The following is a 115343-nucleotide window of genomic DNA, read 5'->3' on the forward strand; positions in this document are numbered from 1 at the left end:
CTTGTTTTCATCATATATGTCCCAAAGTTCTTTTTCTGCACTCATTCTTACTACCGTTGCTGCAAATTGTCAGCTCTTTCAAGGTCTATGCAACATCTCCCATTTCACTTAAGATTTTATTCAGCATGGTACGAAGCTGTGCCATCTCTTCATCACTCATATTCAAACAGCCTCTCATACCTACCGGTATGTCAAGTGCACTTTCTCTAAGCTCTTCTCCGCTTTTTGTCAATGTTACTATAAGTGTTCTCTCATCTATCTTTGAACGCTCTCTTGTAACATAGCCCTTTGATTCAAGCTTCTTCAGTACAGGTGTAAGTGTGCCGGAGTCAAGGAAGAGCTTATCCCCCAACTCTTTTACATTCAATTCCTTATCTTCCCACATTACCATCATTACAATATACTGTGTATATGTCAAATCCAGCTTATCAAGATATACCTTATATCTTCTTACTATTTCCTTTGAGCAAGCATATAGTGGAAAGCAAAGTTGATTTTCCAGTTTAAGTGAGTCGTACTTATCCGCCATTTTAATATTCCCTCTTTCTTTTAAAAGACTTCAAGGAGCCTTTATTTTCATAAACGCTCCTTGGCTTTTCTATATTAGATTAATTTTTTTACAGCCTCTTCTACTACTTCAACACCTTCTGTAGGCTCAAATCTTCTTACAACATTTCCGTTCTTATCAATAAGGAATTTTGTAAAGTTCCACTTTATATCAGGCTTGCTTGCATAGTCCGGATCGGCCTCACTAAGCATCTTTGTAAGAAGCTTTGACATATCATTGTCTGCGCCCCAGCCTGCAAAACCTTTCTCGCTCTTAAGATACTTAAATAACTCACAAGCTCCGTCACCGTTTACTTCTATTTTTGAGAACAATGGGAAAGTTACACCGAATCTTGAACTGCAGAACTTAGCAATCTCCTCATCACTTCCCGGTGCCTGATGTCCAAACTGATTACATGGGAAATCAAGTATCACAAAGTCCTTATCCTGATAGTCTGCATAGAGCTTTTGTAACTGCTCATACTGTGGTGTAAATCCACACTCTGTTGCAGAGTTTATTATAAGTACTACCTTATTCTTATAGTCGCTAAGGCTTACTTCCTCGCCCTTGTTGTTCTTTACTTTAAAATCATATATATTCATATCTTTTCTCCTAACTATATATTAAGTGTTTCCACATATTTTGCAGCTGCAATTCCTGATACCGCACCGTCTCCTGCCGCAGTTACAAGCTGGCGCACTTCCTTGGTTCTTCCGTCTCCTGCCGCAAATACGCCTTCTGTCTTTGTCTTACAGTCTTCACCTGATACAATATAGCCTGCCTTATCAAGCTCAACCACATCTGCAAAAACCGCATTATCCGGCACCTGACCTATTGCTACAAAGAGTCCGTCCACTGCAATCTCTCTTTTTTCACCGGTATTTTTATCTTCTACAACTACACCTGTAACCGCAAAAGATTCTTCCTTTATCTCTACAATATTTGAGTTTAAAACAAACTCCACATTGTCCTTCTTCTTTAAGGCCGCCACTACAGCTTCTTCAGCTCTGAACTCGTCTCTACGATGTATCACATATACTTTCTTTGCAACATTGGCTAAAAAGGTTGCATCCTCTATGGCTGTATTACCGCCACCGTTTACAGCAACAACTCTGTCTCTGTAAAACATTCCGTCACAGGTTGCACAGTATGATATGCCTGAACCGACCAGTTTTTTCTCATTAGGAAGTCCAAGAGGTCTGTTCTTTGCACCTGTAGCAAGTATTACAGACTTTGCATCATAGGTTTCTTTTTCAGTCTTTACCTTCTTTATATTTCCTTCAAGGCTGATGCCGACTACTTTTTCATACTTTACCTCGGCACCCAAATCTTTTGCCTGATTGAATAAATCTGTGGCAAATTCAAAACCTGAAGTTTTTTTGATAGCAGGATAATTTTCTATCTCGGGAGTATTTATTATCTGTCCTCCATAAGATGCACCCTCAAGTACAAGTACTGATTTACCTGCTCTCACTCCGTATATTGCAGCTGACAATCCGGCTGTTCCGGCGCCCACTACCACTATATCGTACATATAATCACTTCTTTCTCTAATGTAAATTTATCCGAATACGAGATACTGCTCTTAATCAGCTACAATTATGCCAACAAAGCCTTTACTTCATCCTTTGTTATAAGACCTACAGACTTGTTCACAACTTCACCGTTTTTGAATACCAAGAGTGTAGGTATTGACATAACATGGAATTTATTTACCAAATCAGGATTCTCATCCGCATTGATCTTAGCTACCGAGAAACCTTGTGCCTCCTCAGCCACTTCATCAACTATAGGTGAAAGCATCTTACATGGACCGCACCATGGTGCCCAGATATCTACTAATACCGGCTCTTTTGCGTTTAAAACTTCTGCTTCAAAATTTTCACTTGTAATTATCTTTACTGCCATAACTTTTTCTCCTCCAAATCTTAAATAGCTTATGATTATATTTTACACAATTTTATTTTATTGTCAAGCGTTTTTTATTTTTCTTTTCCTTCTGTCTCAAAATATTCCTTTGTCAGCTTAACAACCACATTTGAAAGCAGGAATAGTGCTATAAGATTAGGTATTGCCATAAGTCCGTTAAAAGTCTCCGATATATCCCATAAAAGCCCAAGATCCATTGTTGCGCCTACTATCGCCGTCAAAGAATACACCACCATAAAAGGCTTTATAACCTTTTCACTGAGTAAGAACTCTATGCATCTCGCACCGTAAAGTCCCCATCCTATAATTGTTGAGAAAGCAAATGAGCACATAGCTATTGCTGTAAATATTGATACTCCGTTTCCATAGGTCTTTATAAATCCGCCTATAGTAAGTTCAGCACCTGCCGGTGAACCGAAAGGAATGCTGACTCCCGAGCAAAGTATTACCAAAGCTGTAAGTGTACATATAACTATGGTATCGGCAAACACTTCAAATATTCCGAAAAATCCCTGTTTTACCGGCTTGCCTGTATCTGCCGATGCATGTGCAATAGGGCCTGTTCCAAGTCCCGCCTCATTTGAAAATATACCTCTGGACACTCCCTTTTTCATACTTATAAAGAAGCTTCCTATAATACCTCCGGTTACCGCTCTTGGATTGAATGCTCCATATATAATACTTCCAAAGACCTCAGGTACTCTGTTTATATTTAAAATAACAACTCCAAGTGCCAATATTACATATATAAGCGCCATGAAAGGTACAAGCTTTTCAGTCACCGATCCAATTCTTTTTATACCTCCAAGTAAAACCATTCCTACAAGTATCGTTACAATAATTCCTATGACCAAGTTTATCATCTCATGTCCACCCGGTTTTACTATTCCATATCCCTCGAGTGCTACATTTATAGCTGCCGTAATAGTATTTACTTGAGTGGCATTTCCTGTTCCGAATACCGTAAGTGTACCGAATGTCGCAAAAAGGTACGCCAAAAACAGCCATCTTTTTGAAAGACCGTTTTGAATATAATACATAGGTCCTCCTACAAGATCTCCATGCTTATTTGTTTTTCTGAAATATACGGCAAGAGTAACCTCTGCAAATTTGGTACACATTCCAAGTATTGCCGATATCCACATCCAGAATACACTTCCCGGACCACCTATTGATATGGCACCTGCAACACCTGCAATATTTCCTGTTCCCACTGTGGCCGCAAGTGCCGTAGTAGCGGCTTGGAAAGGTGAAAGTGCACCGTCTGCTATATCTCTTTTCCTGAAGATTCTGCCTACAGTGGTCTTCATTATATATCCGAATTTTCTTATCTGTAAAAATCCTGTTCTGATACTCAGATATATACCTACGCCCATAAGCGCTATCATTGCCGGCACACCCCATATGAACCCGCTTAAAGCCGCGTTCAACTTCGTAATAGTTTCAATCATATTTCCCTCTCAATATATTATTTAATTTATAATATTTATTCTGTAACATCCTTTATCAAATCCTTAATTACTTCTCCGGCTATTATCAGTCCTACCACAGAAGGGACAAAAGCAACGGAACCCGGAATCGATCTTCTGTCCGTACATTTTCTCTCAGTTCCCGGAGGACATACACAATGAGAACTGCAGCTTATACTTTCATCTTCAAAAGGTACTATCGCCTCTTCTTTTGAATACACCACCTTAAGCTTCTTTATATTTCTTTTCTTAAGCTCACGCCTCATAACCTTTGCAAGCGGGCACACACTTGTCTTATATATATCGCTCACAATAAAGCCTGTAGGGTCGAGCTTATTTCCGGCACCCATACTGCTTATTATCTTTACATTACTTTCATTTGCCTGCATTACAAGATTTATTTTTGCAGTCACTGTATCCACGGCGTCTATTACATAGTCATACTGTGAAAAGTCAAAGTCTTCGGCATTTTCAGGCAGGTAAAAGCACTGATGTGTAGTTACTTTGCATTTAGGGTTTATACTTAGTATCCTCTCTTTTGCAACATCAACTTTGTATTTTCCTATACTTTTTACATCCGCAATTATCTGCCTGTTTATATTTGTAAGACACACCTTGTCGTCATCTATCAAATCGATAGCTCCTACGCCCGATCTGGCAAGTGCCTCGACACTGTAGCCTCCTACACCGCCTACTCCAAATATCGCCACTCTTGAATTTTTTAATTTTTCCATAGCTTTTTTACCAAGTAAAAGCTGAGTTCTTGCAAACTGATCCATATATTATTAGATAAATCTATCCTCTCGTTATTTTTTACTATCAAGCAAGTTTATATTTTAAAGCGGTAAATGTCAATAAATAATGAATATAAAAAAGCCGACATCTCTGTCGGCTTGTATTTTTTGGGAGGAGAGCCGAATGTATCGGCTCGAGTATTATGAAAAAAATCTTTTATTTTTATAGACTCGCTATCTCTCGTCTATGTTTTGTATTATAGAAAACAAAAGTGGCTAAAGTTTGTTTTTTATGTAAAAGGTTTTTGAATTAGATATGAACAATATATGAACTCTTCCCACAAGCCTGTACTCTTATAAAAAAAGCCGCCGTATATTCCGACTTTTGAAATATACGACAGCTCTTATTTATTTCTTAGAGAAAATTATTTCCATACAGGTAAATAAGCACCCTTATATACATCTTCAATAACTTTCTTCACATCATCACTTTGGTATGCCTTTACAATCTTTTTGTAATTCTCATTGTCCTTGTCTTCACTTCTTGCAACAATAACATTTACATACGGATTGTCTGTTCCTTCCTGTACCTTCTCAAGGAAGATAGAATCGTTCTCAGGATTTAAACCGTTGTCTACAGCATGTCCGCCGTTGATTACTGCGGCAGCTACATCAGGTAAAAGGCTTGGTGTATTTGCAGCCTCTACTTCTGTGAACTTGATATTCTTAGGATTCTCAGTAATATCGCTAAGTGTAGGTGTATATCCCGCATCAGGATTTACTTTGATAACTCCTGCGCTCTCAAGTACCTTTAAAGCTCTACCTCCGTTTGTAGCATCACTTGGGATTGCAATTGTATCGCCGTCCTTTAACTCTGAAAGATCTGCAATCTTCTTTGAATATACTCCAAGAGGTGCAACGATTGTATCACCGATAGCCTCAATCTTATATCCGTTATCCTTTATATCATTTGCAAGATATGCCTTGTGCTGGAAAGCGTTTAAATCAATCTCTCCGTCATTTAAAGCTCTGTTCGGCAATGAATAGTCTGCAAACTTTACAAGCTCTACAGTGATACCTTCTTTTGCCATAGCATCTATTACCGGAGTCCACTGCTCATTGTTCTCACCTACAACACCGATTTTGATTGTTGTATCGCCCTCAGCCTTTTTGCTCTCTCCTGCTTTAGTGCTTTCTTTTGCCGCACTGCTTGCATCCGCTTTTGTGCTCTCCGCACTTGTATCCGCCTTCTGACTTGAACCACATGCAGTAAGTCCCAAAGTTAAAATAGCGCCTACTGCCAATAATTTACTTAATTTTCTCATAATAATAAACCTCCTTATGATTATATATATTTTATCAGTGATCCGAATATAATCAAACCACTGTATAAAATCCTGTTAATGTGTGTTTTTCTTTATTGCTCTGTTTCCAACGCCCTGTATCAAGCTTACCATTACAAGTATAATGATTACCGTTACATATGTTACATCAGTCTGATTTCTTTGATGTCCGTATCTTATGGCAAAATCTCCCAGACCGCCACCGCCTATAGCTCCGGCCATCGCTGTAAGCCCCAAAAGTGATATAAATGTAATCTGTACACCTCTGATAATACCGGTCATACTTTCTCTTAAATACACTCTGAAAATAATCTCTATAGGTGATGAACCCATGCTCTGTGCAGCCTCTATAAGACCGTTGTCCACTTCATGCAATGCACTTTCAATCTGTCTTGTAAAGAAAGGTACCGTACCGAATACCAGCGGAAGTATAGCTCCCTTTGTTCCTATTGCAGTTCCTACCACCATTCTTGTAAAAGGTATAAGAGCCGCAAGAAGTATTACAAAAGGTATGGATCTGAATACATTGATAAGCTTATCTAAAATGTTATAGATAAACGTATTCTTAAGTATCCCCTTCGGCGCAGTCACAACTATCATAACTCCGAATATAAGACCGAATAAAAGTGAAATTGCACCTGATAATACCATCATATTCAAAGTTTGTAAAGTAGCTTCGATAAGTTCATTCGGTTTAGCCGATATGTTTGGTAAGAGAATGTGTAAAAATTCTTTCATCCTTTATCACCTCCACTCCTACTTCCTTATCATGCAAATGCTTAATAGCCGCATCTATATCGGACTTTTCTCCACTGACTATCGCCACGGTTCCGCCTATAGGTGCTCCTTTTACTATTTCCACATCCGCATATATTATATTAAGATTTATATTAAACTTTCTGGAAACTTCTGAAATCAGAGCCTCCGAAGTATTGGCTTTCTTATAACTGAGTCTAAGTATAACTTCTCCCGGACTTAACTTAACCACATCCGAACCTGATGCTATAAGCCCCTCTATCTTTTGAAGATTTGAAGTAGTCTTTATAAAGTCCTTTGTAATCTGATGTTTAGGGTTTGCAAATATTGAGAATACATCTCCTTCTTCCACCACATTACCGTTTTCCATTACCGCCACTCTGTCACAGATCTGCTTTACAACAGCCATCTCATGTGTAATGACCACTATAGTGATTCCAAGCTTTTTATTAAGACTTTGCAAAAGTTCCAAAATGGAAGCCGTGGTCTGAGGGTCCAGTGCCGAAGTGGCCTCATCACATAAAAGCACCTTCGGATCGTTTGCAAGAGCCCTGGCTATCGCCACTCTTTGCTTTTGACCTCCTGAGAGCTGGCTCGGATATGAATTTTCTTTATCCGTTATATCTACAAGTGCCAAGAGTTCTCTGACCTTAGCCTTTTTTTGAGCTTTTGTAAGTCCGCTTCCAAAAAGTGAATATTCTACATTATCAGCCACCGTCCTTGAAGGCATCAAATTAAAGTGCTGGAAAATCATTCCGATTTTTTTTCTTGCTTTTCTTAAATCTCTAGCTGAAAGGGCTGTAAGATCCTTGTCATCTACAAATACTTTACCCGAGTTCGGTCTTTCCAAAAGATTTATACATCTTACAAGTGTGGATTTTCCTGCACCGGAAAATCCTATGATTCCGAATATCTCTCCCTTTTCTATAACTAAAGATACATCTTTTACCGCATGAACAGTATCGCTTCCTGCACTGAAAGTCTTTGTAACATTTTTCAGTTCAATCATCGTATCTTTATTTCCTCTTTCCTATCATATTAGTAGGAATTATAAAGCACCTGCAAAGATTTTGCAAGTGCTTTATAAATAAATTTATTTATCTTTTCCTATTCTCCATACTCCGGGGCTGAATAAAAGAAGCATCGGATATAACTCAAGCCTTCCCGCCAACATATCAAATGTAAGCACCAGCTTTGAAAAATATGAATACAAATTGAAGTTTGCCACAGGTCCCACCTTTGCAAGTCCCGGACCTATATTATTGAATGTAGCCGCTATGGCTGTAAAATTGGTTTCAAAGTCAAAATTATTGAGTGAGAGTAAAAACATTGATATTACATATATCATAATATATGTCAGCATAAATACTCTTATATTATTCAGTACCGGCTTTTCCAGCACCTTACCGTCCATCTTTATAGTTTTTACACCTCTTGGATGAATATAGTAACCTATCTCCTGAAATACCGATTTTAACATAACTATAATTCTTGAAACCTTAATTCCACCACCCGTACTTCCTGCACAGGCACCGCACATCATAAGGAAAATTATTACATTTCTTGAAAGCTGCGGCCACGAATCAAAATCTGTAGTTGAATATCCGGTAGTGGTAATAATCGATCCAACCTGGAATGCCGCATGGTTTAGTGCTATCAAAATATTTTCAAAATATCCTCTGATATTTATTGTGATTATAATGATTGCTACTAAGATTATTCCGAAATACCATCTGACTTCTTCTATCTTAAAGGCATCTTTTTTATGTTTTCCAAGCAGTAAGAAGTAGGCATTAAAGTTAACACCGAAAAGTATCATAAAGACGGTTACCACAACCTGTATCGCATAGGAATAACTTCCAAGGCTGTCCGCCTTTATACCGAAGCCGCCTGTACCTGCCGTACCGAAAGTAATACAGAGGGCATCAAATATAGGCATCTTTACAACCAGTAAAATAACAAACTCTATAACCGTCATTACCAGATATATAAGATAAAGAATCTTTGCGGTATCTCTAAGTCTAGGAACAAGTTTTCCGACTACAGGTCCCGGGCTTTCCGCCTTCATAAGATGCATATTGTAGCCGCCTGCCATAGGAAGTATGGCAAGAAGAAGTACAATAACACCCATACCGCCTACCCAGTGTGTAAAGCTTCTCCAGATAAGTGATGTATGGCTTAAGCTCTCCACATCTTCAAGTATACTTGCTCCCGTAGTGGTAAATCCTGATACCGTTTCAAATAAAGCATCTACCATATTAGGAATCTCACCGGTAAGTACAAAGGGAATTGCTCCCACCACACTGAGTACTATCCATGAGAGTGCAACCATTACAAAACCTTCTCTTGCAAAGAAAACATTTTCAAATTTTTTCTTACTTGAAATAAGGTATCCTATAATTGCAGACACCGCACCCACAACCAAGTACGCCATGCCCTCGTGCTCACCATATATAAGTGATGTTACCGCCGGTATCAAAAAACATGCCGATTCCAGCATCATCACCTTTCCCACTATATATAATATAATTGAATAGTTCATTACTTTAATATATCCTCTAAATTTTGCATACCTGTAATTCTTGTTATTATAATAACGGAATCATTTCTTTGTAATGTTGACTTACCGTTAGGTATCATCACTTTTCCGTCTCTGATAATACCGGCAACAAGTACACCGTCCTTTATAGGCAATGCCTCCAAGGTGGCACCTGTCATTCCTGAATCTTCTCTTATATAGAACTCCAGAGCTTCTACCTTGCCATGTATGATCTTATAAAGTGCCTCCACATTATTGCTTCCTACACTGTTTTGCAATCCTCTTACATATCTTACAATATATTCCGCCGTGATATGCTTAGGATAGATCATACTTCCAAGATCGAACTTCTCTATAATATCATCAAATGCAATACGATTTATCTTTGTAACTATTTTGGCATTTGAAACACTCTTTGCATAAAGTGAAAGGAATGCATTCTCCTCATCAATTCCGGTAAGCGAAACAAAGGATGAACATTTCTCTATTCCCTCTTCCAAGAGCACATCCTTATCCGCAGCATCACCGTGGATAATGACCGCATTTGGCAGCATTGCGGAAAGTTCCTCACATCTTTCATAGGATTTTTCTATTATCTTTACTTTTATTCCAAGAGGTAAGAGCTGCTTTGCCAGGTAGTAGGCGATTGTTCCTCCACCGACTATCATTGTATCTCTTACACCGCTACTGCTGCATCCGACTTTCTTAAAGAAGTCCTTTGCATTTTCTGTAGAAGCTACTATGCTTACAATATCTCCGCTTTGTAACACAAAGCTACCGTTTGGTATAATGACCTCTTCGCCTCTTTCCACTGCGCATATAAGCACATCCGACTTTATATTTCTTCCGACATCTATAAGGCTCTTTCCGACAAGTATATTGCCCTCGGAAATCTTATATTCCAAAAGCTCCACTCTTCCTCTTCCGAAAGTATCTATTTCTATAGCTGAAGGGAATCTTAAAAGTCTTGCCATTTCTGTAGAAGCCGCATACTCCGGATTGATGGTCATAGCAAGTCCAAGTTCTTTTTTCATAAATCCTATGTCCTGACTGTACTCCGGATTTCTTACTCTGGCTATGGTATGCTCCGCTCCGGCCTTTTTTCCTACCATGCAGCATAGAAGGTTTAACTCATCCGATTCGGTAACTGCAATCAAAAGATCGGAATCTTCTATTCCGGCTTCCTCCAGTACACTATGTGTTGCTCCGTTTCCTGTAACACCCATTATATCCAGTCTGGCCGCCAAAGCCTTTACAACCGCTTCATCTGTATCAACTATTGTTATATCATGTCCTTCCGCACTAAGTTGCTCTGCAATAGTCGAACCGACCTTGCCGCAGCCTACGATTATTATCTGCATTTCCTTCTCCATTATTGAAATACTTATATTATGTCACTCTGTGACATCTGCCTATTGTAGCACAATAAACTTATATTTGCCATATCCAAGAAATTCACTTCTTTACTCTGCATATCTATTTTGCTATACTGTAAAAAAATAGATTTGTATGGAGGTTTATGTGAAAGTACAAAATATCAAAGATGTTGATGCTTTTTTCAAAGTAATCGATGAATGCAAAGGAACAGTTGAGCTTGTTTCCCCTGAAGGTGACAGAATCAACCTTAAGAGTAAGCTTACACAGTATCTTTCAATGGCAAACATCTTTTCAAACGGCTATATCAAGGAACTTGATCTTGTAGCACATGATAAAGAAGACGTTGAAAGAATAATAAAGTTCATGTATCAGGGTGAATAAAATATATTTACCTAAATTGGGGCGTGTAAAAAATGAATCAACATTTTTTACACGCCCCCGTTTTACATCATGTAACAGCAACCCATACTTATACTATCTACAAATTCCATCTTCATCTACATAGTATCCATCCGGTGTAACAGTATCAAATAATACTCCATAAACAGTATCTAAATAATACCAGTTGCCGTCTGAATTTACCCATCCTGTTATCATACTGCACCCTGAGTCAAAATAATACCAATTACCACCTATCTCTTCCCATCCACTTGATGCATATCCCAAGTTATTAAAATGATACCAATCTCCACCTATATTCATCTATGTATTATATGTATAATTCCCATTTGTATTTCCTGTGTTTTTTGAGATTGTTGTTCTGTATCCCAAGACGCCTTTGATTTTATTCTCCACTTTTGATCTTTACCTGAATCATAATTTCTTTGTACAACATTCTCGTCAGATGTCACTGACAATGCTTTTCCCGAGTATTTACAAATCAGCCTATACCATCCGTCTCCATCACTAATAATATACCAATTAGCTGTACCATCATTTACATACTCCCACGCCCATACATTCCTATTATTCTCTCTTGCTACCGCTCCATCACCACTGACATTTACGCCTTTACCTGTATGCATTGAGGTGAGTTTAAAAGAATTATCAGAAAGTTTCTCTATTCTCCACATTTGACGATATAATCCTGAAATATCGGTGATATTCACATTAGCTCCATTTCCTGTATAATCATCTATCGTCAATACTCCTCCTGCAGCATTTTCAAAGAAATATTCTCCGTTTGAAATCTCAGATGCACTGCTTAAGGAAACTCCTATTGATGAAAAACTTGGTTTTATCAAAGCAGTATATCTTCACAATGCTGCACTTCTCTTTTCACCGGGTGAACCACTGTAAGCACCACTATAATCTATATAATACTTATCTGAATCGACAGCATATACAATACCTATATGACCATAGGAACTGACTCCGAACTGTCCACCTCCAAATACCACAATGTCTCACGGCTCCGGTGTAGCCTGTCCCGGTGAATATCTAGCCCAATCATCCGGTAATTGATTTGAAACATAGTCTCTTGCATTCCCCCTTAGACTATAATAATTCCAAAGTTCATTGCTGTAACCTTTAATCAAATCAACACATTGCGCACCATATGCTCCATCATAATCAATAGCAGTGCCTACTTTAGACTTTACCCATTCAACAGCCGCCTCTCTTGTAGGCTGTACAGTAGTAGTTGCTGCAAACGACGGTATACTTATAAATGCCGAAACTGACAATCCAAGCAAAACAGATGTTGAGAATTTCATTAAAATCTCCTTGAGTATTTAATAATTTATATAATATCCAGATATATTATTATACTTTTTTTCTGATTAATGTACCCACACAAAAGTGTTGTTTTATTAACTTAAATAAAAGGAACCGGTAAAATTACTTACCGGCATAAAGTGCTCTAACTCTAGATTCTCTGTATTCAGTCTTTTTCTCCTCTGCTATCTGCTTTTCAACTTTATTTTTTACAATAACTATACCCATAAACAAGACAAAGCTACACATGAGTATTGTTATTGTCTTTCCCGCTCCTACTTTATTTTTTATCAATATGAGTTTCAGGCTCTTCTATCGAAAGTTCCTGCAGGTGATGTATTATCCCTTACATAAGAATAGCTTAATGGTGGAGCAACATTTTTTATCTCCTTACTTCCATTACCTAATACCTCAGAATTTACCGCATGTTCAAAACACTTCATATATTTCCTCATTTTATCTTGCTCTTCTCGCTGCAATCCGTGCAGCTTCCATTTCCCTTTGCATAGTTTGTCTGGCGATTCGTCTAATAGTAGCTGCACAATTTCTAATCTGCTTTACAGTTTTTAGTACCTCTGCTTCGATTATGGCATTTTTTTTAGAAAATACATTTGCCTCATCACCTCTCCACTGCGTTCTGACATCCGTTGATAAATTTTTTATTTCTCCGGCTCCCCTTCTTGACAACTTATTTGCCAATTCATCCAAGCGATTAGCCTTTCTCATTGCCTCTCTGTATTGAAAATTAATTTGTTGCATACGATATGAGTCTGAACTATAAGCCATACAATCTCCTTTCTTTTCACAAATCACATACTTATTACTCTAATAATGAACTTGGCAGATCTGAAGCAATTTCTTGATTTACTCTTTCCATTTCCTCATATACTTCAGCAATATCAAATAGCCTTGTTGGAATATCCTCGAGCCGATTCAACACCTCAGATGATTTATTTGAAAGAGTCATATAGGTTTTGATAGCAGTATCATATCCCTCACCTTGCCAATATCCGCCCATTCTTCTTATAATGGCTCTTTGTTTATCCAGAACTTGCTTCATTTTTCTAATATCGGTGACCGTCTTTTCTGCCTCCTGTCGCAGTACTTCCGTACTTACCTGTAACTCACTCATTTTTTGCCTCCTTTATACACGAAAGTCATCTACTAACCGGCGCAATTCATTCTTAGCAGTTGCATAGTCCTTTTGGGATTGTGCAAACTTTTCTTGAAGTAGCTCCAACTCTACTATCATTTGTTCATACATCTGCGTTTCCTGAGCAAAGTAATTCATAAACTGAATTGCAGCCTCTCCTTTCCACTTGCTCTTCAAGCTTTCCACGCTTGAGCTTGTTTGTCCAAAAGTCTTTTTCAAAGCAGCAATTGATTCCTTTAACTCATCCAAATCATTCTTTAACACCTGTACATCAACACCTACATACTGACCCATAATACCTCCTTATCTTTATACCAGACTTAGATTCCATCCAGAGTCAATTCCCTGCTGAGCCAAAGTATAATCCGGATTCAAAATATCTTTTCTAAAATTGTCTACCAGTATCATATCTTTTATATCTCCTGTAAAGGCGGTTTTTTCTTTTTGTTCCACCATATGTACAATCTCCTCAATAACTTCTTTTACCTTTGCATCTTCATTCAACTCAAAATCATAGAATTTATCCAATATAAAAACATTCACATCCACTATAATCATTGTTTTTCCCCTCCTTTTTTCCTGGTTCTTGCCATAGGCACATATACTTCCTGAGCACTATCTTCCTCATAAGTACTCACATATGCATAACCCGGTTTTAGGGCTTGATTCTGTTGCTGATAACTTAGCTTATCAAAATTCAGAATTCTTTGAGAGATACAATTTCCTCCTAAATGTATTCCATCAATCTTCTTGGTAATAAACTCCATAAATTTATATCCCAAAACTTGAGAAGTTTGATCACTATTTAATGTCATAATGAAGTAGATTTTGTGTAGTCTACCCTTATCTGCGAAATTTTCAAATAAAGAACGAATATTAGTATATTGTCCTGTCGCAGATTGAAGCTTCTCCAAAAGTTCCTGTATTCCATCAATAAGAATAAATATTGGAGTTTCATCTTGCATATGTGCAAAAATTTCTTCGGGTGTATAATCTTCACTTTCAAGAGCTTTCTTTTGCTTATTTCTCTCTCTCAATACCGGAATAAGTTCTTCACACATCTTATACATTCCGTCTAAGTCGTCAATTATTCGTGTATTTTCATACTCAGGCAAATGTAGCGCATTTCCTGTAATATCAATATAATAAACATTTCCCTTTTTTTCTGCCGCTATTCGATAAATCATTTGTAATGCATTGGTTTTACCTGTCATAGACTTACCTGAGATAAGATATCCAAGACTTCTAATCAATGAAATATTATATGGCATAGCATCCCTTAGATTATAAGCAAACGGAAGTACAGTCGGATCTTCAATAGCCTTTCGTACCTGAGTATCCTCTACAAAAATGTCAAATGTAGCATTTTCCGGAATAGTAGGAATTGGGGCCGGACGAATTCCATTCCATGTTTCATCTTTTTCTCTTCCCTCCGCAATAATTTTTTGAGCTCTGTCATAATCTGAAAGTGCTTCATCTACCAGTGCAACTTGGAACTCCAAAGCAAAATCATCCATTCGCATCAGTCCACGTCCCTTTACTCCTTGTTCAGGCAATGTCTCAATACGCATAAGACTCAATGCCTCTGTATAATCGAATTTATCCTTCTGTTCCAATGGATAGGCCTGTGTAAAGTTTTTTGCCAGCTTAGACGCAATATCCGCAGAATACAAAGAGGTAGTTGATAAAATCATATATATTCCATATGCCACCCCTTCTCTGCTCAACTTTACCAAAAACTCCTCAGTATCATCGCTCACCTGGTTTCTAAAATTACTGTATTGATCAATGTAAAATAATATAACCGGCAACTTATTGTTAACCATTTTATTATAGTCAAAGAAACTCTGTCCTCTAATTAATTTTTTTCTATCTTCCAGAATTCTTTCTAAAAGATGCAACAGCCTTTCCAATTTCTCATCTTCATTCTCAAATACAATTCCGCCACAGTGAGGAAATCTTTCAAAACATGCAGTTATCTGGCTGCTGAAGTCTACTCCATATACTTGAAGCTGTGATGGACTGTGTTTTGTTAACAATCCATATAATAAAGTCTGTAAAAAGGTACTCTTACCACTACCCGGAATACCCAAAACTAAAGTATTTCCCATAGACTCTAAATCATACTCCAACACAAACTGCTCTTGGTTGCTTGGATGGTCCACTAAACCTAATGCTACCGGTACAACTCTGTGTTCCGTCACACCTTCTTCCTGATTCTGCTTTAGTCCTCTCCACTCAATTCTTTCTTTTAACGGATCCATCCACAAAGGCTTCGGCAATCTGTATCTATTTTCCACAAAGACATCATGAAGGTGCGAGATGACGGCATCCAACTGTGAGTTTTGTTTCTGTGCCGGAAGCTCTTCTCCGGTTTTCTCCAATTTTTCCATATATTTGCAAAGAACTTCCTCTTTAGATTCTTGTGAATGTTCTGCTAAAAAATTGAAAAGAGCATATAATTTATTTTCATTCCTCTCATTTTTTTCAAAAGGCATTCCTTCTTTTTGTAAAATCTCCTGCAAATCCTCCACAATTTCTTTTTGTGAATGAAGAGAATAGTCCTCACGCTCTCTCCGGTATGCAAACATCAAATCAATAATTTTCAACGCCCATACACGCTTCTTTTCCTGCGCCATTCTTCTTTGATTCGCATTACCTACCAAAGAAACTCTACCATTCAAATTTAGCATACTTGCAATTTGTTTACTTTGTTCCTCTTCATGATAAACAGCACCACTATATCCTGATTGAAACAGCTCATAAACCTCGTCCTGTCCTACCTGCAAATAGCATCTACCCGGATGTATTAGATATGCTGCATCCGGCTTCTTCAACATATCTTTAGAGTCCTGTACATCTTGCACTCGCAAACACAGCCTGAATTTGGAGTTACTCCAAATATTCTCATCTACTGTACCGGCCGGCTTTTGAGTAGACAAGATAAGATGTACGCCCAATGAACGTCCTACTTGGGCAACACTTATAAGTTGCTTCATAAAATCAGGTTCTTCTCGCTTTAGTTCAGCAAACTCGTCCACTATTATCAATAGATGAGGCATGGGTTCTGATATGCCGCCTTCTTTATACAATCTTGTATAACTGTTTATATTATTAACTCCGGCCTCATTTAACATTCTTTGACGTCTTCTGTTTTCACTTTTTATTGATACCAAGGCACGTTGTACCTGACTTCCTGATAAGTTGGAAATCGCTCCAACCATATGTGGCAGACCATCAAACAAATTTGCCATACCACCACCTTTGTAGTCAATAATAAAATAAGCAACATCATCAGGACTGAAGTTAATAGCCAATGACAGCAAATATGTTTGAAGTGTTTCACTTTTTCCTGATCCTGTAGTACCTGCTACAAGTCCATGTGGTCCATGATACTTTTCATGAATATCCAAAAAGCAAGGCTTTCCTCCATCCTTTACTCCCACTAATGCTCCCATTGATTCATATGGTCGATTTTTAATCCATCGATTTTTTACGCCCAATTCTTTCAAAGAATGTACGCCATACATTTCCACAAACTCAATTCCTGAAGGTAATCCTGAACTGACACTGTTTTCTTTTACACGATAATGAGCAATTCTTCTTGTGATTCTTTCCAAATGTCTGGCTGCAATGTAGTCCGGCAATAACTTGATTCTATCCTCAAAATCAGCTAAAAGTGAATAAAATCCACAAAACTCCTCATCATTTTGAATCACAAAGTCTACAGTATTAGGCAAGTCTGTCACAGTTTCTGCTACAATAACTGTATGTAAACCAACATTCTTCTCATTTTCAATAAAGCCTTTTATTATTTCTCCTTCGAGATACTCTTGCTCTGTTATGAATAAAACATAATGTGGCAAGAACTTTTGTACCTTATCATTATCATCAGTATTAAAACGATCTCTTAGTACCTGAGCCAGTTCAAAGAATACCTCTCTTGCCTCTTCTCTGTCACCCGCAATATATCTCGTACGTTTATCCGGTGACCAGCAGTGTGGTAGCCATTTCAAAACCTCTAAAGATGTTGCTTCCTCTTCATTACATCCATTAAAAACAGCTGCAATTCTCATATCAGTATAGCAGTTATTATAAGCAATTTGAGCTGCTAAAAGCCTTAGAATATCCATAGCCGCAGATTTCTTTTCACTGACTACACCAATAATACTGTAATCCATCAAATTAACCCCTATCGGAACCTCTTTCAGTTCTTCAAAGGATTTTTTTATTGCTTCACCTCTACCTTGCCAAGGATCCTTTTCCACTCTAAACCCCTGCTTGGTTACATTAATCTCTGCCAAAGAAGGCATTGAACCGATCCCTAATCTATAATACATAAAATCTTCGTGGGCAGGATTTCTGGTCCAAAGTGTATCCTCAGTGAAATTTTCCAAATAGAAATGGGCAGGATTATAAATTCTTTCCAATGCCACTCTACGCTGTTTATAATCCTCCTCAATCTCAAGCCCCTTTTCCTGTAAGTACTCTGTGTACGATGTAATTCTTCGTTTTTCTTTGCATATACGATCATGTTTAGCCTTATTATAATTCGCAACTCCCCAAAATACTCCAATTCCGGCAGACGCTACAGCCATTATCATACCACTGGCCCCCATACCTGCATTAGGGCTGTTAGCCATCATAGTTCCAAACATCATAGGTATAACCATAGTCATAGATGGTCCTATTTGCCACAAAACGGAAGCAGTATCTTCCGGCTCTTTTTCAGGAGGATTATCAATATCGAATATCTTTTTCTTCATAGGAAAAAGTCGCCTTGGAGAACGATGGAAAAGCTTTTCATCCTTTGTATATAGCTTTCTCGCCTTTGCTTGGAAATTTTTTTCATTAAGTATTTTCATACCGTTAAGTCTCACTGTATAGGTCTTACTTCTTATATCAACAGCAAGGTAATTTCCAAGAAACATCATGCGAATTCCTATAATTACAATAATATCTCCACGATGAAGTTTCTTTTCATCTGTAAGTTTCTTATCATTTACAAAAGTACCGTTTGTGCTTGCATCTTTGATGTACCAACTACCATCTTGAAATCGTAAAAGGGCATGATGAGATGACACCATATTTTTATAATCAAGAACAATATCACAGCCTCTGTCTCTTCCTATACTGACCATTCTTCGATCTGAAAGCACCACCTTTGCCAAATCTCTAAAAGCCTCTGTAGACTCTTGGAACATAACAGCGATTTCTGCTCCGCCTTTTACAATATTAATAACATCTCCTGAAAATAGGGATTTATCACCTCTCTCTCCACTAATAATATATCCACCTGATACTTCTAATAAATACCATATATCATGAACAACTTCAAAACGCAAATTCAAACCTTTAAGTTCGGGATGCTTTACATTTTCCATTGACAGAAGGTAATCCTCATTATTGATAGCAGGAAGTGTTACTTCGTAAAATCCGCTATTAGCAAAAAAAGTTAATGATTTAATCATAAACTACCCCCTTGCCCAAGCTTGTACCGGGTTACGAGCACATGCTCCAATTCCCTCTCCCTGTGCTCTGGCACCTTCACAGAAATTAGCACCTTCTGCTCTTGGTTTCTTAAATTCACCAACTATTGCATCAGAAGCTCTCTTGTATGCCCTCTCTGCCAATTCATAGAATTTCTCTTTACTAACATTTTGATTCAAGAACTCTCTGGCTCTTCTCATATTACCTTTTCCTACAACTTCTCCCAAAATCTTTCCTGCAGGACTATTAAAAGCGCTTTTTATTCTTGACCTTGCACCATTTACCAGCTTATTTCCCACAGCATCATAAAGTCCACCAACAATCCTTTTTCCGGCCTTACCTAATGCATCTCCAACCATATCTCCGGTCAATCGCATTGCATTTTCAGCTGAGAAGAATGGGCGTCCCTCTCTTGCACAATCAAGTGCGTTGCCTCCTATTTTAGTGGCAAATTTAATACCATTTTTCAAAGCACTCGCCATGCCACCGCATATTGGGTCCAAACATCCTGTAGCAAATTCTCCTGCTGTATTCCAAAGCATCTTGTCCCAGCGATAATTTTTAGCATAATTTCCCATTTCTCCCAAAATATTTAACGGCTTACCTTGAATTGCATTCATTGCAACATTTGAAACAATTGATTTTCCTGCTACTATTGCTTCCTTTGCCAAATATGCTCCTGCCTTCGCTACACCACTAAGCAGACAAGTGAGGAAAGCACAAAATCCGTCCGGATCCTGTTTATTTTGTGGGTCATTTTGGCTATAAATATACCTGTTAAAACTTCTCGGATTTCTAGGATCCCCTATAATAGCATCTCTGGATTGAAATCTGCCATTTTGTGGATCATAAACTCTTGTATAACTTATCTGTCTTTTCAGAAAATCATCCTGTAACAGCGCCCCAAATCCATATACTGTAGAGAAAATTGCAAACTCTCCACCTGTACTATGCTTCTCACACACACCAAATGGTGAATAATCTAACATCTCATAACTATTTTCTCTCTCAAGACGAAGTACAAGGCTTTGATTGGCATCAAAAACATCCCAAATCAATCTACCTTCCATATCCTCTGCCAAAGGGCTTCCATCAAAGTACTGATTATGAGTTATGTTTTCACTATTTTTTCTTTTACAAAGAACCTGTCCATTGTCTACTAAATAATTCGGGTAATAGATTTCCTTTTCCTTTTTTAAATCTTTATATGCAAAATCAGCCTCTAAACGATTTCCCATGGCATCATATCTATAGTTTACTGTTCCACTCTCATTAGACACCTGTAAAAGTTGTCCTAATCCATTATATTGATACTGTGCCAAAACCTTACCATCAAGATATTCATATATCATATCTCCTCTGGTATTGTATTCATAAGTATATATATGTTCTGAAATCTTTTTTTCAAGCAATTGATTCTCTACATTATAAGAATAGCTTGCCTCTTCTCCTTGCTCTTTAGAGTATATTCGGTTGCCTGCAGCATCATAAATATATTCCCCCCAAGTCTCTCCATCTTTTAATGTCTTAACCAAAAATCCTCTTTTATCATATTCATAACCATAAGATATAGGATTTATGCCTCTTTTTAAGATTTTTTTCTCTGTAATAAGATTATAATACTCATCATAAGCATATCTAATTTCCAGTACAGTTCCTTCTTCATCCTGTACTTTTAATGTTTCCAATTTCCCATTTTCATGATATGTAAAACTATGACTTAATCTTTCTGATTGTTTTTTTACTAATCTATGTCTTTCATCATAGCGATAATGTACAGTATCTCCGGGAAGATGTGTTTGAATCAGGTTTCCAAAGCTATCATAACTGTATTCTACTCTACTACCGTCAGGATACAACATTGCAGTACAAAGATTAGCTTGATTCCACTCATAACCGGCAATACTTCCATCCGGATAGTGTACTCCTACTACTCTACCGGCTAAATCATAGTCAAAGCTAACTTGTCCATTGGAGTTGGTTGCTTCAGTGATTCTGTCCTGTTCATATCTAAAAGTACTTTCTTCATTATGGCTACCCTTTTCAAAAATTCCCGTAACTCTTAAAAGTGCATCATATGTAATTTCTTTACTATCACCAATAGCATCATAGCTTTTCTTTAGAATACCTCCGGAAGTCATTTCCTGAGTACTTATATTTCCCAAGCTGTCTTTTAGAGAAACTGTTCTTTTTTTATAATCAATATTTGCGATATAACAAGCAGAGCTCTCGTCCTGAGCCCACTCTGCATCACCTCGATTCAATTCTTCTACGCTATATTCTCTTGATAACAAATGGTATACTCCAAGCATTATTCCCATTCCATTATATGAAAAGAATATTGCTTTTCCATGCTCATCTTTAACCCATTTTATTCTTCGTGCCTCATCATATCCATAGCTTATGCTATCCTGTAACTCACCGGAACCTATAGAAACCAAACCGTCATACTGATCAAATTTCTTTTCTACCTCTTTTCCAAGATAATTTGTAAGAGTCACTACCCTTCCTCCACTATCATGTGCAAGACCTATCGTTTCTCCAACTATTTCAATCTTGTTCATCTCTCCTGTACCATACCAGATACGGTAAAATGCTTCTCCGAGAGTTTTACCTCCGGTATGTCTATTATATGCATCATAACCATTTTGCAAAAGATATCCAAAATCAGCCATAGAAATCAGAGTAATATTTGAAAAATTATCATATGACAATTCTATCTGTGCCTGGAATGTATTTACCTGAATCAATCTATCTGCTGAATCATATTCATAAATACCATATCTTCCTGCATCATCTGAAATGGAAGAAAGTCTGCCATCCTCGTCATATTGGTAAGTAACATGAAAATCATCTACTGACATCTCCTCTAAAAAATGATTTTCATTATATCCTATATCTACAACCAAACCATTGCTATTTATTATCTTCGTAGGCTGATTCCAAATATTCCATGTATAAGACTCTTCGTAACCAAATCCGTCTTCTACCTTTATTACCCTATTGTTTTCATCATAGGTACAACCTTCCAACAAAAATTCTCCTTGATAGTGTTTTAGCAAATTGCCTTGAATATCGTATTCCATATGGTGTACGTCTTCACCCGGTAAATCGAGCTCTGTAAGATTTCCGTATTCATCATATGTACAAGTTATTTTTTGCTCTCCCTCTTCATATGAAAGCATGAAACCTGTAAGAGAATATTTACATGCTACACTTCTTTCAAGGTCATCACAAATATAGCCAATCAAATCATCAAAAGCATAATGTATTATAACTTCTCTTCCATTTCCTATTTTTACATTTGTAATTCTTCCGATTCCATCATAGCTGTATTCCTCTGAAAACTCTTCAGGTGCATCTACATTTACAATAAATCCTCTTTCATCATATAATAATCTGCAGCTTTCTCCCTGTGCCTCATATCCTATCAGCCTGTTTTCCTCATCGTAGAAAAACTTATGTACTTCTTCACCCGGGTAATCCATCGCAATCACATTATCTAAAAGGTCATAATGAATTTTTAAATAACTTCTACCATTAAAAGTATACTCATCCAGTTTGTGATTATCATTATAAAAAAACTCATGTGAAAATCCTGACTTAACAACAGAAATCAATTGCCCAAATGCATTATAATCATATATCACAACATCCGTTTCATTTGTAACCTTCTTTATTATACGATCATGAGCATCATATTCTGCTTCATATTTCGTAATAGGATTTTCCATATGAAGAAGATTTCCTCTTTCATCATGAATATATTCGGTAGTAAATCCTGTTTCGTCAATATTTGTTGTTTTATTTCCTTCATATTTAAATGAGAAAAAGCGTCCTTCTCCCATGGACTGATGTATGACTCTACCCATCTCGTCATATGTATTATCAAATAATGGTTTATCATCAGGTCCTGTGATTTTTGTCAGATATCCCCTGTCATTGTAAAACAGACAAAATCTTCTGCAATTATATTGATCAATAAATGGAGCGTCCTTCTCAAGATGAATAGTCATACCTGACAGCAGATCATTATAATACTCCAGTTTTATGTATCGACCTATATTATCAGTAATTTGAACAATATGGTCTTCTTCATAAGTAAACTCGTATGAATAGCCATGTTGTGCATTAACTTTTATTAAATAATCTCCATCATAAATCAATCGCTTTACTTCTTTACCCTGAATATACTCAGCTACAAGGCGACCCTTTTTATCATATTCCTTCGCCTGTAAAAGCTCCTGATCATAATACCAAAATCCTTCTCCCTTTCTCACCAGCTTTTTTACTGAAGGATGTTGCGGATAAAATACTTGATCTTCTCCCTCTCCGAAAAAAGTGCTGCTTCCATCACCTTCAAATATTCCCCAGATTCCATTATCCGCAGGATGAATTCTACTCATGAAATTATGTCTAAACCCTTTACCCATCCCCTCATCTCTTGTATATACAGTGTCATAATACATTGTAAACGCAAGAATTTCTCCTGTATAAGTCTGCAAAGGTGTTATTTGCCACAGAAAGCTTCCGGAAAACATACTTACCGGATCACCTCCATATCCACCGCCGGCACGCATACCCCCACCTGCAAGTCCTGCCGCTGCAGCTGCCTTAAGGCCTCTTTCATACTTACCTTGAAGAGCCTTTTGAAAGCTTGTCATAGAATTGTTTTGTATTACACGACTCTCTGCACTACGCATAATCTGAGCTGCCTGTTGTAATGTACTTCCCATCATTGCAACTTTTTGTGACTGCACACTACACTGGTTTGATAAATTACTCAAGGCCGCTCTTATACTATCTCCACTGCGGCCAAGCTCCAATCCGTAAGCAATACTTCTTAGTTCCTGACTACATCCCGCAATACTGCTTCTAATCCCTCCTGTTCTACCGGAAAGACTTTGTATGGATGCAAAATTCATAAAAATATCGTTCATTAACTTCCCTCATTTTCTTAAAGATAAGTTTTATCTCTTTTCCCATTTACCACTCGTTACATAGTACCCAACACTTCCATCAGAATTGTAAACTATTCCATTATATAGATCACCACTTTGGAATTCTCCATCATATATAGTGCCATCTCTTAAATGTTTTTTCCCTTTAACTAATCTCAACCCTTCAAATTCTCCTTCTTCATAGCTGTCCTCTGAGTATTTTCTTATCCCGCTTATACAGCCTATACCATTAACTTCTACTTTTCCTGTAAATGTCCAATCACTCCACAATTCTCCCTTTGGTCTGGCAATATCCTGATAAGAATAAGTTCCATCCGCCTCATCATGTATAAACCATCCATTTTCCCAAGTATCATTAAAGGTATATTTTATATCAGTAATATCATCTTCTGCATTTTCTATATGTGCTAGAAGCCTACGCTCCACAGTTGACTCTTTTTTTAAGTTCCCGTTTTCCCATTCTCCAATTAGCATATGGCTTCCATGCGCTTTGCTTCCGCCTTCATTATTCTCATTTTCATAGTAAAAAACACCATATCCATCAGGTATTCCTCTTTTCAGTTCTCCTATATAAAATCCATCTCTATCTTTTATCATATTGCTTTTATAAGACCATATACCAAGTGTATAATCAATGTAAACCGAGGAATCTAAACTATCTTTATCAATTTCAAATAAATCCGATGTTGCCGCAATTTCTTTTGCCTTTGCAACTCTTACAGTATTTTCCTTTAATTCCTCTTGTGATTTTAAGAAATTTGAAAAAAATATTCCACCAACTACAAGAATTAAACAGAAAATGATTGATACAAATATCAATGGTAATCTGCTTTTCTTTTTTGACGGTAACTGATTTGCTTCTTCTAATATTTGCTGTAAATCCGGCTGTTTGTTATCTACTTCCTCTGCTTGACTTACATACTTTTCTTTACCTCGTGCCTGGCTCTCACCTCCATAATAATTTAAGCTTCGAGTATAATCTTCAGAACTATTTACTTCATCATAATGATTACTTTCTGTAAATACTTCCTCTCTGCTCCCCGTAAAAGATGATTGTCTTTCAAGCTTATTACCGGTTTTAGGAGTATTTCTCACATATCCTTCTTTTGGATTTTTATCCATATATTCTGCACTCTGCACATCGCATACATCTGAACTCTTTTTTTGTCCAAGTTCAAGCACAACATCAAGTTTATCTTTATGTTTTTCCCTATAAGCTTGCAATTCACTTTTTGCCTCTCCGGCACTTTGAAAACGTTCTTTGGGATCAAAAGCACACATTTTTTTTGATTATGGCAAATAACTCTTCATCTCCAAAGGGAGGCGTTGGAAAATCTTCTCCAGTAATTCTCTTTCTATAGGCCTCCTCTGATAATGTAGCGGTTACTTTTCCTTCGCCAAAAAAAGGTCTCTTATTCTTATTTATTAATTGATATAAAACAAGTCCTAAAGCATAAATATCAACATTATAAGAATAATCTTTTCCTTGGCATACCTCAGGTGCAGCATAATTATCCGTTCCTCTATGTGAAAGATTTCTGCTCTCTAAAGTCAAATCTTTTGCTATTCCAAAATCACCAAGCTTATACACACCCTTGGAATTAACAAAAATATTCGCAGGCTTTATATCCCTATGAATAATTCTATGAGATTCACAAGTCTCCAATGCTGATAAAATATCTTCACCCAGAGAGACAACCTCGCCTAGTTTAATACCACCTCTTGATATTCTGGATTCCAAACTCTCCAAAAGCTCCATGCGGATCAAAATATTCCAACCTATACTTCCCTCCGGCTTCTCCAAAATATCAAAGTCCTGAATATGAAGACAGTGTTCATTTTCTCCCAGCTTTTCCATAAGTGCTACTTCTTCTTTTAGCTTTTCCACTTCGGGATAAAAGTATTCTTTTAATTCCTTATCAGAGAGATGAAAACTATGCCTAACCTGTTCTATTTGATTGTCATCTGTGGGAATATGTACAACCTTGATAGCCGACTCTTTCCCCACTCCGAACTTTTCCTTTACTGCTCTAAATACAGTACCATATGAGCCTTTGCCCAATATCTCCTTCGCCTGCCAGTCCGGCCAGACACTTTGTATAATATCCCTATATTCCATGTTTCACCTGTATTTATCATATACTCTTTAAGTCATAAATACCCTATTTAATAAGGCCTCTTAACTTACTATTTATACATATTTATTATCTTTAATCTTTTTATTTGTTTTAGAAGGTGATAGCAATAAAACAAATAAAACAACTTTACCAATCAATCCAATAATAATACTGCCAGCGAATACATCCTCCAGCAAATCGGAGTATGACCTGCCGTCATTAACTATTACTATCCACAAATATAACATGAAGGAAATTAATGTTGGTATATGCCAAAATATATGATATATACTTCTCCCTCCGTCCCTTAACCTTCTAACTTGAATAGCTGTATCCGGAATAGCATTAACTCCCGCCCAAATGGTGAAAAACCAATTACCCAGTTCTTGTCTGGTAAACGCAAGTAACATTGTTCCAGCAAACCAAATCACCATATTTATTACTGTAGTAATCCAATATCCTGCTCTTGTCGTTTTACCTTCAAAATTAAAGTAATTACTCCAATAAGCTCCATAGGAATTCATTTTTTTTAGCTCACTATCTTCCGCAAATCTTCCAGCCTCCACCAACACCTGTTGTATATTAGGCTGTGCAGTTCCTTCATTTTGAACAGTGGTTGTTTTTTCTCTTTTCTGATACATTTGTCTGGTATAGTCACCATAGCTGCTATCTCTTGAACGGATTTCCTCATATATACTATTAGAATCCTCTTTTCCTTCTAAATCTCTCCCTCTACTTTCATATATTGAATGAGTCTGTGATGTCGTTCTTTCTTGGTATTCAGACTGTTTACCTATTAATAATTCTCTATTTAGTGATACTTCCCTTACTGTAGAATTATCTATTATATTGATATTTTCTTGAATTTCCATATCAAAAATATTTCTGCAATTAGGGTTTCTTGGTAAGGTTAATGCTCTATTAATCTCATCGTCATTTGCTATTTTATATTCGTTCAAGTCATTTAATACTTCTTTTGCGTTTTGATATCTGTCTTCAGGATTATAGGCACACATCTTCTTTATTATCTTATGTAGTTCTTCACTGCATTCCAAGGCTCTTGGAATCTCTTCTCCCTGCTGGCGTAGCTGAAAGGCTCTCTCAATACTTCTTGAAGTAAGCCTTTCCTCTCCTAAAAATGGTAAACGATTCTTATTTAACAGCTTATATATCACTATACCGAGTGCATATAAGTCTACATTGTGAGAGTATCTTTTTCCCTGATAAACTTCAGGAGCCATATAGTTGTCTGTACCTTTATGAGAAAGACTTCTACTGCTTGCTGAAGTATCTCTTGCTATTCCAAAATCACCCAGCTTATAAATACCTTTTTTGCTGCGGAAAAGATTAGCTGTTTTGATATCTCTGTGAATTATATTGTGATTCTCACATTCTTGGAGCCCTTCCAGAATATCCATCGCCATGTTCATTACATCACCCACAGATAGCTCTTCTCTTTTAATAAATGAATCTAAGCTTTCCAAAAGTTCCATTCTAATTAGAATATACCATCCAAGTCTTCCACTTGGATCCTCCATAATTTCAAAATCCTGTACTTGTACAATATTTGCATTCTCTCCCAAAGTCTGCATCAGTTGTATTTCTTCTTTGTACCTTATAACCTCCGGATAGAAAAAATCCTTCAGTTGATCTTCTGTAAGACCATAAGCAGCTTTTATTTCTCCTACTTCATCATCGCTCTTTGGTATCCTCACTACCTTTACCGCTGCTTTTTGTACAACTCCCATACGCTCTTTTTGAACAAAATATACTTGCCCAAATGAGCCCTCTCCCAGTTTTTCGCCGATGCTCCAGTCGCTCCAAACTCTTTGTATAATATCTCTATATTCCATTTCACGCTCTCTTCTCTTTTTATTTTTGTACTTCTACTCAGATACCTATTACTTCTTTTTGGATGGACTGGCTAATAAAATCAGCATTATTATGAAAATAATAAATCCCAATAGACTCCATGACGGGTTATCTCTTACTAAAAGTGTAATAATAAGAGAAACTATATTATACCAAATAAGATTATAGGGACTAAATCCGGCATCCCTTAAACGTCTTGCCATCATAGCAGTCGATGGAATAAAAGTAATAATACACCACACCAAAAGTAAGATCCTAACAAAAATAAGTGGTATAGTAATAATTACATTAATTAATACAACTATCCAATAATCACCTCTTGATGTTCTTCCTTTGAAATTAAAAGCATTTTCCCAGTATGAAAGATACGGATTACCTGTAGTAAGCTCTTCGACAAAATCTACATTAGGACTTTGTCCCTCTACAGTAGTTTCTTGAATATTTGGTTGTGCATTTTCAACAACTTGATTTGACGGAGCTTCTTCCCTTTTTTTATACATTTTTACAGTATAATCACCCTTGCCTATTTTTTTTGTACCATCTTCTTCATGTATATTACCCATGTTTTACTCCTTAACCTGTCTCTACGCTCCATATGCTTAACACAATATCTCATTATTCCATAACGGCTCTTTTCTATTTTTAGATACTTGCATTACTCAGAAACTGTCGACTCTGTTCCTTTTGCTTTTACATCCAACCTTATAATAGTAGTATTATCCTTTCCACCTCTTTCCATTGCCAAACCTAGAAGGTAATCTACAGAGCTTACACCGGATTTATTGCTTATTGCCTCTCCTATTTCTTCCGGAGTGACATAATCTGTCAATCCGTCACTACATAGTAAAAATGTATCATCTTCTTTTAATTTCAAGTCTACTATATGTGGTACCAGTTCATATTCTGATGCATCCATACCCAAAAACTGACTAAGCCCTCCTCTGATCTGTTTTTCCACCCCATTCTCTGTAATTGTAATATTCATAGTGTCCAATTTATTTTGTTGTGTAACTTCACCATTACGAATCAAAAAAATCCTACTATCCCCAACACTAACTATATATGCCCTATTCTCTACAAAAAATATAGCTATAATTGTGGTTCCCGATTGCTTTACATTATTTTCCAATGCCATTTGGCACACTTTTTCATTTAGACTATATATCAAGCTTGTAAATACCTTTTCTCTTCCTTTAGTATCAAGCTTAGGCAATATTTCCAAAATATCCCTTTTTATATCAGAAAAAAAGCCGGCAGCCTCAAGTGATGCCTGTGCTCCCAGCTTTTCGCCCCCCATCCCGTCCATAATACCGTAGGCTTGAGGTAAAGTAACCTTTTGTATTTCTAATCGAATGGAATTTGACTTATTCCCATTAACAAATTCTCCAAAAGAAAAATTATCCTGATTTTCTGTCCTCTTCCTTCCAACATCACTGACTAAGATACCACTTAAAGTGTACTCTAATGGTTCGAATAATTTATTCCAAAACATTTCTAAAATCACTGGCAGCTTCAACATTTTGCTGCTCAGCTTGCTGATACAAATTCGCCAACTCTGTAAGGGCTTCAGAGTGCTTATCAATTATTCTCTTAAGTTTATCAAAGCTTCCTTGGAACCTCTTAAAATTATTCATATATGTATTTGCAGCTTCACCCGACCAAATTCCACTCAAGCTCTGTGCTGTTTGAAGCATGTTATTAGCTATTTGATACATATTATTTCCTGCTGATGTAAACTCTGCCGCATTCTTTGTCAACTCACCCGGAGTTACTAAAATATTACCATCCATTTTATATCACTTGCTCCTTTACATTCTTTTCTGTGCAGCTTCTGCCGCTCTAGCCTCTGCCATCTCATATTGCTTTGCTGTTTCATCCAGCTTTACAATAAATCTTTGCAACTCCTGAAAAAATGGCTGGCATTCATTGTAACTGGTCATAAATGCATTATGAAAGCTATCCTTAGCTGCACCCTGCCACATACCTGACAAACTGTTTTCCCTTTCCTGAAGCTCATTCATTTTCTGTGCTAAGTTTTTTACACCTGTTTGCAGTTCCTCTGACTTTTGTCTAAGAACCGCAGGTGTTACTTTAATTTCTGCCATATTTAACTCCTATTCTGATTACTCGCCAATTGGCTAATGTTTTTTGTTGACTTAAGTATATCAAAAAAACTTTTCTAAGCACCCACACAAACATGTGGTTTTCCCATATTTTCATAGCCATTTAATCATTTCCTAAAACCTTGGCAAAATAACCCTTTTATCAACTGCTTCCAACGCAATCTTTGCCATATTGTGCATACCCGTTTTGCTTGTTAAATTTTTTACATGATAACGTACTGTATTTTGTGATATATGGCAGTCCTCTGCCACCTCCGCATATGTACATCCTTTTGCAAAGCTTCTTAAAACTGCCAACTCCGCTTCTGTAAGTTCCTCAATCTTGGCATTTCCAAGGGTAACTGCCGGAAAATCATCTACAAATTTTTTTTCTCCAACAGACACATCATCTAATACATTTAAAATCCCATGCTGCATACTTTCTTTAAACCAAAATCCGTCACATCCGAAATTTTTAGCCTGTTTAATAAAACTTTGATCAAGCATTGATGTCATAATAATCACTTTAATACCAAGAAATCGCTCCTTTATCTTCCTTGCCAAATCAAGCCCTGAACTGTCGCCCAAGCATACATCCATCAATACAATATTTATTCGTCCGGATTCACAAGCCGGCTCTACATTTTCAACTCCTCGAAATTTGCACATGATTTTATACTTATGCTTCGCTTTCTCAAGTTCCAACTCTAAATATTCCATTGTAACCGGTGAATCCTCCACAATCATAATGCCAATCACTTAATCACCTCCTTAATAAAAATGATATCTCTAGCCTTCCTTCTTCTGCTTTTAGATACATGGGAATATCTTTTTGTTTTAAATATTCTCTAATTCCTGAAATTCCTCCGCCTTCACTAAATCCTTCCTTTAACCCTGTACCATTATCTCTAATATAAACTCGTACTTTATCTTCTTCTATATCTTGTGTGACAAACACTTTTGTAGCTGAACCATGACGAATAGCATTCATCATAGATTCTCTTACACAAAAATAAAAAATAGGTTCATAAATTTCTCTAAACCAATTTTGCTTTGGAAGGTATAATTTACAATTAAACAGAGATGCCAACTCCATCAGTTCTCTTTTTTCATCTATCTTCTCGGGCAAGGAAATACTACCTGACAGATTATCTAACAGTCTCTTCCATATTTGTAATACCTTTTCTTTGTCCATTCCCTCTCCTTTATTCATATACCTGTAGCCCGACTGTAAACAGTCTCCAAATTCTCGGTGCAGGTTCATCTTTAAAGTGAGATATTTCTGTTCAGAATTTATATTTATTACACTTTGTATCATATGAGCATATTTCTTATTTTCCTCAGCCAAAGTCTTTAATGTTTTTCTTATTTCATTTTGCAGGTTATAAAGATTGGTGATTTCCTCAGCCCTTATCTGCCAAAATCCAATATCTAAAAACTCTCTTCTTATTCTCCATACTTCTTCCCCTATACTAAAGAAAAGTTCAGATTCCCCACATTTATATTCTGCAACAGGATATTTTTGTAATCCTTCTTTCTTCCAACACTCCCATGTCATTTCAAAGTTTGGAATATATCTTCCCAAAAGAATCTGATTGAGCTCATACATCTTATTATTAATTAACACTGGAACCCCCTTAATATTTACAAAGGCTATTCCCACAGGTACACTATTTAACGCCTGTACTACACAATCCATCTCCAACATAGGATCATTACGAATTTTACTATCTATATACAAAGGTAAGCCAATCAAAAGCGGTATAAAGACTTGTATCTTGCGAATCAAATCAATCTCCTCACCATATATATAGTGAAGGCGGATATATCCTCCATACCAGATCAAATCTGCTGTTAAAATACAACTTATAACCAAAAAAACAAGTTCTTTTTTTATTCCTTTTCTTTTTGAAAATATTGAAGTGTCTTTTTTATATACAGCTAATCGTCGCATACAACATCCTGATAAAGAGCATATACTCCATCCGGCTCCGGCAGCAAGTAATGTCACCAAAAGAACATCAATTATGTACATACATATTCTGCCCTCCCTTTATCCTTATAGACTACACTGATTTCCTGTCTTTTACCCTCTCTTATTTCAAAGATATCGATATTATTCAAATTAGGGCTTTCTATACTAAAAAACCATTCCAAGAAATCATCTTTATTTAAAATAGTAGAACTCTCGATAATTATCTTGGCTTTTCTTCCATCTTTCATATGTAATTCCATACACTCCGGTGCATATTCTCCCCATTCAATTAATAAAATCCACAATTTGCAAATTAGCAATGCTATGTCCTGTGAAACATTCCCTTTTCCTTCACATACTTCTACAGTTCTAATGCCCGGAAACCATCTCAACTTCTCTCCAAATTCTACAAAGCAAAGTCGCATTTCATCCTGTGTAATAGTTTTTCCACCCTGACATAGCAAAAAAATATTTACATAGCGTTTTAAAAATACCGATATCCAGAGCATTTTTCTAAAACAAGAGTCCATATTCATTCCTTCTCTTTTAAAGTCCGTGTAAGCTCTCTTCAACGCTATAATTTGGTCTTTTACAACTATACTAAGTTTTTCAAATACTTCTTTTTGATTTCTAACACTTCTTTCTCTCTGTTCCCACTGAAATCGCTCCTGCACCAAATCCAATTTCAGCTCCAGTTCTTCCTGATTTTGCTTTAACACATCAATAGCTTGATACATTTTTCTATTATCAATTCTCCAGACTAAATATCCTCCGGGGAATTGGCTTTCATAGTATGTATACCCGGTTCCATTTTCCAATTTCCCAAGCTTTATAAGCTGCTCCTTTTCATCAAATGACAAATCTTTCATATCTGTAGATTGTAAATGAACATCTCCGTCAATATTTAAAATTTCCATCCCTATATGTGAATTATGAAAAACATACCCATGATACCTATTCCCCTGAACATATCCTAAATATATACAAAACTCCCAAAATAAAGCTTCTACTAAAAATACAAAATATGCCAATTCAAACGGTTCATTATTCCAAATCATCGCTCCTGAAACATATGGAATTAAATATATAAAAATACAAAAAAGTGTCAAAAATGGAAGTGCTTTTTGTAATTTAGTAGTCTTAATCTCCTTACTTACTCTATATACCAAATATATTTTTAAACTATGAAAGACAAATCCCCATAACAGCATAATATAAAACAAAATTCCCGGGACAAATTGCAAATTAACACCTTCATTAGGTGATTTTACAAAAAACAACATATGAAACTCATTAGTCATCATAAGAATCAATAAAATAGCTGCCGGCAATAACACCCACAAAAAACGCCTTTTAGGAAAAAAGCTCTGTGGTTTCCCCAAACAAAGAGCTGCAAAAAATCCCGGTAGTGGCAGTACAACTCCCAATACACCATAAAAATACCCGCTAATTCTAAACCACAACGGATCTATATTAAAAATAAGTAATTGCAAGCATCCATACAGTGCAAAAATAAACATAAATCCATATGCACAGAGTAAAAAAAATCGAACTCCTTTTTGAATAATTCGTATTCTTATAGCATTCCACCAAACACATAGTGCTATTTGATGCATAAGATACAATAAAACAGATAGAAAAATATCCCAAAAAGTATTTTCCTTTCCTTGTCCAAAAATAGGATTTTCTCTAAAACATGTTGTATTGCTTTCAATTTTCCAAGCCAGCCTTGCAGACAACACTAATAACAATATTGTTCCCAATATCCACAGATATGATCTATCTTTTAAAACATTAGGCTTTTTTACTTTGAATATATCCATCAATTATTACGTCCTTTGTTTTTATGTCATATTCCATTTATAGCCAAATCTTTATCCATATACCATAAGTATAAAGATTCTTAAGAATATTTTATCATATCATTAAGATTATTCAACACATATCTAGTTATAATCTAATTAATTGTCGCTCCATAACATTATACTCTAGTGTATTTTGTATACTGAATATTTTGTTCTAAAAACATACTATAACGGTAATATTAAGAATTGCTAATAAAAAAGCAATCACACATATACTGTGTGACTGCTCTGTTTCTACCTCGCATTCTCCGTCTTATAATTTTCCACAATCCTGTATTTTCTGCTTGGACTTGTGGTGTCATACTGCTTTTGGTATGCTCCGCTATCATCCACCCAGTAATAGGTAGAGTTTACGGCTGATTTTATATAACAGCTTACAAAAAGATATGAGTCCTTGCCAAAGCAATAGTCCTTGCTGCCTATATTCTTCCATTCCGCCTTGGCATATCTATAATCCTTATCTACATACCACCATCTTCTGTTGTCATTATAATCCTTTATCCAGCCTCTTACATAGTTTCCGCTTATAAAACCCTCAGATATATGAAACCATGGATTGTATCTGCTGGCTATTCTACCGCTTGCTTTTACCACTTCTCCTGCACTTAAGTTTTTTACAACTCCTGCACTTGTATTTGGCGCGGTTCTTATCCTTACTCCACTGCCTACAATAGTTAAGTTTGCAGTAATGGGTATCTCATTTGCAGCCGGTTTATATGACTGATTAGGTCTACTGCCTGGGCCAGGCTTATTTCCCTGATTCTGATTGTTACCTGGGCCTGGCTTAGGACCTTTACTATCATAATCAGGTCTTGCAAATCCTACTATTGTATAGCCTCTGCCGTCAAAGTTTCTGGTCATTTTCATTACCATACCACCATTTGCAATATCGGTACTTCCAGTATTTCCCTCTATGGTTTCATAGCTGCCGTCTTTATTTACCGCCACCACGAGACCTGCATGATTTACTCTTCTGCTCTGTCCTGCTCCATTACTCAAAATAAGTATAATATCGCCCTTTTTTCCACTGTCAAAGAGCATATTTTTATTCTTATAATGAGAATATACGGTTTCTGTGGATGCGGTCTTCATTCCGTCACAAAAGACATGGCTTGCCCCGCTCATTCTGAAGATATCCCAAAGAAAGGTCACACACCATGGATAAGAACTGGCACTGTTATCATATACCTCCTGCCCGTAGTAATTTGTGTTAAACAATACATTATTGCTCTCGGGAGGATCTTCGCTCACTCCGATATACTCCCCCGCCTTTCTTATAACATTATCCCTCAAAGACATATCCGACTCCTTTCTAAAAAAGACCACAGAAACTCTGTAGTCTTTTATATTACTGTTTTATCCTGATATCGCCATCTGTTATTTCTATCCTGCCTTCTTTCAAAAGATGTCCTACAGCTCTTTTAAAAGCATTCTTGCTAAGCTTAAGCTCCGCCTTTATTCTATCCGGAGAAACACTCTCATCAAAGCCTAAACTGCCGCCTCTGTTCTCAATTATATTGTAAAGAACATCCGCATCGGTAAGCAACTGTCTGTAAGCCTTCTTTCTCGGGCTCAAATCAAGCTTTCCGTCTTCTCTTACTCTTATAACTCTCATATCAAGTCTGTCACCAATCTTGATATCCTCAAAGCTCTCATTCGGCGGGATCATACCGTTGTATTTGTCATCAACAGCTACAAATATACCCATCTTTTTAATTTCAAATACCGTTCCTACGACCTCGTCATCCTTTTTGTATGGGCTGTTTGGTGAAAGATGTGAATAAACCTTTGCACTGGCTGCAAGTCTGTTACTCTTATCCACATAAAGATATACAAGTATCTCATCTCCCTCTTTTACCTTATTTACAGTCTCCTTAAAAGGTAAAAGCACATCTCTTTCAAGTCCTATATCAAGAAATGCCCCTATTCCTGTAGTAGATTTTACCTGTAGTCTTCCGACTTCTCCAACTAAAATTTTTGGTCTTCTGGTAGTAGCAATAAGTCTGTCTTTACTGTCACGATATACAAATACTTCTATCTCACTTCCTACTTCACAGCCTTCCGGCACTTCCTTCATAGGCAGAAGTACATCTTCACCGTTTCCGTCTGTAAGATATACACCGAAATCTTTTTTTCTGTCAACTTTCAGGCTCTGTATTTTTCCTAATTCCATAAGTCCCCCTTAATATTCAAATCTGACGATAGCATATGTATCTCCCTTTAGATCTGCCAGATTTACAATATATGAATTTTCATTCTTTGTAACTCTAGGTAAAATCACATCATTCAATACGGCCGCCTTCTTGTATTGTACACTTATTTTTTTTACTTTGAAATCTTCTTCAATAATATTTTTTGCTTTACTTACATATACTGCATTATTCATATGATGATTTGTATCCAAATCATTTTTACTTACCACTATTTCATTGCCAAGCTCATACTCTGTCGGTATATCAAACTTTCTGACAATCTCCGTCATATCGAGGCGTTTTTCATTTCCTGCCAAATACTTTTTTAAAGCTTCATCTGTAGGTTTGGTAGGTCTTTTATTGTCCAAGTCATAATGAAACCATATGGAATCGGCTTTTACCAAGAACTCACCGTTTTCATCTTTTAAAAAGAAATTCCTATAGCCGTAAAAGCTTTTAAAGTTGTACGCAAATGTACCTACTTCCACTTTTTGCGCAAGTCCCGGCAATCTGCTTATATCTATCTGCCAGGAATTAACCCACCAGGCTTCCTTTTTTCCTTGTAAATATTTTATTCCAAGTCCCAGATCCTCGGATTGAAATGTTGAACAGTCCTGAAATAAATTCAAAAGTCCTACCAAAGACAGCTCTCCATTCTCCCCCAACTCACTGTATCTGATTCTTTCATTAAATGAATACATTTGACTACCTTACCTCACTGTCTCTTATTTTAAAAGAGATTTGAAATACTTGAAAATTTCCTCACCTACTACCGCATCATCTCTTCTTTGTTTATAAGACATTCTCTCAGGATGAAACTGTGTAGCGATAATCGGTAATTCTTCATGTATAACAGCTTCACATACTCCGTCATCGGAGCGCAAAACCTCCTTCAGTCCTTTTCCGAGTTTTTTTGTTCCTTGATGATGTGCGGAGTTTATATTGAAAATTTTACCATAAAATTTTTCAAACAAATTTCCTTCTTCTACACTTTTTACACTGTGTATGCTGTCATTACCATTTTTTCTTGTATGAATATCTCTTGTTACAAGATCCTGATGTAAACTTCCTCCAAAATAGATATTTATAAGCTGCATACCTCTGCAAATTCCTAAGATAGGCTTTTTTGCCTTGACAAATGCATCCAAAATATCTCTTTGTGCTTTATCAAGCTCTCTGTCAGGCTCATCAGAGCCGTTCATTTCTTCGCCATAGTAAACAGGATCTATATCTCCACCACCCGGAAGAAGCAAACCGTCACATTTTATGGCTTCATCCACATCAAGAGTTGCAATAACTTCTATGTCATTTTCTTTGAGCGCATCGATATAATTTGTCAAGCTTTCAGTCCCTGCAAGTGCTACCTTCTTCATAAAAAATCCTCATCTGTATATACTAAAAAACTCCCACAAACATCTTCGTTTGAATGGGAGTTGTAAAAGCTGGGCTACTAGGATTCGAACCTAGAAATGCTGGAGTCAGAGTCCAGTGCCTTACCATTTGGCGATAACCCAAAACTGACTTTAATAGGATAATCTATTGAGTCAGTTTTGTCAATAGTAATTTAAAAAACTTACTAAAAAAATTATATTCCTAGGGTGAAAAGTTTATTTCCACAACCCCTATGCTAAAGTTGCGTTTAGTCTTACACATATTTCAACTTTTACAATAGTTGCGTTTAGTAGTACAATTCAGATAAGACAGCTACCGGAAAGGTAGGTAACACTATTACATCTTTAAACTCATTTTCACATTTAACCCTTGAAGATAGACGAATTATTCTAACGGGTATTACTAACGGCTCCACTAAGACTGCTATTGCTGAAACTATTGGTAAAGATAAATCAACTGTTTGTAAAGAAATCAAGTCACATCGTAAGCTGACATACAGGTGCAGCATGCCGCTTGAATTTAGTAACTACAAGAAGTGCCCTTTTGGACGTGAATGCAAAACTGATTGTATACTTTACTCTCCATTCCACTGCAAAAGACGTGACCGCTCTCCCGGTGCCTGTAACGGCTGCACAAACTGGCGTCATTGTCGTTTTAACAAATATAAATATTCTCCGGAAGATGCATGGAATGATTATCATTATACACTGGTAGACTCCAGACAAGGAGTAAATCTTACAGTTAAACAAGCTAAGGACATTGCTGATGTGATAGCACCACTCCTTAAACAAGGTTTATCTCCATATCAAATACTTGCTTCTCACCCTGAACTTGGTATTTCTGAAAAGACTTTATACAACTACATAGAAGGCGATATATTTCATGAAATAGCCGGTATAAGCGTTCTTGACCTTAGAAGGCAAGTCTCTCGTAAAATTCCAAGAAAGAAGTCTAATGGTTTTAAGAAAAGGGCTGACAACAAACATCTGATTGGACGTAACTACAATGACTATAAGCAATATATTGACGAAAATCCTAATGCTCTTATAACGCAGATGGATACAGTCTATAACAACGAAACCACAGGTCCATTTATCCAAACTTTTAAGTTTATTCCATCAGGCATCCTATTTGCAATCTACCAAACTGAAAAGACTTCCACTGCTATGAAGAATGGAGTCGATACTTTAGAAGACATTCTCGGCAATGATGTATTTAGAAAATATGTAAATGTCTTGCTAACTGATAGAGGTTCTGAATTTTATGCGGCAAAGGATATGGAAACAGATATAGATGGCTCCACACGCACCAGGGTATTCTACTGTGACCCGATGCAATCAGGTCAGAAAGGTTCTCTTGAAAACAATCACATACAACTACGTTACATACTTCCAAAACAAACAGACTTGACGTCTATTGGCTTAATCAATCAAAACTCCCTTAACCTTGTTATAAGTCATATAAATTCTGCACCTGTTGAAAAATTTGGTGGCAAGAGTCCTTTAGAGGTTGCTTCCTTTATGTATCATGACCTCTATGAAAAACTTATAGCATATGGTATCAAGGAAATAGAAAAAGATAGGATTGTTTTAAAACCCTATCTTCTAAAAAATAGATAACTCTTATTATAGGTAGCTGTCAAGAGCGTCTCAAACAGGTATTTTACAAGTGGAAGTTAGTCCTACACTCAAAAAAATTCGATTAAAATCCACTTATTTGTGATGCAAAAAATTACACCTATACGCCCAAATAGCTCCCTATAATATTTATATTGTAACAGTTATTGCACCTTTTTAGTAGTATAAATGTTATATTTCTTTGATTCTGTAACACTAAATGCAACTTACATAATTTTACTTTTTAAGTTGAACTAACATTTACACTTCAGCAAAAAATTATATTTTTTTGTTAAAGCCTAGTTTAAGCTCTATCCTGCAGTTATCATGTTCACTTTCACAGTTAAACTGTATTTGCCACACCCTCTCTTCAACACCTTTATGATTGCTGAAATAAACTTCATTTATATTTATATTTCCACCATTTTCCACATCTATGCAAAGTGTTGCTTTTTTCCCTGTTATTAAAATTCTTTTATTTTCTATTTTAGGCTTTATGGATGTTATCAGGTTTTCAGTCAAAGTATATTTATCAGATGACAATACATCCTCTATAGTAATAATGTTCTCATTACTGTAAAGTTCTACATTTCTGTCAAGTTCGATATTCTTTAAGCCATAGGCGGATGCATAAGACATTCTTATCTGCCCTGTTTTTGGTGATTCAAAACTTAAACATTTATACTCTTCACCCGCTTTTTGTTCCTCGCCGTTTATTAGCGGTACATTATGTGAAAGACTTCTGTTATTAAATATTTTATATCTTGTATCATCTTTAAAATAATCCTTTGTATACTCACCACATCCAAGATCTTTAAGGAATATTTCTCCGGCATAGCTTAGTATGAAACTACCTATATCATTATGGTTGTGAGGTTCATTATTATTACCTCCTTTGATTGCAAGTCCTGTATCACCACTGTTCCATATAGCCCACTGTGCTTCTTTATAAAAGATAAATTTGTACTCATCTTTTTGGGCTTGATATTCACTTTTTTTATCCTCTAAAAATTCACTTACCCATAAATCATCCTGTAGATTTGCCATAAATCTATAGCAACCGTCAGAGTCAAATTTCATAGCAAGGTCTATAGGCGGGATTTCAAAGCCCTTAAATTTACTCTTTAAAAAGCAAGCGAGTCCAAGTCTGAATCTGTCATTGGTTGAACCGTCAGAAAAACTTATGGTATTGCCACCCGGTAAAAAGCAGTTCTGTTGAAACAATACAATATTTTCAAGTCTCTTATCGGCATACAAATTTTTTTCTGCATCAGTATATTCATACAGCTGCCTTGCAAAACCGAAAAAATATTCCATACCATATGTAAAATAACTCATTCCCTCAAGACATACACCGTCTTTGCTGAAACCTCCTATATATTTGTCCAGACACAGTTTGACTCTATCAAGTATTTTGTCTCTTACACCTTTATCATCCGGCAGATACAATACGGCGCTACCTATACTTGATGCACATACCGATATCCAGTTGTTGTCCCAGTTTTCCCATATGTGATATCCGTATTCGCTTTCCACATAAGGTTTTATTATCCTCTTCCACACATTTTCTTTTATAATGTCTGTACATTCCTCAGATAATATCTTACCCAAATAATGGCATATACATGATAGGGCCTGTGCAGTTTCAGCCGCAAATAAATCTATGGTATACTTCCAATCGTATTTACTCATATCAACATGTGCAGGCAAAGCCCATGTATCTTCTTTACATATTGCATATATTATCTCTTCAAGCTTTTTTATATATATTTTTTCCTTATGCCATAATGTAACAAAGAAGAATACATTCAAAAATTTTCTTCTCTCAAAATATAGCTTTTCATACATAAGTCTGTTTCCGGTCTGTTCATACAGCAAAAACTTCTCTTCACTAAGTACAGGTAACTCTTTATACAGTAATTCCCTACTATAGTTTTCTATATCTCTCTTAAATTCTTCGAGATGTATTCTTATTGCTTCAAAATATTTCATAATTTATTCTTTCACTGCACCTATCATAATACCCTTGGTAAAATACTTTTGTAAGAAAGGATAAGCACATAGTATCGGTAAGGTTGCAACTATAACAGTCGCATATCTTATCGTTGCTCCCACGGCTTCCAAATCCCCTGAAGATACTCCCTGTGTCATAACTGAAGTGTCATTTGAAAGCAAAATTTCTCTAAGTATAACCTGAAGCGGGTACATAGTTCTGTCTGTGAGTATAGTGGAGGCCCAAAACCATCCGTTCCATACACCCACGCCATAGTATAAAAGCATAACTGCAAGTACAGGTTTTGAAAGCGGCAATACTATTGAAAACAGAATTCTTATATGTCCTGCCCCGTCTATTCTTGCGGCCTCACTGAGTGACTTCGGTATACTTTCAAATGATGTCTTTAAAATAATCATATTGTAGGTACTTATCATAAAAGGAAGAATAAGCCCCCAATGACTGTTCATCAAATGCAAGGATCTCAGATTCTGATAAAATGGTATCATACCTCCGCTTATAAACATAGTCAGAGTGATAATAAACATCAAAGGCTTCTTAAATAACACCCTATCTCTTGAAAAGAAATATGCTCCTATTGATGTCATAGTTATTTGCAATATCAAACTTATAACCAGAATTTTGATAGTATTCAAATAGCCTGATAAAATCATTTTATTTTTAAATACAGCAATATATGCCGCTATATTCGGCTTTATCGGAAACAGCAATACACCGCTGTGTTGCATAATCAGATTTCCGTTTGATAATGAAGCCATCAACACATACCATATAGGATATATACATAACAGGGCAAGTATGGATAAAATACATATATTAAACAAATTGAATATGCTTACTGCACTTGAATTCTTCTTTTTCATTATCCCTCCTTACCACAGACTTGTTTCACTGACTTTTTTGCTCAACTTATTTGCAACTATAAGGAAAATAAAGTTGATAAATGAATTGAACAGGCCTATTGCTGTTGAATAACTCCAGTTTCTCTCAAGGATTCCTACTCTATAAATATAGGAAGCTATAACATCTGCTGTTTCATAAGTTGCCTCATTATACAGCAATATGGTTTTCTCATAACTTGATCCCAGTATCTGCCCAAGCCTTAATATAAGCATAATAATTATCGTAGTGCTTATTCCCGGCAATGTTACATGTAAGAGTTTGTCCCATCTGTTTGCACCGTCTATAGATGCCGCCTCATAAAGTTGCTCATCTATACCTGACAATGCCGCCAGATATATTATTGAACCCCATCCTATTTCCTGCCATATATCTGAAGTTATATATATTGTCCTGTAAAGTCCGGGATTTTGTATAAGAGATGTTCGTGTACCACCGAAAAATTCGATTATATCATTTATGAGTCCGGTACTTTGTGTAAACTCTTTTATAATACCTGTTACCACTACCAATGAAATAAAATGTGTCAGATATGTTGCTGTCTGAACAGTCTTCTTAAACTTCTTTTGTTTCAGTTCGTTTAAAAGCAGTGCGAGTATTATAGGTGCGGGAAATCCGAAGATAATCCCATATACACTCAACAGAACCGTGTTTCTCAGTATTCTAACAAAATATGGGCTATTAAAAAACCTTATGAACTGCGCAAAACCAACCCATTCACTTCCCTTAATACCAAGTCTCGGATTGTAATCCATAAAGGCTATAATAGCACCATACATTGGTTTATAGTGAAATATAATATAAAATATTAAAACCGGTAGAACTAAAATATACAAACTCTTATTTAGCTTTAAATCTCTTTTTATTTTAGAAAATATCGTGTTTTTCATATTATCACCTTTACAAACCGATGCCAAAGGCACCGGTTTGCCAAATATCATATCTTACTATCTTGCATTGTATCTTTCCAATGCCGCATTCTCCATTTCCAATACCTTGTCAATTCCCATTGACTTGATTGTACTTACATAATTGTCCCACTCAGACATATCCATAGTTCCAAGGATAAACTTTAATGTACATTCATCTCTGTATGTATTTACCTCAGTCATTACTTTCGCTATTTCCTTACTTTCTTCCGCATTAGGTGTTATAGGCGGAATGGTATACTTCTTCATATTTGTATCTGACCAAAGCTTTAACGCCTCTTTTTGCTCATCAAGTGAGAAATACTGTAATATGTACTCTTCATCTTGAACGAAAGGTCCATTGTAGTTTGCTCTTACATGTCCTGCCATAGAATGAGTTATTGACATATCGGGGTTATTGAGTAAAAGATCTGTATATACATATTTGCCGTCTTTCATCTCATAACTTACACCCTCTTTACCGAAATTAAAAAGTACATGTCCGGCTTCACTGTATCCATAATCTAAGAGTCTGGCTGCCACTTCCACATCCTTACAACTTGTTGTGATTGCCGCACATCCAAGTCCTCCCGGATAGAAATTATCTCTCTGTCCCATTTCAGGTTTCTGTCCTGCTTCCAGTGTAGGATATGGTGCTCCTACAAGTCTGAAATCAGGATTTGTCTCTTTTCCGGCCTTAGTCCAGTTTCCCATACCGCTGCCGCCCCAGGCAAATGACGCACCTGCCGCTCCGCTTGTTATCTTTGCCGCTACCTGATCGTTTGTAAGTGTTGCAAGATCCGGATCTAAAAGTCCGGCCTTCATCCACTCACTCATCTTTTGAAGATAATTTTTGTATGAATCTTCTATAGCACCATATGCAATCTTACCATCCTTTAAATAGAATGTTCTTCTTGCACCATATGCACAGGCAAAAGGATTGTTGTTTGTAAGATCCGGTACTGAATACCAGTAGGCGAATGCTCCTGTAGCTCCCTTTTTCTCTTTGAAAGCTGTAAGCACTGTTTCCCATTCATCCACTGTCTTAGGTACTTCAAGTCCAAGTTCATCAAGCCAGTCACCTCTAAGCATCGGTCCCATACTTGTAAGCAAAAGGTCTCCACCTCTTATAAACGGAAAGCAGTAATAATCACCACTGTCTGTTTTTATCATTTTATCCACATCCGGATGATCCTTCAAATATGCCTTTATATTCGGACAATACTTATCAAATACATCATTCAAAGGAATTATTACGCCGTCATCAATAGCCTTTTGCGGTCCGCCTTCATATCCGAACCACTCCCATTCTACGATATCAGGTAATTCCTCATCCAATAGCATAAGATTGAACTGCTCTTTTTCCTGACCAAGTGCAGGGTGCTTATACTCTACAGCAATTCCTGATTGTTCGTGCAGATTTTTATAAAAGTCGGTCTCTCCAAGATTTCCATAATTAGCTGAAACATTTACATTCAGTGGGATCCAATAAGTCAATGTCTTATCTGTTTCCATAGGATAAGAGAACTCTTTGTTCTCTGCTACCGCCTCACTCGCAGTATCACTTGCTGTCTTTTCTCCCTCTTTCTGTGAACAACCTGCCAAACTCATGCCCACCATACTACATACCAATAACAAACCGCCTAATTTTTTTAAGCTCTTTCTCATACTTCCTCCTTAAATTTTGTTACGATATTTAATTAGTTATCTTCATTTTATACAAAAATATTGTGCTTGTCAATTAATTTTTTAGAGAGTTTATGTTAGCCTCTACTATATATTGTATAATTTTTGTCAACTTTCCTTTATTCATATGTATTTCAAAGGTTTTTTATTAGTATTGCATATATTTAATACATATTTTTTAATAATAATTACAGTCTCTCATCTTTCTTAGCCTTGCAATATATACTTGTCTCGAAATACATTTCGAAATATTCAAATAAAAAGTCACAAAAGTTTCAACTTTTGTGACCTAGCTTTATTCCCATCTTTCAAATAAATCTTCAAACTTAAGGGTATCATCTTTTTTAATAACTTTGCTTCTGCCGTCCCCATAATCATAGCTGAAAGTTGTCCACAAGTTTCTCTTTCCGAATCCTATTTTTACAAGTTTATCCAGCACGATACCGCCCTGTGGAAGCTCTTTTTTTAAAAAATCGCACAGCTCATCAAGAGTTTTTATATCGACAAAATCATTTATACCCTGTTTAAATGTTATAGACTTATAATCATTGTCATCTTTATCATAGATCCTTATATGCTTCATATTTTGATTGAAGTTATTTATTCTCTCGGCAGTTTCATTGCCCTCTATAAGAGAGAAACCTCCCTGCATATAAGCCTTTTCTATCTTATAATCCTTTAATGTATCATCTTTTTCGGTTTCTCTTTCGATGTTCACATTTTTACCGTCATACTTCACATCATAAACATCGCCTTTAAAATCCATATATTTCAAGCGTGAACATGTGGCATTTGCAACCATGCATTTTACACTTGCCTCTTCCTGAAATCCCTTTTTTAGACTTGGCTTTGACAGTTCATTTTTATTCTCTTTAGACTTTGAATATGCAATCATATCATCATCTGAACTCTTAGGCCTTGATATATTTATCATTAGAAAAACCGCAACTATCACTACCGCAACTGCCGCTATAATAATTACATTCATATCTTCTTCTTTCTGACATCCGCCTTCTTATCTTCCCCGGCAACAAGTACCATGCAGCTTCTGCCTTCGACTGAAATCTTTCTTTGGTCTTCTGTCTTAACAGCTTCTTTCTTGAAAGGCACATTTATATCATCCGTATTTACCAATACCTTCCATGAGCTTCCCCTCTTTATGGTAGGAAGTGAAAACTCATGTCTGTCCCAATGCATATTTAAGATAATATATATATCCTGTTTTCCTTCTATAAATATTCCCATCTGCCTGTTATAGTATTCAAAATCCGGCTTCCACACCTGCATACCGTGGACAGAGGTCTTAGACTTTTCTCCACCTAAAATATACTCTCTTCTGAATCCAAGCATAGCCCTTACAAAGTCAAGAAAATCCTTATTCTTGTTTACAAGCTTCCAATTAAAATAGCTTATATCATTATCCTGACCATATGTATTATTATTTCCGTTCTTTGACTGTAGTACCTCATCGCCGCTGCATATACATGTAGTACCTTTTGATATCATCAAAAGTAAAACCGCATTCAAATACATCCTTTTTCTTAGGTTAAGCACCTGCATCTTTTTGGTATCACCCTCAAATCCGCAGTTCCAGGAGAAGTTCATATTTGATCCGTCCGCATTGTCCTCTCCATTGTCTTCATTATGCTTATAATCATATCTGTATATATCGGCAAGTGAAAATCCGTTGATATCTGCAATGAAATTCATATAATTACTCTTATCTGCAATCACATTTGCAACGAAAGGAACCATTCCCTCATCACCCTTTAGATATTTTCTCATATTGTTCATATAATCATAATCCATAGAGATGATGTTTTTGCCCTTGCTTTCATATATCTTGTTTGTAAATATAAATTTGCACTCAAGAAGATAAGGATCTTTTACAATATCCTCACAGCAGTCAACTCCTGTGAGATGAAATCCGTCTATATGGTATTCAATTTTCCAGTATCTTAATACATCAATTATATAGCTGATATTCTTCCCCGCAAAGAAAAATTCCTGTATAACTCCGATACCTGCTTCATGTAGGGCTTTCACCATACTCTTATATTCATCTACAGGATTTCTGTTTTTTCTTGTAGAATAACTTGCCTTAGGTGCAAAGTTTAAACTGTCTGCATATCCCCAATAGTTTAGTCTGATTTTTTCCTGCTTTTCTTTCTTCTCCTTATCAAAAAGGGAAATCCAACTTCCTCCGACTCTTATAAATTCATCAAATTCCGTAGCAGGCATTATGTCCACAAAATCCACGCCAAGGTCTTTTAAATAATCCACCTTACTTATAAGTCCTTTAAACGTACCCTTATCCACAACCTTTGAGCTGTTTGATTTTGTAAAACCTCTTATATGAAGTCTGTAAATAAATGCTTCATCCAAACTTTTCTTGTCTAAGTTGTTTTCAAAATCATTATCCGGGTCAAATTCACTTATAAATACCGGACATCTTCTTGGATTATCTATAAGACTCGTTTTACCGAAACTATCTCTTCCTGAAAAGCATTTACCGTATTCATCCGGAAACAGTCCTTTTTCATCTTCAAGTGCATACTCAAAAGTTTTCTTAAGGCGTGTATTTACCTGTAAAAACCACACATCTCCTATTCTTGATTCTTTAGGAAACTCTATTCTTTCTACAAACGCCTCTTCATTTCTTTCATAAAGGTTTAAATAGAGTCGTTCACATTTTCTTATAACCTTTATACAAAAATAAGAGGGCGTCACAGTCATACCAAGCGGATAAGAATAACTTCTACCTCTCTCCTTCTGAACTAACATAACGCACCTCCTTTAAATTATATATTTATATTTCGATATCCAGTTCTACCGGACAATGATCTGAACCTAAGATATCACTATGTATCTTAGCTTCCTTTATTCTATCTTTTAATTTATCAGAAACTATAAAATAGTCAATACGCCAACCGACATTCTTTGCTCTGGCACCGCCCATATAGGACCACCATGAGTAAGCATCCGTTTTATCCGGATACATTACTCTGAAGCTGTCGCAAAAGCCTGAGGATAAAATAACATCCATCTTGCCTCTTTCCTCATCTGTAAAACCGGCATTTTTTCTATTGGTCTTAGGATTTTTCAAATCTATCTCTTTATGAGCAACATTCAAATCACCACAGAATATTACAGGCTTTTTCTCTTCAAGCTTTAAGATATAAGCAAGGAAAGCATCCTCCCAAGTCATTCTGTAGTCAAGTCTTGTAAGACCTCTTTGAGAGTTTGGAGTATAGCAGGTTATCAGATAAAAGTCTTCATACTCTGCCGTGATAACTCTTCCCTCATTATCATGTTCCTCTATACCTATGCCGTAAGTTACATTAAGCGGCTTATCTTTTGTAAAAACAGCTACACCGGAGTAACCTTTTTTTTGCGCATAATTCCAATAGTCATAATATCCCGGAAGGTCAAGCTCTATTTGACCTTCTGAGAGCTTTGACTCCTGTATGCAGAAAATATCTGCATCAATATCTCTAAAGAAGTCTAAAAATCCCTTGGTAACGGCGGCTCTAAGTCCGTTGACATTCCATGAAATCATTTTCTTTGTACTTGCCATATCAATCATCACTCTCTTCATCTGCTGAAACAGTATATGTAAATCTCTTTCTTGCCATCTCATCAGACTCAAGGTACTCATCATAGGTTGTAATCTTATCTATAAGACTTCCGTTAATAATCTCCATGATTCTGTTTGCTGTAGTCTGTACTACCTGATGATCTCTTGATGAGAATATAAGCACACCCTTGAACTTTTCAAGTCCTGTATTGAGTGCTGTAATAGACTCCATATCAAGGTGGTCTGTAGGCTCGTCAAGTATAAGTACATTTGCTCCGCTTATCATAAGCTTTGAGAGCATACAACGAACTTTCTCTCCTCCTGAGAGCACATTTACTTTCTTTACACCGTCTTCACCGGCAAAAAGCATTCTTCCAAGGAAGCCTCTTACATATGTAGCATCCTTGATTTCAGAATATCCTGTAAGCCAGTCAACTATTGTCTCATCACCTGAGAAATCCTTGGTATTGTCCTTAGGGAAATAGCTCTGTGTAGTGGTAAGACCCCATTTATAGCTTCCGCTGTCAGGCTCCATCTCTCCTGCAAGGATTTTAAAAAGTACTGTCTTTGCCTTCTCATTAGGTCCTACAAGTGCTACCTTATCTTCTCTGTTCAGCACAAAACTGATATTATCAAGTATCTTCTCTCCGTCGATAGTCTTTGAAAGATTCTCAACTGTAAGAACTTCATTACCTATCTCTCTTGCAGGTCTGAAGTCGATATATGGATATTTTCTTGAAGAAGGCTTAATATCATCAAGCTCGATTTTTTCCAAAGCTCTCTTTCTTGATGTAGCCTGCTTTGATTTTGAAGCATTTGCAGAGAATCTTTGGATAAACTCCTGCAACTCCTTGATCTTTTCTTCTTTCTTTCTGTTGGCTTCCTTCATCTGGCGAACCATAAGCTGACTTGACTCATACCAGAAATCATAGTTTCCTGCATAGAGCTGTATCTTGCCATAGTCGATATCTGCAATCATTGTACAGACTTTATTAAGGAAATATCTGTCATGAGATACAACTATAATTGTGTTTTCAAAGTTTATAAGGAACTCTTCAAGCCAGGCAATAGCATCCAAATCAAGGTGGTTTGTAGGCTCGTCAAGTAAAAGTATATCCGGATTACCGAAGAGTGCCTTTGCAAGAAGCACCTTTACCTTAAGGTTTGACGGCATATCACTCATCAATGTATAGTGATGTTCAGTATCGACTCCAAGTCCGTTTAAAAGTGCCGCCGCATCGGATTCGGCCTCCCAACCGTTCATATTTGCAAACTCACCTTCAAGGTCAGCCGCCTTTATACCGTCTTCTTCGGTAAAGTCAGGCTTTGCATATATTGCATCCTTTTCCTTCATTATCTCATACAGTCTTGCATTTCCCATTATTACCGTATCCAAAACAGTATATGTATCATATTTGAAATGGTCCTGCTCCAAGAATGAAAGTCTCTCTCCCGGTGTTATTACTATATCACCGTTTGTAGGTTCTATCTGCCCTGAGAGTATCTTAAGGAATGTTGACTTTCCCGCACCGTTTGCACCTATAAGTCCATAACAGTTGCCCGGTGTAAATTTTATATTAACATCTTCAAAAAGGGCTTTCTTCCCTAATCTGAGGGTTATTCCGTTTGCACTAATCATTATAATTCTCCTAAGAGTTTATCAACTGCCGCCATCTTTGTACATAGACACAGAAGGTTTGCTGCTATCTCCAAATCCGCTACAGGCGGGAATGAAGGAGCGATACGGATATTCTTATCATGCGGATCTTTTCCTCCCGGGAATGTAGCTCCTGCACCTGTCAATACAACACCGGCTTTTTTACATTTTGATACAACTTCCTTTGCACATCCCTCCATGGTGTCAAAAGAGATAAAGTATCCGCCCTTCGGCTTTGTCCAGCTTGCTATACCAAGGCCTCCAAGCTCTTTTTCAAGTGTATCTATTACCATCTCAAACTTAGGTCTGAGTGAGTCGGCATGCTTTCTCATATGCTCTACCATACCGTGGATATCCTTGAAATATCTTACATGTCTGAGCTGATTTACTTTATCATGACCTATTGTCTGATTCTTTAACTGATTTTTAATATCCTCAAGGTTGTTATGTGATGTTGCAAGTGCCGCAATACCTGAACCCGGGAATGTAACCTTTGATGTTGAAGCAAACTTATACACAAGGTCCGGATTACCCGCTCTCTTACACTCAGCCAAAATCTCTATAAGATGATCCTGATCAAGATCATAGAGATGATGAATTGTATATGCATTATCCCAGTAAATTCTGAAATCCTTAGCTGCAGGCTTTAATCTTGCAAATCTTCTTACAACTTCGTCAGAGTATGAGTTTCCTGTAGGGTTTGAATACTTCGGTACACACCAGATTCCCTTTATTGAATCGTCATTTTGTACAAGCTCCTCTATCATATCCATATCAGGACCGCTCTCAAGCATCGGTACACATACATTCTCAAATCCGAAATACTCTGTTATTGCAAAATGTCTGTCATAACCCGGTACAATACAAAGGAATTTTATCTTGTCAAGCTTACACCAAGGTGTAGAGCCCATTACTCCATGAGTATATGATCTTGAAATGCAATCATACATTACATTAAGACTTGAGTTTCCGTAGATTATAAGGTTATCTGCAGGAACCTCCATCATATCACCCATAAGTCCCTTTGCCTCAGGTATACCGTCAAGTACACCGTAGTTTCTGCAATCTGAACCGTTCTCGCTCATAAGGTCTTTATCTGATGTAAGTACATCCATAAGTCCCATAGAGATATCCAGCTGCTCCTGTGAAGGCTTTCCTCTACTCATATCAAGCCTTAAGTCTCTGTTTTGCATTGCCTTATATTCAGCCTTCAAGCTTTTCTTAAGCTCCAAAAGTTCCTCTTTTGTCAATTCTGCGTATGGTTTCATCATATTCTCCTTATACCTATTTATTGTTTTTGCTCATTTCTTCAAGCTTTGCATTCAACTCATCTAATTTCTTTTGGCATTCAAGTATCTTTGATCTCTGATCAAATACAAGCTCATCATCTTTTAAAAGATCGTTAGCCGCTACATACTCTCCGATAACCATTTTGTAGGATTTTATAATATCCTCTTCTATTTTTATATCTCTTTTGAGCTTTGTAATATCGGCAATTTCTCTGCCCTTATTTAAAGCATTCTGTGCTATTTTCTGTCCTTCTTCTTTAGCAATACTTCCATATATGCTTAACTTCTTGAAAAAATCTTCCATATAGCCTCCTTTATTCAAATATTAACAGTATAATTACTTTATCAACTTTTAGCAAGTCTAAGGTTACACTTAGACAATAAATTATTTTAATTATTTTAACGCCAAAAATGCGGCCATATTTCCTCTTACATCTCCCATTATTCTATGTGAATAAAGCAAATCCGGATTGCAGGCGGTACAAATATTTGATGTAAATATATTATCAGGCAAAACTCCGGCCTCTTTTAAGACTGTTTCATTGGCTTTCCAAAGTGAAAGTCTGAAATGATCTTTTCCGTCTTCTCTGAAAATACTATCTATATCTTCCCTCTTAAAGTTTTTTGAAAACTCTTCATATACATCTTCACTTACCTGATAGCAGTCTTGACAAATCCCCGGACCTATACAGGCAATTACATCCTTTGCATCAGTCCCGAAGTTTTTTGTCATCTCATCTATCATTACCGCACCCATTTTCTTACATGTACCTCTCCACCCCGAATGCGCAAGTCCTATTACCTGTTTTTTTCTGTCATAAAAATAAAGCGGAATACAGTCTGCAAAAAAAGCTCCCAAGGTAATGCCCCTCTCATTGGTTATCAGTCCGTCAATATTTCTGTAATCTCTTTCAACCGATACTCCCTTACCCATATCACTTTTACCCACTACCCTTACATTGGTGGAATGCTCCTGATATGAGAGCACAAAACTGTCTTCCTTTACACCAAGGGCTTCTGCCATTCTTTTATAATTTTCAAGCACACCCTCTTTATTATCAGGCTCTCTGCTGAAGCTTAAATTCATGGAGGCATAAGGCCCTTCACTTACTCCTCCTATCCTTGTGGAAAACCCGTTAATAAGCCCCTCATATTTTTCCAATGCTTCAAATGAAAAATATTCCACTCCGTTTCTTGCCTTTTTCAGCTTCAAAATATTTTTATCATTCTTTTTTAATATCTTTATACTCAATAAAATGCTCCTTTTATCCAGTCTATCTTTTCACCCATTATTCCTATACAGTCAAATCTTATACTATGTGTGAAATAATGCTTTTCATTAAGATAGTATCTTGCCAGTTTTCTTATTTTTTGTTGCTTAAAATATCCTACAGACTCAAGCGGATATCCGAATCTGTCATCTTTCCTGTATTTTACTTCTATAAATAATAATGTATTACCTTCTCTCGCAATAATATCTATCTCACCGAATCTGTTTTGGTAGTTTCTTTCAAGTATTACAATTCCTTTATTTTCAAGAAAAGAGGCAGCCATTGCCTCCCCCTTGTTTCCTATTTCTCTTTTATTCACTTACAAAGTTTCCTATAAATGATTTTCTATGTATGTCACATGGTCCTATTTTCTTTAAAGCCGCTATATGTGTTGCCGTACCATAGCCCTTATTTGACGCAAAGCCGTACTCCGGATAAATTTTATCATACTCTGCCATAAGCCTGTCTCTGGTGACCTTTGCAAGTATACTCGCTGCGGCTATATTTACACTTTTTGTATCTCCTTTTACTATACCCACCTGCTTTATATTTATATCAGGTATATGTACGGCATCCACCAGTAAAACATCCGGTGTTTTTTCAAGTGCATGTATGGCCTCTCTCATTGCCTCATAAGTAGCCTGCAATATATTTATCTCATCTATCAAAGTATTTGAAGCAATACCTATACCGTACGCTATGGCGTTTTGCTTTATTTCATCAAATAAAACATCTCTTCTTTTTTCTGTCACCTTTTTGGAGTCATTTAAAAAAGGAAGGAAGATGTCCTTCGGCAAAATTACCGCCGCCGCCACCACGGGACCTGCAAGCGGCCCTCTGCCTGCCTCATCTATACCGGCAATATATGCTAAATCACTGTATTTATTTTCAAATTCTCTCATGCCCTCAAGTCTTACTCTCTCAAGGGCCAGTTTTTCTTCACTTATTTTCCTCATCCTGTTTTCCTATGGCATTTGTAATGTGATTCTTCCAAGCTTTCCGGATCTGAACTCATTTACAAAGATACCCGCCGCCTTATCATAGTCAAGTTCATTGCCTTTTTTGGTACAGCCTCTTAAGTTTGCTATCTTTATTAAAACGGCATTTTCATCATCACCGTCTTGCATCTCAAATCTTTCTGTAAGTATCTCAGGCCTATTTTTAATAAACCATTTTATAAGTTCAAGTCCCAGCTCTCTTATATCTATGATCATATCGTTTATAGAACCGATAAATGCTATCATCTCTCCCACAGTTTCATCTTCAAACTTTGGCCAAAGTATTCCGGGAGTATCTAAAAGCTCTACCTGACCTTTAAGTTTTATCCACTGATTTCCCTTTGTAACTCCGGGCTTATTTCCGGTCTTTGCCATGGCTCTACCTGAAACCGAGTTTATAAGTGTGGACTTGCCGACATTCGGAATACCTGCCACCATTGCTCTTACAGGTCTGTTTTTAATTCCTCTTTTGGCATCTCTTTCTCTCTTTTCCTTTGAAACATTCTCTATAGCCTTTATCAGTGCGTTCACTCCGTTTTTCTTTCTGGAGTCCATAAACATGCACTCATAGCCCTGCTCCTTATAATGGCTTGCCCATCTGTTGTTCGCACTCTCATCTGAGAGATCGGCTTTATTTAATATAATAATTCTGGACTTATTGGATCCCAGTTCCATAATTTCCGGATTTCTTGTAGCCTCAGGTGCTCTGGCATCCGTCATCTCTATAATAATATCCACAAGCTTTATGGCATCTGACATGGCTCTTTTTGCCTTAGTCATATGACCCGGGTACCATTGTATCTTCATAAACTATCCTTTCATCAGGCCTTATTTTATAAAGCCTATCCTTTTTACAGGCAATACTCTGATCCATACATTACCTATGATCATATCTTCCGTTACATTTCCTATTGTAGAGATCCTTGAGTCCTCACTTCCCACTCGGTTATCCCCCAATACAAAATATTCATTGCTTGCCAGCTTAATTTCATCTGCCGCCAAACCGCCCGATGAAGCCTCAAAAAATTTATCCGGTACTTCACCGTCTATATAAACCGAACCTTCTCTTATATTAACACTTTCACCGGGAAGTCCTATTACTCTTCTGATACATACCCTTCCGTCTGTATTTTGAAATGCTATCAAATCATATCTTTTAGGTTTCAAAAAAGTATATGCGGCTTTATTTATAAGTACAGCCTCTCCCTGCTCTATCTGCGGTGACATGGACTGACCGACCATGAAGGTTTTTGCTCCGAATATATACACCACAAACCAGGCAAGCGAAAGTATCACTGCCAATTGCATCAATATGTCCAGTATTATTAAAAATCTTGACTCTTGTTTTTTTATTTTCATTTATTGACCTGTTTTTTTATTTTGTTTTTTGTTAAACTGATTATAGCATAAATGATGTTAGGAGAAAACTATGGAATATCGTATAGAGCATGACTCTATGGGCAGTATTGAAGTACCTGTGGACAAATATTACGGAGCTCAAACAGCAAGAAGTCTTTCAAACTTTAAAATCGGTACAGAGAAAATTCCGGCGGAGGTGATAAGAGCATTTGCATATCTGAAGTCAGCCTGTGCCGCTACAAATCTTGAGCTTGGAAAACTGACAGAGGAAAAGTCGAATATTATAAGTACAGTTTGCAATGAAATACTTGAAGGTAAACTTGACGAGCACTTCCCGCTCTCAGTATGGCAGACCGGCAGCGGTACTCAGAGCAATATGAACGTAAATGAGGTGATCACCAATAGAGGCAATGAGATTTTGGGTAAAAAGCTTTTGCATCCGAATGATGATGTAAATATGTCACAAAGCTCAAACGACACCTTCCCCGCCGCAATGCATATAGCAGCAGTCTTGGAAGTAGAGGATAAACTTCTCCCTTCTTTAGAAAAGCTTATCCTTGCATTTAAAAAGCTTGAAGAGGAAAATAAAGGAATTGTAAAATCCGGCAGAACACATTTGCAGGATGCCACTCCTATTGCCTTTTCACAGGAAATAAGCGGATGGAGAGCTTCCCTTGAAAATGATTATAAGCAAACAGAAAGTGCGCTTCCCTTTATAAAAAAGCTTGCACTCGGTGCCACTGCCGTAGGTACGGGACTGAACGCTCCAAAAGGCTTTGATACTCTGGTTGCAAAGAATATCTCAAAACTTACCGGTACAGACTTTATCACCGACAGCAATAAATTCCATGCTTTAACTTCAAAGTCCGAACTTGCCTTTGTACATGGAGCACTTTCATCTCTTTCAGGCGACTTGTTGAAAATAGCAAATGATATCAGATGGCTTTCAAGCGGCCCAAGATGCGGCCTGGGTGAAATATTTATCCCTGAAAACGAACCCGGAAGCTCAATAATGCCGGGAAAAGTAAATCCTACACAGTGTGAGTCAATGACCATGGTATGTGTGCAGGTAATGTCAAATAATACGGCTGTAAATATGGCTTCAAGCCAGGGTAATTTTGAGCTGAATGTATTTATGCCTGTGCTTATTCATAACTTCCTTCAGTCTGTCAGAATTTTATCTGAAGGAATGGACTCATTCAGAACTCACTGTGTATGCGGTATCAAGGCAAATAAACAAAAAATGAATGAAAATCTGCATAATTCACTGATGCTTGTTACCGCCATCAGTCCATATATCGGATATGAGAATGCTGCAAAAGTTGCCAAACTTGCTCATGAGAAAAATATTTCTTTAAAAGAGGCAACTCTTGGTATGAATCTGATGACAGAGGAAAAATTTGATGAGGTATTTAAACCTGAAGAAATGATATAGAGGAAAGGATATTTATGGAACAAACTAAGAAGCAGGATATGACGAAGGGGAATATTACTCTCCAGCTTTTACTATTCTTCTTCCCCATACTCCTTGGAACATTCTTCCAACAGCTTTACAACACTGCCGATGCGGTTATCGTGGGTCAAAATGTAGGCAAGCTCGGACTGGCCGCCGTGGGTGGAACCACAAGTACAATAATAAATCTTTTTATAGGCGTTTTTGTAGGATTATCCTCCGGCTTCAGTGTAATCGTCTCACAGCACTATGGCGCAAAAAACAATAAACTTGTAAGTATATGCGTTCATACTTCAATTGCGTTTTCACTTATAGTAGGATTTATGGTCAGTATATTAGGTATAATATTTTCAAAGACAATGCTCGCAAATATGAATATTCCGGATGATATGATGTCTATGGCATTGCCCTATTTACAAATATACTTTCTTGGACTTGCGCCTAATCTTATCTACAATATGGGAGCCGGTCTCCTTCGTGCTGTAGGTGATTCCAAAACTCCGCTTATATTCCTTGTTATAAGCTGTTTTGTGAATATAGTTTTAGATATTATATTGATACACTATATGAATATGGGAGTAACAGGTGCAGCCGTTGCAACCGTTACATCGCAAATAATCAGTGCCTTATTGGTTATTATAGTTCTGTATCGGAGAAATGATGCATTAAAATTAAGATTAAAGAGTTTACAAATTAATTTCTCGGAGCTAAAGAAGATGATAAGTATAGGTACTGCCGCAGGAATGCAGTCAGCCATGTACACCATTGCGAATATACTTATTCAGGCCTCTATAAACAGTCTCGGTACCGATACAATTGCCGCCTTTACCGCCTATGGTAAAATAGACACCCTCTTTTGGATGACTATACAGTCTCTCGGAATCTCTGTTACCACCTTCACCGGACAAAATTTCGGCTACGGTAATAAAGAAAGAGTAAAAAAAGGAATAATTTACGGAATGATTTTGTCGGTCGTAATTACCGGAATAGTAATGGTGCTGTTAAAGCTTTTCGGAAGAAGTATCTATACCTTATTTACTCAAGATGAAAATGTATTAAAGATAGGTTCGCAGATGCTTGACTTTATGGTTATTGCCTTCCCCGCATATATTATTATTGAGATATTCTCAGGGTCTCTTCGAGGAATCGGAGACAGCTGGATACCTATGATAATGACCGCCGGAGGTGTATGCGTACTTCGAATAGTCTGGATAATTGTAATGGTACCAAAATTCCCGAATTTCTATACAATACTCTGGGCTTATCCGATTTCATGGATCATCACCAGCACACTGTTTTTGATATACATGTTCGGTTTCAGTAAAATGAAGCTTTGGTTAAAATCAAATATATATGTTATTGATTAAATAAATAGCTGCCGCTCTAAAAACATACACAATATACTGCAGTCTTACTGCTGTACTTTAAATTATATGCTTTAAGCGGCAGCTTTATTTTATCTCGGTTTTCTTACTTCTATACCTCTTGACTCTATACTTTGTCTTATATTAAGCATTTGTTGGTCCGTATTTGCTATTACATCTGCACATTCCTTAAGCTGTCTTTCAACATCATCGGAATCAATAAAATCTTTTTTGTATTTCAGCTGATGATCAAGGCTCGCCCAAAAATCCATGGCAATAGTCCTTATCTGTACCTCAACCCTCATAGGCTGTTTTTTCTCCGAGAAAAATACCGGTATCTCGATAATAAGGTGGTAAGAGCGATATCCGTTTTCCTTAGGCTTTTTTATATAATCCTTTACGGCAATCAGTTTCACATCGTCCTGTCTTGTAAGCATATCGGCCACTTCATAAATATCATCAAGAAATGAACAGATAACTCTTATACCTGCCACATCATCCAGATTATTGACTATTGAATCAAGTGTAAGCGGAAGTCCGCGCCTTTTTAGTTTTTCCACAATACTTTTAGGTTTCTTTACTCTTGATTTAATCACCTCTATAGGGTTCCTTCTGTTTTTAACCGAAAGTTCATCGTTTAAAACTTCCAACTTTGTCTTTACTTCCCTGATTGCGCAGGTATACATCATCATGGCCTCTTGAAATTTCTGTGCCATTTCGTGTATTTCTTCAGGTATCTGTACCAAATCGGGAACTTGTACAATGGACTGCTCCAATTCGTTATTCGGGTTATTTGATATATACATAAGCTCTCCACTTCTTTTGCATACTCTTACCGGTATATTCCGGTCAAAATAATTATTTTAAAATATAATCTGCCGCTTCATCAAACCACGGTGCCTCAACATATTCCACAAGACCTGCATCCACCTGTCTTGCCACTTCCGGGTCTATAGGAAGCTTTGCAAGTACCTTCAGTCCTTCTTTTTTTGCAATCTCATCAATATGACTCTTTCCGAATATCTCATGCTTACTTCCACAGTCAGGACATTCAAAATAGCTCATATTCTCAACCAGACCGAGTATCGGAACATTCATCTTCTTAGCCATGTTTACAGCCTTTGCAACTATCATCGAAACAAGCTCCTGAGGACTTGTAACTATTATAATTCCGTCAACAGGTATTGACTGGAAAACTGTAAGAGGAACATCACCTGTACCCGGAGGCATATCCACAAACATATAGTCGATATTATTCCATACTGTATCCTTCCAAAACTGCTTTACAACGCCCGCTATTACAGGTCCTCTCCATATAACCGGATCTGTCTCATTCTCTAAGATAAGATTTGTACTTACCACATTGATTCCGGTGGTTGTAACAGCCGGAATCATAAGCTGATCATATGTAACTCCAAGCTTTCCGCTAAGTCCGAATGCCTTAGGTATTGAAGGTCCTGTGATATCGGCATCTATAATACCTACTCTAAAACCTTTTGACATTGCCTTTACCGCCATCAATGATGTCACAAGGCTCTTACCTACTCCACCTTTTCCCGAAACAATACCTATTACTTTGTTTACACTGCTTTGAGGGTCAAGCTCTTCCCTAAATTCATTATTTGCCATATTAAAACCACATAGACTTTTGTCTATGATTTCCTTTCTTACTTATTTATAATACTCTATTGAGTACAAAGTAATTATACTAAAATAATCAATATTTTTCTATGCGTTTTGTTACATATCTGACTTTTATATATTAAATCTTCTCCACTACCTTTACATTGTCGCTGCCAAGTCTTTTACCAAGTATAATTGCGGCATCGTCTGACGGCACTCCCCACTCACTGCCAAGGTCTTTTTTTGCTCTTTCTTTTTTCAGATATATAATTACACTGTCATTTCCGCTCATCATACCTATATCTGTAAGTAGATTTCCAAGGTCCTCTTCATAGCTTTCCTTATCGGCATACTGTATCCAAAGTTCTTTTTTCACTCTTCCGAACTCTCTTACCGTATCTACTATAAGTTTTCCTTCCTCTTCTCCCGAAGTGTCAACTCTACCTTTAACAAATACTTTTCCACCCTCTACAAGCTCATTGCCGTAGTTTTCAAACGCCTTCGGAAATACTACAAGCTCTATTCTTCCATACAGATCTTCAAGAGTGCATATTGCCATCATATCTCCTTTTTTGGTAAATCTTTTATTTACCTCCACAAGCAATCCGCCAATAGTGAGCTTTCTTCCCGACTCCAAAGGAATCTCACCGTTTTCATCAGGATAAAAGTCAATACTTCTTGCATCGGAGTGCTTTTCCAAAAGTAAAGTATACTCTTCCAGCGGATGCCCGCTGACATACATTCCCATAACTTCCATCTCATATTTTAGAAGTTCTTCTTTCGGATACTCCTCTATATGAATAAGTTCAGACACAAAGCTCTCCTTATCGTCTTCACTTACCACATCAAAAAACGACATCTGACCCGGTATTACCGCCTTGCTCTCCTTGGACTTCTTATCTATGAAAAGTTCCGCATTCAAGATCTTTTCATGTCTGTTTCCCTCCATACCGTCAAGCGCTCCCGACTTTATAAAGCCTTCAATACTTCTTTTATTCAAATCCTTTTGCGGAAGCCTGTTTATAAAGTTTTCAAGAGAAAGAAATTTTCCGTTTAAAGTCCTTTCTCTTACAATCGCATCAGATACCGCTTTTCCGACACCTTTTATGGTGGAAAGTCCGAATCTTATACCGTCCTCATCTACACTGAATGATCCCTCACCAAGATTTACATCCGGAGGTAATATCTTTATACCCATGTCGGCAAGACCGCCCATATATTCAATAAGCTTGGTCGGGTTATCGCTTACTGAAGTAAGTGAAGCCGCCATAAACTCTTTCGGATAATAATATTTCAGATATGCAGTCTGATATGAAACCACAGCATAACATGCCGCATGTGATTTGTTGAAGGCATAGCTTGCAAAATCAATCATTTCATCAAAGATCTTGTTTGCCACATCTTCCCCTATACCGTTATTTATACAACCCTTGATACCCTTTTCTTCATTTCCGTATACGAAGTTCTTTCGCTCCATCTCCATAATATGTGCCTTTTTCTTGCTCATGGCACGACGAACCTCATCACTTCCGCCCATGGTATATCCTGCCAGGTCGCGCACTATCTGCATTACCTGCTCCTGATAAACTATACATCCATAAGTAGGCTCAAGTATGGAAATAAGTTGTGGTGTATCATAACTTACCTTATCTTTATTGTTCTTACCCGCAATATATTTTGGAATAAAGTCCATAGGACCCGGACGATAAAGTGAAATACCGGCAATTATATCCTCCAGATTTTCAGGTTTCAATCGCTTCATAAAGCTTTGCATTCCGGCACTCTCCAGCTGAAATACCGCATCTGTCTTTCCTGTGGATATAAACTCATATACCTTATTATCGTCATAATCTATCTTTTTTAAATCGATATCTACATCATAATTTTTCTTTATCATTGCCAAAGCATTTTGAAGTACTGTAAGCGTACGCAGTCCCAAAAAGTCCATCTTTAAAAGACCGAGCTCTTCCAAAGTCGTCATGGTAAACTGCGTTGTAACCGCATTATCCACTCCAAGTGCAAGCGGTACATACTCTTCAACCGCTTTTTTGGATATTACAACACCTGCAGCATGAATACTTGCATGTCTTGGCAGTCCCTCAAGTTTCAAGCTGTAATTTATAAGTTCATAAACCACTTCATCACTGTCATACAGTTCTTTGAGTTCCTTATTTCTTTCAAGTGCAAGCCCCAATGTGATATCCTTATCCATAGGTATCATCTTAGCAATGCTGTCACATCTTGCATATGGAATCTCCATAGCCCTTCCTACATCTCTGATAACGCCTCTTGCCTGCAGAGTACCGAAAGTGATTATCTGGCATACTCTCTCACTGCCGTATTTGTTTACCACATATTCAATAACTTCACCACGTCTTTCATCCGCAAAGTCCACGTCTATATCGGGCATGGAAACTCTCTCCGGATTTAAGAATCTCTCGAAAATAAGATTATATTTTATCGGATCGATATCGGTGATTCCGAGGCAGTATGATACTACGCTTCCTGCTGCAGAACCTCTTCCCGGTCCTACTGATATACCCTTGCTTCTTGCATAATTTATATAGTCCCAAACTATCAAAAAATAGTCTATATAGCCCATTTTTTCTATTACGCCAAGCTCATAGTACATCCTGCTCTTTATTTCTTCTCTGTTTGGATAATCATTTGGGTAATTTCTTTCAAAACCGCTTTGACACAGACTTTCCAAATATTCCTTTGCCGACATTTGATTTGGCACAGGATACTCCGGCAATTTGGTATCACCGAATTTTATTTCCACATCACACATATCCGCTATCTTACCGGTATTTTCAACAGCGTCCTGAGCATATGGAAAGAGTGCCTTCATCTCGTCTTCGGACTTTAAGAAAAATTGACCGCCCTCATATCTCATCCTGTCCGGATCAGATACTGTCTTACTTGTCTGTATACAAAGCAATATATCATGTGCTTTTGCATCTTCAGCATTTATATAGTGTATATCATTGGTTGCCACAAGCGGAATATCCAGTTCTTTTCCAATCTTTACCAAGACCTGATTTACATACTTTTGCTCCGGAATTCCATGGTTTTGAAGCTCCAAATAAAAAGAATCCTCGCCAAACAACTCCTTATATTTTTGTGCGGCCTTTCTTGCATCATCCTCTCTTCCTCTTGATATAAGCTTTGGAATTTCACCTGCAAGACAGGCTGAAAGTGCAATTATACCCTCGTGATATTCCTGTAAAAGTTCAAAGTCTATTCTCGGTTTATAATAAAAACCTTCGGTAAAACCTTTTGAAACTATCTTTGTCAGATTCTCATAACCCTTATTATTTTTGGCCAATAAAATAAGGTGATAGTATCTGTCTCCCTGCTTTGCCTGCTTTTCAAATCTTGATGAAGGGCTCACATACACTTCACAACCAAGTATCGGCTTAATCCCTTGTGCCTTTGCCTCTTTATAAAAATCTATGACTCCATACATCACTCCATGATCGGTAATGGCAAGTGATGTCATATTTAGTTCCTTTGCTCGACTTATTATCTCTTTTATCTTACAGGAACCGTCCAATAATGAATATCCTGTATGTACATGTAGATGTGTAAAAGACATATTTCTCCTCTATTTTCATTCAATACTTATTATATTATATCATATTTTGGGAAAATGGAGAGTATCTGTGAAAATCAATATTGATTATATTATATAAATATAATTTATATCATTTTTCTTGTATTTTTCTTTACAAATGCTATAATAAATTCAACAATATAAGAAAGGAGAAGTTTTATGGCACAGACAGTTAATGTAAACTTTCGTCTCGATGAGACGGATAAAAAGAGAATGGAAAATGTTTGTAATGAGCTTGGACTTTCTATGAGTGCAGCCTTTACTATATTTGCCAAGAAGGTTGGCAGAGAGCACCGTATACCTTTTGAAATTTCTGTAGACCCTTTTTATTCGGAGAATAATGTAGCTCATTTACGCCGAGGGATAGCAGCCCTTAATGCCGGGCTTGGTGTAGAACATGATATTATAGAGGAGTAAAACTCATGCATAAAATATGGTTTGATGAAGCATGGGAAGACTATCTTTATTGGCAAAGCCAGGACAGAAAAACTATAAAACGTATTAATGGGCTTATCAAGGATATCGAATTTCCAATGGAGTTTTGGAAATTTTATCCTGCCGTGGACATTATAATTAATACAAAGGGAGATATCACAAAGACTAAGAAAATTTTGTGATATCTCCCTTTTAAACAATTGTCCGCTTATACATAATCTATTTACAGTAATCATGCTTTCTGTTAAGATTCCTGTACGCATATAAAAGTACATCATTGTCCACGCTGTTAAATTCTATAAAGTATATATCTTCTACATTAATTTTTATTCTATCATAAACTTTTGCATTTGATATATCTACACATTCCATAACTACAGATACGGCATCTGATTCTGAAACAAAGCCTGTATACATATCATCATACGAATTTATCATAATAGTTGCTATGTTCTTACTTGAAATTATATATTCGAGGATATTTCTGATAGATATTTCACCGTCAAAGTCATTCATTGATAGCGTTTTTATCTCTTTATCCTTCCAGTAATCTATATATAATTTCATTTTAGCTAAATATTCCGTACCGGAAAGACAAGAGCTTATTATTTTCTTTTTAAAAGCATAAAGACCTGCTTCTCTTCCTTGATCATCAAAAGCTTTAAATATACAGATATCGACATTTTGGTATAGCAGATATCCTACGCTAAAGCACTCGTCATCTGTTGAATATATTTCATATAGCTTTCCTATTTCCATACTCGTCACTATATTCCCGCTCCAAATCTTCAATCAAATATTCATCACTCATACAATGCATATCTGAAATCCCTTTACTCATCAGTTCGTATGTAAATGAGTGATAAAAAAAGTTTAGTGCTTCATCTAATGAGATATTTTGATTTTTCGCAAACTTTTCTATAATCCGAGCATATTTCTTTTGTAATAACACAGGATTTGCATTCATATTATTTCTCTCTCCATAAATAACCTAGTACCTGTTCATCCTACCCTTATTCATCACAAATCCAAGCAGTGCACCTACTATACCTCCAAGGATATGAGTAAGATTTGAAATATTATCCTGTACAAAGAATCCCTGATATATCTGCTCTCCGATATACAAAAGTGCTACAAGAATAAATGTAAAAGGAATTTTTCCTTCTTTAAATCCTGCAAATGATGAAAGCAGTATAAATGCAAACACTACACCGCTTGCCCCAAGCAGTCCTGAAGACGGGAACACAAAGAAATGTACCAATCCTGTTACAAGTGCGGTTGCAAGAATAACAAAGAGTATATTCGCCGAACCGTACTTTTCTTCAAGCATCGGTCCTATTACAAGTATAAGCATTATATTACCAAGGAAATGATCAAGATTTGCATGGCCAAGTACATGTCCGAAAAATCTGATATATGTAAGAGGACTTATAAAAGACGATCTGTATACACTGAAGAAAAATCTTGTGGAAAGTCCTCCCGTAATAACATCCATTACAAATACTATAAAGCTCAAAATAACAAATCCCAAAATAACCGGTGAATTGAATGAAATTTTTAATTTATTATCCATATTTTCTCCTCGACTTAGGTTTAACTAACCCGTTCTAAAAAAGGGCGGATCAACCACCCTTTTTATCTACTCTATCAACAGCTTCAACTATGTGAATGCGCATCTTTGAATTTGATGCCCTATCTCCCTCTATGTAGAGTATATATTCAACATAGACATTTATCTCTTCTTCGTTCATATCTATGAGCAGAAGCTTTGTCTCTGTTTCCATATCCAATCTTCCAAAGGGAGTGTCATATATTGTTTTGTACCTACTGTTATTGGCAAATACCATCTTGGAATTTACCACACCCTCTTTGATAATTTCAACCCTGTTCTTATTTACTATTATTGTATTAAGGATAATTTCATCAAAACCTTGGGCTTCTTCCACGTAAGTTATTTTGTGTATATCACCATCAATATAGTGATTTCCTGAAATATTCACGGCAATAGGATCGTTCTCATCATATCTCAAATGAGAGCCGCTAATCTCAATATCTACAAATTCTTTCATAATCTTCTACCTTAAAACCATAGTAGAAGCCGCAATGCGGTCTCTACCCAACCCTAAGCTACCACTGGTTGTTATGCAAATATCAAGTTTAAAATAAAAGAATGATAGTTTACTAGAAAAATGTATCTCCCCACTATTCTATATAAAATAACCTTAAATAAAAAACTGATAACTATGCTCAACAAAGAATGCCTGTCTGCTTTATGTACACTCTTGTCTAGCCAATCCAATTTGTATGCATTCTGCAAAGCTTTAAATGTTTTTTAAACGTAACAATATTATTTATTGTCACTAAAATTCCTCTATATTGACTATACCGGCTTTCTTTACTATGCCGGGCATAATAGAAGATGCTAAATCACTAAATCTTTCCGCCATATCACTGACATAAAAGTCATGAAAAACTTTGCCGTCATCCGCGGCACAAAGATTTTCACGCTCCAACAAAGATTTCAATTCCTTCGCGGTCTCATATGCAGGATTTACAAGGGAAACTTCCTCTCCCATAATCCTTCCAAAAGTCTTATACAGTAAAGGATAATGGGTGCATCCCAATACCAGACTGTCAATATGTCTGCTCTTTAATTCACTAACATATCTTGAAATAATCTCATCTGTAACTCTGTCATTTATAAGTCCCTCTTCTACCAAAGGAACCAAAAGCGGACAGGCCTTTTGTATTACTTCAAGTTCATTATTTATCTGATGAATAGTTTTCTCATATATACCGCTTGATATGGTTCCGCTGGTACCGACAACTCCAATCCTTCCCACTTTTGTAGTTTTGGCGGCAGTTATGGCACCTGCATGAATAACACCCATAATCGGTATATCAATCTCTGTCTTTAATATGTCAAGCGCAAAAGCACTGGCGGTATTGCACGCAATCACAATAGCTTTTACATTTTTTGTCTGTAAAAATTTTACAATCTGTCCGGAGTATTTAATAATAGTATCTCTTGACTTGGAGCCGTATGGAACTCTTGCCGTATCTCCAAAATAAACAGTACTTTCATTTGGCATCTGCGACACTATTTCCTTTGCTACCGTAAGCCCTCCGACACCTGAATCAAATATTCCTATAGGTAAATTCAAGAAAAATCACCTTCTCTCAAAAGCCAAATCAATAAGTTTGTCAATCAGCTCTTTCTTTCCGATACCTGCAGCCTCAAATAACATAGGATACATACTTATTGCTGTAAATCCGGGCATTGTATTTATCTCGTTAAATACAATCTCTCCGTCTTCCCTTGCAAAGAAGTCCACTCTTGAAAGTCCAAATCCGTCCAAAGCTGTAAAAATCTTTTTTGCACACTCAGGAAGTTTTTCTCTTACTCCGTCAGGAAGCTTTGAATCCAGCAATGTAAGTGAATCAAGCTTATATTTTGCATCATAGTCATAGAATGTTGCCGCCGATTTTATCTCACCGACTCCGCTTGCCGTTACATCTCCCGGTTTACCAAGCACTCCACATTCCACTTCATGTCCAACTATAGTTTCTTCAACAAGAACTTTTCTGTCATGATTCAGAGCTTCTTTTATGCCTTTTTCCAGTTCCTCTCTGTTTGAGGCTTTTGATACACCTCTTGAAGAACCGGCATTTGAAGGCTTTACAAATACCGGATAGTCAAATCTGTTTTCAATCCTCTTTATTACTCCTTCAAAATCCTTACTCGCTTCATAGTCAAGTACCGGCTCATATGCGGCCTGTCTTATACCGAGCTTGTCAACTACAAGTTTTGTATAGAGCTTGTCCATACCTACTGCACTGGCCAAAACTCCACATCCTACATAGGGAATCTTTGCAAGTTCCAACAGTCCTTGAATAGTACCGTCTTCACCATAGAGTCCATGCAGTACAGGGAATACCACATCCACATGAATTTCTTTATATTCACCATCTGTCTCTACTATTATACACTTTTTTGTTGCATCAGGCAAAATAAATGCACTTGTTCTTGAATTAATCCAACTTCCGTCTTCCATTGAAGATATATTCTCAACCTTGAGCCATTTACCTTCCTTGGTGATACCGATTAAAATGAGCTCATATTTATCAGTATCCACCTGTTTTGATATATTGGTTGCAGATATTACAGATATCTCATGTTCAGAGGACTGCCCCCCGAATATTATCACTAATTTCCTCATTATTTTGTAGGTGTTTCCTTAATCTTTTTGGAAACATTGACCTCCTGATTATTTATATGCTCGGCAATGATTCTCTTAGCCTCCGACTTATCTCTACTCTTTAGCGCCTTTAATATCATCTCATGCTCTTCCATAAGCTGATTTCTTGTCGCTTCAGCCTTTACATACTCAAGTCTGTAACGATACATCTGCTCACGTAGATTATTTATCATCTGAACCAACTTATCATTGCCTGTGCTTGTAAATATTATATCATGAAATTTCTCATCTGCACGTGCAATATCAATAATATCTTTATTTTCTATTGACTCAACAAATTCCTCTTCAGCCTGCTCAAGCTCATTTAGCTCCTCATCCGTAATCTTTGTACATGAAAGTTCTATTGCAAGCTCCTCCAAGGCTCTTCTCACTTCCAGAGTATCTCTAAGATTCTTTTCGGTAATCCCTGCAACCTCTGCACCCTTTCTCGGAATCATAAGCACAAGACCTTCAAGTTCAAGCATTCTTATAGCTTCTCTTATAGGTGTTCTTGACACTCCAAGCTTCTTTGAGAGAGCTATCTCCATAAGTCTCTCACCCGGCTGCAATTCTCCTCTTAGAATTGCCTGCCTTAAAGTTTTAAAAACCACATCTCTCAGTGGCATATATTCATCTCCTTCTGCATGTGAAAAAGCTGTCATTGTATCCTCCATATATCTTTCTATAGCGTATTTGTAATCTGTATATAATTTATTCTGTCGTCTTTTTCAAATATTTCTTTGGTCTTTATTATATCTTCATCATTTTCATATATGCCGAATATTGCAGTTCCGCTTCCGCTCATAAGAGCTCCAAGACAATTGTTATCAATCATCTTTTGCTTTATATCCGCTATTAAAGGCAAAAGTTTTATAGAAGGTACCTCCAAAATATTATCAAGTCGCTTTGCAATTTTTTCTATCTTTGTCTTATCGGCTTCATCACTCTCTATAACCGAAACCATTTCACTCACATCTTTATGTTTAAAACCTGCCTTATTAAGTCCTTCTATATCAAGACTCTCATATACTGTTTTTGTAGAAAGACCGGCTTTCGGTTTTACTATTAAGAGTTTCATTTTCGGTAATGGGCTTAACCGCCTAAGCTTTTCTCCGATTCCGCTTGCCAGTACCGTCCCTCCCATTATACAAAAAGGTATATCCGCGCCGAGGCTTGCTCCAAGCTCCAAAAGTCTCTCATCGCTTACACCGAGTTTAAAAAGCTCATTTACCGCTTTTAATGTTGCCGCCGCATCCGCACTTCCACCTGCCATGCCGGCTTCCATCGGGATATTCTTCTCGAGCAAAACTTCAACACCAAAATCTTTACCGGTTTCATTTTGTAAAAGCACTATGGCCTTGTATATAAGATTGGTCTCATCCATTGCCAAATCAGTATTGTATGATTTAAGTAATATCTTTTTTTCTTCAAGTTCTTTTATTTCAAGTACGTCAAATATATCAACATTTGTCATAACCATTTCTACTTCATGGTAACCATTATCTTTTCTTCTCAGTACATCCAAGCATAAATTAATTTTTGCAAATGCCCTTACTTTCATTCAATAAACCTCTGTATTTTACTGCCCCTAAAAATATTGTTCCTAAAATTATACATTAAAATTTGTATAAAAACAACAGTTAGGTTTTTCTAACCTACATATACAATTAAACATCACTCTATTAAAATCCTACTTTTTGCTGAAGCTTTCATTTATTATCACACCAAGTTTTTTAGCAAAATTAATCGATGCTATGTTTGATTTGTCTATTTGTGCATATACATCAATTATTTTTAACGACTCTCTTAAGTAATCCAGTAAGTACCTGCAAACTTTAAATGTATATCCACATCTTCGGTATCTTTCTTCAGTCATATATGAAATATAACATTTTCCGTCTTTATTGTAAAACCCTGCCATGCCCATAAGCTCATTAACATTTTCAAATACATATAAGCCATAGCCGTAGAAATCATAGTGAAGAGAAATATATTCCAGTAAGTCATTTTTTGTTTTAAAAGGAAATCCCTTAAAACAGGATAAAATTTCAAAGTCGTCAGGTCTCATCTCACGAATATTTATACCTTCCACTTTTCCTATATCAAAAGGCATACCCAGAGTTCTGTAGGCAACCTTCTTTATATATTCCTCGTCAATGTCTTCAAGACTTTCCACCGCATATTTTGAAACCGATATATCTATATCTTCTTTACCGAGTATAGCAATAGTGGCTTTGTGAGAGTTAAATGCCTCCCACAAAGCCACATTTTCATCTGATATCAATATATCACAATGCTGTCCTGAAACATTAACACTTTTCAGGAGCTTCATAAGTCTCGCCGAATGTATCCACTGTCATAGTTGCAATCTTCTGCTCTGTATTCGGTCTGTCATTGTAATCTGTATCTGCAGCCGCTATTTTATCTACTACATCCATTCCCTCGATTACCATTCCGAATGCAGCATATGCTCCGTCTAAATGAGGTGCATCCTGATGCATTATAAAGAACTGTGAACCTGCCGAATTTGGGCTCATAGCTCTTGCCATTGATATAACTCCCCTGCTATGTGCCAAATCATTCTGGAATCCGTTCTGATTAAACTCGCCCTTGATTTGATAATCCGGACCACCCATTCCGTTTCCCTGTGGGCATCCGCCCTGTATCATAAATCCTGAAATTACTCTGTGGAATGTAAGTCCGTCATAGAACTTCTCATTGATCAGGCTGATAAAGTTTCTTACAGTGTTTGGAGCCACCTCAGGATAAAGTTCGATTTTGATTACTGAGCCGTCTGTCATTGTCAATGTTACTATTGGGTTTTTCATGTTTTCTCTCCTTTATAATCCCAATAAAGTCACCCGAATGTATGCATCCTTGTGACTTTATTTATAGGACCTCTACGGTCATTCATTTATCTGTATTTTACCATATCTCTACTTATTTTTGTATAAAAAAGTATTATATTTTATTGTATTTTTTATTTTATCTATTAATTATTTTACTATTTCTACCTGCATTGTATTTGTATATTTTGCAGGTCCTCTCTCAATTTTCTCAGGTATGATGCCTGCTGTAATCACTACAAGATCATTTTCTTTAATGTATTTTCCTGATTTTAATGTCTCAACTGAAGATGATATAAGCTCATCTGTAGTATCCGCTCTCTTTGCCCATACAGGAACTACACCGTAGAAAAGCTGCATCTGACGAACCGTTGAAATACTTGGGCTCATTCCGTAAACAGGTATACTTGATCTCCACTTTGAAAGCATTCTTGTTGTAAATCCTGTAATTGAAGGTGCTATAATTGCCTTTGCATCCAATTGGTCTGCTGTATATACTGCAGCATAGCCGACCTGATTTGAAATATTCTTCTTGTCCATCTTATTTACTTTTCTGCCTCTGTAAAGTGCATGATCAAGATGTATCTCAGTCTCTTTTGCTATCTTTACCATCATCTTGAGCGCTTCAAGAGGGTACTTACCCATTGCGGACTCACCTGAAAGCATTATTGCATCGGTACCGTCATATATGGCATTTGCAACGTCTGAAACCTCGGCTCTTGTAGGTCTTGGATTTCTTATCATTGAATCAAGCATCTGTGTAGCTGTAATTACAGGCTTTCCTGCTACAGAACATTTTTCAATAAGCTTTTTCTGTATAAAAGGCAATTTTGCGGCATCTATTTCAACACCCATATCACCTCTTGCAACCATGATACCGTCGCTTGCTTCGATGATGTCGTCCATGTTGTCGATGCCTTCCTGGTTTTCAATCTTTGAAATAATCTGGATAGTTGAACCCTTCTCCTTTAATATTTCTCTAATCTGACGAACTGCATCTCCGTTTCTTATAAAAGAAGCAGCAATAAAGTCAAATCCGTTGTCACAGGCAAACTTTACATCTTCAATATCCTTCTGTGTAAGTGCTGGCAACTTTATAGAAACTCCCGGTACATTCACACCCTTTTTCTCTCCAAGCTCACCGCCGTTTAGAATTTTGGTATGTATATCTGATCCTTCAACAGATATTACCTCAAGCTCGATAAGACCGTCATCTATAAGTATCCTGTCTCCCGCCTTTACATCATCGTTAAGACCGCTGTAATTGATAAAGCCTTTCTTATCATTTCCTACACATTCGTTTATTGTTAGTGTATATTCATTTCCCGCTACTAATGTTACCTTCTGACCGCCTTCAAGTAAACCGGTTCTTATTTCAGGGCCCTTTGTATCAAGAAGAGCCGCAACCTGCTTTCCGGTCTCTTCTCTTACTTCTCTCAATATATTCAGTCTGCCAAGATGCTCCTCATAATCACCATGTGAAAAATTGAATCTGGCAACATCCATTCCTGCAATTGCCATATCTTTCATAAGTTTTTTATCGTTTGTGTTTGGACCCATGGTACAGATAATCTTTGTTTTCTTCATTTCTTTTCCTCTTTATTTTTATAAGCGTAAATACTACCACTCATTTTTTAATGTATCAAGATATATTTAAAAATGAGCGGCAAACCAATAATACTTCAAAATACGGGTGTAAACTCTATTCCACATGAATATGTGTATATAAATGATCTGAGCAATACTCCAAATTTCCCTTACATTTAGAACAGAATCTAAACTCCAATGTGTCATCATCTTTTTCGGTTCTTCCACAAACCGCACATTTGTGTATAGACTCCCCTGCCGGTCTTATCTTGGCCGCCTTTTTAAATTTCACCTGTCTGGCTACATTCTTCGGAGATATTCTATACCAATTTCTTGTTAATAAATAGAATATTACAAAGTTTAGAAGGCTGAGTCCTATGGATGCCTTTGTAATGACGCCACCTATTATAAAGCTATAGACTTCAATTAGTAAATATACAAATGCTAAATATTTTGCCTTTATAGGTAATACAAAGTATACATAGAAACTCATCTCAGGATAAGTTACGGCAAAAGCCAAAAATATCGACATATTAAGGCTGTCCGGTGTTAAAGGATAATAACTTACAAGATCTCCATATATTGCATATAGTACAAATGCTCCAACTATAAGCAAGAAATATCCCATAAACATATATAGGTTAAATCTAAAACTTCCCCAAACTCTTTCAAGATTGCTTCCGAGATTATAATACAAGTACAGCATTATAGCTCCGAAAAATATACTTTGATCCGGTGCATATAATGTCCATGTAAGAATTCTCCACACCTGTCCCGAGAGTATTTTAGGTATATCAAGTGACAAATAATTATAATATATTTCTATATTTATCAAAGATATGGCAAAACCGATACTATATAATACAGTCAGATACATCATCAAATTTTTGATAGCGTATCTGCCGATTTTTCTTTCCAATTTTTCTAAAAAACCCATCGCACTCCTTTCCGACATCTATTTTTTGATGGACTTTGTGTATTAAAGCCTTTTGCTCAATATACGCGCCTATTATAACATTTATACTGCTTGTATGTAAATGATTTGAGTTTTGCACAAAATGTTTTTATTATTCATAAAGTCCAAAAAAATCTTTATGATGAACTCATTATACTTAACATACCGGCACTATTTTGTGCTATAATAAATAACGTATAAATTTTATTTCATAGTTAAATTATAATAATAGTTTAATTTTATGCTTTATATTATCTAATGATTTGATCATATAAAAGGAGTTTTTATGAAAAAAACATCTCACTTACTAATACTTTTAATTTTTAGCATACTGCTTGTCGCATGTGGTTCATCTGGGCATAATATGGAGGATACAAAGCCTGAAATAACCTCTGAAAATTCTTCAGATGAAAAAAACATTGCTGTGGCTTCCTCTAAATCAGTGGAAGAAACATCTTCTCAAACCGAAAGTCCTTATCCAATTAAAAACTATGTTGCTATTGATAAAGATAACTATTCAGTAACTGTAGACAGTATGGGTTGGGATAATGTATCTAACCTTGCATATCTTAATATTACACTGGAAAATAAAACTACTGATAAAACATATATTTTTAATACCGAAGACAGCTTTATAAACGGATTACAGGTACATATACCTATGTTTGAGTCAGCTCAAGCAGGTTCAAAATCACAGGTAGTATGGTATCTTGATCCGTTAAATAAATCTATTACTGTTAAAGATATTACAGATATTGAAGCACTACTTCATGTTTATGAATTTGATGGTAAGGAAAGTCATGAAATAGATACAGAAACAATTCATATTTATCCCTATGGTCAAGACAATATCACTACATATGTGTACGAACCAAAGGATACAGATCAAGTACTTATTGATAATGAATATTGTACTATTATTCTTGTAGGATCCGATATGAATAATGTGAACTATGCTTTAAAACTATATATTGTTAATAAAACAGATGAAACTATGAATATTAGCACCGGTGAAAATTATATAGACGGCAAGAAAATTAAAAATCCACCTTATTTCCCACAAATCCGACCACAAAAAAGTACATTTGAAACCATAAATTGGCTTGTTAGTACTATTAAAGATCAAGGTATAGACCCATCTGATATTTCAAATATAAGTTTTTATGTAGATGTATATGCAAGCGGGCACCTAAATGACGAACACTTTTTTAAAGAAACAATCAGTTTTACACCATAGGTATGTAGAGCAAGGCCTAGCATATAGATTATAATAATATATGCCTATATTTCCTTTAATATTTGTATATTCAAATCGTTTTTATTATGATTCTTAACACATATCCTGACAAATACAAGGTAATTTGGCTTTGTAAGTTTGCCAGGATATTTTGTTCTTATACAGAGCTGCTTTTTAGTAAAGCTCCAACCATAAACATACTGCTATTCGTATGTAAAAAAGCTTTGCCTATATTATATGTCAGAGCTCAAAATACTCCTCTTTACATGGTATTCCATGCACTTTTTTTACTGATAAAGGATTGATATCTAATTCTACTATCATAAAGCATTGTCAAAACTGAATCCACCAAAAAATTGTACGTTGTGGCTATTGTTAGCTGACGCGTCTTGTCTCATCTTTTATGTTTTTTTTATTTTTCCTATTTCAACTATTATTGTATTTAGCACTGTGGTTATATGATATGTAAAATTAATTACAATATTTAAATAATACAATTTGTTTCTTATAACAATTAAAATAATTTCATTTCATATAAAAACAAATTCATCGAATATATAGAGTATATTTACTTTATAACTAGCATCATTAAGTTGTATAAGTACTTTGTTATTGTACTTTGTTATTGTATTTTTTTATGTAAACATTCCCATTTATTATTCAATTCATCTTTATGTTTATCATACCAGTCTTTGATTTCTTTTTTCATGGATTCAGACCATTTTTTTTTACCATCTTTCCAGAAACTGCCATCTTTTAACTTGAATACTGCTGCGTATTCATTAAAGCTAACATGAAAATGTGGAGGATGATATTCAAATTCCTTGGCTCGTACTTCTACCTTGTATTTTTTTGAACAATCTTCTATAAATATAGATTCTACCTTTGGTTCATTTTTCCACCATTCTTTTCTATATATATTATCTAGTGTATAATTGTAATATTTGTTTTTATATAAAACTTTTATATCTAGGCTATCCCTTTCAAACGCTTCATGAAAAAAAGAAACAACTCTTCCTTCATTTTCCAAAGCTTTAGTAAAACAATTTATATTACTATATTCTTTTTTGAAGTCATCATCAAATTGATATTCCTCTATCTTTATATCACAATTATCATTATCTCCATAGAAAGGTTCATCTCTAAATAATTGTACTATAGAAAGCTTTAATTTAACTACCTCAGGATTGTTTCCATTTCTATCCTGACGATAAGCAACATCCTTTATTGTAAGGCCATTACAAACTTCCAAATTCCAAAACGTTTCTTTTTTCCATATTATATTTTGTTCTGTTTTTTTTATTTCATTTATTACAGGACATGTATACTTTCTAAATTTTTCGAAAAAATCATCAATATTATCGAACTGTCCTCTAATAGAATATTCGTTCAAAAAATAATCACACATAAATATCTTAGCTCCCCACTTTTAAGTAGATGCTTCTAAACTTCTAACCCCAACATTCTATCCAAATCTATTTCAAACTGATCAAATAAATCATTTATATCCATTTCATCATTAGTTCCTACTATTTTACCATATTCCTTAAATTCAATAGGATTGCATTGTGTTTCAAAATTTTCATTCAGTGCAAAAAAATTGACCGATATATCACTATTTAAAACCGATCCATTACTAACACCCACACGTAATCCGTTAAATATATGATCACTATGTGACTCTATAAACAATTGTTGACCAGCCTTACTGACAAAGCAAAAGAACTCGCATAATTTAGATTGTGCTTTTGGATGCAGATGTATCTCTGGATTTTCTATAATAATTACAGAACCAATTTCAGCTCCTAAACACGCTATAATCACACTAATTAAATAACTTATTCCTGAACCTATATTAGTAGCTCTACAATATAATGCATCTGAATTAATATTTTTAGGGTTATTATTATACTTTACCTGTAAATAGTTTGTTTTCTTTATATCGCTAATAGACAATGTTGTATCCACTATATAATCCAACCAGTAATTTACTTGACCAAGTAGACTGTCTGTATTTTTTTCAGTATCCTTCAATAGATTTTTTTTAATCTTCTTACTCTCATTCTTTAATAAATATGCCAGTGCATATTCTCCATCTATACCAAATCCCCTATCTTCCAGTATGTTTTTAGCATAAATATCTCTAGCTCCAATCCTATGACATGACAAATAGTGAAAATATTCATCTAAGTAAAAAATCACTTCATCTTCACCATTATCATAACATTCTCTCCCATCAAGGTCTTGCATAACACTGTCTATATCAGCAAGTGATGATTTAATCTTATACCCCTCTTTTTCATCCGATTCTATAAACTCTATATATTCCGACTTTTTTTCTTCTACCTCAATTCTTATAGATCCTTTGGATATATTATAGTTCCTTACTTCACGAAAATCTCCGATATCAATATACTTTCCATTAAGACTACCCTGTTTCCATAATAACAGTGACTGTAAAAAAGTTGACTTACCAGAAGAATTAGTTCCTACAAATAAGTTTAATTTCGAACAATTGACTGTTACATTTCTAACCGATTTTAGTCCTTTTACGTAAATTTTTTTAATCATAAACAATCTCCTTAGATAATTTTTTCATCATGTTAAAACGTCCATTTACATTCTTTATATTTTCTCTACTATTACCAATATATCCCAAATACTCTTCACTAGTAATCGCTTGTATTAACCCTTTAACAATTTTGTCCGAAGCTATTCTTTGTCCAGCAATAAGTGACATAAAATACAATGTTGTCTCAAAAATATTCATATTTATAGGATTAGATATTTTCATTTCTCTTCTAAATGCGCCTCTCCCCAAAATATCTTTTGACATCTCCAAACACCTCAAGGTTATTTGCTTAAGTTCACTTAGCTTTTCACTTGATTCAATATTTAATTGTGTTAGTGTCAATTCAATCAAATCATCTAAGTCACTTGTATACTCATATGTTTTATTGTTTTTAAACAACATTCCATTAAACAGTAAATAAAATGCTAGAAATCTAGTTAGCAAATATGAACCTTTCATTCTAGAATCTTTTCTATTCTCAATACCTGTCGCTTCTTCAAATATCTTTGTCTTAGAAATTTCTGCTATCATATTGAGTCCTTTTCCATGATATAGTGCATTTCTAATTTCTTGCTTATTTAACTTCGTACCTCCTCTATTAACTCTGTCAAAAATATCAAATAATACTTTATCTGGGGTCGGTGGAAGTATTACATGAGAATAAACTTGATAATCCTCCAATTGAGCTTGGTATATTCCATATTCTTCTTCTAAATTCATAAATTTTTTTCCATTTAAAAATGTTAAAATCTTCAACAACTTTAATTGAAACTTATTTTGTAAAAAATCGAACAATGTAGATAGCCTCTGTTTCCCATCTACGACTACATAGGTGGAATTATTTTTCTGTTTTAAGTAAAATATGGGTAACGGCAATCCCATTAATATACTCTCAATCAATTCACACTTTTGCTTGTTATCCCATACAGATTTCCTCTGAAAATCCACTTCTAAAGTCAACTGTCCTTTTTGATATTTTCGGAATAGTTCATATATAGAGAAATCTTTTTTTGTAACTTTAACCAACTCAAAAACTGGCTTATCACTTTCTCCTGTATATATCAAATCATTTAATTCATCTTCCTCTTCCAATACAACTTCTTCATCTTTTTCCAAACAAAATTCTTTTTCCATTTATCATTATCCTCTCAATATATACCTTAAAAATATAATACTGACATTTTTGTTAAATATTATATACAATTTCTCTAAAGACTTATTATCATAATCGCTATAACATAGTCTTAAATATACTTCTACAGTCATATTTTACCATACTATATAATAATTTAATATAGACTAGCTACTATAATATTTTACCCTGAGTTATTCACGCCTGTCTTTGACAGTTTCAAAAGTTAAAACGCCCTTGAAACCCAGTGTTTTACTGGCTTTCAGGGCATTTTTGTTTCGTTTTGAAACTAAAAAAATAGTGTTTTATTTTCCTTTGCTTTGTTTTTGTATTGTCCGCATTTGACTTTTTGTTATAAATTCAAAATCTGTATTAAAATGACAAATCTCATGTAGTTTATCTGTGAGCTCTGTTCGTTTATATAGAGGTATGAAACCTTGCTCTTTTACATATGCAAAATTAAAATCTTTTAAGGTCTTTAGAATCTCTTCACATGTATACTTGTGGTCTAAAAATTTTTCAAGATATCTGTAAATAATCAAGGCTAAAAAGCAGGTTAAGAAGTGAGAATTAATTCTATCAGTTCTTTGTAAAAATATCGGTCTTGCTTCAAACTCGGTTTTCATAATTCTAAAGCATTCTTCTATTTGCCAACGCTTTTCACTTATACTTAGTATTTCACTTACATCATCGTCAAGTAGGTCTGTTGAGATGGCATACATACCATCATACTTTGCCTCCTCATCTATTTTATCTGTATTAAGAAAGTTATGTACATTTGCTTTTTCACCATCATCAGTTACTGCAATGCTGCCAAGAAACCTTGCCGGATCATTAGGATTTCTTCTTTCTTTTTTGATACTGCCTTTTTCAAGCATTAACTTAGCTCTGTCAACTTGTTTTTCTCTAATAGCCTTTTGGTATCTGGCATATTTTGGTGAATATGTGATTATAAGTCTTTGAGATAAATCTTTCGGTGTATAGGGAGCATCTTTGTAATATATAGTCTCATCATCCATTGATATTTCAGCCAGATCCACCACTTTATTATCGTACAAACTTTTAAATCCCTTAGTATCTAAAGCCCATTGCCTATCTTGCGCATTAAGCTTTTTTATTGATTGAGTGACTACAAAAGCTCTTTCACCCATATGATTGTACTTTCTTATTTTTTCCGAACCAAGTCCGGCATCACTACAGTAAATAAACTTTTGACAATCAAACTCTTTTAAAATTTTTTCTTCAAGTGGTTTAATAGAGGTTTGTTCATTTGCATTTCCCGGAAATAGAGAAAAAGCAAGTGGAATGCCGTCACCATCCATAAACATACCCATTTGTATTATAGGGTTTGGTCTATGTTCCTTGCTTTTGCCATATTTCTTAATGCCATTTTCATCCTCAATCTCAAAATAATAGTTAGTACAATCATAAAAAAGAAGCTTATCGTTACGTTTCCCCACCAGATGACTGTTTCTATAAGTTTCAGATTGTATAAGGTCACATTCTTTACCGAGTACATTTAAAGATCGATATACATCATGTAATTGGTAAGATGGTGGCTCTAAAAAGCCCATAGAACAAGAGTAGCTTGAGCGTTTACTGGAAGGTTCGAGTATTCTGGAGTAAATCAAATCGGATAATATCGAGTTGATATCAAACTTGAAATTATACTTATCCCTTATCTTTCTGCAAACTTTGTTTAAGCCAAGTTTATAATAAAAGTACTGCAAAAACAGGTAACCTCCACGATAGAATACTTGTTGCTGTGGCTGTAGTCGTTTGCTTGAGTTAAACGAAAGATTTACTATTTTATCTTCTTTGTACTTTTGTGTTTCAAGTTTTGCCTCAGCACGAGCCCATTTCATGACGTCATCTCTAGTGGGTCCATGCTCTTTTAATAAATCAGCGAGAGTACCAAGTTTGCGTACATTTACAGAGGTGCTAACCCCTTTGTCATTTATAAAGCTTTTGGAAATATAGAAGGACTCTGCATTTTTTGATTTTGATGTAGTAACTTTCATAGATAACCTCCACACCTTATTATAGCATAAAATACTAGAAAATGCTATATATTAAAACGAATATTTTGACAAAAATTTCAACTAAAGAATGTAGGTTATATGCGGGTTGTAGGACTTTTTTATGATTATTTAGGTGAACAAACTGTCAAAGACCCGTATACTGGGACTTTATCATATATGGCTTATAGACATTCTTAATAAAAAATATTTTTGTTGACATAAGAAAATTTTTGTATTAGAATTCAGAAAAATAATCAAACCGTTGATATGGAGATAAAGTTAGTCATGACTTCACAGAGAGTCCGGGAAGGTGCGAGCCGGATAAGAAACAGTCTAGCAAATGGACCATGGAGGGTGTAGTCAAATGCTTCGGCAAAGTATACTACAACGTACGCATACGTCAGTTGCAAGGGATATGTAGGTATCTTAAAGTGCACAGGTCATACTGTGAATCAAGGTGGCACCGCGATTTTTTATTGTTGAAATTTCGTCCTTGACAAATATCAGCCTTTTTAGGTTTTTATTTGTCAGGGACTTTTTTATTTACTCAGGAGGACTTATGGTTTTTATATTAAAAGCAGGCATCAGCGAAGAAGCAATACAAAACTTTAGAAAAGAATTTGAAGATATAGGATTTGATACAATATACGCACCCGGAACAGAACATACAGCAGTTTGCTTAATCGGGAACACTTCAAAAATAGATATGGACACTATTGTGGCAACTCATCCGATAGTTGACTATGGAAAAAGGGTTACAGAAATCTATAAAGCGGCAGGAAGAACCGTTCATCCTGATGACACCGTCATAGAGGTAAACGATATCAGTATAGGTACCGGAACATTTACCGTTATTGCAGGCCCTTGTAGTGTGGAAACAAGAGAACAGATTACAATGGTTGCAAGAAGTATTAAAACAAGTGGAGCTGTAATACTTCGTGGCGGCGCATTTAAACCCAGAACTTCGCCTTATGCTTTCCAGGGGCTTGGCAAGGAAGGTATCGACTTTTTGGAAAGTGCCAAGGCTGCAGTCAATATTCCGATTATCTCTGAGGTAATGAATCAGACACAGTTACCACTGTTTGAGAATGTTGACATTATTCAAATCGGTGCAAGAAATATGCAAAACTTTGATTTACTTAAAGAAGTCGGAAAGTTGAAAAAACCTATATTATTAAAGCGTGGGCTTTGCAACACTATTGAGGAATTCCTTATGAGTGCCGAGTATATCATGGCATCAGGCAATGAAAATGTCATACTCTGTGAGCGAGGTATCAGAACCTTTGAAACAGCCACAAGAAATACTTTGGATCTTGGAGCAGTCGCACTTTTAAAAGAGAAAACTCATCTTCCGGTGTTGGTGGACCCAAGTCATGCTGTAGGTATCAGATCTCTTGTACCACCGCTTGCAAAGGCCGCACTTGCTGTAGGTGCAGACGGTATTATGGTTGAGGTACACAATGATCCCGCAAAGGCATTATGTGACGGTGCACAATCACTTGACCTTGATCAGTTCGCCGACCTTATGGATGAAATCAAAAAAAGAGTTGTACTTGAAGGAAGGACATTATAGTATGTATTACCCTACATTAAATGAAATAGAAAAGATAAAAGAAAATAAAGAATATACTCTTGCACCGGTCAGTATGGAAATATTATCCGACTTTATCACTCCTATTGAAGCAATAAGAATTCTAAAAAAGGCATCTACTCATGCCTATATGTTGGAATCGGCAAAGGCTAACGAAAGTTGGGGAAGATATACCTTCCTCGGATTTGATCCCACACTTTCTATAAGCTGTAATAAAGGCAAAATAAATGTAGACGGTGAAGAGTTTGAGTGTAGCGACCCTACCGGTTATCTAAGAGATTTGTTAAAAAAATACAAAAGCCCAAGACTAAACTCTTTACCTCCTTTTACAGGCGGTTTGGTCGGATATTTTTCATTTGACTATATAAACTATAAGGAACCAAGTATAAAAAGGGATGTAGATGATTCAGAGGGATTTAAAGATATTGATGTAATGCTTTTTAAGGATGTTATTGTATTTGACCATGTAAAACAAAAAATCATCCTTATTACAAATATTTCACTGGATGAAGTTACTACTATAGCCTATGAGGAAGCTGTAAAAAAGCTTGAGAAAATAAAGAGCCTTTTATTTACAGGTGAAAAATCCTATGAAACAGGGAAACTGCTCTCTGAAGTAAAACCTTTGTTTTCACAAAAAGAATTTTCAGAGATGATTGCAAAAGCAAAGCATCATATAAAAGAAGGCGATATCTTCCAAATAGTGCTTTCAAATCGCTTGCAGGCGGACTTTAGCGGAAGCCTTTTTGATACCTACAGAGTACTTAGAACAGTGAATCCTTCACCGTATATGTTTTATTTTTCAGGTACCGATGTTGAGATTGCAGGAGCTTCACCTGAAACTTTGGTAAAACTTGAAGACGGAGTACTACATACCTTCCCACTTGCCGGTACAAGACCGAGAGGAAAAACCGTGGATGAGGACCTTATTTTTGAAGAAGAATTACTTGCTGATAAAAAGGAACTTGCTGAACATAATATGCTTGTAGACCTGGGAAGAAATGACCTTGGCAAAATAAGTAAATTCGGAAGTGTAAAGGTGGAAAAATTTCACTCTATAGAGAGATATTCACATGTAATGCATATAGGCTCTACAGTAAGGGGTGAAATAAGACCCGAAAATGATGCTTTGGATGCGCTTGAAGCCGTCCTTCCTGCAGGTACCCTCTCAGGAGCACCGAAGATTCGTGCCTGTCAACTTATCGGTGAACTTGAAAACAACAAAAGAGGTGTTTACGGAGGAGCTATAGGATATATTGACTTTACCGGAAATATGGATACCTGCATTGCTATCAGACTTGCCTATAAGAAAAACGGAAAAGTATTTATCAGAAGCGGTGCCGGTATTGTAGCCGACTCCGAACCTGATAAGGAATATATGGAAAGCATAAATAAGGCAGGCGCTGTAGTCGATGCTCTAAAAAGGCACAGGAGATAAACAAATGATTCTATTGATTGATAATTATGACAGTTTTTCCTACAATCTGTTTCAAATGGTAGGTGAAATTGATCCGGATATAAAAGTAATAAGAAATGATGAAATGACTGTGGAAGAAATAAAAGCTCTTGCTCCTGCAAAGATTATTATATCCCCCGGTCCCGGAAGACCTGAGGATGCGGGAGTAATTATAGATGTAATAAAGGAGCTTGGACAAAGTATTCCGATCCTCGGAGTTTGTCTTGGACATCAGGCAATCTGTATGGCATTCGGCGCTACAGTGACCTATACCAAGGAACTGATGCATGGCAAAGAATCTCTTACATATTTTGATACCGGCAGTGCATTTTTCTCAGGTATACCTGCCAAAAGCAGAGTTGCCAGATATCACTCTCTTGCCGCAAGTAAAAATACTCTCCCAAATGAGTTGAAGGTAACAGCCAAAACAGATGACGGTGAGGTAATGGCGGTGGAACATAGCAGCTACCCAATCTATGGTGTGCAATTCCACCCGGAATCCATAATGACAGAATATGGGAAGGAAATGCTGAGGAATTTTATACAGAATTGAAATTTTAGCCATACATTATAGGTTTTATTTTGTAATCCCTGTAGCGATTAGTTCTTTCGCAAAAGCGAGATAGGATTAAGCAACCGAGGACTTGTTTGAGTGTAGTTCGCTGTTCTTCAAGCGAACAAACGAGTTCCGCAGGTTGCGTAAAATCCTACGAAGCTTTAAGAAAGAACTGCGATTGGGATTACAAACTTTAAAACCTATAAGATAATGACCTGAAAGGATACTATGATTAAGGAAGCTATTGTAAAGATTGTAAATAAAGAAGATTTAACTTTTGATGAAGCTTATGCTGTAATGAATGAGATTATGAACGGTGAAACCTCACCTACACAAAATGCCGCATTTCTTGCAGCTCTTTCCACAAAGAGTGCAAAGGCGGAAACCACACAGGAAATCGCAGGTTGTGCCATGGCTATGAGAGAGCATGCCACTGCCGTTGATACCGATTTTGACCTTTTTGAAATAGTCGGTACAGGCGGTGACAATGCCGGAAGCTTTAATATCTCCACCACATCAGCCATTGTAGCCGCTGCCGGCGGTATGAAAGTAAGTAAGCATGGAAACAGAGCGGCTTCTTCAAAATGCGGTACAGCGGACTGTTTGGAAGCATTGGGTGTAAATATTGAAGAAGATCCCGAAAAATGCAAAGAGCTTTTGGAAAAGGTGGGTATATGCTTTTTCTTTGCTCAAAAATATCACAGTTCTATGAAATATGTAGGAGCAATCAGAAAGGAGCTTGGTTTTAGAACAGTTTTTAATATACTGGGACCTCTTACAAATCCGGCAAAACCGAAGCGGCAACTTCTTGGAGTATATGATGAATACCTTATAGAACCTCTGGCAAAAGTGCTTGTGGATCTTGGCGTTAAAAGAGGCATGGTCGTATACGGTATGGATAAACTGGATGAAATATCACTCTCCGCTCCTACCAAGGTTTGCGAGATAAATAACGGCTCACTTACCACATATGAGATAAAACCTGAAGATTTCGGACTTACACGCTGTGAAAAACGAGATTTGGCCGGTGGCGATCCTAAGGAAAATGCAGCAATAACTCTTGCCATATTAAACGGTGAAAAGGGGCCTAAAACAGATGCGGTACTTTTAAATGCCGGAGCGGCTCTTTATATAGGTGATAAGGCAGGCAGTATACAGGAAGGAATAGATCTTGCAAGAAATCTTATCGAAAGCAAAAGAGCGCTTAAGGTTTTGGAAGATTTTATAAAGACAAGCAATGAGTAAAGAAACAACTATTTTAGATACAATAGCCACATATACAAAATGGCGAATTAAAGAGCAAAAGAAAAATATTCCGCTGGATTTGATAAGATCTGAAGCCGAAAGTATTCAAACACCAAAGTTTGTTTTTGAAAACGCTTTAAAAAAACCGGGATTGTCTTTTATATGTGAATGTAAGAAAGCTTCTCCGTCTAAAGGTATTATTGCAAAGGACTTCCCATATCTTGCAATCGCAAAAGAATATGAGGAGGCAGGTGCAGACTGTATATCGGTACTCACAGAGCCTAAGTGGTTTCTTGGAAGTGATAAGTATTTGAAGGAAATATCAAATACCGTTACTCTTCCACTGCTTAGAAAAGATTTTACTGTTGATGAATATATGGTATATGAAGCCAAGGCAATGGGAGCTTCCTGTATTCTTTTGATCTGCTCCATACTGTCGGTTGAAGAAATGAAGTATTTTAAAGATATCAGTGATGACCTTGGACTTTCCACACTTGTGGAATGTCATGATGAATCTGAAATCGAAAAAGCCTTAAAGATAAATGCCCGTATGATCGGAGTAAATAACAGAAATCTAAAGGACTTTTCCGTAGACACGAATAACAGTAAAAGACTTCGAGACCTTGTGCCTAAGAATATCTTATTTGTTTCCGAAAGCGGCGTAAACTCTCCTGAAGATATAAAAAACATCATTGCTATTGGAGCCGATGCCGCTTTGGTAGGTGAAATCCTTATGCGTGCGGAAAATAAGAAATTCACTTTGGACAGGTTAAAGGGTAGATATGACAAAAATTAAGCTTTGCGGCATAAAAAGTGAAGATGATATCAAGGTAATAAATGAAGTATTACCGGATTATATAGGCTTTGTATTTGCCGGGAAAAGTAAAAGGTATATATCCTTTGATAAGGCAAAAAAACTGAAAAATCAGCTTGATGATAGGATAAAAGCTGTGGGTGTGTTTGTAAATGATGATATTGAAAATATAGCTTATCTTGTAAAAAATAAAATCATTGATATTGTACAGCTTCATGGAAATGAAGATGAAAGCTATATAAATACATTAAAAACAAAGATAAATGTCCCTATAATATATGCCTATCAGATAAAATCAAAAGCCGATATAAAATCAATAAATAAGAACACGGATTTTATTTTACTGGATGCGGGAGCAGGCTGTGGAGAGACCTTTAATGAAGCCTTACTTGAAGGCTTTGATAATGAATATTTTTTAGCAGGCGGACTCTCTGTAGATAATATAAAGGAAAAAATAATGAAACTGCATCCATATGGTGTGGATGTAAGCTCAGGAATAGAAACTGAAGGCAAAAAAGATGCCGCTAAGATAAGAAAATTTGTGAGTTTAGTAAGAGAGGTAGACAATGACAGATAATAAAGGAAGATTTGGAGTTCATGGAGGACAGTATATCCCTGAGACTCTTATGAATGCGGTAATAGAATTGGAAAAAGCATATAATCATTATAAAAATGATCCTGAGTTTAATAAAGAACTCAATTATCTCCTAAATGATTATGCAGGCAGACCTTCAAAGCTTTATTTTGCAAAGAAAATGACTGAGGACCTTGGAGGTGCAAAGATTTATTTAAAGCGTGAGGACCTTACACATACAGGTTCTCATAAGATAAACAATGTTCTCGGACAGGCACTACTTGCAAAAAAGATGGGAAAGAGGAGACTTATTGCAGAAACAGGTGCAGGACAGCATGGTGTTGCAACAGCAACCGCCGCCGCTTTGATGGGCATGGAATGTGTAGTATTTATGGGTGAAGAAGATACTGTCCGTCAAGCACTTAATGTATATAAGATGCGACTGCTTGGAGCTACCGTTATCCCTGTAACAAGCGGAACAAAAACTCTAAAAGATGCCGTTTCAGAGGCTATGAGAGAATGGACAAGCAGAATAGATGATACCCATTACTGCCTCGGTTCTGTAATGGGACCTCATCCATTCCCTACTATAGTCAGAGATTTCCAGGCCGTAATTTCAAAGGAGATCAAGGAACAGATACTAAAAAAAGAAGGCAAATTACCGGATGCCGTACTTGCCTGTGTCGGTGGAGGCTCAAATGCCATTGGAAGCTTTTACAATTTTATAGATGACAAGGATGTAGCACTTATCGGTTGTGAAGCTGCCGGAAAGGGAATTCATACATTTGAAACGGCCGCTACTATAAATACAGGAAAACTTGGTATTTTCCACGGTATGAAATCCTATTTCTGTCAGGATGAATACGGACAGATAGCACCTGTATATTCCATCTCTGCAGGACTTGACTATCCGGGTGTAGGACCTGAGCATTCATATCTTCATGATATAAAAAGAGCAAGCTATGTACCTGTAACAGATGATGAATCCGTAGAGGCATTTGAATACCTCTCCAAGATGGAAGGTATTATACCTGCTATAGAGTCAGCTCATGCCGTTGCTCATGCCATGAAAATAGCACCTACTATGAATAAGGACCAAATTATTGTAATCACCATCTCAGGAAGAGGTGATAAGGATTGTGCGGCTATTGCCAGATATAAAGGAGAAGACTTACATGAATAAGATATATGAAGCATTAAAAAATAAAAAATCATTTATTCCTTTTATCACCTGTGGTGATCCTGATGTGGCAACTACCAAAGCGGCAATACTCGAAATGGTAAAAAACGGAGCCGATCTGATAGAAATAGGTATACCCTTCTCAGACCCTACTGCTGAGGGCGTAGTTATACAGGGCGCAAATATTCGTGCACTTGCAGGCGGTATTACAACCGATAAAGTATTTGATATGGTCGTAGAACTTAGAAAAGAAGTCACTATTCCTCTTGTATTTATGACCTATGCCAATGTAGTATTCTCCTACAATCCTGAAAAATTCTTTACAAAATGCAGCGAGGTGGGTATTGACGGTATTATACTTCCCGACATTCCTTTTGAAGAGAGAAATGAATTCCTTGAGATATCTGAAAAATATAACATAGATCTTATATCTCTTATTGCACCTACATCCGATGACCGCATTGCAATGATTGCAAAAGAAGCTAAAGGATTTTTATACATTGTGTCAAGCCTTGGCGTAACCGGAACCAGGAGCGAGATCACTACTGATTTGAATTCTATAGTAAAGATAGTAAGGGAAAACACAGATATTCCATGTGCTATAGGCTTCGGTATTTCAACTCCTGAACAGGCTAAGGAAATGAGTCAGATAGCAGACGGAGTAATCGTAGGCTCAGCCATCATAAAGCTCTTAAAACAATACAAAACCAAAGCTCCCGCATATATCGGAGCGTATGTGAAAGAGATGAAAGAGGCAATATTGTAGGATATTAGTTACGTTCAGGTACTATATAGGCGATTTTACATTACTTAACTTACTTTTAACCTCTTATTAATTGCTTTATTCCTAGCAATATGCTATGATATAAAATCATGTTTTCACATGTGTAGTTTTGTGTGCAATTTTATTTTTCAAAATAAAAGGCATATTCAAGCTACTGATTTTAACGGATTGTAAGGTATAATCCTGCAACCGGGTTTCACAGGGGCATAGCCCCACATTGTATAATCACAAGCTTATAAAAGAGGTTATAATATGCAAAACACAGAAAAAACCTATGTACTTGGTATAGACATAGGTTCGACTACAGTCAAAATTGCTATTCTTGACAGCAAGCATGAAGTAGTATTTTCAGATTATCGCAGACATTATGCAAATATACAGGGCACTTTGGCAGCACAGCTCTCAGATGCCTTCGAAAAAATAGGGGAAGTGAATATCATTCCGATGATCACCGGCTCAGGCGGTCTTACCCTTTCAAAGCATCTAAAGTCAACCTTTGTACAGGAAGTTGTTGCAGTTGCAACCGCACTGAAGGCTGTTGCACCTCAAACTGATGTTGCGATAGAGCTTGGTGGAGAAGATGCAAAAATCATCTACTTCACAGGCGGTATCGACCAGAGAATGAACGGTATATGTGCCGGAGGTACAGGAAGCTTCATCGATCAGATGGCTTCTCTCCTACAAACAGATGCTATAGGACTTAATGAATATGCAAAAAGTTATAAGTCAATTTATCCTATAGCCGCAAGATGTGGAGTTTTCGCAAAGACTGATGTACAGCCGCTTATTAATGAGGGAGCTACAAGAGAAGACCTTTCCGCCTCCATTTTCCAGGCGGTGGTAAATCAGACTATTTCAGGCCTTGCGTGCGGTAAGCCTATAAGAGGTCATGTGGCATTCCTTGGTGGTCCTTTGCACTTTCTTTCAGAACTTAAGCAGGCATTTATAAGAACTCTGAATCTTACAGATGAATATATTGTAGATCCTGACAATTCACATCTTTTTGCAGCCATAGGTGCGGCACTTAACTGTGAAAGCAAGGATGCTATGATCGGTATTTCAGATCTTATTGCCAAGCTTAAAGAAGGTATTGAGATGGCACATGAGATTGCCAGACTTGATCCGCTCTTTGAGACTGAGGCTGATTATGAGGAATTTAGTGGAAGACATTTCGGTCACAGTGTAAAAACTGCCGAGCTTAAAGACTACAAGGGCAATATATTCCTTGGAATAGATGCCGGTTCCACCACTACAAAGATTGCTTTGGTAGGTGAAGACGGTAGTCTTCTTTGGAATTTCTATTCAAATAATAACGGTTCCCCACTGGCTACAGCTATTTCAGCTATAAAGTCGGTAAAGGAAAAAATCAATTCTGAAGCAAAGATTGTATATTCATGTTCCACAGGATATGGTGAGGCACTTCTAAAAGCAGCCTTTATGCTTGATGAAGGTGAAGTTGAAACAATTGCACACTACTACGCAGCTGCTTTCTTTGAGCCTGAGGTCGACTGTATACTTGATATCGGAGGTCAAGATATGAAATGTATCCGTATCAAGGACGGTACAGTAGACTCTGTTCAGCTAAATGAGGCATGTTCTGCAGGTTGCGGTTCATTTATTGAGACCTTTGCCGGTTCTTTGAACTTCTCAGTTCAAAACTTTGCAAAAGAAGCATTATTTGCAAAGAATCCTGTAGACCTCGGTACCAGATGTACTGTTTTCATGAACTCAAATGTTAAGCAGGCACAAAAAGAAGGTGCTACGGTAGCCGATATTTCAGCAGGTCTTGCCTATTCAGTTATAAAAAATGCTTTATTTAAGGTTATTAAGATTTCAAATGCGGCAGATCTTGGAAAGCATATAGTTGTACAGGGTGGTACATTCTACAATGATGCGGTACTCCGTGCGCTTGAAAAGATTTCAGGCGGTTTTGTTACAAGACCTGATATTGCCGGAATAATGGGTGCATTCGGTGCAGCACTTATAGCAAGAGAAAGATATGAAGGCAAGCAGACCACAATGCTCTCTCTTGATGATATCATTGCACTACAGTATGACACATCCATGACCAGATGCCGTGGCTGTAACAATAACTGTGTAATGACAGTAAACAAATTTGAAGGCGGAAGAAACTTCATATCAGGAAACAGATGTGAAAGAGGTCTTGGTAAGGACAGAGTTAAAAAGGATGTTCCAAACCTCTATGAATATAAATATAATCGTATGTTCGGCTATGAGCCTCTTACAGCCGACAAGGCATTCAGAGGTACTATCGGTATACCGAGAGTTTTAAATATGTATGAGAACTTCCCGTTCTGGGCTGTATTCTTTAGAAACCTCGGATTTAGAACAGTACTCTCTCCTATGTCAACAAAGAAAATATACGAGCTGGGTATTGAATCCATCCCAAGCGAGTCAGAATGCTATCCTGCAAAGATAACACATGGACATATTTCATGGCTTATAAAGAATGGCGTTCGTACAATATGGTATCCATGTATACCTTATGAAAGAAATGAGCAGCCGGATGCCGGAAACCATTTCAACTGCCCTATCGTTACTTCATATGCTGAGAATATCAAGAATAATGTGGAAGAAATCAGAGAGACAAATACAAGATTCTTGAATCCTTTCATGGCATTTACAAATGAAGAGGTACTTACAAATCAGCTTATCAAGGTAATGAAGCAGGAATTTGACATAAATGAAAGAGAAGTAAAGTTCGCTGCACATGCAGCATGGACAGAGCTTATTCAGGCAAAGAAAGATATCGAAAGAGAAGGTGAAAAGACTATTGAGTGGTTGCATAAGAACAACCGCCACGGTATAGTTCTTGCCGGAAGACCATATCATGTGGACCCGGAAATACATCACGGTATTCCTGATATGATCACTTCATTCGGTATTGCCGTACTTACAGAGGATGCCGTTTCTCATCTTGCCAAGATAGAAAGACCTGTTATAGTAAGCGATCAGTGGATGTATCACTCAAGACTTTATGCAGCGGCAAGCCTTGTAAAGCAGGATGATTGTCTTGATCTTGTACAGCTAAACTCCTTCGGTTGCGGACTTGATGCCGTTACCACAGATCAGGTAAGTGATATACTTACAGGTTCAGGTAAGATCTATACTGTACTTAAAATTGATGAGGTAAACAATCTCGGCGCGGCAAGAATACGTATACGTTCACTTATAGCTGCATTACGTGTAAGAGATAAGAAAAACTTTGAGAGAAAAATACACTCTTCCGCTTATCACAGAAAAGTATTTACAAAGGAGATGAAGGATGAATATACAATTCTTTGTCCACAGATGTCTCCTATACATTTTGACCTTTTGGAGCCGGCATTAAATGCATTCGGCTACCATGTAGAGGTACTCCAAAATGATTCACGTTCCGCTATAGACTGCGGTCTTAAATATGTAAACAATGATGCCTGCTACCCTTCACTTATAGTTGTGGGACAGATAATGGAAGCACTTCTTTCAGGAAAGTATGATCCGAATAAGACTGCCATATTTATGAGCCAGACAGGTGGCGGATGCAGAGCCAGCAACTATATCGGCTTTATCAGAAGAGCTCTTGAAAAAGTGGATATGGAACAGATCCCGGTAATATCAGTAAATGCCAACGGCATGGAGACAAATGAGGGATTCAAGATGACTCCTGCAATGATAATAAAAGCAATGCAGGCTGTCGTATACGGTGATCTCTTTATGAGAGTCTTGTATGCTACAAGACCTTATGAAAAGGAAAGAGGAGCTGCCAACAGACTTCATAAAAAATGGAGGAATCGTGTTATTGATTCACTTTCTGTAAGAAAACCGAACTTCGGTGAGTTTAAAAGAAATATAAGAGCTATTGTAAAGGATTTTGATAATCTTCCAAGACTTAATATCAAAAAGCCTAGAGTTGGTATTGTAGGTGAGATTCTTGTTAAGTTCTCTCCTCTTGCAAACAACCATATAGTTGATTTGCTTGAAAAAGAGGGTGCCGAGGCTGTAATGCCCGATCTCTTAGATTTCTTATTATACAGCTTCTATAACAGTAACTTTAAAGCTGAACACCTCGGTATGTCAAAGAAGGCAGCCTTTATGTCAAATGTAGGCATCAAGGTACTTGAGGCACTTAGAAGTGATGCAAGAAAGGCACTTGATAAGAGTAAGCATTTTATCGCTCCTTCAAGAATAGATCATCTTGCAAATATGGCAAAAGACTATGTATCTGTCGGAAACCAGACAGGTGAGGGTTGGTTCCTTACCGGAGAGATGCTTGAGCTTATAGAGACAGGTACTCCAAATATTGTTTGTACACAGCCTTTCGGCTGTCTGCCAAACCATGTTGTGGGTAAAGGTGTTATAAAGGAGCTTCGCCGTTCACATCCTGAGGCAAATATCATAGCCGTAGACTATGATCCGGGTGCTTCGGAAGTTAATCAGCTAAACAGAATTAAGCTGATGCTTGCAACAGCACAGAAGAATTTGAAAGAACAAAATAAGAAAAGCATATCATAATATAGAAAAGAAGCTTCCGGATATATATCTGCGGAGCTTCTTTTTTAAGAGCAGTATTTTTTACTCAACCATTGCTCTTAATGTTCTCGTGCTTCCTATTACATCATCCCATTCTAATGTACCTACGTAATAGTTGTTTTTTCGATAGTTCTTCAAAAATCTTTTGTGCTGACCTCTTATTTATAAGGAAGTGATTTTACTGTAGTATCTACATCCATAGTTGAACGCATATCCACACCTACCAGAGAAGATACTAAAAGTCCTCCCTTCAACACAAAGTTGTCTCTATATTGTGATAAAGAAACTCTCTCCAGAAGTCGCTCCATCAGATATATTCTTAGTATTATCTGCGCTTTGTCACTGTCACGACCTGCTTTATTTTTTATCTTTGCCTTTACAGCTGTAGCACTTTTAATCATAACAATACCTCTGCATATTGCCTCACCTTATCTGAGACCCCCATAATACCTGCATATTCCATGAGATTATGAATATTTTTTTTACTATCTGAAAAATATGATGTCAAAGCCTTTTGGAATACTTGAATATCCATTCTTTTCTTATTCTTGATAATATCACATATACAACGCTCTTTGTCGTAGATTCTCACAGTATTACCGATAAAAGTCTGCGCCTTTGTCAAACCCAGATCTAACCATTCCTGTCTTACCGTATGTACTACAACACCTCTATCTTTTAGATGTTTCGCATTATAACCTCGTCCAACAGTAATTACCGGTGAAAAAGGCTCTCTGTCGGAAAGATTATGAATATACAGGGCTGTTTCATGGGAAAAAACAATTTTTCTATTTCTTAGCTGAATCGAATAAAGTCTGTCTTCCCATGCATCAGGTGAAATGTATATTCCGGGTGCAATCTTTTCCATTTCATTCTTACGGACATAATCCAAAACAGAATACTTTGACAATCCTTCATTTTGAGCTTCAACCAGTCTAATATAACCGTTCCGTTCTTCAAGTAACCTATCAATAATATTTCTTTCATCCATATTCTCAACCCCTTTCGCTATAATTTTAATTTTTTGTAGCGAAAAAGTCAATATAAAAAAGCAGAAACTCCAATCTATGAAGTTTCTGCCCATTTATTATCTTTAAAATCAAATGAACTATGATTAAGAAACCTAAATTTGAGTTTTATACCGGAGTTTGAGGAGAATAATAATGGCTAATGTTAAATTTGATGATTATTTAAATAATGAACTAAAAAACAATGACTTCAAAAACGGATACCTGACTGAAAAGGCCATTTTAGAAAGCGCTCTCACCTTTGCACATGCCGGGGCAAAGTGCGGGACTGTCTCAAAGACAACCGGCAAAATATCCCATGTTCCACAGTCTACAATTGCAAGAATTGAATGTGGATGTAATACCGGTATAGAAACAATAAATAAGCTTGCACTTGGCAAAAAACTTACAATCAGCATTAACTGATATATTCATATTTTATTTTGGATTAACTTCTTTTGAAATCTGATCTAAATCAACGATGAGATCCAAAACAGCTCTATCATTTTCTGTAAATGTCGGCTTATTTTCCACATACCTTCTATTGTTCTCATTTGTAGAAATATATTCTTCGTTGCTGTTATTCTTTATATATAACATATATATCATAACAACCCCAATTATTATAGCTATTATAACTATTAAAGCTAATAACCCTATTCTTTCCATAATCTTCTTTCTACTCCTCTCAATACGCCTTGCTTCATCCAAAATATCTATATTATTGTTTTTTTTTAATCTGACAATAATATTCTCAAGTTCATCTAACAATTCTGTCAAATTATTAGATAAAGCAGTTAGACGATTTATAAATGAAAACACGTCAGCATCTTTTTTTTCTTTAGGGAATAGTGTAATAAAAGAATCTATACCTAACATTAGAGTCCTCTCTCCCTAAGTATACCGTCTATTTTCTCCTTATTGTCCACAATCAGCTTTATAATATCACTATCGTACATATCGCTAATATCTGTGTATATACCAAACTTCTTTAAATAATTTGATAAACCTATATTAACACTTATTGACCCAAGATATTCTTTCAATGCCACATCTATTAACTCATTTGCCTTATTGTATTCAAGTTTATCTACAGCCGCTAGAAATTCTACTGATATATTTCTCTGCTGTAAGTTCTGACTTTTGGACAAATCTTTTGAAATTTTTTCTATTATACTTTTACAACTATGTTTTGCTATTACCAAAGTTTCATGAATAAATATTTTCAATTATTTGCCTGTCCTTTCTCTACCATGTCCCAAATCTGTAAAAATCCGACTGACAACTCTGCAATCTTATCAACACTTTGTTTTTCTATTGCAAGTTTAAGATTCATAGCCTCCAAGTCTTTTGTCTCATCAATCTTTTTAATTGAATCTGAGATTTCTGCACTATTAATATCGTTGATATCTTTAAATTGATTCATTATTGAGTTAGCTGCTTTATTTACATTTACTCTAAGTTTTTCCAGGTTATCATCCAATGCAGGAACTAAGTCATGGTCAATAATATTGTATATTGTCGTCTTTAAATCATCACTTTCTAAAGCTTTCAACATATTATTTTTAAAATCTCTGGTAATCTTCATTTCCTTTTTATTCGGATCACCATTAAACAAATTTCTCCACCACTGGTGCAAAACAAATAATGTATTTTTTTTCACATTTTCCCCAATATTAAACTTTGTTTCCGAACTTAGCTTAGCATTTATCTCACCAACCTGATTAATATCAAATGCAGGCGCAAATACAGGAATGTTCATAAAGTCAAATTTGATATCATTTCTCTCCAGAGCATTTTTACACTGCTCTCTCTTATCCTGTAATATTTCAAATCTGTTAGCAAGCATGTCACTTATATCTGCTATACAATTCATTAAAAGTGACATTCTCTGACTTCTCTCAACTTCCATATAACGTGAAGATATAAACTTAAATGCCTTTTCTATATCTGTCCCTGTTATATCAAGCGCATCTGCTGATACTATTTTACCTTCCAGTCCTCCATAACTCTTTATATGCTCATCGTATTTTTTTAAGAAAGTATCTCTAAGCCTGGCTATTGTCTCATCTGTAAAATGATCCTTATCATAATTACTAATCCTGCATTATTCACGGTACGATATTTAAGTTAATTACCGTGCTATAAATCTTTAAACCTAATCCATGACGCTATAACTGACTTGATACACCTAAAAATGGGCAGACTTCCCCTAGGTAGAGTTTACAAGTAGTTATCAAGCTGTCAAGGTTCATTATTAGTTGTTATTCAAGCTGTATACATAGCTTGCTGATATTTGATAGAGTATCATAGAACTCATCCTTATATGGGCAACTGCTACACAGCTTGAATGTTATATACCTTGCTGAACGAATTACTTTTGCAGCAATCTTTAGCAGTTTTAGACGGACAGTATCAATGCGTTGTTTTCTCATATTTGCAGATAACGCCAATCGTCTAAACCAATTAAATATGTTATAAGCAAGTGCATGTATTTGAAGCCTGTTGGCATTTACAATTCTTGTATGACTGCTGACAGAAGCAAAGTCAAAACCTGTTTTACTTTCCTTTATGAAGTTTTCCATCAAGCCTCTTTTGCAATAGAACTTGATAAGATATTCAGGGGATGATTCCATGTTTGTAACAATGAATGTATACATGTAAGTAATTTGGTTTTCAGGTTTTTCAACTTTACAGACAACACGTCTTTCATAAGGCCAAGGACCTGCCTGATACATGAATTCACCATAAACTACAGCATAATCTACTTTGTTGTTTTTTGTGATTTCATCAAGTTCATCTACAAGATATGATGCTTTATCACGAAGTATAGCATTCTCTTTCAAACGAATTACATAGCCGGTGCCGTTTTCTTCACACTGTTTATATAAACCGGGTGTTGCAAAGCCACTATCTCCACGAAGGAGAAGTTTAATTTCCGGAAAATCTTCAAGATATTCATCAAGTATAGGCTGAAGAAATTCCACAACTCCTGTGCTTGAATACTTAGTCCCATCGCGAAGCTGAATTTTAATCAAATCTCCTGTGATTCCATCATAGCAAACAAGTGGATGGTAACCGTTACTTTGATAGTGGAAGTTAAATGCTCTACCTTCCTGTTTGCCATAGGCATTAAGGAGTGTTGAGTCCAAATCTAAAATGATAGCTTCCGGCATCTGAATGCTATAAACTTTCTTTCGAAGAATTTGATTTATTGAAAGGAACTGATTCAGCGAATCCTCATCCATTCGATTATGAAATCTTGAAATGGTTGGTTGTGATGCTAAAGTGTCTTTATTTAGCACTGCTTTAAACACAGGATCATTTGTAAGTTCATCTGAAGCGTCATCTTCAAAATAACCTGCAATGATCATATATATCATCTGAAGAAGATTTTCTTTATCAGTGTGATAACGGAATAATGCAGAATCATTGGTCTTAAATGATTGACTGAAAAGTTTATCAATGCCAAGTTTACTTACGAATTCTTTTATAAGAAGTAAGCCTGCATCAGAGGATAAATCTCCTCCATCGAAATTAATTTTAATTTTTCTATTGCTTTCAAGTGATAAGGTGTTTACAATACTCATAAAGGGCTCCTTTGTGTATTTTTTTTGAGTTTAAGCACCTTAATTTTACCACAAATGGACGCTCTTTTTTTCTTCACTTAATAAGTGAAAGCAATATTTTGTTAAAATATAGTAATTATGTGGCTTTCAGCCACTTTCATGGAGTTAACAATGAATAATCTAGGCTAATTCTTGCTCCTACATTTATCTCAGTAAAAATTTCTATAAGTTCTATATCGGATTTATCAAGCTGATTACCAATTTCTCTCTTTTTATCAATCTCCTTAATTATTCCATATAGAAAACCGTTACTCTTCTTACTATCTATATATTCCTTATCGTCTTTAGTCAGCACACTACTTTTTGCAATTTTTTGAAACTGTATCTCATATTCTGCAAGAATTTCCTTTATCTTAGCCTTTTTATCTTCATTGGCCTGCATGTACTGTTCTAGGAAATCCCTATACTTAAGTTCTTCTCTAATTTTACCCATGGCTCTTGATATATCATATGTTATAGAGTTTACAATCTCTCCTCTTGCCTTATTCTTAGCAATATATGATACATAGCTTAAAAGCTGTGGTATACCGCTAAAGTCTTTTACTGTATTAACTGTTATTTCCTTATACCCCAGTTGTCTACGAAGATTTGTAGCTTCCTTATCAATTCCTGCCAGTATAGTAGTGATTTCGTCATCATTAACACCTTCAAAAAAATCATCCATATCTCTAAGATCGGCTGTACTGATACCTCTTAGTGCTTCATTATCTTTTTCTTTTTCCTCTATTTCAATAACATTAAAATAATCCAAGGCAGATGTAGCAAATATCACGCAATCACTGTATTTATTGTCTATATCCTTTAGTCTATTCCTTATAAACTCAATAATCTTAATTTTTGACTTCGCTTCTTTATCTTGAAACATCATATCAATCTTATTTAAGCAAAATATCAAAGTATGAAATTTACCCTTTGTCTCAAAAATTTCCTTTACTTTTTTCAAGAACTCCTCTTCTGAGCTTGTCAAGTACTTGGAAAAATCTATAGCAAATATAGCAACGTCACATTCATCCATTGCTTTCTCTGTTGACTTGAAATGATCCGTTCCGGCCGCATCAGGCCCCGGAGTATCATATATAGCATACGACTCAAAATTATTCTTGTTTGTGGGATATTCAATAATCATATCTTCAATGGCAAATTTACTTGATGTATCATTCTGAGCCTTTCTAAACTCATCCCCAATATACTTACGTATACTATATTTATCTTTAAATTCTTTTACATCACTGCCTACAATGATTCTAAACTTGTCATCTTTACTCTTTCTATATATGCAGGTATTAGGTGTTGCCATCTCAAGACTTGTTGGTGCCAGTTCCATTCCAAACATACAATTGGCAATTACACTTTTTCCGGTCTTTTTAGATGCAGCTACAGCAATCTTCATTTCTATAGACTTTGCCTTTTCTACCTGTTTCTTTATATTAGAATACAGCTCACCTATTCTTTCAACAATCTCTTTAAGATTATCATCAGCTTCCATATTACAAATATTCTTATCTGCAATAGTAATTTGCTGTAAAATTTCATCAATATTCTTTGTGAATATATCAGTTCTCTCAGCATCTCTTACTTCTTTTCTCAGCCTTATTTCAAAATCAGATATACTATACTCTATATAAACAAGTTGTTGCATAATCTCTGCTAAAAGTGATCTATTATCATTCTCTATAGTAATAACAGTCTTCTTATTTGGATCCATCATTTGCAATAAACTAAGCACAGATGAAACATAGTTTGTCTTACCGTCTATGCTAACACTTACGCTTTCTCTCTCAAACTCAAACTGTCTACATATCTTTAGCTTGCATAAATCTGAATTCTTAATATTAAATTCCGTAAACATATAGTCAAGATATAAATTTAATTTTATATCCTGATTATGCAAAACAAAAATTTTTCTATTCTTAACTTCTGACTCGATAAGCTCTTTATCACTCTCATAGTCAGTTCCACTAAGTACAACAATATTATCCATTGTTTTATCCCCACTCTTTATGATTTTATATCAAGATTTGCAAGTATTTCATTGATTTTTGACATTATTACTCTATCCGCCTTTTGTCTTTCCTGTTCATCCTCTATTCTACTTAACTCATCATACTTAATAAGTTGCAGATTGTCCTTTATGAATTCATCAAACTCCATACTTTTAATTCGTTGTATAAGTTTCTCAACCATTCCTACTTCTCTGGCACTAAACGCTCTGTCCATGTTTATAGCCTCCACAAAAGCATTCTTTAATACATCATTTAACACTTTTATATCTGCTATAAACTCATCTTGTATGTCCTTATATGTGAATTCTGTACCTATAGTATTTTTCATACTTCTTTTAACATTAACATTACTGGATTTAGAAAGAATATCCAGTAAATTGTCTGATTCAGAGTCTGTAATACTACTATCACTTAAGCAATCATTCAATAAGTCTTTTGCTGCAAGTATAGCCTCTACTTCCGGGCTGGACTTCGCAAATCCATTAAATAATTTTGTTAAAATACCAATTGTATTTGGACCATATTTACTTAATGCTTCTTCAACATTCTTATCGATTGAACTTGACTTTCCTTTGACTATTCCTGTGAGATTACTTATTATCTCCCATGCCTTTGTCTCCAAATTATAATCAACTTTTTCTTCAAATAGTTCCGGCCAAAGAAGTATTCTCCACATAGGAGACTCTGAAGGAGTAGATGATAAATATGAGTATTCATTTCCTGAAAGTTTAGATCTCTTCGCACTATAAAATACACTCATACTTAAATAGTTTTCTGCCCTTTCTCTGAACTTATTATATCTATCCTGTCCCCTGGATTTCAAAATTAATATTTCATATATATCTCTGGCAAATCTTTCAACCAAGCTATTAAAGTATTCTATATCATAGCTTTCACCGGTTTCTTTTCTACCATTTATGAATTCACAGATATTTTGTAATAACTTTTCGTTAGTAACATCTCTTTCTCCAAGACCCAACTCCTTTTTAAATATATTTATAATCGCATTAAAATTATTTATATGAGCCTCATTTGCAATATCCGATACTTCTTTTTGAAAATAATTATACATAGTGTGGAACTTTTGTTCTCTAAGTGCCGGTTCTACTGCTACAGGATTTTCATTTATTCCGTTGCCGGCCTTATTTCTATGCATTATTTCAAGTTCAGTATCTGTAATCTTGCATTTTTCTACATCTACTAACTCATTTACCTTTGTTTCAATTACATCTGATAATACCCTTTCCTGCTCAAATATATTAATATTTCCTTTCAACTCCTCCAGGTCAGCTTGTATGGCATTTCTCGAGTTTGTAAGTTTGTAAAATAATTCAATAAATTCCCCGGAACCTATATCCCTATTTACAAAAAGATTTTTGTCCTCTCTTATCTTCTCAAACATATCTTGAATACGTGAAATAATACTGTCTATCCTTTTCTTCAGAATATCAAATCTTTCATCTCTATAATATTTTTCTAGACCTTTTTTAAGTTCATTTATACCATCTGTAATACCAATTTTATTTAGTTTTTTTCTTGCTTCAGTTCCTGTATCTCCTATCTTTTCACCAAGTGCAGCTACTGCAGACCCAAATAATATTCTATCTTTTCTATTTGTTATTTTTCTTCTTTCAATCCACTCATTATAAGTAGTCTCTTTATTCTTTTCAAACGCTTCATAACTATCAACCATATCTGACTTATTTGAGAAAACAAAAAGTTTATCAGAAAGAGGTGCACCATCCATATCCTTCTCTTTTAATATATCAAGTTCAGGTCCTCTTAAGCTTGGTGCCTTTGCATTAGCTACCATTATAATTGCATCTACATCCCTCATCTTGGCCAATGTCTGTTGCCTATGCATAGCTGTAGGTGAGTCAAATCCAGGCACATCATACATAATGGCATTTTTCATTGATTCAAACTTTGTTGTCTCAATTACTATTTCTTTTACAGCAATTGCTTTTTGTGGCTTTTGAATAAAATCTTTGAATTCATCACTACTAAGCTCATTACCGGAATACTGCTTTTGCGAATTTCCTATAAAAGAAGACAAGCTATCTACATTCTTGATAATATCCAATATATCCTGATTTATATTATTCTCGTACTTATCTTTAATATCATCTCCAAGGCGTTCAAAAATATCATTATACATATTTTCAGACAAAGTATTATATGTATATGTATCTGCATTTGAAATCCCTAATAAATTTAATTTATCTCTAAACGCTTTATTAAATTCTTCTACAGAAAAGAATGTAACTATAGCATGGTCTACGTCTCCTGCTTTTATACAAGTGGCCGTATAAGTACATCTTGCATCTGCTGTAGGCAAAACATCATTATCCATTATCGCATTAGAAAAAGAACTTTTTCCTGCCTTCTCCAGGCCTATAACCGCTATCTCAAATTCCCCCTTTTCAAGCTTCTTGAGAAGTTTTTTTGCATCATTTTTGAAATTTTCAAGATTTGCTGTAGTATCACTATTTATAATTCTACTATTTTTTATGGCATTTATTTTCTCTATTCCGTCGATAATATTTTCTAATTTCCCTATATAAATCTCACGTTCTATATCAAATGACATCAACATCTCCTTCGGGTACAATAAAAAAAGACCCTGTCGTTAAATTTTTAATAACATTATATATATATATATATAGTCAAGGAAAAATTAATTAATATAATACTAAATATTTAATAAATCGTTATTTTTCGTAAATAAATAGTAATTTTTATTATATTTTGAATACGAGTAATTATCACGGTATTACATATTCTTTATTCCTTTTTATCTTTAATACCATTTTTTATTTCCATATTAAATAAAATAATGATAGTTTCAAGTTTTTCCGTATGAAGCGTTTTCAAATTATATACCCAAAGATTAACCTAGATTATTTATGATAACTCCATGAAAATGGCTGAAAGCCATATAATTACTATATTTTAACAAAATATTACTTTCACCTATTAAGTGAAGAAAAAAGTATTTCATTAATTTGTAATTTTGAACAATATATGCTATCATTGAGCTATGATTAAGAAACCTAAATTTGAGTTTTATACTAGGCCAACCGGAAAAAATGAATTTGAGGAGAATAATAATGGCTAATGTTAAATTTGATGATTATTTAAATAATGAACTAAAAAACAATGACTTTAAAAACGGATACCTGACTGAAAAGGCCATTTTAGAAAGTGCTCTCACTGTTGCACATGCCAGACAAAGTGCAGGACTGTCTCAAAGACAACTAGCAAAAATATCCCATGTTCCACAGTCTACAATTGCAAGAATTGAATGTGGATGTAATACCAGTATAGAAACAATAAATAAGCTTGCACTGGCACTTGGCAAAAAACTTACAATCAGCATTAGTTAATATATTACGTATATAAATTCATTCCCATCTATAATCCTTCTTAACAACAATACCTAAACAGAGTCGGAAACTTAAGTTTCCGACTCCACAAGTATTTGTCCACAAATTTTATCGCTTTAAAATCAACTTTAACTTCTTTAATTCCCTATAAATTTTACCTCTATATGTCTTTCAATATAAGTTTCATTATCACTTGAACTACTTTCAACCACCACATGCAGTTGTAAATACCGACAAGCCTAATATCAAACTGAATAAAAGTTTCTTCATAACCAAACATCCTCCTTTAATTTGGTAAATTCTTTTTCCCATTTTAATTGCTTTTCCAATCTTTTTTCATATCTTCATATTCCCACTCATCTTTATCATATTCATTATGTACAAGGAAAAATTCTTTCACATATTTAAACCATGGCAATTCTTTTATATCAAAGCTAGGAATAAATAAATTTGATAAAGCTTGATCTGATTGTTCAGTAGAATAAATATACCGATCACCATTTTGTTCAAGAAGATAACAATTAGTCTCTCTAAAACGAGTGTTTATATCTTTATATATACTGAATAAATCAAATTGTTTATCTTTCTGTATAAGATCTTCATCAAGTTGTATTAAAACTTTAAACATACTAACTCCTTCCATTCTCAAAAAGTATTAGGCGTTTGCAAAACGTACAAATCCGTATAAATACAGCGCTTTTTTGTTGCCGAATATAAAAAATCTCCTCTCGGTTTGTGATATAATGGATTTGCAAAAACATAAGTCACATCCCTCAATGAGACATTACTGTGATATCACAAAAACAACTCTCTTTGGAATATATTTTTGAATCTGACAAACCTCAGTTTCTTACTCTGCTCGAAAATCATCTCATTAAAAATTATTATTTTCTATCACACAATCGTCATATCGACTACTTAATATCTTCTTCGGCAATTTCAGTGTACTCTTTCAACTTTTTCTGCAATAAATTTTTATCTATCAGCTTTAAGGTGTATTCCGATACCATTGTTGGTGAAAGACTTCTGCTAAGTGCAAATTCTACAACCTCATCATCTTTTGATGCACAAAGAATAACTCCTACACTTGGATTTTCCGTTTGTTTCTTAACTTCTCTATCCAATGCTTCCAAATATAGATTCATCTTTCCTATATATTCAGGCTTGAATTCTCCAATCTTGAGTTCAAATGCAACTAAGCATGACAATCCTCTATGATAAAATAATAGGTCGATATAATAGTCATGATTTCCAACCTGTACCCTATACTCATTACCTATAAAGGAAAAATCTTTTCCAATTTCTAAAACAAAATTCTTCAAGTTCTCCAGTATAGATTTTTGAAAATCTTTTTCGCTACCACCCTTTGGTGCATCAAGGAACTCTAAAACATATTTGTCTAAAAATAAATTATGTGTTTCTTGTTTTGCTTTTTGAATTGCCGGCAACATATTGCCATTTGAAAGCATAAAGCGTTCATAGTAACCACTATCCATCTGTCTTTCCAAATCACGCTTTGAATATCTCTCTTTTACTGCCAATTCAATATAAAATCTTCTCTCTTCTTGGCTTTTAGAAGCTGACATTATTTTCAAGTGATTAGTCCAACTCAATTGTGTCACCAGTGGTGACACTTTTTCATCATCTTTATATAACTCGTAGAATTGCTTCATTCTGTAAAGTCCTCTACGATTAAATCCCTTCAGCTCAGGATAGTTTGTTGAAAAAAATTCTGCCACATTATCAACAAATCTGGAACCATAAGATGCTTCTTCAGTTTTTTTACTGATATATTTTCCTACCTCTTGATACATTAAGATCAACTCTTCATTAACTTTTCTATATGCACGATCCTTTGAATTTTCTACAATCGTAATAATCTCTTCAAACGGATTGTTATTTTTATCTACATTTATATTTTGCGAAGAAGTCTTTTCTTTATCCATAAGTTCCTCCTATCGGTATCTGACATCTATAATTTATTTCCTACTTTCCCTACAAAAAGATCATAGCATTTTTAAGGCATTTTTTCCATTCTGAAATTAGTGTCTACTTACCTATATATTTCAAAAAGCATCGAAGAATTATATCAGAACAACATCTGTTGACATGCAAACGTATGTTCGTATATAATCTATTTATGATAAACATATGTTCTAATGATGATATTTTTAAAAAGCTTGAAATACTCTCAGATGCCGCTAAATATGATGTTGCCTGCACCTCAAGCGGAGTGGATAGAAAGGGAAAGGGAGGAATGCTTGGCAATAGCGTAGCCTCAGGAATATGCCATACTTTCAGTGGGGACGGAAGATGTATTTCCTTGCTTAAGATACTTATGACAAACCATTGTATTTTTGATTGTAAATACTGTATCAACAGAAAAAACAATGACATACACCGTGCATGCTTTACTCCGAGAGAGATCTGTGAGTTGACTGTGGAATTTTACAAAAGGAATTATATTGAAGGGTTGTTTTTAAGTTCCGGTATAATTAACAGTCCGAACTTTACTATGGAAAGGATCTGCGAAACTCTTATTCTGTTAAGAAGCGAATACATGTTTAACGGCTATGTCCATGTTAAGGCCATACCGGGTGCCTCTGATGAATTACTTTTACAGGCCGGCTCTCTTGCAGACAGAATGAGTGTTAATATTGAGTTTCCAAGCGAATCAAGCCTTAAAAAATATGCTCCCAATAAAAGCTTTAATCTTATATCGGATCCCATGAAAAAAATAAAGGATTCCATAGAGATGAATAGGTTAAGTACCGGAAAGAGTATAAAGCTCCCAAGAAGCAATATAAATAAATATCTTCCCGGAAGTATATTTAATGATGTAGCCCAAATTGAAGGGGATAATATTTTAAAATCGTCACTCATCACCAAACAGGCTGATATTCGCCCTTTTGTACCGTCAGGACAGAGTACACAAATGATTATCGGTACCGGTGATGACAGCGATTATACTATACTTATGACTGCACAAAATCTGTATAAAAGCTTTGATTTAAAAAGGGTATTTTATTCCGCATATATTCCTATTAATGAGGATTCATCACTGCCAAATCCCGACACACCTGTGCCGCTTTTAAGAGAGCACAGACTTTATCAAGCTGACTGGCTTATTAGATTTTACGGTTTTAATGCACAGGAGCTTCTAAGTAAAGATAATCCGGACTTCAACACCTATATGGATCCTAAGTGCAATTGGGCTGTTAAGCATTTGGAGTTTTTCCCTGTCGAGGTACAGACAGCCGATATGGCAAGTTTACTTAGGGTACCCGGTATCGGTCCTAAGGCGGCAAGAAGAATTGTAACTTCTCGCAGATACTCACTGCTTGACTTTAATTCCATTGCCAAGATGGGTGTAGTCTTAAAAAGGGCACAGTACTTTTTAACCTGTAACGGAAAAATGATGTACAAAACCTTATTGGATGAAAAATATATAACAAATAGACTTATCGGATTAAACGGTAATGAGAACCGTCAATACAGCACCGAAAAACAGTTGTCTCTATTTGATGATTTTGGGTTAAAATAATGAAAATATTTACATACGATGATAACTTCTACGCTTTGGCATCATGTATATACACAACTTGGGAATACAGTCTTTGCCATAAGGATGAAAATATAATACTGCAGAAGCATTTATTTACACAGCAAAGTCTGTTTTCGGAAATTGTATATGTAAGCACAGATATTACTAAAGCAAAAAAGGTTATAGAAAGTGTTAAGCACAAGATTTCCATACAAGCATATGAGACTGTTTATATGGCTTTTTTATATTATAAAGATACGGGAAATGATATTTATAATTATCTAAGGCTTGCTTTTAAATATGGTAAAAAAATCAATTATATGTCGGGTGAGGAAGCTGTTATGAAACTTTTAAAGTTTCAAACAGCAGTAAGTCGAGAGATTCATTCCTATAAGGAGGTGACAAGATTTAAAGAAGTGGATAAGGATATGTTTTTGGCAACTATAGAACCGAAGCATAATATACTTGCCGAACTCTCCTACCATTTTAAAGACCGAATGCCCTCTCTTAACTGGATCATTATAGACGCTTCAAGAAGTATTGCTTTAATTCATCCAAAGGACAGTGAATGTTATATGCAAACAATTGAAAAAAATGAACTTGAAGTCGCTACGAAATTAAATGATATCAAAAATCCTTATTCCAAACTATGGAAAGTATTTTTTGAAAATATTTCAATAGAGGAAAGGGAAAATGTGAATCTGCAAAGAAAAAATTGTCCTCTTAGAAAAAGAAAGTATATGACTGAATTTATAGATGAAAATAAAAATGCCTGAATTCAAAAAGCAGGTTGTCGTTTAAAATTAACGACAACCCGCTTTTATACTAAAATGTATGCTTTATTATTCAATTATTACTCTGCTATATCAGCATACTCAAAATGCCAGAAGCCGTCAGGTGAATGCCAGCTGCCTGTTATCTTATCACTCTGAAGATAGAAATCATTGTAATAAAGAAGCGGAACCATGGCAGTATCCTTCATTATAAAATCTTCAGCCTGATGTAAGTATCCGAATCTTGTTTGTGGATCTTTCTCTGTAGCCGCCTTGCCCATAAGAGCGTCGAATTCAGGATTGCTGTACTTAGCATTGTTATTTCCATTTCCTGTTAATGCAAGCTCAAGGATATTTGAAGGATCGTTGTAATCCATTACCCATCCGTCTCTTGCCACCTGGTAGTTACCTGCTCTTCTCTGTGGTGTAAATGACTTCCACTCAACTATATTTACATCAACCTTAAGTCCAAGTTCGCCCCATGCCTGCTGTAAATACTCTGCAATCTTTTTGTGGTAAGCCTGATCGTTTGTTGAATATACTATATCAGGAAGACCTGCACCGTTTTCATGTCCTGCCTCCTTCAAAAGCTCCTTAGCCTTTGCAAGGTTTGCCGCATGATCATCAATATTTATATAAGCGGACTTATCTGTTATATTGTCCTGCCAAGCAGTACCGTTCCAGTCTGTTACACCCTCACTTACAAATCCGCTTGCAGGTGTATATGTACCTGATGTAATTGTCTCTGAAATATACTTTCTGTCAAGAGCAAGCGAAAGCGCCTCTCTTACTCTTGAATCCTTAAACTCATCTAAGGTATTGTTTAAATCAAGATAATATGTTCCGAGTATAGGATCTATATGATAATCGGCTCTGCTCTTTAATGAATCTATCTCCTGTGTAGGGACATCCTTTATCATTAAAGCATCACCTGACTCATATGCACTGAAAGCCGCATTCTGATCCTGCATAAGAAGACATTTGATACCGTCAAGCTTTATAGAGTCGGCATCCCAATAGTTCTCATTCTTCTCAAACATAAGATAGCTTCCAGGTTGCCACTCTGTAAGTTTAAAAGGACCTGATGAAATATATGTCTTAGGATCGATGCTCCAACCGTCAGGATTTGCCTCTACAACATCCTTCTTTACAGGTGAAAGTGAAGCAAATGCCGCAAGCTTATCAAAATAAGGTGTAGGCTTTGCCATATGTACAACCAAGGTCTTGTCATCTGTAGCTTCAACTTTAAGTTTTGTAGGGTCAGGGTCTACTGTGGTATTACCGTCAGCGTCAGGTTTTCCGACAGCGTCATCATAACCTTCCACCATTCCGAGCACTGTCTGTGCATATGGTGCGGCAACATTCGGATCAACCAATCTCTGCCAGCTGTATACAAAATCATTAGCTGTAAGAGCTGAACCGTCAGACCACTTTAAGCCGTCTCTTAAGTGGAATGTCCATGTAAGCTGATCATCACTTACTTCATACTTTTCGGCAAGTCCCGGTACCACTTTTCCGTCTTTGTCCATCTTTAAAAGATTGTCAAAAGCAAACAATATATAGTTTGCACCGTCTACGGCAGAGTTGAGTGCAGGGTCAATTGACTCTACATCAGGTCCGAGCTGAATTGTAAGTATCTTCTTACCGGCAGCTGTTTGTGTAGTATTGCCACTTTTTGTACCGTCACCGCCTGATTTTGAACCGCCACATCCTGACAGGGCCATTGCACCGGCTATTGCCAATGCTGCAACAATAATTCTTTTTTTCATTAATTCCTCCTCCATTTTTAACTTTATTCAATTATGTGAATAAATATACCATACTTGAATATCTTTGTCTACCCCTTTAAATTAAATAAATGATATCTTGACAATTTAAAATATTCAAAAATCAAATTTATACATCAAAGATTATCAATATTTATACAAAAAGAGCCGGACGTAAAATTCCGACTCTGAAATATAGTATATTATTCTGCTATATCGGCATACTCAAAGTGCCAAATACCGTCTGAAGTATAGAAGCTGTCTTTTATCTTATCGCTCTGAAGATATGTCTCATTTTGATACATCAGCGGAATAACCCCTGTATCTTTTAAGAGAAGTTCCTCAGCCTGATGAAAATATCCGAATCTTGTCTTTGCATCAGACTCATTTGCAGCCTTATCAAGCAGTGCATCAAACTCAGGATTTTTGTATCTTGAGCTGTTGTTTCCGTTTGAGCTGTATGCACACTCAAGAAGATTTGAAGGATCGTTGTAGTCCATTACCCATCCGTCTCTTGCTATCTGATAGTTTCCGGATCTTCTCTGCGGTATAAATGACTTCCACTCAACGATATTTACTTCAACATTTATTCCAAGCTCTTTCCAAGCCTGCTGTAAGTACTCTGCAACCTTCTTGTTGAGACCTGCATCATTTGTTGTATATGACATAGCAGGAAGACCTGCTCCGTTCTCATGTCCTGCTTCCTTCAAAAGCTCCTTAGCCTTTGCAAGGTTTGCATCAAAATTGTCATTATCGTAGTATACAGACTTATCTGTGATATTGTCAGCCCATGCGCTTCCGTCCCAATCCACTACACCGTCAGGGATAAAGCCTGTTGCAGGTGAATTTATACCTGCAGTAATAGTATCCGCCATATACTTTCTGTCAAGTGCAAGTGAAAGTGCCTCTCTCACCTTAGGATCTTTAAACTCATCCAAATCATTGTTGATATCGATATATGATATTCCAAGCTTAGGACTGGACTTATAATCCGGTCTCTTCTGCATTGTTGTTATCTCCTGTACCGGATAATCCTTAATCATTAATGCATCTCCCGACTCATATGCGCTGAAAGCGGCATTCTGATCCTGCATAAGGAGACATTTAATACCGTCAAGCTTTATGGCATCCTTGTTCCAGTAATTTTCATTCTTTGTAACCAACAAATAGCTTCCCTGCTTCCACTCTGTAAGCTTGAAAGGACCTGTAGAGATATATGTCTTAGGATCAAGACTCCATCCGTCAGGATTTGCCTCTACTACATCTTTCTTTACAGGTGAAAGTGATGCAAATGCCGCAAGTCTGTCAAAATAAGGTGCAGGATGTGACATATGAACTACCAAAGTCTTGTCATCCGGTGCCTCTACATTAAGCTTTGTGATATCAGGATCTATTGTAGGATTACCGTCCGCATCAGGCTTACCGATAGCCTCATCATACCCCTCTACCATTCCAAGTACAGTCTCTGCATATGGTGCGGCAACCTCGGGGTCAACCATTCTCTGCCAGCTATATACAAAGTCATTAGCTGTAAGTTTTGAACCGTCTGACCACTTAAGCCCGTCTCTTAGATGGAAAGTCCAAGTAAGTCCGTCATCGCTTACTTCATATTTTTCAGCCAAGCTTGGGGCTATCTTGCCGTCCTTATCAAGTCTAAGCAAGTTGTCTGATATCATTGTGATATAGTTTGCACCGTCAGCTGACTGATTAAGTGCGGGGTCAATTGTTTCAACATCAGGTCCTTCCTCGATAGTAAGAATCTTTCCGCTCTTACTTGCGGATTTTGAACCTCCACATGCTGAAAGTGCTACTGCTGCAGCAATTGTCAGTGTAGCCAAAAACAATCTTTTTCTCATAATTCTTCTCCTAAAATTCTAATAATTTTTTATTCTGCAATATCGGCATACTCAAAGTGATAGATACCGTCAGCTGTATGATAGCTGTCTTTTACCTTATCGCTCTGAAGATACATCTCATTGTAGTAAAGAAGCGGTGTTACACCCATATCTCTCATAAGCATCTCCTCGGCCTGATGGAAATATCCGAATCTTGTCTGTGGATCCACCTCTTTAGCGGCTTTCTCTAAGAGTGCATCATACTCAGGATTTGAATACTTTGAGCTGTTGTTTCCGTTTCCTGTCTGTGTAAGCTGAAGGATATTTGAAGGATCGTTGTAATCCATTACCCAACCGTCTCTTGCTATCTGATAGTTTCCGGATCTTCTCTGTGGTGTAAATGACTTCCACTCAACTATATTAACTTCTACATTAACTCCAAGCTCTTTCCATGCCTGCTGTAAATACTCTGCAATCTTCTTGTGATAAGCCGAATCATTTGTTGAGTATGTAAGTGTAGGAAGTCCTTCACCGTTCGGATGTCCCGCCTCGGCCAAAAGCTCTTTAGCCTTTGCAAGGTTACCTGCGAAGTCGTCAACATTTATATATACTGAAGGATCTGTAATATTATCTGCCCAAAGCGAGCCGTCCCAGTCTGATGTACCGGCACTTACAAATCCGCTTGCAGGAGTATATGTACCTGCTGTAATAGTCTCTGAGATATACTTTCTGTCAAGTGCAAGTGAAAGCGCCTGACGAACTCTTGCATCCTTGAACTCATCCAATGTGTTGTTCAAGTCGATGAAATATGTTCCAAGCTGTGGATCAAGGTGATAGTCAGATCTCTTTTGCAATGTTGTGATTTCCTGTGTAGGAATATCCTTAATCATTAAAGCATCTCCCGACTCATATGCACTGAATGCGGCATTTTGATCCTGCATAAGAAGACATTTGATACCGTCAAGCTTTACGGCATCCTTGTTCCAGTAATTCTCATTTTTCTCAAGCATTAAATAGCTGCCTGATTTCCACTCTGTAAGCTTGAACGGACCTGTTGATATATATGTCTTAGGATCAAGTGTCCATCCGTCAGGATTTGCATCTACTACATCCTTCTTTACAGGTGAAAGTGCGGCAAATGTTGCAAGCTTGTCAAAATAAGGTGTAGGTGATGACATATGAACTACCAAAGTCTTGTCATCGGTTGCCTCAACACCAAGTTTTGTAACATCAGGATCTATTGTAGGATTACCGTCGGCATCAGGTAAACCTATAGCCTCCTCATAACCTTCCAACATTCCTAGAGTTATCTCCGCATATGGTGCGGCAACCTCAGGGTCGATCATTCTCTGCCAGCTGTATACGAAGTCATTAGCTGTAAGATCCGAACCGTCCGACCACTTTAATCCGTCTCTTAAGTGGAATGTCCATGTAAGTCCGTCATCGCTTACTTCATATTTTTCAGCCAAACTTGGAGCAACTTTTCCTTCCTTGTCAACTCTTAACAAGTTGTCAAAAAGATATGTGAGATAGTTTGCTCCGTCATTTGTTGTATTGAGTGCAGGGTCAATTGATTCCACTTCCGGTCCCAATTCGATAGTAAGAATCTTGCCTCCCGCCTTTGTAGCCGACTTTGATCCGCCACCGCCGCAACCTGCAAGTACAAGTGCACCGGTAAGAACCAATGTAGCTAAAACCAATTGTTTCTTCATAAATCCTCCTAAATATTTTTATCAAAACCAACAGGTTCTAATTTCTAGTTTATCCTCTCAATATTGTGGCAGGCTACAAAATGTCCCTTTTCCACTTCTCTCCACTTCGGAACTTCCATTGCACACTGCTCTGTAGCATATTTACATCTGGTTCTGAAATGGCATCCGCTTGGCGGATTAAGAGGTGAAGGTACTTCTCCCTCAAGTACAATTCTCGATCTTTCTCTTGATACCCTAGGATCTGCTACAGGTATCGCGGAGATAAGACTCTTTGTATATGGATGAAGCGGTCTGAATATAATCTCTCCGGACTCTGAAAGCTCGACCATTCTTCCAAGATACATAACACCTATTCTGTTACTTATATGATTTACAATAGAAAGGTCATGGGCGATAAACAGATAGGTAAGCCCTCTTTCCTTTTGTAAATCCTCAAACATATTTACAACCTGAGCCTGAATGGAAACGTCAAGTGCGGATACAGGCTCATCGGCAACGATAAAGTCCGGATCTACTACAAGCGCTCTTGCAATACCTACTCTTTGTCTCTGTCCTCCTGAGAACTCGTGGGGATATCTGTTGGCGTGCTCGGAGTTAAGACCTACTGTCTTTAAAACCTCAATAATTTTATCATGTCTGTCCTGTTTTGAAGCCGCAATCTTATTGATATCGATAGCCTCACCGATAATATCTCCGACCGTCATTCTAGGGTCAAGTGATGCGTAAGGATCCTGGAAAACTATCTGAAGTTTTTTTCTGTAAGGATACATATTTACCGCTGTCTTTTTTCCAAGCTTAGGTACACCGTTTTCGATGATATCGTTACCGTTCTCATCTACAAGAGGTACTTTTCCGCTGTCAAAAAGCACTTGGTCTTTGTATATTATTCTTCCGTCTGTAGGCTCATAGAGTCTAAGTAAAGATCTACCCGTTGTGGTTTTACCGCAACCCGACTCTCCTACAAGTCCCAGAGTTTCTCCCTTTTCAATGTGGAAAGAAACATCATCCACAGCTCTTACATATTTTTTATTTTTACCAAAACCTCCAACAGGGAAGAATTGTTGTAAATGTTCAACTCTAATTATTTTTTCAGACATACTGATTCTCCCTCTGTATTATTATCTTCTTCCAACTCATTTAACCAACACTGTGAATAATGAGTTTCACTGAAATCCTTAACCGGCGGCATTTCTCTTAAGCATATCTTCATACATGAATCACATCTGGAAGCAAAAGGACAACCCTTCGGTGGATTAAGCATATCCACCGGTGTACCTTCGATAGGTACAAGTCTTTCATAATCGGCCTCATACATCTTAGGAATACTCTTTAAAAGTCCCTTTGTATATTCATGCTTAGGGTTGTAAAAAATCTCGTCTGTAAGACCGCTCTCTATAATTTTTCCCGCATACATAACCGCTATTCTGTCACAGATATTTGCAACTACACCAAGGTCATGTGTAATCATAATAATTGCCATACCAAGCTTATTTTTAAGCTCAATCATAAGCTCTATAATCTGTGCCTGAATAGTAACGTCAAGCGCCGTTGTAGGCTCATCCGCAATCAAAAGCTTAGGCTCGCAGGCAAGCGCCATCGCAATCATAACTCTCTGTCTCATACCTCCGGAGAGCTCATGAGGATATTGCTTAAGTCTCTTATCAGGCTCGTTTATACCTACCAAAGTAAGAAGCTCTCTTGCTCTCTCCCTTGCCTCTTTTTTATTCTTATCTGTATGCAGAAGTATAACTTCCATTATCTGGTTTCCGATAGTATATACCGGGTTCAAGCTTGTCATAGGATCCTGGAAAATGATTGAAACTTCATTTCCACGGATTTTTCTCATTTCTTTTTCACTCATTTCATTGATATGATATCCGTTGAAGTATAAATCTCCACCTATGATCTTTCCCGGATTTGCTATAAGCCCCATAAGAGAATAGCTTGTAACACTCTTTCCGGAGCCTGACTCTCCTACTACTCCCAGCACTTCTCCTTCGTTTACATAGAAGGAAACATCATCTAAGGCTTTCACCTCTCCTGCCGGAGTAAAGAAGGAAAGTCTCTCATGTTCTATATCTACAAGATGTTTACTCATAATTACCTTCCTTTAATTCTTTAGCTTAGGGTCAAATGCATCACGGAGTCCGTCTCCCAAAAGGTTAAGACTAAGTATTATCAAACTGATAAGTATTGCCGGTGCGAACAGAAGATGTGGATATGACTGCAATCCCGTTATGGCATCGGAAGCAAGTGAACCGAGAGACGGCATAGGAACAGCCACACCAAGTCCCAAAAATGACAAATAACTTTCTGTAAATATAGCAGAAGGTATTTGCAATGTAGTTGTAACAATCAATGTACCGATAGTATTTGTAAGCAAGTGCTTTCTGATAATCTGACCGCTCTTTGCACCAAGTGCTCTTGCAGCTGTAACATACTCCTGCTCTTTTAATACAAGTATCTGTCCACGGACAATTCTTGCCATACCTACCCAGTAAAGAAGGGCAAAAACTATAAATATACTTATAAGGTTTATACCTAGAACATTGATCCATCCGAATCCCGGTGCGGACGCCAAAAGCTTCATCGGCTTCTTAAGCGCAAATGTAAGAAGTATTATAAGTAATATATCAGGAACTGTATATATTATATCTACAATTCTCATCATTATAAGGTCAACCCATCCGCCGGTAAATGCCGCAACGGAACCGTAAATCGAACCGATTATAAGCACGATAAATGATGCCAAAAGTCCTACTATAAGTGATATTCTGGCTCCCATCATTACTCTTATGGCATAGTCTCTTCCAAGACTGTCGGTTCCGAGTATATGTGGAAATACCTTTTCTCCTGCGGCAATTCTTGCAAGTTCTCCTGCAGAATACTGCATAGGCATAAGTCTCTCACTACCCTTTAACTGTATTGCGTAGTTATATGGGTAAAATATCGGCACTATAAATGCAAGTATCAATATGACAAAAAATACTGTCAAAGATGCAAGTGCCACTTTATTCTTTAAAAGTCTTCGAAATCCGTCCTGCCAGAAGCTGACACTCTGACGCATCACTA

At 36.3% G+C, this 115343-nt stretch carries 107 protein-coding genes, 1 tRNA gene, 1 pseudogene and 1 other annotated feature (2 of these 110 cut by a window edge); of the genes and pseudogenes, 20 read left to right on the top strand and 89 right to left on the bottom strand.

Features of this window, described 5'->3' with window-relative positions:
* The 12 genes from EHV10_RS12095 to trkA all read right to left on the bottom strand — a co-directional run.
* Window positions 1-45: the beginning of an NUDIX hydrolase gene (locus EHV10_RS12095; protein ID WP_128674864.1), read on the bottom strand. It extends 474 nt beyond the left edge of the window; the window shows 45 of its 519 coding nt (coding positions 1-45); the start codon lies at window positions 43-45; its stop codon lies beyond the left edge, outside the window.
* Between the two features lie 40 nt (window positions 46-85).
* A complete protein-coding gene (locus EHV10_RS12100) occupies window positions 86-529 on the bottom strand; it encodes a MarR family winged helix-turn-helix transcriptional regulator (protein WP_128674865.1) in 444 nt (147 codons plus the stop codon).
* A gap of 74 nt (window positions 530-603) precedes the next feature.
* Window positions 604-1149 (bottom strand): glutathione peroxidase, encoded by a 546-nt coding sequence (locus EHV10_RS12105; RefSeq protein ID WP_128674866.1) that lies wholly within the window; start codon window positions 1147-1149, stop codon window positions 604-606.
* A gap of 14 nt (window positions 1150-1163) precedes the next feature.
* Complete coding sequence (locus EHV10_RS12110) at window positions 1164-2081, bottom strand: NAD(P)/FAD-dependent oxidoreductase (RefSeq protein ID WP_128674867.1); 918 nt, start codon at window positions 2079-2081, stop codon at window positions 1164-1166.
* Window positions 2082-2146: 65 nt separating this feature from the next.
* Window positions 2147-2455 (bottom strand): thioredoxin, encoded by a 309-nt coding sequence (gene trxA, locus EHV10_RS12115; RefSeq protein WP_128674868.1) that lies wholly within the window; start codon window positions 2453-2455, stop codon window positions 2147-2149.
* Window positions 2456-2529: 74 nt separating this feature from the next.
* On the bottom strand, window positions 2530-3927 hold the full coding sequence (locus tag EHV10_RS12120) for an alanine/glycine:cation symporter family protein (protein WP_128674869.1): 1398 nt from the start codon (window positions 3925-3927) through the stop codon (window positions 2530-2532).
* A gap of 35 nt (window positions 3928-3962) precedes the next feature.
* Window positions 3963-4724 (bottom strand): tRNA threonylcarbamoyladenosine dehydratase, encoded by a 762-nt coding sequence (locus tag EHV10_RS12125; RefSeq protein WP_128674870.1) that lies wholly within the window; start codon window positions 4722-4724, stop codon window positions 3963-3965.
* Between the two features lie 380 nt (window positions 4725-5104).
* On the bottom strand, window positions 5105-6004 hold the full coding sequence (locus EHV10_RS12130; RefSeq protein WP_128674871.1) for a MetQ/NlpA family ABC transporter substrate-binding protein: 900 nt from the start codon (window positions 6002-6004) through the stop codon (window positions 5105-5107).
* A 75-nt stretch (window positions 6005-6079) separates the two neighbouring features.
* Window positions 6080-6760 carry a methionine ABC transporter permease gene (locus EHV10_RS12135; RefSeq protein WP_128674872.1) on the bottom strand — a complete coding sequence of 227 codons (681 nt, stop codon included), beginning with the start codon at window positions 6758-6760 and terminating at the stop codon, window positions 6080-6082.
* Window positions 6717-7787 (bottom strand): methionine ABC transporter ATP-binding protein, encoded by a 1071-nt coding sequence (locus tag EHV10_RS12140; protein ID WP_128674873.1) that lies wholly within the window; start codon window positions 7785-7787, stop codon window positions 6717-6719. The genes EHV10_RS12135 and EHV10_RS12140 overlap by 44 nt, the downstream gene beginning before the upstream one ends.
* Before the next feature lie 84 nt (window positions 7788-7871).
* Window positions 7872-9320, bottom strand: coding sequence for a TrkH family potassium uptake protein (locus EHV10_RS12145; RefSeq protein ID WP_128674874.1), 1449 nt, complete (start codon window positions 9318-9320; stop codon window positions 7872-7874).
* The gene (gene trkA, locus EHV10_RS12150; protein ID WP_128674875.1) at window positions 9320-10678 is read right to left on the bottom strand and encodes a Trk system potassium transporter TrkA; all 1359 of its coding nucleotides are present in this window, start codon (window positions 10676-10678) and stop codon (window positions 9320-9322) included. The genes EHV10_RS12145 and trkA overlap by 1 nt, the downstream gene beginning before the upstream one ends.
* Window positions 10679-10838: 160 nt before the next feature.
* Here trkA and EHV10_RS12155 point away from each other — a divergent pair, with 160 nt between their 5' ends.
* On the top strand, window positions 10839-11075 hold the full coding sequence (locus tag EHV10_RS12155; RefSeq protein ID WP_007595311.1) for a hypothetical protein: 237 nt from the start codon (window positions 10839-10841) through the stop codon (window positions 11073-11075).
* A gap of 93 nt (window positions 11076-11168) precedes the next feature.
* Here the strand turns inward: EHV10_RS12155 and EHV10_RS12160 are convergent, their stop codons facing one another.
* The 27 genes from EHV10_RS12160 to EHV10_RS12275 form a co-directional block, all read right to left on the bottom strand.
* The gene (locus EHV10_RS12160) at window positions 11169-11396 is read right to left on the bottom strand and encodes a hypothetical protein (RefSeq protein WP_128674876.1); all 228 of its coding nucleotides are present in this window, start codon (window positions 11394-11396) and stop codon (window positions 11169-11171) included.
* On the bottom strand, window positions 11393-11938 hold the full coding sequence (locus EHV10_RS12165; RefSeq protein ID WP_128674877.1) for an RICIN domain-containing protein: 546 nt from the start codon (window positions 11936-11938) through the stop codon (window positions 11393-11395). Before EHV10_RS12165 ends, EHV10_RS12160 begins: the two co-directional genes overlap by 4 nt.
* Window positions 11939-11950: 12 nt before the next feature.
* Window positions 11951-12094, bottom strand: a complete 144-nt coding sequence (locus EHV10_RS14550; RefSeq protein ID WP_158609918.1) for a hypothetical protein — start codon at window positions 12092-12094, stop codon at window positions 11951-11953.
* Window positions 12095-12100: 6 nt separating this feature from the next.
* Window positions 12101-12409: a CHAP domain-containing protein gene (locus EHV10_RS12170; RefSeq protein WP_128674878.1), complete on the bottom strand. Its 309-nt coding sequence runs from the start codon at window positions 12407-12409 to the stop codon at window positions 12101-12103.
* A 124-nt stretch (window positions 12410-12533) separates the two neighbouring features.
* The gene (locus tag EHV10_RS14555; RefSeq protein ID WP_158609919.1) at window positions 12534-12704 is read right to left on the bottom strand and encodes a hypothetical protein; all 171 of its coding nucleotides are present in this window, start codon (window positions 12702-12704) and stop codon (window positions 12534-12536) included.
* A gap of 8 nt (window positions 12705-12712) precedes the next feature.
* Window positions 12713-12853, bottom strand: coding sequence for a hypothetical protein (locus EHV10_RS14560; protein ID WP_158609920.1), 141 nt, complete (start codon window positions 12851-12853; stop codon window positions 12713-12715).
* Between the two features lie 13 nt (window positions 12854-12866).
* Window positions 12867-13196 carry a hypothetical protein gene (locus EHV10_RS12175; protein ID WP_128674879.1) on the bottom strand — a complete coding sequence of 110 codons (330 nt, stop codon included), beginning with the start codon at window positions 13194-13196 and terminating at the stop codon, window positions 12867-12869.
* Window positions 13197-13230: 34 nt separating this feature from the next.
* Window positions 13231-13542 (bottom strand): WXG100 family type VII secretion target, encoded by a 312-nt coding sequence (locus EHV10_RS12180; RefSeq protein ID WP_128674880.1) that lies wholly within the window; start codon window positions 13540-13542, stop codon window positions 13231-13233.
* A gap of 12 nt (window positions 13543-13554) precedes the next feature.
* Window positions 13555-13857: a WXG100 family type VII secretion target gene (locus tag EHV10_RS12185; RefSeq protein WP_128674881.1), complete on the bottom strand. Its 303-nt coding sequence runs from the start codon at window positions 13855-13857 to the stop codon at window positions 13555-13557.
* A gap of 15 nt (window positions 13858-13872) precedes the next feature.
* On the bottom strand, window positions 13873-14121 hold the full coding sequence (locus tag EHV10_RS12190; RefSeq protein ID WP_128674882.1) for an EsaB/YukD family protein: 249 nt from the start codon (window positions 14119-14121) through the stop codon (window positions 13873-13875).
* Entirely contained in the window at window positions 14118-19034 is a 4917-nt protein-coding gene (locus tag EHV10_RS12195; RefSeq protein WP_128674883.1) for an FtsK/SpoIIIE domain-containing protein, read from the bottom strand. Before EHV10_RS12195 ends, EHV10_RS12190 begins: the two co-directional genes overlap by 4 nt.
* Before the next feature lie 3 nt (window positions 19035-19037).
* Window positions 19038-23993: an RHS repeat-associated core domain-containing protein gene (locus tag EHV10_RS12200; RefSeq protein WP_128674884.1), complete on the bottom strand. Its 4956-nt coding sequence runs from the start codon at window positions 23991-23993 to the stop codon at window positions 19038-19040.
* A 30-nt stretch (window positions 23994-24023) separates the two neighbouring features.
* Window positions 24024-25136, bottom strand: coding sequence for a hypothetical protein (locus EHV10_RS12205; protein WP_128674885.1), 1113 nt, complete (start codon window positions 25134-25136; stop codon window positions 24024-24026).
* A 145-nt stretch (window positions 25137-25281) separates the two neighbouring features.
* On the bottom strand, window positions 25282-26133 hold the full coding sequence (locus tag EHV10_RS12210; RefSeq protein WP_128674886.1) for a protein kinase domain-containing protein: 852 nt from the start codon (window positions 26131-26133) through the stop codon (window positions 25282-25284).
* A gap of 72 nt (window positions 26134-26205) precedes the next feature.
* Window positions 26206-27984 (bottom strand): protein kinase domain-containing protein, encoded by a 1779-nt coding sequence (locus EHV10_RS12215; protein WP_128674887.1) that lies wholly within the window; start codon window positions 27982-27984, stop codon window positions 26206-26208.
* Window positions 27985-28032: 48 nt separating this feature from the next.
* On the bottom strand, window positions 28033-28566 hold the full coding sequence (locus EHV10_RS12220) for a DUF805 domain-containing protein (RefSeq protein ID WP_128674888.1): 534 nt from the start codon (window positions 28564-28566) through the stop codon (window positions 28033-28035).
* A gap of 92 nt (window positions 28567-28658) precedes the next feature.
* Window positions 28659-29522 carry a PP2C family protein-serine/threonine phosphatase gene (locus EHV10_RS12225; RefSeq protein WP_330508548.1) on the bottom strand — a complete coding sequence of 288 codons (864 nt, stop codon included), beginning with the start codon at window positions 29520-29522 and terminating at the stop codon, window positions 28659-28661.
* On the bottom strand, window positions 29482-29793 hold the full coding sequence (locus EHV10_RS12230; protein ID WP_128674889.1) for a WXG100 family type VII secretion target: 312 nt from the start codon (window positions 29791-29793) through the stop codon (window positions 29482-29484). Before EHV10_RS12230 ends, EHV10_RS12225 begins: the two co-directional genes overlap by 41 nt.
* Before the next feature lie 18 nt (window positions 29794-29811).
* Window positions 29812-30108, bottom strand: coding sequence for a WXG100 family type VII secretion target (locus EHV10_RS12235; RefSeq protein WP_128674890.1), 297 nt, complete (start codon window positions 30106-30108; stop codon window positions 29812-29814).
* Between the two features lie 132 nt (window positions 30109-30240).
* Window positions 30241-30864 (bottom strand): response regulator transcription factor, encoded by a 624-nt coding sequence (locus EHV10_RS12240; protein ID WP_128674891.1) that lies wholly within the window; start codon window positions 30862-30864, stop codon window positions 30241-30243.
* Window positions 30865-30868: 4 nt separating this feature from the next.
* On the bottom strand, window positions 30869-32140 hold the full coding sequence (locus tag EHV10_RS12245; protein WP_128674892.1) for a sensor histidine kinase: 1272 nt from the start codon (window positions 32138-32140) through the stop codon (window positions 30869-30871).
* Complete coding sequence (locus EHV10_RS12250; RefSeq protein WP_128674893.1) at window positions 32131-33903, bottom strand: histidine kinase N-terminal 7TM domain-containing protein; 1773 nt, start codon at window positions 33901-33903, stop codon at window positions 32131-32133. The genes EHV10_RS12245 and EHV10_RS12250 overlap by 10 nt, the downstream gene beginning before the upstream one ends.
* Window positions 33904-34179: 276 nt before the next feature.
* Window positions 34180-35244: an SH3 domain-containing protein gene (locus tag EHV10_RS12255; protein WP_128674894.1), complete on the bottom strand. Its 1065-nt coding sequence runs from the start codon at window positions 35242-35244 to the stop codon at window positions 34180-34182.
* Window positions 35245-35293: 49 nt separating this feature from the next.
* Window positions 35294-36118, bottom strand: coding sequence for a CvfB family protein (locus tag EHV10_RS12260; protein ID WP_128674895.1), 825 nt, complete (start codon window positions 36116-36118; stop codon window positions 35294-35296).
* Between the two features lie 9 nt (window positions 36119-36127).
* Window positions 36128-36838: an acyl-[acyl-carrier-protein] thioesterase gene (locus EHV10_RS12265; RefSeq protein WP_128674896.1), complete on the bottom strand. Its 711-nt coding sequence runs from the start codon at window positions 36836-36838 to the stop codon at window positions 36128-36130.
* A 24-nt stretch (window positions 36839-36862) separates the two neighbouring features.
* Complete coding sequence (locus tag EHV10_RS12270) at window positions 36863-37510, bottom strand: gamma-glutamyl-gamma-aminobutyrate hydrolase family protein (protein WP_128674897.1); 648 nt, start codon at window positions 37508-37510, stop codon at window positions 36863-36865.
* Between the two features lie 69 nt (window positions 37511-37579).
* Window positions 37580-37651 (bottom strand) — tRNA-Gln (locus EHV10_RS12275).
* 213 nt (window positions 37652-37864) lie between these two features.
* On the opposite strand from EHV10_RS12275, the gene EHV10_RS12280 reads away from it, so the two are divergent.
* Complete coding sequence (locus tag EHV10_RS12280) at window positions 37865-39148, top strand: helix-turn-helix domain-containing protein (protein WP_128674898.1); 1284 nt, start codon at window positions 37865-37867, stop codon at window positions 39146-39148.
* A 276-nt stretch (window positions 39149-39424) separates the two neighbouring features.
* On the opposite strand, the gene EHV10_RS12285 is transcribed toward EHV10_RS12280, so the two are convergent.
* The 15 genes from EHV10_RS12285 to lepB all read right to left on the bottom strand — a co-directional run bounded on the left by EHV10_RS12285 (window position 39425) and on the right by lepB (window position 54804).
* Window positions 39425-41137, bottom strand: a complete 1713-nt coding sequence (locus tag EHV10_RS12285; protein WP_128674899.1) for a heparinase II/III domain-containing protein — start codon at window positions 41135-41137, stop codon at window positions 39425-39427.
* 3 nt (window positions 41138-41140) lie between these two features.
* Complete coding sequence (locus EHV10_RS12290; protein ID WP_128674900.1) at window positions 41141-42022, bottom strand: carbohydrate ABC transporter permease; 882 nt, start codon at window positions 42020-42022, stop codon at window positions 41141-41143.
* A gap of 9 nt (window positions 42023-42031) precedes the next feature.
* On the bottom strand, window positions 42032-42949 hold the full coding sequence (locus EHV10_RS12295) for an ABC transporter permease (RefSeq protein ID WP_128674901.1): 918 nt from the start codon (window positions 42947-42949) through the stop codon (window positions 42032-42034).
* A 57-nt stretch (window positions 42950-43006) separates the two neighbouring features.
* Window positions 43007-44635, bottom strand: a complete 1629-nt coding sequence (locus EHV10_RS12300; protein ID WP_128674902.1) for an extracellular solute-binding protein — start codon at window positions 44633-44635, stop codon at window positions 43007-43009.
* Window positions 44636-44948: 313 nt separating this feature from the next.
* Window positions 44949-45641 carry a hypothetical protein gene (locus EHV10_RS12305; protein WP_128674903.1) on the bottom strand — a complete coding sequence of 231 codons (693 nt, stop codon included), beginning with the start codon at window positions 45639-45641 and terminating at the stop codon, window positions 44949-44951.
* On the bottom strand, window positions 45638-47437 hold the full coding sequence (locus EHV10_RS12310) for a glycosidase (RefSeq protein WP_128674904.1): 1800 nt from the start codon (window positions 47435-47437) through the stop codon (window positions 45638-45640). The genes EHV10_RS12305 and EHV10_RS12310 overlap by 4 nt, the downstream gene beginning before the upstream one ends.
* A gap of 25 nt (window positions 47438-47462) precedes the next feature.
* On the bottom strand, window positions 47463-48251 hold the full coding sequence (locus EHV10_RS12315) for an exodeoxyribonuclease III (protein WP_128675002.1): 789 nt from the start codon (window positions 48249-48251) through the stop codon (window positions 47463-47465).
* A complete protein-coding gene (locus tag EHV10_RS12320; protein ID WP_009663317.1) occupies window positions 48232-49869 on the bottom strand; it encodes an ABC-F family ATP-binding cassette domain-containing protein in 1638 nt (545 codons plus the stop codon). The genes EHV10_RS12315 and EHV10_RS12320 overlap by 20 nt, the downstream gene beginning before the upstream one ends.
* Window positions 49869-51155, bottom strand: coding sequence for a PLP-dependent aminotransferase family protein (locus EHV10_RS12325; protein WP_128674905.1), 1287 nt, complete (start codon window positions 51153-51155; stop codon window positions 49869-49871). Before EHV10_RS12325 ends, EHV10_RS12320 begins: the two co-directional genes overlap by 1 nt.
* A 16-nt stretch (window positions 51156-51171) precedes the next feature.
* Window positions 51172-51480 carry a hypothetical protein gene (locus tag EHV10_RS12330; protein ID WP_128674906.1) on the bottom strand — a complete coding sequence of 103 codons (309 nt, stop codon included), beginning with the start codon at window positions 51478-51480 and terminating at the stop codon, window positions 51172-51174.
* A 90-nt stretch (window positions 51481-51570) separates the two neighbouring features.
* Entirely contained in the window at window positions 51571-52428 is an 858-nt protein-coding gene (gene pgeF, locus EHV10_RS12335; protein ID WP_128674907.1) for a peptidoglycan editing factor PgeF, read from the bottom strand.
* Window positions 52425-52766, bottom strand: a complete 342-nt coding sequence (locus EHV10_RS12340) for a YraN family protein (protein WP_128674908.1) — start codon at window positions 52764-52766, stop codon at window positions 52425-52427. Before EHV10_RS12340 ends, pgeF begins: the two co-directional genes overlap by 4 nt.
* Window positions 52759-53403 carry a ribonuclease HII gene (locus tag EHV10_RS12345; protein WP_128674909.1) on the bottom strand — a complete coding sequence of 215 codons (645 nt, stop codon included), beginning with the start codon at window positions 53401-53403 and terminating at the stop codon, window positions 52759-52761. The genes EHV10_RS12340 and EHV10_RS12345 overlap by 8 nt, the downstream gene beginning before the upstream one ends.
* A gap of 9 nt (window positions 53404-53412) precedes the next feature.
* Window positions 53413-54252, bottom strand: coding sequence for a ribosome biogenesis GTPase YlqF (gene ylqF, locus EHV10_RS12350; protein WP_128674910.1), 840 nt, complete (start codon window positions 54250-54252; stop codon window positions 53413-53415).
* Window positions 54253-54273: 21 nt separating this feature from the next.
* Window positions 54274-54804 carry a signal peptidase I gene (gene lepB, locus EHV10_RS12355; protein ID WP_128674911.1) on the bottom strand — a complete coding sequence of 177 codons (531 nt, stop codon included), beginning with the start codon at window positions 54802-54804 and terminating at the stop codon, window positions 54274-54276.
* A gap of 70 nt (window positions 54805-54874) precedes the next feature.
* Between lepB and fumC the strand changes: the two genes are divergently transcribed.
* Entirely contained in the window at window positions 54875-56239 is a 1365-nt protein-coding gene (gene fumC / locus EHV10_RS12360; RefSeq protein ID WP_128674912.1) for a class II fumarate hydratase, read from the top strand.
* Between the two features lie 14 nt (window positions 56240-56253).
* On the top strand, window positions 56254-57624 hold the full coding sequence (locus tag EHV10_RS12365) for an MATE family efflux transporter (protein WP_128674913.1): 1371 nt from the start codon (window positions 56254-56256) through the stop codon (window positions 57622-57624).
* An 89-nt stretch (window positions 57625-57713) separates the two neighbouring features.
* Here the strand turns inward: EHV10_RS12365 and EHV10_RS12370 are convergent, their stop codons facing one another.
* The 3 genes from EHV10_RS12370 to EHV10_RS12380 all read right to left on the bottom strand — a co-directional run bounded on the left by EHV10_RS12370 (window position 57714) and on the right by EHV10_RS12380 (window position 62842).
* Complete coding sequence (locus EHV10_RS12370; protein WP_128674914.1) at window positions 57714-58427, bottom strand: GTP pyrophosphokinase; 714 nt, start codon at window positions 58425-58427, stop codon at window positions 57714-57716.
* 52 nt (window positions 58428-58479) lie between these two features.
* Entirely contained in the window at window positions 58480-59250 is a 771-nt protein-coding gene (locus EHV10_RS12375; RefSeq protein WP_128674915.1) for an Mrp/NBP35 family ATP-binding protein, read from the bottom strand.
* Between the two features lie 133 nt (window positions 59251-59383).
* Window positions 59384-62842: a DNA polymerase III subunit alpha gene (locus EHV10_RS12380; RefSeq protein WP_128674916.1), complete on the bottom strand. Its 3459-nt coding sequence runs from the start codon at window positions 62840-62842 to the stop codon at window positions 59384-59386.
* Between the two features lie 177 nt (window positions 62843-63019).
* Between EHV10_RS12380 and EHV10_RS12385 the strand changes: the two genes are divergently transcribed.
* On the top strand, window positions 63020-63277 hold the full coding sequence (locus tag EHV10_RS12385; RefSeq protein WP_128674917.1) for a type II toxin-antitoxin system RelB/DinJ family antitoxin: 258 nt from the start codon (window positions 63020-63022) through the stop codon (window positions 63275-63277).
* 5 nt (window positions 63278-63282) lie between these two features.
* Window positions 63283-63387: pseudogene (locus tag EHV10_RS15445) on the top strand (type II toxin-antitoxin system YoeB family toxin); the annotation flags it as partial.
* Window positions 63388-63514: 127 nt separating this feature from the next.
* Here EHV10_RS15445 and EHV10_RS12395 read toward each other — a convergent pair.
* From EHV10_RS12395 to EHV10_RS12450, 12 genes are all read right to left on the bottom strand, one after another.
* Window positions 63515-64054: a hypothetical protein gene (locus EHV10_RS12395; RefSeq protein WP_243116140.1), complete on the bottom strand. Its 540-nt coding sequence runs from the start codon at window positions 64052-64054 to the stop codon at window positions 63515-63517.
* Complete coding sequence (locus tag EHV10_RS12400; RefSeq protein WP_128674919.1) at window positions 64032-64262, bottom strand: DUF3791 domain-containing protein; 231 nt, start codon at window positions 64260-64262, stop codon at window positions 64032-64034. Before EHV10_RS12400 ends, EHV10_RS12395 begins: the two co-directional genes overlap by 23 nt.
* Window positions 64263-64286: 24 nt before the next feature.
* Window positions 64287-64868 carry a rhomboid family intramembrane serine protease gene (locus tag EHV10_RS12405; protein WP_128674920.1) on the bottom strand — a complete coding sequence of 194 codons (582 nt, stop codon included), beginning with the start codon at window positions 64866-64868 and terminating at the stop codon, window positions 64287-64289.
* Window positions 64869-64917: 49 nt separating this feature from the next.
* Window positions 64918-65364 (bottom strand): DUF1934 domain-containing protein, encoded by a 447-nt coding sequence (locus EHV10_RS12410; protein ID WP_128674921.1) that lies wholly within the window; start codon window positions 65362-65364, stop codon window positions 64918-64920.
* 291 nt (window positions 65365-65655) lie between these two features.
* On the bottom strand, window positions 65656-66459 hold the full coding sequence (gene murI / locus EHV10_RS12415; RefSeq protein WP_128674922.1) for a glutamate racemase: 804 nt from the start codon (window positions 66457-66459) through the stop codon (window positions 65656-65658).
* A gap of 6 nt (window positions 66460-66465) precedes the next feature.
* Window positions 66466-67515 carry a D-alanine--D-alanine ligase family protein gene (locus EHV10_RS12420; protein WP_128674923.1) on the bottom strand — a complete coding sequence of 350 codons (1050 nt, stop codon included), beginning with the start codon at window positions 67513-67515 and terminating at the stop codon, window positions 66466-66468.
* Window positions 67515-68195, bottom strand: coding sequence for a GntR family transcriptional regulator (locus EHV10_RS12425; RefSeq protein ID WP_034211491.1), 681 nt, complete (start codon window positions 68193-68195; stop codon window positions 67515-67517). Before EHV10_RS12425 ends, EHV10_RS12420 begins: the two co-directional genes overlap by 1 nt.
* Window positions 68196-68215: 20 nt before the next feature.
* Window positions 68216-69094 (bottom strand): 4-(cytidine 5'-diphospho)-2-C-methyl-D-erythritol kinase, encoded by an 879-nt coding sequence (ispE, locus tag EHV10_RS12430; RefSeq protein WP_128674924.1) that lies wholly within the window; start codon window positions 69092-69094, stop codon window positions 68216-68218.
* 129 nt (window positions 69095-69223) lie between these two features.
* Entirely contained in the window at window positions 69224-69865 is a 642-nt protein-coding gene (locus tag EHV10_RS12435; protein WP_034214039.1) for a GNAT family N-acetyltransferase, read from the bottom strand.
* A complete protein-coding gene (locus tag EHV10_RS12440; RefSeq protein ID WP_034214041.1) occupies window positions 69843-70361 on the bottom strand; it encodes a peptidylprolyl isomerase in 519 nt (172 codons plus the stop codon). The genes EHV10_RS12435 and EHV10_RS12440 overlap by 23 nt, the downstream gene beginning before the upstream one ends.
* 168 nt (window positions 70362-70529) lie before the next feature.
* The gene (gene pyk, locus EHV10_RS12445; RefSeq protein ID WP_128674925.1) at window positions 70530-71966 is read right to left on the bottom strand and encodes a pyruvate kinase; all 1437 of its coding nucleotides are present in this window, start codon (window positions 71964-71966) and stop codon (window positions 70530-70532) included.
* A gap of 115 nt (window positions 71967-72081) precedes the next feature.
* Complete coding sequence (locus EHV10_RS12450; RefSeq protein WP_128674926.1) at window positions 72082-72903, bottom strand: hypothetical protein; 822 nt, start codon at window positions 72901-72903, stop codon at window positions 72082-72084.
* A gap of 304 nt (window positions 72904-73207) precedes the next feature.
* On the opposite strand from EHV10_RS12450, the gene EHV10_RS12455 reads away from it, so the two are divergent.
* Window positions 73208-74158, top strand: coding sequence for a hypothetical protein (locus EHV10_RS12455; RefSeq protein WP_128674927.1), 951 nt, complete (start codon window positions 73208-73210; stop codon window positions 74156-74158).
* Between the two features lie 622 nt (window positions 74159-74780).
* On the opposite strand, the gene EHV10_RS12460 is transcribed toward EHV10_RS12455, so the two are convergent.
* From EHV10_RS12460 to EHV10_RS12475, 4 genes are all read right to left on the bottom strand, one after another.
* On the bottom strand, window positions 74781-75566 hold the full coding sequence (locus tag EHV10_RS12460) for a DUF4160 domain-containing protein (protein ID WP_128674928.1): 786 nt from the start codon (window positions 75564-75566) through the stop codon (window positions 74781-74783).
* A 35-nt stretch (window positions 75567-75601) separates the two neighbouring features.
* Window positions 75602-76729, bottom strand: a complete 1128-nt coding sequence (locus EHV10_RS12465; protein ID WP_128674929.1) for an AAA family ATPase — start codon at window positions 76727-76729, stop codon at window positions 75602-75604.
* Window positions 76722-77864 (bottom strand): DUF262 domain-containing protein, encoded by a 1143-nt coding sequence (locus EHV10_RS12470; protein WP_128674930.1) that lies wholly within the window; start codon window positions 77862-77864, stop codon window positions 76722-76724. Before EHV10_RS12470 ends, EHV10_RS12465 begins: the two co-directional genes overlap by 8 nt.
* 303 nt (window positions 77865-78167) lie before the next feature.
* Window positions 78168-79883, bottom strand: coding sequence for an IS1634 family transposase (locus EHV10_RS12475; protein WP_128674931.1), 1716 nt, complete (start codon window positions 79881-79883; stop codon window positions 78168-78170).
* Between the two features lie 253 nt (window positions 79884-80136).
* Window positions 80137-80381 (top strand) — a binding site (T-box leader).
* 61 nt (window positions 80382-80442) lie between these two features.
* Here EHV10_RS12475 and aroF point away from each other — a divergent pair.
* The 9 genes from aroF (at window position 80443) to EHV10_RS12520 (ending at window position 92598) form a co-directional block, all read left to right on the top strand.
* Window positions 80443-81456 carry a 3-deoxy-7-phosphoheptulonate synthase gene (gene aroF / locus EHV10_RS12480; RefSeq protein WP_128674932.1) on the top strand — a complete coding sequence of 338 codons (1014 nt, stop codon included), beginning with the start codon at window positions 80443-80445 and terminating at the stop codon, window positions 81454-81456.
* Window position 81457: 1 nt separating this feature from the next.
* Entirely contained in the window at window positions 81458-82912 is a 1455-nt protein-coding gene (trpE, locus tag EHV10_RS12485) for an anthranilate synthase component I (protein WP_128674933.1), read from the top strand.
* A gap of 4 nt (window positions 82913-82916) precedes the next feature.
* Entirely contained in the window at window positions 82917-83483 is a 567-nt protein-coding gene (locus tag EHV10_RS12490; protein ID WP_128674934.1) for an anthranilate synthase component II, read from the top strand.
* 231 nt (window positions 83484-83714) lie between these two features.
* Window positions 83715-84731, top strand: a complete 1017-nt coding sequence (gene trpD, locus EHV10_RS12495; protein WP_128674935.1) for an anthranilate phosphoribosyltransferase — start codon at window positions 83715-83717, stop codon at window positions 84729-84731.
* The gene (trpC, locus tag EHV10_RS12500; protein WP_128674936.1) at window positions 84724-85527 is read left to right on the top strand and encodes an indole-3-glycerol phosphate synthase TrpC; all 804 of its coding nucleotides are present in this window, start codon (window positions 84724-84726) and stop codon (window positions 85525-85527) included. The genes trpD and trpC overlap by 8 nt, the downstream gene beginning before the upstream one ends.
* Window positions 85514-86122, top strand: coding sequence for a phosphoribosylanthranilate isomerase (locus EHV10_RS12505; protein WP_128674937.1), 609 nt, complete (start codon window positions 85514-85516; stop codon window positions 86120-86122). The genes trpC and EHV10_RS12505 overlap by 14 nt, the downstream gene beginning before the upstream one ends.
* Window positions 86112-87302: a tryptophan synthase subunit beta gene (gene trpB, locus EHV10_RS12510; protein WP_128674938.1), complete on the top strand. Its 1191-nt coding sequence runs from the start codon at window positions 86112-86114 to the stop codon at window positions 87300-87302. The genes EHV10_RS12505 and trpB overlap by 11 nt, the downstream gene beginning before the upstream one ends.
* Window positions 87295-88065, top strand: a complete 771-nt coding sequence (trpA, locus tag EHV10_RS12515) for a tryptophan synthase subunit alpha (protein WP_128674939.1) — start codon at window positions 87295-87297, stop codon at window positions 88063-88065. Before trpB ends, trpA begins: the two co-directional genes overlap by 8 nt.
* Before the next feature lie 270 nt (window positions 88066-88335).
* Window positions 88336-92598 carry a 2-hydroxyacyl-CoA dehydratase gene (locus tag EHV10_RS12520; protein ID WP_128674940.1) on the top strand — a complete coding sequence of 1421 codons (4263 nt, stop codon included), beginning with the start codon at window positions 88336-88338 and terminating at the stop codon, window positions 92596-92598.
* A 176-nt stretch (window positions 92599-92774) separates the two neighbouring features.
* Here the strand turns inward: EHV10_RS12520 and EHV10_RS12525 are convergent, their stop codons facing one another.
* Window positions 92775-93017 carry a nucleotidyl transferase AbiEii/AbiGii toxin family protein gene (locus EHV10_RS12525; RefSeq protein ID WP_128674941.1) on the bottom strand — a complete coding sequence of 81 codons (243 nt, stop codon included), beginning with the start codon at window positions 93015-93017 and terminating at the stop codon, window positions 92775-92777.
* Window positions 93014-93607 (bottom strand): type IV toxin-antitoxin system AbiEi family antitoxin domain-containing protein, encoded by a 594-nt coding sequence (locus tag EHV10_RS12530; RefSeq protein ID WP_128674942.1) that lies wholly within the window; start codon window positions 93605-93607, stop codon window positions 93014-93016. The genes EHV10_RS12525 and EHV10_RS12530 overlap by 4 nt, the downstream gene beginning before the upstream one ends.
* Before the next feature lie 172 nt (window positions 93608-93779).
* Between EHV10_RS12530 and EHV10_RS12535 the strand changes: the two genes are divergently transcribed.
* The gene (locus EHV10_RS12535) at window positions 93780-94049 is read left to right on the top strand and encodes a transcriptional regulator (RefSeq protein ID WP_128674943.1); all 270 of its coding nucleotides are present in this window, start codon (window positions 93780-93782) and stop codon (window positions 94047-94049) included.
* 12 nt (window positions 94050-94061) lie between these two features.
* Here the strand turns inward: EHV10_RS12535 and EHV10_RS12540 are convergent, their stop codons facing one another.
* The 6 genes from EHV10_RS12540 to EHV10_RS12565 all read right to left on the bottom strand — a co-directional run bounded on the left by EHV10_RS12540 (window position 94062) and on the right by EHV10_RS12565 (window position 101845).
* Entirely contained in the window at window positions 94062-94502 is a 441-nt protein-coding gene (locus EHV10_RS12540) for a hypothetical protein (RefSeq protein ID WP_128674944.1), read from the bottom strand.
* Window positions 94502-94852: a hypothetical protein gene (locus EHV10_RS12545; RefSeq protein WP_128674945.1), complete on the bottom strand. Its 351-nt coding sequence runs from the start codon at window positions 94850-94852 to the stop codon at window positions 94502-94504. Before EHV10_RS12545 ends, EHV10_RS12540 begins: the two co-directional genes overlap by 1 nt.
* The gene (locus EHV10_RS12550; RefSeq protein WP_128674946.1) at window positions 94849-95511 is read right to left on the bottom strand and encodes a hypothetical protein; all 663 of its coding nucleotides are present in this window, start codon (window positions 95509-95511) and stop codon (window positions 94849-94851) included. The genes EHV10_RS12545 and EHV10_RS12550 overlap by 4 nt, the downstream gene beginning before the upstream one ends.
* A 376-nt stretch (window positions 95512-95887) precedes the next feature.
* Window positions 95888-97213, bottom strand: a complete 1326-nt coding sequence (locus tag EHV10_RS12555; protein ID WP_128672997.1) for an IS1380 family transposase — start codon at window positions 97211-97213, stop codon at window positions 95888-95890.
* Window positions 97214-97349: 136 nt separating this feature from the next.
* Window positions 97350-99233 (bottom strand): dynamin family protein, encoded by a 1884-nt coding sequence (locus tag EHV10_RS12560; protein WP_128674947.1) that lies wholly within the window; start codon window positions 99231-99233, stop codon window positions 97350-97352.
* A gap of 17 nt (window positions 99234-99250) precedes the next feature.
* Entirely contained in the window at window positions 99251-101845 is a 2595-nt protein-coding gene (locus tag EHV10_RS12565) for a dynamin family protein (protein ID WP_158609921.1), read from the bottom strand.
* A 520-nt stretch (window positions 101846-102365) separates the two neighbouring features.
* Between EHV10_RS12565 and EHV10_RS12570 the strand changes: the two genes are divergently transcribed.
* The gene (locus EHV10_RS12570) at window positions 102366-102641 is read left to right on the top strand and encodes a helix-turn-helix domain-containing protein (RefSeq protein WP_128674949.1); all 276 of its coding nucleotides are present in this window, start codon (window positions 102366-102368) and stop codon (window positions 102639-102641) included.
* Between the two features lie 313 nt (window positions 102642-102954).
* On the opposite strand, the gene EHV10_RS12575 is transcribed toward EHV10_RS12570, so the two are convergent.
* The gene (locus tag EHV10_RS12575; RefSeq protein ID WP_128674950.1) at window positions 102955-103269 is read right to left on the bottom strand and encodes a hypothetical protein; all 315 of its coding nucleotides are present in this window, start codon (window positions 103267-103269) and stop codon (window positions 102955-102957) included.
* A 286-nt stretch (window positions 103270-103555) separates the two neighbouring features.
* Entirely contained in the window at window positions 103556-104587 is a 1032-nt protein-coding gene (locus tag EHV10_RS12580) for a PDDEXK nuclease domain-containing protein (RefSeq protein WP_128674951.1), read from the bottom strand.
* A 173-nt stretch (window positions 104588-104760) separates the two neighbouring features.
* Here EHV10_RS12580 and EHV10_RS12585 point away from each other — a divergent pair, with 173 nt between their 5' ends.
* Window positions 104761-106185 (top strand): putative DNA modification/repair radical SAM protein, encoded by a 1425-nt coding sequence (locus tag EHV10_RS12585; RefSeq protein WP_128674952.1) that lies wholly within the window; start codon window positions 104761-104763, stop codon window positions 106183-106185.
* A complete protein-coding gene (locus tag EHV10_RS12590) occupies window positions 106185-106961 on the top strand; it encodes a TIGR03915 family putative DNA repair protein (RefSeq protein ID WP_128674953.1) in 777 nt (258 codons plus the stop codon). The genes EHV10_RS12585 and EHV10_RS12590 overlap by 1 nt, the downstream gene beginning before the upstream one ends.
* Before the next feature lie 77 nt (window positions 106962-107038).
* On the opposite strand, the gene EHV10_RS12595 is transcribed toward EHV10_RS12590, so the two are convergent.
* The 6 genes from EHV10_RS12595 to EHV10_RS12620 form a co-directional block, all read right to left on the bottom strand.
* Window positions 107039-108727: a peptide ABC transporter substrate-binding protein gene (locus EHV10_RS12595; protein ID WP_128674954.1), complete on the bottom strand. Its 1689-nt coding sequence runs from the start codon at window positions 108725-108727 to the stop codon at window positions 107039-107041.
* Window positions 108728-108927: 200 nt separating this feature from the next.
* Window positions 108928-110580, bottom strand: a complete 1653-nt coding sequence (locus EHV10_RS12600; RefSeq protein WP_128674955.1) for a peptide ABC transporter substrate-binding protein — start codon at window positions 110578-110580, stop codon at window positions 108928-108930.
* A gap of 29 nt (window positions 110581-110609) precedes the next feature.
* A complete protein-coding gene (locus EHV10_RS12605) occupies window positions 110610-112271 on the bottom strand; it encodes a peptide ABC transporter substrate-binding protein (RefSeq protein ID WP_128674956.1) in 1662 nt (553 codons plus the stop codon).
* A 44-nt stretch (window positions 112272-112315) separates the two neighbouring features.
* Entirely contained in the window at window positions 112316-113368 is a 1053-nt protein-coding gene (locus tag EHV10_RS12610; RefSeq protein ID WP_128674957.1) for an ABC transporter ATP-binding protein, read from the bottom strand.
* Window positions 113353-114369 carry an ABC transporter ATP-binding protein gene (locus tag EHV10_RS12615; protein WP_128674958.1) on the bottom strand — a complete coding sequence of 339 codons (1017 nt, stop codon included), beginning with the start codon at window positions 114367-114369 and terminating at the stop codon, window positions 113353-113355. The genes EHV10_RS12610 and EHV10_RS12615 overlap by 16 nt, the downstream gene beginning before the upstream one ends.
* A gap of 12 nt (window positions 114370-114381) precedes the next feature.
* On the bottom strand, window positions 114382-115343 hold the 3' portion of the coding sequence (locus EHV10_RS12620) for an ABC transporter permease (RefSeq protein ID WP_128674959.1). Its footprint extends 85 nt past the window's final position; 962 of the gene's 1047 nt are visible here — the last part of the coding sequence; the start codon falls outside the window, past its right edge; it ends in the stop codon at window positions 114382-114384.

Origin of the sequence: Lachnoanaerobaculum gingivalis, from assembly GCF_003862475.1 — a bacterium.
GTDB classification, from domain to species: domain Bacteria; phylum Bacillota; class Clostridia; order Lachnospirales; family Lachnospiraceae; genus Lachnoanaerobaculum; species Lachnoanaerobaculum gingivalis.

What these genes read in the sequence shown, in the direction of transcription:
- EHV10_RS12100 (WP_128674865.1), bottom strand. Translation starts at nt 529, where the DNA reads ATGGCGGATAAGTACGACTCACTTAAACTGGAAAATCAACTTTGCTTT.
- EHV10_RS12105 (WP_128674866.1), bottom strand. Translation starts at nt 1,149, where the DNA reads ATGAATATATATGATTTTAAAGTAAAGAACAACAAGGGCGAGGAAGTA.
- EHV10_RS12110 (WP_128674867.1), bottom strand. Translation starts at nt 2,081, where the DNA reads ATGTACGATATAGTGGTAGTGGGCGCCGGAACAGCCGGATTGTCAGCT.
- trxA (WP_128674868.1), bottom strand. Translation starts at nt 2,455, where the DNA reads ATGGCAGTAAAGATAATTACAAGTGAAAATTTTGAAGCAGAAGTTTTA.
- EHV10_RS12120 (WP_128674869.1), bottom strand. Translation starts at nt 3,927, where the DNA reads ATGATTGAAACTATTACGAAGTTGAACGCGGCTTTAAGCGGGTTCATA.
- EHV10_RS12125 (WP_128674870.1), bottom strand. Translation starts at nt 4,724, where the DNA reads ATGGATCAGTTTGCAAGAACTCAGCTTTTACTTGGTAAAAAAGCTATG.
- EHV10_RS12130 (WP_128674871.1), bottom strand. Translation starts at nt 6,004, where the DNA reads ATGAGAAAATTAAGTAAATTATTGGCAGTAGGCGCTATTTTAACTTTG.
- EHV10_RS12135 (WP_128674872.1), bottom strand. Translation starts at nt 6,760, where the DNA reads ATGAAAGAATTTTTACACATTCTCTTACCAAACATATCGGCTAAACCG.
- EHV10_RS12140 (WP_128674873.1), bottom strand. Translation starts at nt 7,787, where the DNA reads ATGATTGAACTGAAAAATGTTACAAAGACTTTCAGTGCAGGAAGCGAT.
- EHV10_RS12145 (WP_128674874.1), bottom strand. Translation starts at nt 9,320, where the DNA reads ATGAACTATTCAATTATATTATATATAGTGGGAAAGGTGATGATGCTG.
- trkA (WP_128674875.1), bottom strand. Translation starts at nt 10,678, where the DNA reads ATGCAGATAATAATCGTAGGCTGCGGCAAGGTCGGTTCGACTATTGCA.
- EHV10_RS12160 (WP_128674876.1), bottom strand. Translation starts at nt 11,396, where the DNA reads ATGAATATAGGTGGAGATTGGTATCATTTTAATAACTTGGGATATGCA.
- EHV10_RS12170 (WP_128674878.1), bottom strand. Translation starts at nt 12,409, where the DNA reads ATGAAATTCTCAACATCTGTTTTGCTTGGATTGTCAGTTTCGGCATTT.
- EHV10_RS14560 (WP_158609920.1), bottom strand. Translation starts at nt 12,853, where the DNA reads ATGAAGTGTTTTGAACATGCGGTAAATTCTGAGGTATTAGGTAATGGA.
- EHV10_RS12175 (WP_128674879.1), bottom strand. Translation starts at nt 13,196, where the DNA reads ATGGCTTATAGTTCAGACTCATATCGTATGCAACAAATTAATTTTCAA.
- EHV10_RS12180 (WP_128674880.1), bottom strand. Translation starts at nt 13,542, where the DNA reads ATGAGTGAGTTACAGGTAAGTACGGAAGTACTGCGACAGGAGGCAGAA.
- EHV10_RS12185 (WP_128674881.1), bottom strand. Translation starts at nt 13,857, where the DNA reads ATGGGTCAGTATGTAGGTGTTGATGTACAGGTGTTAAAGAATGATTTG.
- EHV10_RS12190 (WP_128674882.1), bottom strand. Translation starts at nt 14,121, where the DNA reads ATGATTATAGTGGATGTGAATGTTTTTATATTGGATAAATTCTATGAT.
- EHV10_RS12195 (WP_128674883.1), bottom strand. Translation starts at nt 19,034, where the DNA reads ATGATTAAATCATTAACTTTTTTTGCTAATAGCGGATTTTACGAAGTA.
- EHV10_RS12200 (WP_128674884.1), bottom strand. Translation starts at nt 23,993, where the DNA reads ATGAACGATATTTTTATGAATTTTGCATCCATACAAAGTCTTTCCGGT.
- EHV10_RS12205 (WP_128674885.1), bottom strand. Translation starts at nt 25,136, where the DNA reads ATGGATAAAAATCCAAAAGAAGGATATGTGAGAAATACTCCTAAAACC.
- EHV10_RS12210 (WP_128674886.1), bottom strand. Translation starts at nt 26,133, where the DNA reads ATGGAATATAGGGATATTATACAAAGTGTCTGGCCGGACTGGCAGGCG.
- EHV10_RS12215 (WP_128674887.1), bottom strand. Translation starts at nt 27,984, where the DNA reads ATGGAATATAGAGATATTATACAAAGAGTTTGGAGCGACTGGAGCATC.
- EHV10_RS12220 (WP_128674888.1), bottom strand. Translation starts at nt 28,566, where the DNA reads ATGGGTAATATACATGAAGAAGATGGTACAAAAAAAATAGGCAAGGGT.
- EHV10_RS12225 (WP_330508548.1), bottom strand. Translation starts at nt 29,522, where the DNA reads ATGTTGAAGCTGCCAGTGATTTTAGAAATGTTTTGGAATAAATTATTC.
- EHV10_RS12230 (WP_128674889.1), bottom strand. Translation starts at nt 29,793, where the DNA reads ATGGATGGTAATATTTTAGTAACTCCGGGTGAGTTGACAAAGAATGCG.
- EHV10_RS12235 (WP_128674890.1), bottom strand. Translation starts at nt 30,108, where the DNA reads ATGGCAGAAATTAAAGTAACACCTGCGGTTCTTAGACAAAAGTCAGAG.
- EHV10_RS12245 (WP_128674892.1), bottom strand. Translation starts at nt 32,140, where the DNA reads ATGTACATAATTGATGTTCTTTTGGTGACATTACTTGCTGCCGGAGCC.
- EHV10_RS12250 (WP_128674893.1), bottom strand. Translation starts at nt 33,903, where the DNA reads ATGGATATATTCAAAGTAAAAAAGCCTAATGTTTTAAAAGATAGATCA.
- EHV10_RS12255 (WP_128674894.1), bottom strand. Translation starts at nt 35,244, where the DNA reads ATGTCTTTGAGGGATAATGTTATAAGAAAGGCGGGGGAGTATATCGGA.
- EHV10_RS12260 (WP_128674895.1), bottom strand. Translation starts at nt 36,118, where the DNA reads ATGGAATTAGGAAAAATACAGAGCCTGAAAGTTGACAGAAAAAAAGAT.
- EHV10_RS12265 (WP_128674896.1), bottom strand. Translation starts at nt 36,838, where the DNA reads ATGTATTCATTTAATGAAAGAATCAGATACAGTGAGTTGGGGGAGAAT.
- EHV10_RS12270 (WP_128674897.1), bottom strand. Translation starts at nt 37,510, where the DNA reads ATGAAGAAGGTAGCACTTGCAGGGACTGAAAGCTTGACAAATTATATC.
- EHV10_RS12285 (WP_128674899.1), bottom strand. Translation starts at nt 41,137, where the DNA reads ATGAAATATTTTGAAGCAATAAGAATACATCTCGAAGAATTTAAGAGA.
- EHV10_RS12290 (WP_128674900.1), bottom strand. Translation starts at nt 42,022, where the DNA reads ATGAAAAAGAAGAATTCAAGTGCAGTAAGCATATTCAATTTGTTTAAT.
- EHV10_RS12295 (WP_128674901.1), bottom strand. Translation starts at nt 42,949, where the DNA reads ATGAAAAACACGATATTTTCTAAAATAAAAAGAGATTTAAAGCTAAAT.
- EHV10_RS12300 (WP_128674902.1), bottom strand. Translation starts at nt 44,635, where the DNA reads ATGAGAAAGAGCTTAAAAAAATTAGGCGGTTTGTTATTGGTATGTAGT.
- EHV10_RS12305 (WP_128674903.1), bottom strand. Translation starts at nt 45,641, where the DNA reads ATGAATGTAATTATTATAGCGGCAGTTGCGGTAGTGATAGTTGCGGTT.
- EHV10_RS12310 (WP_128674904.1), bottom strand. Translation starts at nt 47,437, where the DNA reads ATGTTAGTTCAGAAGGAGAGAGGTAGAAGTTATTCTTATCCGCTTGGT.
- EHV10_RS12315 (WP_128675002.1), bottom strand. Translation starts at nt 48,251, where the DNA reads ATGAAGAGAGTGATGATTGATATGGCAAGTACAAAGAAAATGATTTCA.
- EHV10_RS12320 (WP_009663317.1), bottom strand. Translation starts at nt 49,869, where the DNA reads ATGATTAGTGCAAACGGAATAACCCTCAGATTAGGGAAGAAAGCCCTT.
- EHV10_RS12325 (WP_128674905.1), bottom strand. Translation starts at nt 51,155, where the DNA reads ATGAAACCATACGCAGAATTGACAAAAGAGGAACTTTTGGAGCTTAAG.
- EHV10_RS12330 (WP_128674906.1), bottom strand. Translation starts at nt 51,480, where the DNA reads ATGGAAGATTTTTTCAAGAAGTTAAGCATATATGGAAGTATTGCTAAA.
- EHV10_RS12345 (WP_128674909.1), bottom strand. Translation starts at nt 53,403, where the DNA reads ATGAGGAAAATAAGTGAAGAAAAACTGGCCCTTGAGAGAGTAAGACTT.
- ylqF (WP_128674910.1), bottom strand. Translation starts at nt 54,252, where the DNA reads ATGAAGATACAATGGTACCCGGGTCATATGACTAAGGCAAAAAGAGCC.
- lepB (WP_128674911.1), bottom strand. Translation starts at nt 54,804, where the DNA reads ATGAAAATAAAAAAACAAGAGTCAAGATTTTTAATAATACTGGACATA.
- fumC (WP_128674912.1), top strand. Translation starts at nt 54,875, where the DNA reads ATGGAATATCGTATAGAGCATGACTCTATGGGCAGTATTGAAGTACCT.
- EHV10_RS12365 (WP_128674913.1), top strand. Translation starts at nt 56,254, where the DNA reads ATGGAACAAACTAAGAAGCAGGATATGACGAAGGGGAATATTACTCTC.
- EHV10_RS12370 (WP_128674914.1), bottom strand. Translation starts at nt 58,427, where the DNA reads ATGTATATATCAAATAACCCGAATAACGAATTGGAGCAGTCCATTGTA.
- EHV10_RS12375 (WP_128674915.1), bottom strand. Translation starts at nt 59,250, where the DNA reads ATGGCAAATAATGAATTTAGGGAAGAGCTTGACCCTCAAAGCAGTGTA.
- EHV10_RS12380 (WP_128674916.1), bottom strand. Translation starts at nt 62,842, where the DNA reads ATGTCTTTTACACATCTACATGTACATACAGGATATTCATTATTGGAC.
- EHV10_RS12385 (WP_128674917.1), top strand. Translation starts at nt 63,020, where the DNA reads ATGGCACAGACAGTTAATGTAAACTTTCGTCTCGATGAGACGGATAAA.
- EHV10_RS12395 (WP_243116140.1), bottom strand. Translation starts at nt 64,054, where the DNA reads ATGGAAATAGGAAAGCTATATGAAATATATTCAACAGATGACGAGTGC.
- EHV10_RS12400 (WP_128674919.1), bottom strand. Translation starts at nt 64,262, where the DNA reads ATGAATGCAAATCCTGTGTTATTACAAAAGAAATATGCTCGGATTATA.
- EHV10_RS12405 (WP_128674920.1), bottom strand. Translation starts at nt 64,868, where the DNA reads ATGGATAATAAATTAAAAATTTCATTCAATTCACCGGTTATTTTGGGA.
- EHV10_RS12410 (WP_128674921.1), bottom strand. Translation starts at nt 65,364, where the DNA reads ATGAAAGAATTTGTAGATATTGAGATTAGCGGCTCTCATTTGAGATAT.
- EHV10_RS12420 (WP_128674923.1), bottom strand. Translation starts at nt 67,515, where the DNA reads ATGAGGAAATTAGTGATAATATTCGGGGGGCAGTCCTCTGAACATGAG.
- EHV10_RS12425 (WP_034211491.1), bottom strand. Translation starts at nt 68,195, where the DNA reads ATGACAGCTTTTTCACATGCAGAAGGAGATGAATATATGCCACTGAGA.
- ispE (WP_128674924.1), bottom strand. Translation starts at nt 69,094, where the DNA reads ATGAAAGTAAGGGCATTTGCAAAAATTAATTTATGCTTGGATGTACTG.
- EHV10_RS12435 (WP_034214039.1), bottom strand. Translation starts at nt 69,865, where the DNA reads ATGAAGCTCCTGAAAAGTGTTAATGTTTCAGGACAGCATTGTGATATA.
- EHV10_RS12440 (WP_034214041.1), bottom strand. Translation starts at nt 70,361, where the DNA reads ATGAAAAACCCAATAGTAACATTGACAATGACAGACGGCTCAGTAATC.
- pyk (WP_128674925.1), bottom strand. Translation starts at nt 71,966, where the DNA reads ATGAAGAAAACAAAGATTATCTGTACCATGGGTCCAAACACAAACGAT.
- EHV10_RS12450 (WP_128674926.1), bottom strand. Translation starts at nt 72,903, where the DNA reads ATGGGTTTTTTAGAAAAATTGGAAAGAAAAATCGGCAGATACGCTATC.
- EHV10_RS12455 (WP_128674927.1), top strand. Translation starts at nt 73,208, where the DNA reads ATGAAAAAAACATCTCACTTACTAATACTTTTAATTTTTAGCATACTG.
- EHV10_RS12460 (WP_128674928.1), bottom strand. Translation starts at nt 75,566, where the DNA reads ATGTGTGATTATTTTTTGAACGAATATTCTATTAGAGGACAGTTCGAT.
- EHV10_RS12465 (WP_128674929.1), bottom strand. Translation starts at nt 76,729, where the DNA reads ATGATTAAAAAAATTTACGTAAAAGGACTAAAATCGGTTAGAAATGTA.
- EHV10_RS12470 (WP_128674930.1), bottom strand. Translation starts at nt 77,864, where the DNA reads ATGGAAAAAGAATTTTGTTTGGAAAAAGATGAAGAAGTTGTATTGGAA.
- EHV10_RS12475 (WP_128674931.1), bottom strand. Translation starts at nt 79,883, where the DNA reads ATGAAAGTTACTACATCAAAATCAAAAAATGCAGAGTCCTTCTATATT.
- aroF (WP_128674932.1), top strand. Translation starts at nt 80,443, where the DNA reads ATGGTTTTTATATTAAAAGCAGGCATCAGCGAAGAAGCAATACAAAAC.
- trpE (WP_128674933.1), top strand. Translation starts at nt 81,458, where the DNA reads ATGTATTACCCTACATTAAATGAAATAGAAAAGATAAAAGAAAATAAA.
- EHV10_RS12490 (WP_128674934.1), top strand. Translation starts at nt 82,917, where the DNA reads ATGATTCTATTGATTGATAATTATGACAGTTTTTCCTACAATCTGTTT.
- trpD (WP_128674935.1), top strand. Translation starts at nt 83,715, where the DNA reads ATGATTAAGGAAGCTATTGTAAAGATTGTAAATAAAGAAGATTTAACT.
- trpC (WP_128674936.1), top strand. Translation starts at nt 84,724, where the DNA reads ATGAGTAAAGAAACAACTATTTTAGATACAATAGCCACATATACAAAA.
- EHV10_RS12505 (WP_128674937.1), top strand. Translation starts at nt 85,514, where the DNA reads ATGACAAAAATTAAGCTTTGCGGCATAAAAAGTGAAGATGATATCAAG.
- trpB (WP_128674938.1), top strand. Translation starts at nt 86,112, where the DNA reads ATGACAGATAATAAAGGAAGATTTGGAGTTCATGGAGGACAGTATATC.
- trpA (WP_128674939.1), top strand. Translation starts at nt 87,295, where the DNA reads ATGAATAAGATATATGAAGCATTAAAAAATAAAAAATCATTTATTCCT.
- EHV10_RS12520 (WP_128674940.1), top strand. Translation starts at nt 88,336, where the DNA reads ATGCAAAACACAGAAAAAACCTATGTACTTGGTATAGACATAGGTTCG.
- EHV10_RS12525 (WP_128674941.1), bottom strand. Translation starts at nt 93,017, where the DNA reads ATGATTAAAAGTGCTACAGCTGTAAAGGCAAAGATAAAAAATAAAGCA.
- EHV10_RS12530 (WP_128674942.1), bottom strand. Translation starts at nt 93,607, where the DNA reads ATGGATGAAAGAAATATTATTGATAGGTTACTTGAAGAACGGAACGGT.
- EHV10_RS12535 (WP_128674943.1), top strand. Translation starts at nt 93,780, where the DNA reads ATGGCTAATGTTAAATTTGATGATTATTTAAATAATGAACTAAAAAAC.
- EHV10_RS12540 (WP_128674944.1), bottom strand. Translation starts at nt 94,502, where the DNA reads ATGTTAGGTATAGATTCTTTTATTACACTATTCCCTAAAGAAAAAAAA.
- EHV10_RS12550 (WP_128674946.1), bottom strand. Translation starts at nt 95,511, where the DNA reads ATGTCACTTTTAATGAATTGTATAGCAGATATAAGTGACATGCTTGCT.
- EHV10_RS12555 (WP_128672997.1), bottom strand. Translation starts at nt 97,213, where the DNA reads ATGAGTATTGTAAACACCTTATCACTTGAAAGCAATAGAAAAATTAAA.
- EHV10_RS12560 (WP_128674947.1), bottom strand. Translation starts at nt 99,233, where the DNA reads ATGGATAATATTGTTGTACTTAGTGGAACTGACTATGAGAGTGATAAA.
- EHV10_RS12565 (WP_158609921.1), bottom strand. Translation starts at nt 101,845, where the DNA reads ATGTCATTTGATATAGAACGTGAGATTTATATAGGGAAATTAGAAAAT.
- EHV10_RS12570 (WP_128674949.1), top strand. Translation starts at nt 102,366, where the DNA reads ATGGCTAATGTTAAATTTGATGATTATTTAAATAATGAACTAAAAAAC.
- EHV10_RS12575 (WP_128674950.1), bottom strand. Translation starts at nt 103,269, where the DNA reads ATGTTTAAAGTTTTAATACAACTTGATGAAGATCTTATACAGAAAGAT.
- EHV10_RS12580 (WP_128674951.1), bottom strand. Translation starts at nt 104,587, where the DNA reads ATGGATAAAGAAAAGACTTCTTCGCAAAATATAAATGTAGATAAAAAT.
- EHV10_RS12585 (WP_128674952.1), top strand. Translation starts at nt 104,761, where the DNA reads ATGTTCGTATATAATCTATTTATGATAAACATATGTTCTAATGATGAT.
- EHV10_RS12590 (WP_128674953.1), top strand. Translation starts at nt 106,185, where the DNA reads ATGAAAATATTTACATACGATGATAACTTCTACGCTTTGGCATCATGT.
- EHV10_RS12595 (WP_128674954.1), bottom strand. Translation starts at nt 108,727, where the DNA reads ATGAAAAAAAGAATTATTGTTGCAGCATTGGCAATAGCCGGTGCAATG.
- EHV10_RS12600 (WP_128674955.1), bottom strand. Translation starts at nt 110,580, where the DNA reads ATGAGAAAAAGATTGTTTTTGGCTACACTGACAATTGCTGCAGCAGTA.
- EHV10_RS12605 (WP_128674956.1), bottom strand. Translation starts at nt 112,271, where the DNA reads ATGAAGAAACAATTGGTTTTAGCTACATTGGTTCTTACCGGTGCACTT.
- EHV10_RS12610 (WP_128674957.1), bottom strand. Translation starts at nt 113,368, where the DNA reads ATGTCTGAAAAAATAATTAGAGTTGAACATTTACAACAATTCTTCCCT.
- EHV10_RS12615 (WP_128674958.1), bottom strand. Translation starts at nt 114,369, where the DNA reads ATGAGTAAACATCTTGTAGATATAGAACATGAGAGACTTTCCTTCTTT.